Here is a 115343-nt window from a genome sequence, read left to right on the forward strand (position 1 = left end):
TTGCTGATACAGTGTGCGGCAATGTTTTTCAGCGAAAAGAGCTTGCCACGCTAAGTTGATTGGTACATAATGCTGACCGTTGAATCGCTTGGTTAGTAAATAGTGATTAAATTCATTAGGTTACGTGTGATTCAGTAGGGTTTTATGGATTCTCATTTCAGTGTGGTTTGCTGAAGTAAGAGATAATAAATCCGATTCTATGCGGGAATAGCTCAGTTGGTAGAGCACGACCTTGCCAAGGTCGGGGTCGCGAGTTCGAGTCTCGTTTCCCGCTCCAAAATTCTTCATCATCCTCGTTACTCTCTTCTTTAATTCGACAGCGTGTTTGTACCCCTCTTGGTATCGTCTTTACTCTCATTAAATATCTACGCTTCTTCAGGAATTCAGCGCCTGTTTGACAATCCAGCGGAAAGCCAGATCGAATATATCACTTAACATTCCGAACCCAAGGAGTCTATGACCACTCTGTCACTGGTTTCCTCCAGAGCCCCATTCCATATCAGTTAATAGTGCTTATTTTTATATAGAGGATAATAACGATTTCATCTTATCATTATAATGAAATATTAGTTTGGTGACTGTGTCGCTTTTATTCCTTTTTCATCAAAAAAGTAAAAATAATATTTTGTTTTTTATCTGTTGTAGGCGATCTTTTACGTCTTATTTTGTTTATTACTCTTCTTTTTTAATAACTTGATGTTAATCTCTCAGCTTTTTTAAATAATTCCTGTTGTGATATAAAAACATTTCTATTTTTTCTTTTAAAAGGGATTGTATGGAAATTTTAAAATATCTTTCGGCTACAGCTTTACTTCCCCTATGTTTGTTTGTCGGTACAGCGCATGCACTTGATGGTTCTTATACGAGTGGGGATATGAAAAGAATGGATGTTCATTCTGCAAATATTTGGAACCAGTTTACTTTTCCCATATCTCCGGGCGTTGCTCCTCCTGCTAACACAAAAGTAAATATAATATATTGGAATTATGGGCTAGGTCGACTTCAGGTCGGGAACAAAGGAGCACTGACGGTCTATTTATGTCAGGGCAATACATCGACGTGCATCAATATTTCCGATATGCAGTCTGGTTCAACGACTGCATTTAAGTATAAGTCGGCTACCATACCATTCTTCTTATATTATCGCGTGGATAGCAAATCAATAATCGGTACTATTTATGGTTCTGGCCCTACACAGCTCACCGTAAATTGGACCGATCGCTGGTGAAAATGAATCTGACTGCAATTTAATGCCTGTGGTGTGACTTGACGTTAATATCATGTGCAGGGGTTTACATCGTAAATATAGAATTCCTGCACATATTAATAGTTAAGCGTAGGTATTATTTAACTGAAAATTAATTCATTGGTTGGTTTTATTATTTCCCGAGTGTCGAAAAAGTAAATGGCTCACGATGGTTTAACACGGACGTTACACGGTGATGCGTTGAATTAATGAAGAACGTGCTTTCAATGGTTTTCCTAAAGCGTAAACAGTAGGATAATTCGATTAATGTGATGCTTTCGGGGATCAGCAAAGAGGCAAGGATGTCTGATGAAAGAATAACGGATCTGATCTGTTTACAAGGTATTTCACACACCTACAGTATCGGTGCTTCCTCTCAATCGGTGCTGCACAATATTTCACTGTCTATTCCTACCGGGCAAAGCTGCGCGATTGTGGGCGCATCGGGTTCTGGTAAAAGCACCTTGCTTAACATCATCGGCTTGCTCGATCAGCCTGTCTCGGGGCGTTTACTGCTCGCAGGGCAGGACATGTCTCAGGCAAGTGCTGATGAACGTGCGATCGTGCGTAATCAGGTTATTGGCTTTGTCTTCCAGAGTTTTAATTTACTGCCGCGCCTGGATGCGTTGGATAACGTTGCGCTTCCTCTGACCTACCGCGGCGTCTCGCGTCAGGCCGCTCGTCAAGCCGCACAGATACAGCTGGCGCGCGTCGGGCTTGCAGAGCGAACTCACCATCGGCCTGCCGACCTGTCTGGTGGTCAACGTCAGCGGGTGGCTATTGCGCGGGCGCTGGTCGGTGAACCTGCGCTTCTGTTGGCGGATGAACCGACCGGCAACCTCGACAGCCAAACGGCTGATGACATCATCACGCTCTTGCTGGCATTGAACCGCGAACAGGGGACGACGCTCGTGATGGTGACGCATGACGAAGGCATGGCCTGCCGTATGGCGCGGCGCATTCATGTGCAGGATGGCCGAATCCATGAGGTAAACCATGTCTGACCCTCGCTCACGGATGGAAGCGGGGCAAGGCCACTATGGTCCTTCGCTACAACAGCGTCTGCTTGAGCCGTTGAACAGCCTTATTCTTCTGGGACGGCGTGCCGTTCTGGCTCTCCTTGGAATTGCGGTGGGATGTGGATCTGTTGTCGCTTTGCTTAATATCGGGCACAACGCGGAAGCCGAAGCCATGGGCGTATTCAGAGGAATGGGTAGCGATCTGCTGGTTGCCACCGTGCAGAATCGGGTAGGCAGCCATGCTACCGGCTCGGCTCCGGCAGACTTGGATATCCCCGTTTTGCGCCAAAATTTGCCTGATATTAAGGCGGCAACCGCGCTAATTATTACCTCTACCGAAGCACGGCTGCGTGGCCGTTCACTGAGCACCATGGTGGTGGGTAGCCGGGCTGAACTGTCGGACGTGCTAGGGCTGACGCTCGCGCAGGGTCGCTACCTGAGTGATTTCGATGAGCAAAGTACCTATATCGTGTTGGGGGCGAATGTTGCGGAACAATGGGCATCGCAGGGGGGCACCGCTGCCTTGGGTGAACGCGTGCAGGTGGGAGGATACCTGTTTGAGATCGTCGGAATCCTTCAGCCGCAGGGGCACAACCCTTTGGTGCCTGTCTCGGTTGATGATTCTATCCTGATGCCGATCTCTGGCATGCGTCGCGTCATGCCTGCCCCACAAATCGTCAGCGTAATTGCACGTAACCACAACAGCGATACGCTGGTGCAAACGGGCTCACAGTTAAAGGATTACTTGGTTCCTCTGATGCCGAAACTGGATATCGATGTGCAAATTCCACAGCAGCTACTGGAGGGAATGGCACAGCAGTCGAGGATGTTTTCGTGGCTGCTGGCGGGGTTGGGAGGGATTTCCCTGCTGGTTGGTGGGGTCGGGGTGATGAATGTCATGGTGATGAATGTGTCCGAGCGACGTCGTGAAATCGGTGTTCGTATGGCGCTAGGTGCGCGGCCGCGTGATATTGCGGGGCTATTTTTACTGGAGGCTGTGGTGTTATCCGCTTGCGGAGCCTTGATCGGGGCGGTGTGTGGCATCGCGGCGGCGTGGCTGTTTGTCTTTTTTTCAGGCTGGTCAGCCTTTTCACTTTCGGCATTGTCACTTCCCCTCGGTATTGGTAGTTCATTGGCGATTGGCCTGTTTTTTGGGCTTAACCCGGCGATGACCGCAGCACGCCTTGAACCCGTACAGGCGCTACGCGATGCGTAAATCTATCTTGTGTTTACTGATTTTGTTTTCTGCTCATGAAGGGTATGCGGAAACGGCGTTGAATCCTTCTCAGGCGACGCGGCAGGGTCAGGCGACAGTCAGTACATCGTTAAATGCACAAACGATCGATCTCACGCTGAGCGATGCCATTTATCTTGGGTTACGCGACAATCGCGCGATCCGTAGCGCCTATCTGGATCGTATCGCACAGAAATTTGATCTTCGGGTGGCGGAGGATCGTTTTACCCCCAAACTGTCGCTGACGGGCAGTTACCTTTCCAACCGTAACCAAAGCGATCGTTACCGGCAGGGGAATCTGACGCCGACGTCAACCTTGCTCACACCGTATGGCACTCGTTTCAGTCTCGGCTGGACCTACCGCCACACGCAGGCTGATAACGCCGGGCTGTCGCGTAACGATGGTGCCAACATTACTGTGATCCAACCTTTGCTTCGCGGTGCAGGTAAAGATGTTACGACTGCGCCGGTTCACATTGCACAACTGACTGAACAGTTAAATCGTCTGGCGCTGAAATCTACGGTTTCACAGACGATTACGCAGATTATCACCGCTTATCGGGAACTGTTGCGCTCACAGGAGCAATTGCAAATCGCTCGTGATGCGCTGGCGCGGGCGCGCCAGTTGGTTGAGGTCAACCGTGCAATGATTGCCGCTGGACGCATGGCCGAATTTGAAATTGTGCAAACCGAAGCTGAAGTGGCTACACAGGAACTGGCGCATGAAGAAGCCAGAAACCAGTTGGATACCGCCCGTCTTGCGCTGCTGCAACTTCTGGCGTTGGATTTAAATACGCTGATTGTGGCAACGGATGCCATGCAGGCACAGCGCGTTGAGGTGAATGCTGCGCAGGCGTTGAAGCAGGCCGAAGCCTCTCGGCCCGCTTATCTGGCACAGATCATTGCTAACGAGCAGGCGGCGCTCGGTCTGGCGGTTGCACGTAACGATCGCCTGTGGGATGTCTCGTTGGTCGGGGGCGCGAGTCAGGTACGCGACCGCGCGGCACAGAGCAGCACCTCACGTACCTGGGAGAATTATGTTGGCGTTCAGGTGGAGATTCCTATTGGCGATCTGAGTACCCGTCAGGCGGAGGTTCAGGCGCGAGTGAATGTGCGCAATCAGCACATCCAACTGGATGAAGTCAGGCAGCAGCTTGAACGCGATGTCACCAATGCGGTACGTGATATCGGTACGCGCTGGCGGCAGTTTGAGATTTCCCAACGTGCGCGGGATTTGTCGCGCCGCAAGCTGGAAATTGAGCGGGAAAAGCTCACCGTTGGGCGTTCCAGTAACTTTCAGGTGCTGAGCTTTGAGAACGATTTACGCAACGCTGAAAATGCCCGCCTCAATGCGCTTATCAGCTACCTTAATGCGCAGGCTGAACTGGATGAGACGCTGGGCACCACATTACAAAGCTGGGATATCGCACTCAATGATTAGGCATCACTTTCTGTCTCGCCGGCGTCACCTGATGGCGCTGTTGCTGATCGCCGCACTTGGCGTGCTCAGTTGGCTGCTGGCAGGGCGTACGAACGAACGGGAAAGCGCGCCTCAGGGGCAATGGCTCGCTGTTCAGCCTCAGTTGCTGGAAAATCAGCTCGGGCTGGTTGGGCGAATCGAGGCCGCGACGCAGACAACGCTGGCGGCGCCTTTTGAAGGCATTATCCGTGAGGTATTGGTACGTGAGGGGCAACGCGTCGAAAAAGGGCAAACGTTACTGCTACTGGATCCTGGACAGATTGAGATCCAGTTACGTCAGGCGCAGGCTGACGTGCTCAAGACGCAGCGCGAGGTACAAACGCTCAGGCAGTGGGAACAAAGCGCGGAGGTGTCGCGTGCGCGTCGCGCGGTAAGCTCAGCCCGGTCAACGTTTAACAATACGCAAGCCAATCTTCGCGATACCCAGACGTTGTTTGAACGCGGCATCGTCGCGCGTATGGAAGTTGATACGCTAAAGCAGCAAATTCGCTCACAGGAGCAGGACCTGAACGCGGCGCAGGAGGAACTGAAAACGGTACTGGCGCGTGGGAACGGTGAGGATCGCAAGATTGCAGAGATGGAACTGACGAATGCACAGGTGCGCTATCAGACGCTGGCTGTGCAGGTTGAACGGCAAATCGTCAAGGCCCCGTTTAGCGGTTTTGTCGTGCGCCCCGCTACGCCTGATAACGGCAAACCTGTGGTTATCCAAGCCGGTTTGCTGGTCAGTCAGGGGGCGCCGCTGTTTGGTGTCATTGCTCAGGATCGTTTTCAGGTGGCAACCCGGGTAGAGGAAACTGACCTGCACCAGCTGCAAGAGGGGATGGCGGTTAACGTGACAGGGGATGGTTTTGCCGGACAAACGCTGACGGGCAAGGTTACGTCGATTGATATGCAGGCCGATGCTGCTGATATGTCAGGCAGCGGTGCTTACTATGATGTGGTGGTGTCGCTCGATACGCCGTTGGCAGACTTAAGACAAAACATTCGACTGGGGATGAGCGCGCGGCTGGCTATTATTGTTTATCGCAACGAGCAGGGCATCGCGGTGCCTGCACAGGCTGTACGTACTGACGAGAATGGCGATGCCTATGTGATTTACCGTCCGACCGCTGATGCTCCGCCAAAGAAAATCAACGTGACGCTGGGGAAAACGGTGGCGCAGGGCGTAGAGATCGCCGGGCTGGAAGCGGGCGAGGTGCAGATTCCTTAGTCACTTATTTGAGTCTTGCGTCAGCCATGAGAAAGGCTCTACGGACACCACGTTAGCATTGAACGATATACGTGTTTCACCAAATATCCGAAGGGTACGATCATCCAGATCCGCAGGCAGCGGTGATTCGATGCTAAAGTAGAAGGTTCATTTATCTGTATCGCTAAAGGATTTGCCATGCCTGCCAGTTCTCCATCGTTAAGGTTCTATCTGATCATTGGCCTGCTCCAGGGGCTTTTATTTGTTGCCGCGCTTGAAATGGAAGAGAGCGTGCTTCAGATCATGCTGATAACGATGGCTGCAGTGGGCGGAGTGAGTCTGCAATTGCTGGAACGCACGCTCTTTGTGAAAAAGACGTGGCTTTGGGGCGGTGCGTTGACCGTGCTGATGACGGCGATTAGTGGCTGGGTTTTCTATGACAGTGGGCGATACCAACTGCCTGATTCCTGGATACTGTGTGGCATCCTGTTCGGTTATATCTGCTGTACGTTCATTTGCAGTTGGTCCACCCGTGAAGGGCGATGGCCGTCTTATGAAGCGATCTGTAAACACGCCTGGAACAATATTTTTACTGTGTTGCTGGCCTGGCTAGTGGCTCTGGTGGTCGTTCTCTTGCTCGTACTGTGCAGCATGTTGTTCAGCATGCTGGGGTTCCGGGTGGTGAGTAAAGTACTTTGGCATTATCGGTTTTATATGCTGCTCTTGCCGGTGGTGTTTTCTGTCGGCATGTATATTGGAATGACCAAAGAAGCGGTTGTTGGGCTGCTGTGTGGGATTCTGCTATCGGCTTGCCGCTTCCTGCTGCCCCTTAGTGCACTGATTACCGTGGTTTTCACCTTGACCCTGCCTTTTAGCGGTCTGGAACCGATATGGAATACCGGCCGTTCTACCGTCATTCTTCTATGCCTGATGGGCGTAAACCTCTTTTTGATTAACTGCGCCTCTCAGGATGATAACGAGGGGCGCACTTATCCTGCTGTGTTACGTGGGCTGGTTAACGCCAGCGTGTTGTGTCTGCCTGTGTTGGTGGCGTTGGCGGGCTATTCCAGCTGGCTGCGCATCGAACAGTATGGTCTGACGCCTGTTCGTTTTCAGTCGATCTTCGTAGTGACGATTGCAATGCTTTACAGTCTGGCGATGGTGTGGGCTGTCGTTCGCCGTTCTGGCGTCTGGTTAGGGAGTTTACGTACAAGCAATCCGCTGCTCGCGGCTATCATCTGCGTTCTGGTGATATTGCTGCATACACCGCTGTTAAGCCCAGAAGCCTTTAGCGCGAGGAATCAGGTTCAGCGTTTGCTTAATGGAAAAACGCCGATCGATGATTTTGATCTGTGGGCGCTGCGCGATGAGTTAGGCACGGCAGGCAGGAAGCAGTTTAACTGGCTGGCCGAAGAATTGAAGCAAGACCGAATTCTTGATGCGGCAGGGCGACAGGCACTGCGCGATCGGCTGCAGGGGCGACCTGCACAAGTCCGCCCCGTTCAGGTTGAGTGGGTGGGGCCGTTGGAAGACGGGGTCGAAAGCATGCTGCAGGGCGATAATCTGGGTAATCAGTGCAGGGAAATGGCTTGCCTGCTCTTTGCCATTGATTTGACCGGCGATGGTCATAACGAAGTGCTCGTTTTTCCCCGAGTGGGCTGGGGAAATGGTGGGAAGATCCTCGCCCGTGATGAAAAGGGACAGTGGCAGATTGCGGCCAGTATGTTTGGCGCGATAGGGACGGAAAAACTGGTCGCACTGGTGAAAGATGGCAAGGTTGAAGCCGTCGCCCCACGCTTCAAGACGATCAGGATCGGGGATCAGAATATGGAGATCACCTATCCCTGATCCCGTCCTACTTCAAGCTGCATGTGCGTTGGCTACGTTCAGTCACCCGAATCACTTACTGGTGTAAGCTCATCGGGATGAAATGAGAGACATCCTGTCTCTCACCGAAGGCCAGCCAATGGCTGGTCAAATTCATTCCCGATGAATTTGTCCCTCGCTTGCCGCGTTATTCGGCCTTAGGCCTCATCCCTTCGGGATCAGCGCAAGCGCTGTTCAAAAACGCCTCGTCGTTTTTGTCCTGCAACTCGAATTATTTAGGGTATAGCTAGTAGGTATTGCTTATTGATTCGATAAAGACAACGGATTGGTGATAGCGATCACATTTCTGTACTTTAGCCACATGCGAAAACACATGAGGATAAAGTGATGTCAGTAATCAATACCCAAGTTAAACCATTCAAAAACATGGCTTTCAAAGACGGTCAATTCATCGAAGTGACCGAGAAGAATATCGAAGGCAAATGGAGCGTATTCTTCTTCTATCCGGCTGACTTTACGTTTGTCTGCCCGACCGAACTGGGTGATGTCGCTGACTACTACGACGAATTCCAACAGCGTGGCGTGGAAATCTACTCTGTTTCCACCGACACCCACTTCACGCACAAAGCGTGGCACAGCAGCTCTGAAACGATTGGCAAAATCAAATACACCATGATCGGTGACCCAACTGGCCAGCTGACGCGTAACTTTGAAAACATGCGCGAAGCAGAAGGTCTGGCCGACCGCGGTACGTTCATCGTTGACCCACAGGGCATCATCCAGGCGGTAGAGATCACGGCTGAAGGTATTGGCCGCGATGCATCTGACCTGCTGCGTAAAGTGAAAGCGGCTCAGTACGTTGCTTCTCACCCAGGCGAAGTCTGCCCGGCTAAGTGGAAAGAAGGCGAGGCTACACTGGCACCGTCTCTGGACCTGGTTGGCAAAATCTAAGCTAACACCTCGGAAAACATAGCGGTTTTTGTCGGGTGCGTTGCACCCGATTTTTCTGGCCCGGTTTTTTGGGGCCAGAACCCTGCACGATTTTGACGTTGTACCCACTTGCCTAATTAAGGACGACCAATGCTCGACAATACGATGAAAGTCCAGTTGAAAGCCTATCTGGAAAAATTAACCAAACCTGTTGAGTTGATTGCGACTCTGGATGACTCCGCGAAATCTGCTGAAGTCAGAACCTTGCTGACTGAAATCGCTGAGCTGTCTGAACGGGTAAGTTTTGTTGAAAAGAATGAGTTAGCAGTACGTAAGCCTTCATTCCTGATTACCAATCCAGGTTCCCAGAGCGGCCCGCGTTTTGCCGGTGCGCCAATGGGACATGAGTTTACCTCCCTGATTCTGGCGTTATTGCAGGTGGGCGGCCATCCGTCGAAAGAAGCGAAAGAATTACTCGATCAAATCCGTAATCTTGACGGTGCGTTCCACTTTGAAACGTATTACTCGCTTTCCTGCCACAACTGCCCGGACGTGGTGCAGGCACTGAATTTAATGGCGGTGCTGAATCCGAATATCACCCATACCGCGATTGACGGTGGTGTGTTTCAGGATGAGATCCAAAGCCGCAATGTCATGGGCGTTCCGACCGTTTTCCTGAACGGCGAACACTTTAGTCAGGGGCGGACGAGCCTCGCAGAGATTGTGACTAAAATCGATACCGGCGCGGGCGCTAAGCAGGTCGAGAAGCTGAACCAGCGTGACGTCTATGACGTGTTAATCATCGGTAGCGGCCCAGCAGGGGCAGCCGCGGCGGTTTATTCGGCGCGTAAAGGTATTCGTACCGGTTTGGTCGGTGAACGTTTTGGCGGTCAGGTATTGGATACGGTTGATATCGAAAACTACATTTCCGTTCCGAAAACGGAAGGTGCCAAACTGGCGACCGCGCTGAAGAGCCATGTTGATGACTACGATGTTGATGTGATCGATGCGCAGAGTGCAGAAGCCCTAATTCCCGGTGGCGAACCCGGCAAGCCGCATCAGGTGATAACCGTATCCGGTGCGACGCTGAAGGCGCGTAGCGTGATTATTGCAACCGGCGCGCGCTGGAGAAACATGAATGTACCCGGCGAAGATCAGTACCGTACGCGTGGCGTAACGTACTGTCCGCACTGTGACGGTCCGCTGTTTAAAGGCAAGCACGTCGCGGTGATTGGCGGCGGGAACTCCGGTGTGGAAGCGGCTATCGATCTGGCTGGCGTGGTGAAACATGTCACGCTGCTTGAGTTTGCACCGGAACTGAAAGCGGATTCGGTATTGCAGGACAAAGTGCGTAGCCTGCCGAACGTTGACATCATTCTGAATGCGCAAACCACAGAAGTGAAAGGCGATGGACAGAAGGTCACGGGGCTGAGCTACAAAGATCGTATTACCGATACGGTGCACGATTTAGCGCTGGAAGGGATCTTCGTGCAGATTGGCCTGCTGCCTAACACCCACTGGCTGGAAGGGACGGTAGCCAGAAACCGCATCGGTGAAATTGAGATCGATGCCAAATGCGAAACCAGCGTGAAAGGGGTCTTTGCTGCCGGCGACTGTACGACCGTGCCGTACAAGCAAATCATCATTGCGACGGGTGAAGGTGCAAAAGCGTCCCTGAGCGCCTTTGACTACCTGATTAGAACTCGTGCGTAATATCGGCCTATGGGAGAGGGACGCATCTGCCTCTCTCCTGCTGCTTTGACGATGACCTTTACTTTCCGCGCGGCGATGTCTCAAAAGAGGCGTCGCCGCGTTTTTTCGCCTCAAAATTTTCCTTTCGATCGTAAAAATTAGATCTCAGCCCTTGCCAAGGGACAATAAGAAATTCATAATGCTGGCCGCTCTGTGCTATTGCACGTTTTTGCTGTCTACACAGCATTGTATTTCGAGCGTTGGCGTTACCTCAATCCACACCATTTTTTATCAGTTAATACAAAAAATCATATTCTTCTTAACAGACTTATCCACAGGCTGTTCGTTGGTTATTTAGTAATCACGCTATGTTGTTGATAAAATACTGTAGGGTATCTTATTGATATCTATTTATAAATTTTACTTATAAAATATTATAACGATCGCTTGTACTTTTTGTGACAGTTGATTGGCAACGGTTTTTTTATTTATTCACAGCGCGTGCGACAAACTAATGACAACGGTTTGAGCGACTCACGCATCGCGCGGTAATCCTTTCTCGACTGCACGAATAAGTCGTTTTTTCTGTGTAGAATGGACGTCAATTTCCAGCGATGCGCGGCGTTCCAACTGCTGGCGAATCGCCCAGTGGATATGTTCATCCAACAGTTCGCTTTCACCCAGACGGGTTTGCAGTGCCAGCACGATACTATCCTGATAGGGAGCATTCCCCAGCGCGACGGCAATATTGCGTAGCCAGCGGAGATGACCGATACGCCGGATCGGTGACCCTTCCGTAATTCGCAGAAATTTCTCTTCATTCCAGCCGAATAGCGTCAGCAGCTCCGGCGTGTGCAGCGCGGCACGCGGGCTGAAATCAGCCTCGTCGGTGAGCTGTGAAAACCGATTCCACGGGCAAATAAGCTGACAGTCGTCGCAGCCATAGATGCGATTGCCCATTAGCGGACGGAATTCTTCAGGAATCGGACCTTCCAATTCAATGGTCAGATAGGAAATACAGCGGCGGGCATCGACGGTATACGGTGCGACAATCGCACCTGTTGGGCAGGTGGTCATGCAGGCGACACAGCGGCCGCACTGTTCTTCTTGTGGTCGATCGACGGGCAGAGGTAAATCGATCAGCAGTTCACCGAGAAAGAACCAGGAACCCGCTTCTCTGTTCAGGATTAGTGAGTGTTTACCAACCCAGCCCAGCCCGGCTTTCGCAGCCAAAGGGCGCTCCATAATGGGCGCGGAATCGACAAAGGGACGGAAATTCAATTCACCGCAGTATTCCTGGATCTGATCGCCGAGTTTTTTCAGCCGCTGGCGTAATAGCTTGTGGTAATCGCGGCCCAGCGCATAGCGGCTAACGTAGCCGAGTTCCGGGTTTTTTAAGGTGCTGGCGAACGCGGCTTTGGCGGGCAGATAATTCATACGAACGCTAATGACGCGCAGTGTGCCGGGTAGCAGCTCATGCGGACGTGCCCGCAGCATGCCATGACGCGCCATCCAGTCCATTTCTCCGTGGTATTGCTTATCCAGCCAGTCTTGAAGCCGAGGCTCTTCTGCGGACAAATCGGTGTCGCAGATACCGACCTGCTGGAACCCTAATTCCTGTCCCCATTGTTTGATGTGTTGCGCTAATTCATTGAGATCGTAGGGGTATGACATGGGGAACCGTAAAAATGTACTGTATTGTCTCGATTTTATCACAAAGTCCCGGTATCACCGTGGAACAGAAGAAAGCTGTCGATAAAAAGTACAGATAAAGTTTTTGAGACTGCCGTCGATATTTTAAAAATAGCATCGCACCAATTATAAAACTCTGGGGGCTCTACATGGAAATGGCACCATTGTCCTTTTATCGCACCACGATTCACGGCTTGGATCTCAGCATTGATGTTAATCAACGGCAGGCTGCACAGCTGGTTAACGTGGATAAATCGGCGATGACCCTTGATGTTGAACAGATACAAATTAGTCAGGAAGGGCGGAAACAGTTACAAGACGATATTATATCGCAACCGGCCCACCGTTTTTTCTCCTCTGATATCGACAATGCATTGTCACAGGCGCTAGCCGATCAGCCCGAGCAGGTGTCTCAGGCGGTTTACCGTATCATCGATGAAAATCTTATGAATAGCTCAGCGTTGAATGGAGAACAGCGTCAAGCCTCGTTAGCGCTGGGGCTTTCTCAGGCTGCTTATCTGGCTGAACACTATATCAATGACGAGCAGAAACAATCCTTTCTGGATGCGATGAAACAAATCGCCGCAATTTCGCAGACGCGGACGACGGACGAAAAAGGCAATGTCTCTTATTACAATCCTCCTTCATACATACCCGGAACGACGGAATATAAGGTGGACTGGAGTGCGATTATGAAAGAGAAAGAGCCGGAGAAATATGAGAAGTATCGGGAAGCGCTCGAATCCGGTGATGCTGTAAAAGGGTTAGAGGAATTTATAAGCTTCGTCAGCACTGCCGCCATTAAACATCCTGACTGGGGACGTGAGTATCAGAACAACGCTGCCCGACAGGTTAACGAGCTGAAGCAAGCAGAAATAAGCAATCCATTTGCGGATATTGATTTGTCCACCCCATCTGGCTTTATGTCGGGCGCGCTTGAGGTATTAAAAAACGCTTTTAATGAACCAACGCTGCAATACGCGGTAAAGCGGATCGACCAGTTCTTTGCCTCGCTGCCTGATATTTCTCGCTAATACACCTTGATCATCTGCCCGTTCTCTCTGGCGAAGCGGGACAGACCTTGCTAACTTGAAATGCATGTTCCATGCCGTTGATGGAGAACAACATGCATCACGCCACTGAGCCTTATCGGCTCGATACGGCAGAAACCACATTGCCTGATTCGGTGTTTTACGCCGAGTGGCTACGCCATGAAGAAGCCAGGGCAGCCGCCGAATCAGGGATTTCGCTGTGGGCGCTCATGCAGCGTGCGGGAGACGCCGCATTTCAGGTGGCGCGCCAATGCTACCCCTCTGCTCGACGCTGGCGAGTTCTGGCCGGACACGGCAACAATGGTGGCGATGGATATGTGGTCGCCAGTTTGGCCATGGCGGCGGGCATTGACGTGGATGTTGTTGCCTGTGCCAGCGATAAGCCATTGCCCGATGACGCTCGCCTTGCCCGCCAGCGCTGGCTGGAGCAGGGCGGGCGTGTTCAGGATGTGAATGCGCAGGATGCTGATTCGCCGTGGCCAGAAGGGATCGATCTCATCGTTGATGGCCTGCTCGGCACCGGGCTTTCCGCTGCTCCGCGTGCACCCTATGCTGCGTTAATCACGCAGGCAAATGCTTATCCCGCCCCTATCGTTTCACTGGATATTCCCTCTGGATTACATGCCGAAACCGGCGCTTGTGCTGGCGTTGCGATCTGCGCGGCGCAGACGGTGACGTTTATCGCGCTGAAACCGGGCTTACTGACTGGCCGTGCTCGTGAACAGGTTGGGAAATTACATTACCACTCGCTAGGCTTACAGACATGGCTGGATGACCAAACCGCACCGATACGGCGACTGACTGCGGCGCAGCTTGCCAAATGGTTGTCTCCTCGACCAGCCGGACAACATAAAGGCGATAACGGTAGGCTGCTGGTGGTGGGCGGCAACACTGGCCTGGGTGGCGCGGTATTGATGGCCGCCGATGCGGCGTTACACAGCGGCGCAGGCTTAGTGCGAGTACTTACTCACAAACAGTATCAATCGGCGTTTCTCACGGCCCGGCCTGAGTTAATGGTGCAGGAGCTGACGACAGATACCTTGCGTCAGGGGCTGGAATGGGCGGATGTCGTCGTGATTGGGCCCGGTCTAGGACAGGATGAATGGGGTAAAAGCGCGCTGCGTCTGGCAGAAAATTGTAACAAACCCATGTTATGGGATGCGGATGCGCTTAACCTGCTGGCAATCAATCCGCATAAGCGGCAGAATCGCGTGCTGACACCTCACCCCGGCGAGGCTGCACGTTTACTGAATTGCCGTGTCTCTGATATTGAAAGTGATCGCTTACTTGCGGTGACACGGTTGGTAAAACGCTATGGTGGCGTTGTTGTGTTAAAAGGGGCGGGAACGGTGATTGCCAGCGAGCGAGACGAGATTGCCATTGCTGATGTAGGAAACCCAGGCATGGCGACAGGTGGCATGGGAGATGTGCTGTCAGGTATTGTCGGCGGTTTGCTGGCACAAAAGCTCTCGCTGTATGATGCGGCTTGTGCCGGGTGTGTTGTACACGGTGCGGCGGCCGATTGGTTGGCGGCACGACGCGGGACCCGAGGTATGCTGGCAACCGATTTACTGCCGGTGCTGTTTCGATATGTTAATCCCGAGCGGATGTGTTTATAGCCGATGTTTTTAGGACTTATGTTTTTAGAACAATAGAATGAAAAAAATAGTCTTACTTCTGCCGGATGAGGCAGCCACTATCTCATTAGGCACGGCGCTGGCGAAAGCCTGTGACGGCGCTTGTGTTATCCACCTTTATGGCGATCTTGGCGCGGGGAAAACGACGTTTAGTCGTGGATTCCTACAGGCGCGCGGTCATCAGGGCAATGTCAAAAGCCCCACTTATACGCTGGTAGAGCCTTATGCGTTATCGCCGCTGGCTGTCTACCACTTTGATCTCTATCGACTGGCCGACCCGGAAGAGTTGGAGTTTATGGGGATCCGTGATTATTTGACGCAGGACGCCATTTGTCTGATTGAATGGCCGCAACAGGGCGCAGGCGTGCTGCCCGATGCGGATATCGAACTGCATCTGCGCTATCAGGATCAAGGCCGACAGGCTGAACTGTCCGCGGTCTCTGCGGCAGGAGACGCAATGTTACAACGTTTTTCTCTTCAGCCAGGAACAACAGAATCATGATGAGTCGTATGGTTACGCTGTTCATCGGCGTATGGCTGTTGCTGGCAGGGGCGGCGTGGGCAGCGAATCTGTCGGACATTAAGGTAGACAATGCCTCAGGTCAGGCCACGGTGCGCCTGAGTTTTAGCGGTCAGCCTATTTATGCTTTTTTCCCTCTAAGTAACCCTGCCAGAGTGGTCATTGATATTCGTCAGACCGGCGTCATTCAAGGCCTGCCGTTGGATTTCAGCGGGCAAAACCTGATTAAGCGTGTGCGTACCAGCAATGCGCAGGATGCACAAAGCCTGCGTTTGGTGCTGGATTTGACTCAGGCGGCCAAAACGCGAGCGGTGACGCAAAAAGAAGGATCGGGCTACGTTGTGGTTTTCACCATCACCGGTGATAAAGCGAAAACGGTACCAGTCTCAGCGCCTCCGGCTTCGCGGCAGCAAAATAGCGCACCGGCAGAGCCCGCCAAAAATCCGTTTACCAATAAACCTACCGTGGTCGTTAGTAGCAGTTCGTCATCGACTACCCGTGCGCCGGTTCGGCAGGGGAATGAACGTGTTGTTGTGGCGATTGATGCCGGTCACGGCGGGCAGGATCCTGGGGCGATTGGCCCGAACGGTCTGAGGGAGAAAAATGTCACCATTTCTATCGCCCGTAAGCTACAAGCCTTACTGAATAGCGACCCAGCCTTTAAAGGTGTGCTGACGCGCGACGGCGACTACTTTATTTCCGTCATGGGACGTTCGGACGTGGCGCGCAAGCAGGGGGCGAACCTGTTAGTGTCGATTCACGCGGATGCCGCGCCGAATCGTAATGCCAAAGGTGCCTCCGTTTGGGTGCTGTCCAACCGCCGTGCGAACAGCGAAATGGCAAACTGGCTGGAACAGCACGAGAAACAGTCTGAACTGTTGGGCGGCGCGGGCGATCTGTTAGCGAACAGCAGCGCCGATCCTTACCTCAGTCAGGCGGTACTGGATCTGCAATTTGGTCACTCCCAGCGTGTGGGATATGACGTGGCGACGAAAGTACTGCGCGAACTCCAGCGTGTCGGCGGGCTGCATAAACGACGCCCTGAGCACGCCAGTTTAGGGGTATTGCGTTCGCCGGATATTCCTTCTCTGCTGGTGGAAACCGGATTTATCAGTAACGTTGCAGAAGAGCGACTGCTGGGCAGTAACGATTATCAGGAAAAAATCGCCAACGCGATTTATCAGGGGCTGAGGGGGTACTTCCAAACGCACCCGATGCAATCCCTCCCAAAGCAGGAAAGCCGCCCACTACAGTCGGCGGCAAGTGATACTGCAACGTCGAGTGGTAACGTCAGCACAGCAAAAGCAAGTGCGGGCAGCACGCGTCATACCGTTGCGCGTGGCGAAACACTTTCTTCCATTGCGCGGCGTTATGGCGTCAGCCTCGCAGCCATGCGTGATGTGAATAAGCTGAATAAGGATATCGTCTGGGTTGGACAGCGCCTGAATATTCCGGCGACAGGGACGAAACAGACGGCATCAACCCCAGCGCCCAAAAAGGCAGCGCCAGTGAAGCATAAGGTCGTAAAGGGTGATAGCCTGAGTGCGATCGCTGCCCGTTACGGTGTCAGCATGAAAGATATCCAACAGGCGAATAATATGCGTTCCGGCACGGTACAACTGGGGCAAACGCTGATTATTCCGTCCGCCTGATGCTTCATGCTGACGATGTCGAGAGATTGAGGATTGTAAGAGGGATACGCCATGCCGATTCAGGTGTTGCCACCGCAGTTGGCTAACCAGATTGCCGCCGGAGAAGTGGTTGAGCGTCCGGCTTCGGTCGTGAAGGAGCTGGTGGAAAACAGTCTGGATGCAGGGGCAACCCGGATTGATATCGACATCGAGCGCGGTGGGGCGAAGCTGATTCGTATCCGTGATAACGGCTCGGGCATCGGAAAGGATGAGTTAACGCTGGCGCTGGCGCGCCATGCGACCAGCAAAATTGCGACGCTCGACGATCTGGAAGCGATCGTCAGCATGGGCTTTCGTGGCGAAGCGCTGGCGAGTATCAGTTCTGTCTCCCGCTTAACCCTGACATCACGCACCGCTGAACAATCCGAAGCCTGGCAAGCCTACGCCGAAGGGCGCGACATGGCGGTGACGGTCAAGCCTGCCGCCCATCCTGTTGGCACTACGCTGGAAGTGCTGGATCTGTTTTATAACACGCCCGCCCGCCGCAAATTCATGCGTACCGAGAAAACCGAATTCACGCATATTGATGAGGTGGTGCGCCGCATTGCGCTGGCGCGTTTCGATGTCGCGATTACGCTGCATCATAACGGTAAGCTGATACGACAATATCGTGCGGCACCGGATAAAAGTCAGTATGAACGCCGTTTAGGCAACATCTGCGGGGCGACCTTCCTGCAACATGCGCTGGCGGTCTCCTGGCAGCATGGCGATCTCACCATTCATGGTTGGGTGGCCGATCCGGTTGGCGCTAAACAGCTGCCGGATATGCAGTATTGCTACGTGAACCAGCGCATGATGCGCGACCGGCTCATCAATCACGCTATCCGACAGGCTTATCAGGATCAGCTTAGCGACGATCAGCAGCCCGCCTATGTATTGTATCTGGAGATCGACCCGCATCAGGTGGATGTCAATGTGCATCCCGCCAAGCATGAGGTGCGGTTCCATCAGGCGCGTCTGGTGCATGATTTTATCTATCAGGCGGTGATGTCCGTTTTGCAACAGGCATCCACGCCGGGACTCGGCATGACATCGCCGGAGACTGGGAAGCCCGTGCAATGGCAGCAGGAAAATCGTCCTGCTGCTGGCGAAAACCATTTTGCCCAGCCGCCGCGTACCGATAACTCCCCATCGTATGGCGGGAAAACGCCGCGCGCGGGCCATTCTGGCCAGGCGAAAGAATCTACCTATTCCGGCTATCAACCGGAGAATCCGTACCAGAAAAAACAGGGCGATCTGTATAAGGCGTTGCTGCAACCAGCGGATGGCGCGGCAGGTGCGTCAAACCCGTCTGGTGAGCATATTTCTGTACCGGCGAATCGCGTTATGCCGCCAGAGACGGTGGTGCTGCCGACGGCATCACACGATTCCCCCCCAAATCGAATCGCGCCGGATGCTACAACCAGCCGTAACCAGCCACGCGCGCCGATTGAGTCGCCGCTGGAAAGCCAATCGAACGGTTTCGGGCGCGTATTGACGGTTTATCCGCCGTGCTACGCGCTGTTGGAGTACCATAAGGGGCTGGCGATGCTGTCGCTTTCGGTTGCTGAGCGCCATCTGAAGGTGGTGCAGTTGACGCCGTCGGAAGAGGGGCTGCGGGCGCAGCCGTTATTGATTCCGCAACGTCTGACGTTGAGTAAATCTGAGCTGAGCGTGTTGTCTGCGCATCACGCTTTGCTGGCGCGTTTTGGTATTGATGTCTTGGTTGAGTCACAGCGTGCAACGCTGCGTGCTGTACCTTTACCATTGCGCCAACAAAATTTACAAAACTTGATCTCCGAACTGATAGGCTATCTGGCCAACTATCAGACGGTTGAGACACAGCAGGTGGAACCTGGTGAATTAGCATCGTGGATGGCAACGCGATTGCAGAGTGAGCAGGAAAGCTGGAGCCATTCTCAGGCCATACAATTACTGGCGGATGTCGAGCGGCTTTGTCCGCAGTTGGCGAAAGCGCCGCCGTCTGAACTTTTATATATGATGGACATCCATGATGCCATCAAGGCTTTAAAGCATGAGTGATGTAGAAAAAGCGTCGTTGCCGCCTGCCATTTTTATCATGGGGCCAACGGCGTCAGGAAAAACGGCATTGGCAATGGCGTTAAGAGAATATTTGCCAGTAGAGTTGATTAGCGTAGATTCCGCCCTCATTTATAAAGGCATGGATATCGGGACTGCGAAACCGAGTGCGGAAGAGCTGGCATTGGCACCGCATCGGTTAATCGACATTCTCGACCCAGCGGAATCTTATTCTGCGGCCGATTTTCGCCGCGATGCGCTACGTGAGATGGCGGAAATTACCGCCGCCGGGCGCATTCCCCTTCTGGTTGGGGGGACGATGCTGTATTTCAAGGCACTGCTGGAGGGGCTTTCTCCTCTGCCGCCAGCCGATGCTGCCGTGCGCCAGCGCATTGAAGAACAGGCAAAAGAAGTCGGCTGGGAAGCGATGCATCGGCAGCTTAGTGAGATCGATCCGATAGCTGCAATTCGGATTCATCCAAATGATCCGCAGAGACTCTCGCGAGCACTGGAAGTTTTTTTCGTTTCAGGTAACACTTTAACTGAACTGACAAAAACGTCTGGCGACGCGCTGCCCTATCAGGTTCATCAGTTTGCTATCGCCCCGGCGACACGTGAATTGTTGCATCAGCGAATTGAACAGCGTTTTCATCAGATGTTGGCGGCGGATTTTGAGAGAGAAGCCCGGTTATTATTTGCCCGGCAAGACCTTCATACGGATATGCCCTCTATTCGTTGCGTTGGTTATCGCCAGATGTGGTCATATTTATCCGGTGAAATTGATTACGATGAAATGGTTTATCGGGGAATTTGTGCGACGCGTCAGCTAGCGAAGCGCCAAATGACCTGGCTACGCGGTTGGGATGATGTCTGCTGGCTGGATAGCGAAAAACCGACTGAAGCACTGGACAAGGTAATAGAGGTTGTTAGTGCATAGGTTGGGTGATTGTGTACAATCGGTGAGTCTCAGCGTGCAAGTTTTTACACCGTTATTTTAGAGCCGTAGGGCTCTTTGTTACAAACAACATACAAATAAGGAAAATATAGAATGGCTAAGGGGCAATCTTTGCAAGATCCGTTCTTGAACGCTTTGCGTCGTGAACGTGTTCCGGTTTCGATTTATTTGGTGAACGGTATTAAGCTGCAAGGTCAGATCGAATCTTTCGATCAGTTCGTGATTTTGTTGAAAAACACGGTAAGTCAGATGGTTTATAAGCACGCCATCTCTACAGTTGTTCCCTCTCGTCCTGTATCTCACCATAGCAACAATCCAGGCGGCGGCAGCAATTATCACGGTAACAACACGGCGGCTTCGCAGCAGTCGCAGGAAGCTGATGACGCCGAATAAGGCGTATTGTCAATTCACCACGGCGCGGGAGAGCTGGACGCATCGCTCGGCTCCTTCGCTGTGGTGTTTTTTGCTCGTTTAAGAGGTTACTCGCTTGTTTGACCGTTATGAATCAGGTGAACGGGCCATATTAGTTCATATTTTTTTCTCGCAAGATAGAGATACTGACGATCTGCTGGAGTTTGAATCTCTGGTTTCTTCTGCCGGTATTGAATCCTTGCAGGTAGTGACTGGTAGCCGTAAGGCACCTCACCCCAAGTATTTTGTCGGGGAAGGTAAAGCCGAAGAAATTGCTCATGTAGTCAAAGAAACCGGCGCGTTTGTCGTGCTGTTTGATCATGCGCTGACGCCAGCTCAGGAACGTAATCTGGAGCGTTTGTGCGAGTGCCGGGTGATCGATCGTACCGGACTGATTTTAGATATTTTTGCCCAGCGTGCGCGTACTCACGAGGGGAAATTACAGGTAGAACTGGCACAGCTGCGCCACCTTGCGACCCGATTGGTTCGCGGTTGGACGCACCTTGAACGCCAGAAAGGCGGTATTGGTTTGCGTGGCCCGGGTGAAACCCAGCTTGAAACCGACCGTCGTTTATTACGTAACCGTATCACTCAGATACTGTCGCGTCTTGAACGGGTAGAAAAACAGCGTGAACAGGGACGGCGGTCACGGGTTCGCGCCGATGTGCCCACCGTGTCGCTGGTGGGCTATACCAATGCGGGTAAATCCACGCTGTTTAACAAGATTACATCGGCGGGCGTCTATGCCGCCGATCAGTTATTTGCCACACTGGATCCAACATTGCGTCGCATTGAAGTGGATGATGTCGGTGATACAGTGCTGGCGGATACCGTAGGTTTTATCCGGCAGTTGCCCCACGATTTGGTGGCTGCGTTTAAAGCTACATTACAGGAAACACGTCAGGCCTCATTGCTGTTGCACGTTGTTGATGCCGCCGATCCTCGTCTTGACGAGAACATCGAAGCGGTTAATGACGTACTGGCGGAAATCGAGGCGGATGAAATACCTGCGCTGTTGGTAATGAACAAGATTGATATGCTGGATGATTTCGTTCCGCGTATCGATCGCAACGAAGAGAATCTACCGGTACGGGTCTGGCTTTCAGCACAGACTGGTGACGGTATTCCGTTGCTATTTCAGGCATTGACTGAGCGGCTTTCCGGGGAAATCGCACAATATACCTTGCACCTTCCCCCGCAGGCAGGACGCTTGCGTAGTCGTTTTTACCAGCTTCAGGCAATAGAAAAAGAATGGATTGAAGAGGATGGGCAAATTGGTCTGGTTATTCGTATGCCGATTGCTGACTGGCGCCGCCTCTGCAAAAAAGAGCAGGAACTGATGGACTATATTGTCTGATTTGACTGGCAAAAACAGTCTGAACGGTGAAATAGTCTGACGGACTCTGGGATATTGAACCTGAAGAACACCTATCATAAAGAATGGAGCTAAAACATGGCGTGGAATCAGCCCGGTAATAACGGACAAGACCGCGACCCGTGGGGGAGCAGCAGCAATAATGGCGGCAACTCTGGCGGAAATAACAATAAAGGTGGCCGAGATCAGGGGCCGCCGGATCTGGACGACATCTTCCGTAAACTGAGCAAAAAACTCAGCGATCTGGGTGGCGGAAAAGGTTCTGGCTCAAGCAACAGCGGAAATTCTGGCGGCCCAGCTCTGGGTGGTCGGATCGTCGGTATCGCTGCCGTCGCTGCGGTTGTCATTTGGGCTGCTACGGGTTTCTATACCATTAAAGAAGCGGAACGCGGTGTCGTAACGCGCTTTGGTAAATTTAGCCATTTGGTTGGGCCTGGTCTTAACTGGAAACCGACCTTCATCGACTCTGTTCGCGCAGTGAACGTTGAGTCGGTGCGTGAACTGGCGACGTCGGGCGTGATGTTGACGTCAGACGAGAACGTCGTGCGCGTTGAAATGAACGTGCAGTATCGTGTCACGCAGCCAGAACAATATCTGTTCAGCGTAACCAATGCGGATGACAGCCTGCGTCAGGCCACTGACAGTGCGCTGCGCGGCGTTATTGGTAAGTACACGATGGACAAAATTTTGACAGAAGGCCGTACCATTGTGCGTACGGATACCCAGCGTGTACTGGAAGAAACCGTTCGTCCGTACAACATGGGTGTCACGCTGCTGGACGTCAACTTCCAGACCGCGCGTCCGCCGGAGGAAGTGAAAGCCGCGTTTGATGATGCGATTGCCGCACGTGAAAACGAACAGCAATATATTCGTGAAGCGGAAGCTTACGCGAACGAAGTGCAGCCGCGTGCTAACGGTCAGGCTCAGCGTATTCTGGAAGAGTCTCGCGCTTACAAAACCCGTACCGTTCTGGAAGCTCAGGGTGAAGTTGCCCGTTTCGCCAGAGTTTTACCGGAATATAAAGCCGCGCCGGAAATCACCCGCGAGCGTCTGTATATCGAAACGATGGAACGCGTGCTGAGCCATACCCGCAAAGTGCTGGTCAATGACAAGGGGGGCAACCTGATGGTGCTGCCGTTGGATCAGATGCTGCGTGGACAAGGCGGTGAAAATACGCAAAGCAACAGCAATAACAGCAGCGCTAGCCCACTGCGTCTGCCCACTGGCAGCAGCGGTGCAGCGAATAGCAACCAGACGCGCAGCAGTAACAATGGAAATATCATGGATCAGCGCAGAGCAAATGCGCAGCGTGATGACTTCACTCGAGTAGGGAGAGAATAATCGATGCGTAAGCCCTTACTATTTATCCTGATCCTGGTACTGATGGTGGTCTATGCGTCACTGTTTGTGGTGCAGGAAGGCCAGCGCGGCATTGTGATGCGCTTTGGCAAAGTATTGCGTGATGACGAGAATAAGCCGCTGATTTATGCACCGGGATTGCAGTTCAAGATTCCGTTTATCGACTCAGTGAAAATGTTGGACGCGCGTATCCAGACGATGGAAAACCAGGCTGACCGCTTTATCACTAAAGAGCAGAAAGACCTGATCGTCGATTCTTACCTTAAATGGCGTATCAGCGATTTCAGCCGCTACTATCTGGCAACGGGCGGTGGCGACATCTCTCAGGCTGAAGTGCTGTTGAAACGTAAATTCAGTGACCGTCTGCGTTCTGAGATTGGTCGTCTGGATGTGAAAGGCATTGTTACCGACTCACGTGGTCAACTGATGTCTGACGTGCGTGAAGCGCTGAATACCGGTACGGGTGAAACCACCGAAGCCGATAATGCGATTGCTTCTGCTGCTGCGCGCGTTGAGAAAGAAACGACGGGCAACGAACCTCACATCAACCCTAACAGCATGGCTGCGCTGGGTATTGAGGTTATCGATGTGCGAATTAAGCAAATCAACCTGCCAACAGAAGTTTCTGACGCGATTTACCAGCGTATGCGTGCAGAGCGTGAAGCGGTAGCGCGTCGCCACCGTTCACAAGGTCAGGAAGAAGCTGAAAAGCTGAAAGCGGCGGCAGACTATGAAGTCACTCGTACGCTGGCTGAAGCTGAACGTCAGGGACGTATCACCCGTGGTGAAGGGGATGCCGAAGCGGCGAAACTGTTTGCGAACGCATTCAGTGAAGATCCTGACTTCTACGCTTTTGTTCGTAGCCTGCGCGCGTATGAAAGCAGCTTCAGTAATAATCAGGATGTGATGGTTCTCAGCCCGGATAGCGACTTCTTCCGCTATATGAAGTCACCGGATAGCAGCATGGCACCACGCCGCTGATAGTCATTAACTGACGTTTTTCATCAAGCCCGGGTTCTTTCTCGGGCTTTTTTTTGTCATTTGCTGGCAGAGAAATATCCAAAGGCTTGTCCTGCTCAAATCGGATGCAGGAAAAAGGGGTTGTTATGAATTCAACGATTTGGCTGGCACTTGGGCTGGTTTTGGTGCTCGAAGGATTGGGGCCGCTGCTGTTTCCTCGTCTCTGGCGGCGTATGATTTTGGGTATAGCGCAGTTGCCGGATAATGTTTTACGCCGTTTTGGCGGCGGAATAGTTGTTGCTGGGTGCGTGATCTACTACATGTTGCGTAGCCGGATGGGGAGCTAAAATTAAGCGGAAAAATGTGCGCAATCGTGTGCTAAAAGTACTGAAAGCATCCAAATGAGATGGTAGAATCCTTTTTTAAGCAACCTGGTGATTCTTGAAATGGGTAAGAACGTCGTCGTACTGGGCACCCAATGGGGTGACGAAGGTAAAGGCAAGGTCGTTGACCTGCTGACTGAACGGGCTAAATATGTTGTGCGCTATCAGGGTGGTCACAACGCTGGCCACACGCTGGTAATCAACGGTGAAAAAACCGTCCTTCATTTAATTCCTTCTGGCATTCTGCGTGAAAATGTTGTCAGCATCATCGGTAACGGTGTTGTGCTGGCGCCTGACGCATTGATGAAAGAAATGACGGAGCTTGAAGCGCGTGGCGTCCCGGTACGCGAACGCCTGCTGCTTTCTGAAGCCTGTCCGTTAATCCTGCCTTATCACGTTGCGTTGGATAACGCCCGTGAGAAAGCGCGTGGTGCGAAAGCAATTGGTACGACGGGACGCGGTATCGGTCCGGCGTATGAAGATAAAGTTGCTCGCCGTGGTCTGCGCGTTGGCGATCTGTTTGATAAAGAAACCTTTGCTGTCAAACTGAAAGAAATCGTCGAGTACCATAACTTCCAACTGGTTAACTACTACAAAGCCGATGCTGTCGACTACCAGAAAGTGCTGGATGATGTGCTGGCGATTGCCGACATCCTGACAGCGATGGTCGTTGATGTTTCCGATCTGCTGTACAAAGCGCACCTGCGTGGCGATTTCGTCATGTTTGAAGGCGCGCAGGGTACGCTGCTGGATATCGACCACGGTACTTATCCGTACGTGACCTCCTCAAATACCACTGCGGGCGGCGTTGCTACCGGTTCTGGTCTGGGTCCACGCTATGTAGACTATGTGCTGGGTATCGTTAAAGCTTACTCTACTCGTGTGGGTGCAGGTCCATTCCCGACTGAGCTGTTTGAAGAAGTCGGTGAGCATCTGTCTCAGAAAGGTAACGAGTTTGGCGCGACTACGGGCCGTCGTCGCCGTACTGGCTGGCTGGATGCGGTTGCCGTACGTCGTGCAGTGCAGATCAACTCGCTGTCAGGTTTCTGCCTGACCAAGCTGGATGTTCTGGATGGTCTGAAAGAAATTAAGATCTGTGTAGGCTACCGTCTGCCGAACGGCACTGAAGTGGATACGACTCCGCTGGCTGCCGAAGGTTGGGAAGGCCTTGAGCCGATTTACGAAACGATGCCAGGCTGGTCTGAAAGCACGTTTGGCGTGAAAGATCACAGCAAGCTGCCGCAGGCTGCGTTGAACTACATCAAACGTATCGAAGAAGTCACTGGTGTGCCGATTGATATTATTTCTACCGGCCCAGATCGCAGCGAAACAATGGTATTGCGCGATCCGTTCGATGCTTGATTGCGCCACTCTTAGTGAGTGGAGTGCATATGAAAAAGGACGGGATTCCCGTCCTTTTTGCTATCTACCGTTTAACCGCTGTGGTGTGAACAACAACGGTTTCTGACTCGTTATTCCTGAGCGTCTTTCATCTTCTGCGCTTTTTTCTTCAGACCATCTAACAGCTTGTTGTGGATGTTGCTAAATCCGCCGTTGCTCATTACAAGAATATGGTCGCCTGGCTGTGCGGTCTTGACGATGTTTTCTACCAGCGTATCGATATCCGCGCTCCAATGAGCAGGCTGTACGCAGGCTTCCGCGACTTCGACGACCTGCCACGGAATATGGGCTGGCTGGAAGAGGAAAACTTCATCGGCGCGGCCTAATGACGGCGCCAGCTCATTTTTGCACATTCCCAATTTCATGGTGTTTGAACGAGGTTCAAGTACGGCCAAAATACGCGCCGTGCCGCCAACCTTGCTGCGTAGTGCCGACAGCGTCGCCAGAATCGCAGTCGGGTGATGTGCAAAATCGTCATACACCGTGACGCCATGTTCCGTACCGCGTAATTCAAGGCGACGACGTGCGTTGATAAATCCTCCCAGCGCGCGGCAGGCATCTTCGGGCAGTACGCCGACATGATGTGCAGCGGCAATGGCCATCAACCCGTTGTGCATATTGTGTTCGCCCACCAGCTTCCAATGGACTTCACCGACGAGTTCATTGTTCAGGTAAACCTGATATTGGCTAGCATCAATCGACACTTTTTGTGCACGCCATGTGCCTTCTTCGCCAACCAGTTCCTGCTCGCTCCAGCATCCCATTCCCATCACCTGTTTGAGGTTAAGGTCGTTGGTTGGCAGAATGATCTTCCCGCTGCCGGGCACCAGCCGCACAAGATGGTGGAACTGTTTCTGAATGGCTTTCAGATCGTCAAAGATGTCGGCGTGATCGAACTCAAGGTTGTTGAGCACCAGTGTTCTGGGGCAGTAATGTACGAATTTGGAACGTTTGTCGAAGAACGCACAGTCGTATTCATCGGCTTCGATCACCATGAATGGGCTGTCACCCAACCGTGCTGAAACGGTAAAGTTGCCGGGAACGCCACCGATCACAAACCCGGGCTGATAGCCACAATCTTCCAGAATCCAGGTGACCATCCCCGCCGTGGTGGTTTTGCCATGAGTACCCGCAACGGCAATCACCCAGCGATCGCGTAGTACATGATCATGCAGCCACTGTGGGCCGGAAACATAAGGTAATCCTTGTTCCAGTACGGCTTCGACGCACGGGTTTCCACGCGTCATCGCATTACCGATGATGACCAAATCAGGGGCGGGGGTAAGCTGCGCTGGATCGTAGCCCTGAATCAGCGTGATTCCCTGCTCTTCAAGTAAGGTACTCATGGGAGGATAAACATTTGCATCTGAGCCCGTGACGTCGTGCCCCAGTGAACGAGCAAGCAGGGCAAGGCCACCCATAAAGGTGCCACAGATACCTAAAATATGAATACGCATACATTTTCCATCTTCACAGTGAGTCTGCGTCACATTCTAACGCTATGAATCCACCATAAGAAATGGATTTGACTAGGTACTCACTTTCTCTTTGGGCTACACTGCATGCGCAAACGTTGGCGGTGCAGAAATGAAACCGCTTTTCATCCGTAGATTCTGGAATAGTGTTATGAAAACGTTAGGCGAATTTATCGTCGAAAAACAGCACGATTTCTCTCACGCCACAGGTGAGCTTACCGCGCTGCTGTCTGCTATTAAACTGGGTGCCAAGATTATTCACCGTGATATCAATAAAGCGGGTCTGGTTGATATTCTGGGTGCCAGCGGCATTTCTAATGTCCAGGGCGAAGTACAGATGAAGCTCGATCTGTATGCCAATGAGAAACTGAAAGCGGCATTAAAAGCACGTGGTGAAGTGGCAGGTATCGCCTCCGAAGAAGAAGACGAAATTGTTATCTTTGAAGGTGATAAGGCGGAAAATGCCAAGTATGTGGTTCTGATGGACCCGCTGGACGGCTCGTCGAATATTGATGTGAACGTCTCTGTCGGTACGATTTTCTCTATTTATCGCCGTATTACGCCGCTGGGAACCTCCGTCACGGAAGCGGACTTCTTGCAGCCGGGTAGCCAGCAGGTTGCTGCGGGTTACATCGTTTACGGTTCTTCAACCATGCTGGTGTACACCACGGGTCACGGCGTTCACGCTTTTACCTACGATCCGTCACTCGGTGTATTCTGTCTCTCGCATGAAAAAGTTTGCTTCCCGGAAAAAGGGAATATGTATTCCATCAACGAAGGGAACTACATCAAGTTTCCTGTCGGCGTGAAGAAATACATCAAATACTGTCAGGAGCAGGATGAAGAGACGCAGCGTCCTTATACGTCGCGTTATATCGGCTCACTGGTTGCAGATTTCCACCGTAACCTGCTGAAAGGCGGAATCTACCTGTATCCGAGCACGGCGAGCTATCCGAAAGGCAAACTACGTTTGCTGTACGAATGCAACCCGATGGCGTTTCTGGCGGAGCAGGCAGGCGGTAAAGCTAGCGACGGTAAAAACCGTATTCTGGATATCACGCCAGAGAAACTGCATCAGCGCTCACCGTTCTTTGTGGGAACGGAATCCATGGTTGATGATGTGGAACGTTTCATCCGTGAATTTCCCGATGCCTAATTAACGCTGTCCCGTGTTGGTGGGTGATCTGCCAACGCGGGATAACGGCTTATGGCGTGCTGCTCAGTACGCCATTTTTGTGGCTCGCCACAACCCGCGTTTTTTAGTGTTGTGCCTCGAACCAGCTTTCCAGAATAATTACCGCAGAAGCCGCATCTACGCTCCCTTTATCCAGCGCTTTAAAGCCGCCGCGTTCGAAGAGATCGGCACGTGCTTCCACCGTACTCAACCGTTCATCGTGTAGCGCAATCGCGACGCCAAAACGGCCATGCAGTCGGTTAGCAAACTTCCTCGCCCGTGCTGTTAGCGGCTGCTCGGTGCCATCCATGTTGAGCGGTAGGCCGACGACGACCAGATCGGGCTGCCATTCCGACAACAGCTTCTCCACTTTTTGCCAGTCTGGGATCCCTTCCTGCGCTTTGAACGATGTTAGCGGGCGCGCTGTACCGGTAATCTCCTGACCGATGGCGACACCGATACTTTTTGTCCCAAAATCAAAGGCAAGAATGGTTCTGCTCTTCATCAGGCATGTCCCGCTTCGGTCGAGATATTATGAATATCGATACCCAACTTTCTGGCCGCCGCTCGCCAGCGTTCCGCAATCGGCGTGTGGAACAGAATGTCTTTATCGGCTGGCGTTGTCAGCCAGGCATTTTCTAACAGTTCTTCTTCCAACTGACCGTTCTCCCAAGCCGAATAACCTAAGGCGACCAGCGTATTTTCCGGCTGACTCGGCGTGCCTAACGTTTCCAGCACGTCTTTTGACGTGGTGATCATCGTGTCTTCAGAGATGCTGATGCTGGAACCAAAGCCAGGGCAGGGCGTATGCAGGATAAAGCCACGGTCGTCCGCCAGTGGGCCGCCCATGAAGACGGGTTTATCCAATCGAATGGCAGGATCGCGTGGTGTCGGATCTATTTTTAGCTTTTTCAGCACATTTTCCACAGAAAACTGATCCATCGGTTTGTTGATGATCAGCCCCATGGCTCCGTCTTCATTATGTTCGCAGATATAGACCACCGAACGTTTAAATACAGAGTCCTGTAGTGCTGGCATAGCAATGAGGAAGTGATGCTGTAAATTCATTATGTATTTTTATCGATATCCGTCAGCGTTGGAGAAACGGCCCGTGTTGCGCGGGCCGAGTGGTGTGCCTGGTGTCTCTGGTATTAGCGGGTACGTGCAGCCAGACGTTTTTCAATCGCGTCCATCAGCATGCCGGTGATGGAGACATCCGGGTAGGCCGCTTCGATTTCACGCACGCAGGTCGGGCTGGTGACGTTAATTTCTGTCAGACGGTCGCCGATGATGTCCAGACCGACGAAAATCAGGCCTTTAGCTTTTAACGTTGGAGCAACGTCGCGGGCGATTTTCCAGTCGCTTTCGGTCAGCGGACGGGCTTCACCACGACCACCGGCTGCCAGGTTACCGCGTGTCTCACCGCTTTTTGGGATACGCGCCAGGCAGTAGGGAACGGGTTCGCCATCGACCACCAGCACGCGTTTGTCGCCGTCTTTAATCGCAGGCAGGTAGTTTTGTGCCATGCAGTAGCGGGTAGCGTGTTCGGTCAGCGTTTCGATGATGACCGAGACGTTGGCGTCATCCTGCTTCAAACGGAAGATAGACGCGCCGCCCATGCCGTCCAGCGGCTTGAGAATGACATCGCCATGTTTTTCATGGAATTGACGCAGTTTATCCGCACGGCGTGTGACGAGCGTGTCGGGGGTCAGATGCGGGAACCAGGCGGTGAACAGCTTCTCGTTGCAATCACGCAGGCTTTGCGGTTTGTTGACGATCAGTGTGCCTTTCTCTTCTGCACGTTCCAGAATATAGGTGGCGTAGATGAACTCCGTATCGAACGGTGGATCTTTACGCATCAGCACCACGTCCAACTCTTCCAGCGCAATGTCCTGTTCGCTGGAGAAATCGTACCAGCCATCGTAATCATACTGGACGCTCAGGCGACGCGTTGTGGCACGGGCAACACCCGCGTGCATATAGAGATCGTTCATCTCCATATAATGCAGTTCCCAACCACGGCGCTGTGCTTCCAGCAACATGGCAAAGCTGGTGTCTTTCTTGATATTGATGGTGTCAATCGGGTCCATCACGATACCGAGTTTGATCATTCTTTTCTCCTTTACCCCAAATCGCCGAAACGTACCTGTAAGGCGGTCATGGCGGTGAGTGCAGTGGTTTCTGTGCGCAAAACGCGTGGCCCCAACAGGATATCAGTGAATCCGTGTTCTGAGGTCATGGTAATTTCACTGGCGGTCAGTCCGCCTTCCGGGCCGATCAGCAGCCTGACCCGATCGACTGGCAGCGGCAGCGTATTAATACTCTGTGTGGCGCGCGGGTGCAGATTTAATTTCAATGCACTGTCTTGTTCCGCACACCAGGCTTCCAGCGTCATCGCTGGCCGCACCAGCGGCACACAGTTGCGGCCAGACTGTTCACAGGCGGCGATCGCGATTTTCTGCCACTGGTTAATTTTTTTCTCCATACGCTCGGCATCCAGTTTTACGCCACAGCGTTCAGAAAGCAGCGGGGTAATCACATTGACGCCCAGCTCGATGGATTTCTGGATAGTAAATTCCATCTTTTCGCCGCGCGACATCACCTGTCCCAGATGTAAATGTAGGGGCGATTCTTTATTTTCCAACTTACCTGCTGTGAAGTGAACGCGCACACTCTTTTTGCCTGCCGCGATGATTTCCGCATCAAAGACATGATTGCTGCCATCAAACAACTGCAATGCCTGGCCCGTATTCATGCGTAACACGCGACCAACATGGTTGGCGGCATCGTCGCTCAGTTCGACTTCACCGCCGTTAAGGGGGAGCGTATCGGGATGAAAAATGCGTGGTACTCGCATGCTGAATTCAGACCTTTGAATGAAATTAATTGGCACAAGAACGCTAGAAACAGGCAAAACCACCGTCATATGACGGCGGTTTTGCTGGAAATAGATTCGCTATAGTAGGTAGACGAACTAGCGCTGGCAAGCTTGTTGAACGTAGGGATTCGGGTTTCCCTGTTTTGCAGCGATGCGTTGATTGCGGGTACATTCCCACTGCGTGACCGGATACTGCTTATCCCAGGCTTCGAACAACTGGGTTTGTTGATTGGACAGGCGTAACTGATAGCGGTCACGCATGTAGAAATAGGTACGAGCGATCTGGCCACGGGCGCGAGCAGGCGGTTCTGCCAGATTATTTTTGAAATCGACCTTCATCTCGCATTGCCCGTATTGGGATGTGCCACCGTTCCACTGTCCATACATGGCATTACCGCGATCGCCGTTGACCTCGCCGATAGCGGGTTGCAGGTTATGCAAGTCGGTTTCCATCTCACGGTAGACGGGGTCGCTGCTACAGTTCTTTCTGCCGCCATCCTGCCAACACTGGCGCTGATGGCCGAACTGCCAGGCGGGTACAACATGCTCCCACTCGATACGGCTGGCACGCTGTTCATTTTTTCTGACCTGATAGCCGCAAGATTCAAGATCGGGCGTGCCTTTCTTGCCCTGCCACGTAATCTTGCAGCCGCAGTAGAACGAACCCGGCGCATCCCGGTTAATGTCGACAGCGGCGGCTTTTGCCTGCGAAAAATTATTGATGTTCTGACCTAACGCGGCAGCCGAAAACAGACCCGCGCTAACGGCGGAGATAGCGAGAATTTTGCGTAGCATATTCCAAATAATCCACAGGCTGTAAAATTGGCAGACTACCGGATGTCTCGTCGGCAGGCAAATGCAAAAACAGTTTTTAAAACTGGAAATTCTCTTTTAAATAGAACTTTTTACATCATGACGTAAGGTTTTTCCGCAACGACGGCAGCGATATTCTGTTTCGCCGCGCAGCACCCGATTGTGCCGGCGGATCGTCAGTTCATGTCGTTGGCAATCACACAGATAAGTGAAGGTTTTCCCCTGTACAGATTGCACTGCAAACCGATGCGTGCGTTTTGCCGGAACACGCAGGACGCTTTCCATCATCCAACGCCACTCTTTGCCATGCGGCGCGACGCGGCCAAAACGCGCGTAAACCAGCAGATGAGCCAGCTCATGAGGCACCACCTCATCGATAAAAGCCTGCTGATTTTCCTGTAGCAACACGGGATTCAGTCGAATTTCCCAGTGTTGCAGCCAGGCCGTGCCTGCCGTAGCGCCGCGCTGCTGGTAACTTACCGTGGGTTCGGTGTAGTCCGTCTGCAAGGTGAGGTTGGCCTGCTGCAATTTATCACGCAGGCAGCGCATCACAGCCTGATGGCTGGCAATGGGAATTCGGGGAGTGTTCATTTCTGTGAGCATAAATTGAGTGGCGGGGAGACGCAATAGGTGAAGCGGAGGGAAATCAGGGGGAATCAGAATGAAAAACGGCGAATTTTCATTCGCCGTCTTGGTCTTTGTTGCATCGCCGGATTACAGACCTGCAGCTTCACGCAGCTGTGCGGCTTTGTCCGTTTTTTCCCATGGGAAATGTTCACGGCCAAAGTGACCATAAGCTGCCGTTTCTTGATAAATCGGATGCAGCAGATCCAGCATCTGGATTAAACCGTAAGGGCGCAGATCGAAGAATTCGCGCACCAGCAGCGTCAACTGCTCGGTGGACACTTTCTCTGTGCCGAAGGTTTCGATCATGATAGAGGTTGGCTCAGCCACGCCGATAGCGTAGGACACCTGAATCTCGCAGCGATCGGCCAGACCGGCAGCGACGATATTTTTGGCGACATAGCGTGCGGCATAAGCTGCAGAACGGTCTACTTTAGACGGATCCTTACCGGAGAACGCCCCGCCACCGTGACGCGCTGCGCCACCGTAGGTATCAACGATGATTTTACGACCAGTCAAACCACAGTCACCCATCGGGCCGCCGATAACAAAGCGTCCGGTTGGGTTGATGAAATATTTGGTATTGGCAGACAGCCACTCAGCAGGCAGAACCGGTTTGATGATCTCTTCCATCACCGCTTCATGCAGATCTTTCTGGCTGATCTCTTCTGAATGCTGGGTAGACAGTACCACGGCATCAATACCGGCAATCTTGCCATCGTCGTACAGGAACGTAACCTGGCTTTTTGCATCTGGGCGCAGCCACGGCAGAGAACCGCTCTTGCGGACTTCTGACTGGCGCTGAACCAGACGGTGTGCATAAGTCACAGGCGCTGGCATCAGTACGTCGGTTTCGTTGGTCGCGTAGCCGAACATCAGGCCCTGGTCACCAGCACCTTGTTCCAGTGGGTCGCGGCGGTCAACGCCTTGATTGATGTCAGGAGATTGCTTGCCAATTGCGCTCAATACGGCACAAGAGTTGGCATCAAAGCCCATTTCAGAATTGACATAACCGATATCGCGCACGGTACGACGGGTAATTTCTTCAATATCGACCCAGGCGCTGGTGGTGATTTCGCCACCGACTAACACCATTCCGGTCTTTACATAAGTCTCACAAGCGACACGCGCTTTTGGGTCTTGCTCCAGAATGGCGTCGAGAACCGCATCAGAAATCTGGTCAGCAATTTTATCAGGATGTCCTTCAGAGACTGACTCGGACGTAAAAAGGTGTTTAGCCATGAGTTTCTTTACCTTCAAATCAAAGCCGTTAAGCAGTGTATCAGTTAATCGGTATAGACGGATTAACATCTGGATGGCTATTCTAGGTCACCTTTTGGTCTCAGTGCCAGTAGTTTTTCGCATTAGCTCGCCATCGTCCTTTTATCATCGGCCATTTTTTCTTTTACAAGAGATGACTGGTGGTAATTTTCATTTTGCTTTTCCAGCAGCATGTCGGTATAAACGGCGATCTGTAGCGGTATGGTGTACGCCGCGACATGGTGAATTTCTTATTGATAGCTGACCGCATAGCCTGCGGCGCACGTGGAGGTGGTAGGATTAATGATCCGTTGTTTACTGAGTATATTGCGTTCGCAATATGTCCCTTTTGACGCTACCGCGTCAGCGACTCAACCCTTCTTTTCCGTTTCTCGACGTTGCCTGTCTTTAAATTCGACACAGGACTCCAGGGCTGGTTAATCTGCCTGTTATTCTTTCTGCCAGAAGTGTTTAGCGCCTTTCTGGTCACGTTCGCCCGGTGGTTTTCACAACGAGTTTTATCGACCCGTAACACGGAGCCTGACAACGTGTTTTACACTAATAAGAGTAATAAAGTGACGGCATACTGCACTACGCCGGTTTTTTCACTGTCGATGCCGCATGTTGCAGGTATGCTCATGTGGGCTGTTTATTCAGGTACTGATGTGATCAGCAGTCTAGAAAAAGAAGAGGTTCGTTATGTCTGACGACATGATTCATCACGGCTCGTCAGCGACGGGTAAACATGAAAATTTGCGCTCTATGCAGGAGGTTGCCATGAATGACCGTAATGCCAGCGAAATGCTTCGTACCTACAATATTGCCTGGTGGGGCAATAATTACTATGACGTCAATGAGCTTGGCCACATTAGCGTGTGCCCGGATCCTGACGTACCAGAAGCTCGCGTCGATCTGGCCAGACTGGTCAAAGATATGCAGAGGGATAACCATCAGCGCCTGCCTGCGCTGTTCTGCTTTCCGCAAATTCTTCAGCATCGCCTGCGTTCTATTAACGCTGCGTTTAAACAGGCTCGCGAATCATTTGGCTATGAAGGCGGTTACTTTCTGGTTTATCCGATCAAGGTTAACCAGCATCGCCGCGTCATTGAGTCACTGGCTAATTCCGGAGAACCGTTAGGGCTGGAAGCGGGTTCAAAAGCCGAGCTGATGGCGGTACTGGGTCATGCCGGTATGACGCGCACCGTGATTGTGTGTAACGGCTACAAAGACCGTGAATACATCCGTCTGGCACTGATCGGCGAAAAGCTGGGCCACAAGGTTTATCTGGTCATCGAGAAGATGTCTGAAATTCGTCTGGTGCTGGAAGAGGCCGAGCGTTTGAATGTGGTGCCACGTCTTGGCGTCCGCGCTCGTCTGGCGTCTCAGGGATCGGGCAAATGGCAATCCAGCGGCGGCGAAAAATCCAAGTTTGGTTTGGCGGCGATTCAGGTGCTGCAACTGGTTGAGATGCTGCGTGAAGCCGGGAAGCTGGATAGCCTGCAACTGCTGCATTTCCATCTGGGCTCCCAGTTGGCAAATATCCGTGACATCGCGACGGGCGTGCGTGAATCCGCGCGCTTCTATGTCGAGCTGCATAAGCTGGGCGTGAATATCCAGTGCTTTGACGTCGGTGGCGGCTTAGGCGTGGATTATGAAGGCACGCGCTCTCAGTCCGATTGTTCAGTGAACTATGGCCTGAACGAGTACGCCAACAACGTGATTTGGGGTATCGGCGATGCCTGTAACGAACACGGGTTGCCGCATCCGACGGTGATCACCGAATCCGGCCGTGCAGTAACCGCGCACCATACCGTGTTGGTTTCCAATATCATCGGTGTGGAACGCAACGAGTTCAGTGAACCAACCGAGCCGGAAGAAGATGCGCCGCGCGCGCTGGAGAGTCTGTGGTCGACCTGGAAGGAAATCAAGCAGCCGGGGAAACGCCGTTCGCTGCGTGAGTGGCTGCACGACAGCCAGATGGATTTGCACGATGTGCATACCCAGTACACGCACGGTATGTTGGATCTGACACAGCGTGCCAAAGCAGAGCAGCTTTATCTGAGCATCTGTCAGATGATTCAGGAGCAGTTGGATCCGAGCAACCGCGCACACCGGCCGGTGATTGATGAATTACAGGAACGCATGGCTGACAAGCTGTATGTCAACTTCTCGCTGTTCCAATCCATGCCGGACGCATGGGGTATCGATCAGCTGTTCCCAGTACTGCCGCTGGAAGGGCTAGATAAACCGCCTGAGCGTCGTGCTGTGCTGCTGGATATCACCTGTGATTCTGATGGCACGATCGATCATTATGTCGATGGCGACGGAATCGCGACGACGATGCCAATGCCGCCTTACGATCCAGAAAATCCGCCGCTGCTGGGCTTCTTTATGGTCGGCGCCTATCAGGAAATTCTGGGGAACATGCATAACCTGTTCGGTGATACGTCCACCGTTGACGTGTTTGTCTTCCAGGATGGTACGGTTGAGATTGAAGAATCCGACGAAGGCAATACGGTTGCCGACATGCTGGAGTATGTGCAGCTTGACCCTAAAGTGCTGATGACTCGCTTCCGCGATCAGGTTAAAGAAACCGATCTGGATGCGGAGCTTCAGGCACAGTTCATGGAAGAGTTTGAAACCGGGTTGTACGGCTATACTTATTTGGAAGATGAAGAATAAGTATACCCTAAATAATTCGAGTTTCAGGAAGGCGGCAAGAGAAGGACAAATTCGTCGGGAACGAATTTGACCAGCCAACGGCTGGCCTTCGGTGAGAGACAGGATGTCTCTCATTTCATCCCGATGAACTTACACTGGTAAGTGATTCGGGTGAGTGAACGTAGCCAACGCACATGCAACTTGAAGTATGACGGGTATATGACTGAGTAAAAAGGGATGCGAGTGAGCATCCCTTTTTTTCGGCTATCGTTCAGATAAGCGAATTACTTATATTGATATCGGTTGCTGGCTTGGGAAGGGAATCAAATTCTTCAATGACGCTGTCCTTGAAGATAATCTTGGCAATTAGCAGTAAAGAGTTTTTATCCTGAACGCCATATTTATTCAGTAATCGTGATTTGCTGTTCAGTACTGATTTCTTATTTAATCCAATGATATCGGCAATCGCTTCCGCGGTGTAGCCCGCACACCAATACTGGAATACGGCATATTCAGACTTTGACAACCTGACGGGACTGAATAAACGGCGATCGTGAAGGTGGACGAAATCGAGTAATTTATAAAAAGAATCGATGGCAGCTGACTTTGAAATAAGAATCGTTTTTTCGTCAATGCACACGGGAGGGTGATTGGGGGAATTATTGATGATAACGAACGACGCCGCCATATTATAAAAGTGAGTTCTTATCGACTCGTAGTATTCCTCAAAGCCCTCACTGCTACCGTCAATGATGAAAATACATTTTTTCTTTCCTTGCTGCAGCGTAAACCTGTTGACGGGTTTTATCGAGAGCATAGGGATACTGGATAGGATTTCCCGTAATCCTACCGTGGTAAAATTGCATTTACTGAAAATTCTCACATCCATGATTTTTAACACATATGAGTTTATTGTCTGAAAGGGGCCACAAACCAATAATTGCTGCTGATGTTATCCAGTTATTAAGAAATCGCGATCCTGAAATGCCTTTAAATCGCTAAAAAGATGGAGCCTCTAGAGAAACCCGTGAAAGAGACAACCGGTTTATCATATATCTATATGATCCAACTGGAAAAATTTTTATTGGTTTAACATAGTATGCTTGATTTATTGGTTTATTTCTATCTTTAAATACAGGGGGTTACCCCAACATTCCTGTTTATTACGACGTAGGTCTCTGCGCTAATCGTGTTTACCTGTTTGTCGGTATGCTGCCGCATTCGTGGATTACGGCTTCTGGCATCTGGAAATCCACCGAGTTTCGTTTCTTAAAAAGAGAACAGAAAGTTAATAAGATTGAAAATAGCTATCTATTTGTCATCTATTAATTCTTCAATCCTATCATCATGACGATAGCGGGATGTAAAGATGGCAGTTACGTGACAGCTTACAGCGAATATGAGGGGGATGATAGTGGTCGGATGACTAGCGGGCAATTGAGATTTTTTCAATTGCCCGCGGTGTGCTTGCCTGGTGAGTCATCAGAACGCAGGGTTACTTCTCGGCAGCAATACGTTCACGAATGTGTTTGGCGCGACCTTCAGATGAAGGGTGGGAATCAAACATGCTGCTCTCATGGCCCGCATCAAGTTTGGCGAGTTTCTCAAAGCTGCTTGCCAGACCTTCCCGATTGATGCCGCGTTTCTTCAGCAAATCAAAGGAGTAATCATCTGCCTGTGTTTCCTGCGTTTGAGAGAACTGGGAATTAACCAGTTTTTCTCCCAGATCGGCTAGCTGAGATTGTGACAGAGACGCCGCCACGCCGCCCGCAGAGGCGATGGCAGTACGAGCAGCCGTTGCCGCGTAGGCAACCTGCATCGCTTTACGCGTGTGTCCCAGCGCAACGTGACCCATTTCGTGGCCGAGAACGCCTTCCACTTCATTGTCGTTCATCATGTCCATCAGGCCGCTATACACCCGGATACAGCCGTTAGCCATTGCCCAGGCGTTAACGTCTTTTGTCAGATAAACCTTGTAGTTGGCTGGTGTACCGTTGATGTCATGACCCAGCGCATCCGCAATTTTATTCAGGCGCTGTGTGTACTTGCTGTCGGCAGGGGCAATTTTTGCCTCTTTGTCCATTTGCTCACAGGACTGATTGCTGAGTGATTTAACATCAACATCGCTGAGCGTTGCCGCCTGAAACGCCTGAGCACCGGACTGCATTAAGGTATTGGTGTTTAAGTTCTGGCAGCCAGTCAGCAACGTTGCTACACACAGCGCCAGCACAGAAGAACGAATTGCCATAAAAATCATCTCCCTACGATGGTGTTCGTTTTTAGTATGAAAGAAAATCGGCTATAAACTACCCGAAAACGACATTGAGAAATAGATCGGAAAATCTGATTTATCTTTTTTACGGTAGCCCGTAGGCGATGTATTTTGTTTCTGGGCGTTCCGAAAAGGTGCGTCGAATAAAGGTAAACCCACTAGAAAACATCGCGTATAGCGCTGTAATCAACTGCACAATTGGTAAAAGAACCGTCATTGATTCGTCAGCCGATAAATCCCTGTTTTTTGCTCACGGTTCCATGTGCATTCGCTACATTTTTCATGTACATTTGTAATCATATTTATTTTGTCATTCTTGTTTAACTTGTTGATTTTTATTGGTTTTACAGGAAAGGCAGTCGTTCAATCCGATCTGGAGTCAAGCATGTCCTCTCGTAAAGAACTTGCCAATGCTATCCGCGCGCTGAGCATGGATGGGGTGCAGAAAGCCAAATCCGGTCACCCGGGCGCACCGATGGGCATGGCCGATATCGCCGAAGTCCTGTGGCGCGATTACCTCAACCATAATCCGGCCAACCCTAACTGGGCCAACCGCGACCGCTTCGTGCTGTCCAACGGCCACGCGTCCATGCTGATTTACAGCCTGCTGCATCTCTCCGGCTACGACCTGCCGATTGAAGAACTGAAAAACTTCCGCCAGCTGCACTCCAAAACGCCGGGTCACCCGGAATACGGCTACACCGCCGGCGTCGAAACCACCACCGGCCCGCTGGGTCAGGGGATTGCCAACGCGGTCGGGATGGCGATTGCCGAACGCACGCTGGCGGCGCAGTTCAACCGTCCGGGCCACGAGATTGTCGACCACCACACCTACGCCTTCCTCGGCGACGGCTGCATGATGGAAGGGATTTCCCACGAAGTCTGCTCGCTGGCCGGTACCATGAAGCTCGGCAAGCTGACCGCGTTTTATGATGACAACGGCATCTCCATCGACGGCCACGTTGAAGGCTGGTTTACCGACGATACCGCCGCCCGTTTTGAAGCCTACGGCTGGCACGTGGTGCGCGGCGTGGACGGCCACGATGCGGACGCCATCAAGCGTGCCATCGGTGAAGCCCAGCTGGTGACCGACAAGCCGTCGCTGCTGATGTGCAAAACCGTGATTGGTTTTGGTTCACCGAACAAGGCCGGTACGCACGATTCGCACGGTGCGCCGCTGGGCGATGCAGAAGTCGCCGCCTCCCGCGAACAGCTGGGCTGGACCCACGCGCCGTTTGAGATTCCTGCTGATATCTATGCCGCCTGGGATGCCAAACCAGCCGGTCAGCGTAAGGAAGCGGCCTGGAACGAAGCGTTTGCTGCCTACGCCAGCGCATACCCGGAACTGGCTGCCGAGTTCACACGCCGCACCGGCGGTGCACTGCCGGCCAGCTGGCAGGCGGACGCCCAGAAATTTATCGAAGACCTGCAGGCCAACCCGGCGAAAATTGCCAGCCGCAAAGCCTCACAGAACGCGCTGGAAGCCTACGGCAAACTGCTGCCGGAATTCCTGGGCGGTTCGGCCGACCTGGCACCGAGCAACCTGACCATCTGGTCCGGCTCGGTATCGCTGGATAAAGACCACGCGGGTAACTACATCCACTACGGCGTGCGCGAATTCGGCATGACGGCGATTGCCAACGGGATTGCGCTGCATGGTGGCTTTGTGCCGTACACCGCGACCTTCCTGATGTTTGTGGAATATGCCCGTAACGCGGTACGTATGGCCGCGCTGATGAAAATCCGCAGCATCTACGTCTACACCCACGACTCCATCGGTCTGGGCGAAGACGGTCCGACGCACCAGCCGGTTGAACAGCTGGCCAGCCTGCGCGTGACACCGAACATGAGCAACTGGCGTCCGGCAGACCAGGTGGAAACGGCGGTGGCGTGGAAATACGCCATTGAGCGTCAGGACGGCCCGACGTCACTCATCCTGTCCCGTCAGAATCTGGCGCAGCAGCCACGTACTGCTGAGCAGCTGGCGAACGTGGCGAAAGGCGGCTACGTGCTGAAAGACAGCGACGGTCAGCCGGAGCTTATCCTGATTGCCACCGGCTCTGAAGTCGAGCTGGCTGTCGGCGCGTATGACAAGCTGACTGCCGCAGGCCGCAAGGTGCGTGTGGTGTCGATGCCGTCAACGGATGCATTCGACAAGCAGGATGCAGCCTACCGTGAAGCGGTGCTGCCGAAAGCGGTATCGGCACGCGTGGCGATTGAAGCGGGTATCGCGGACTACTGGTTCAAGTATGTGGGCCTGAACGGCGCGATTGTCGGCATGACGAGCTTCGGCGAATCGGCTCCGGCGGAGCTGCTGTTTGAAGAGTTCGGCTTCACCGTCGATAACGTGGTGGAAAAAGCGCAGGCGCTGCTTAAGTAATTACGCCGCGTTAACCCCGATATGAGAAGCCGTCAGCTAACGCTGGCGGCTTTTTTTCATCTTGAATTTAACTTCCCTCTCGATGCGCGTTGTCTGCCTCTCAGATATGGTTTTTTCATTTTTATGACGCAGGTCACTCTTCTGGCGTGTGCCAGACGAGAATATTTCTTTTATACGTTAATTCGTTTATTCTAGCTGAAGCGTTTCAGTTGTTGTGCTGACGGTGTTTCGCCAGGGGTTCTCTGGTGTCTAAGAAGGGTATATTCTATGCGCTGGGTAACCCTGCCATGACATAAGGAACCACAAGGAACGCCATGACGATCCGTATTGCGATAAACGGTTTTGGCCGCATTGGCCGCAGTGTTTTACGTGCGTTGTATGAATCAGGCCGCCGAGCCGAGATTACCGTTGTGGCTATTAATGAGCTGGCAAGCGCGGAAGGTATGGCGCATTTGCTCAAGTACGACTCCAGCCACGGCCGTTTTTCGTGGGATGTGCGTCAGGAGTGTGACCAGCTTTATGTCGGTGATGATTGTATTCGTCTGTTACATCAGGCAGAGATTCAGGCATTGCCCTGGCGAGAACTCGGTGTAGATATCGTACTGGATTGCAGCGGTGTTTACGGTAGCCGGGAAGATGGCGAAGCCCATCTGGCGGCAGGTGCGAAGAAAGTGCTGTTTTCTCATCCGGGAACGGCGGATTTGGATGCGACGGTGGTGTTTGGCGTCAATCATCAGCAGTTGGAACGTGAGCATCGTATTGTTTCCAATGCGTCCTGTACGACCAACTGCATTATCCCGGTGATCAAATTACTGGATGATGCCTTCGGGATCGAAAATGGCACGGTGACGACGATTCACTCATCCATGAACGATCAACCGGTGATCGATGCTTATCATCACGATCTGCGGCGTACACGTGCCGCCAGCCAGTCGATCATTCCGGTAGATACCAAGCTGTCGGCGGGGATCACCCGTATTTTTCCGCAGTTTGTCGATCGTTTTGAGGCGATATCGGTGCGGGTGCCGACGATTAACGTCACGGCAATTGACCTGAGCGTTAGCGTCAGGAAAGCCGTAAACGTGAATGAAATTAATGCACTATTGCAAAAATCAGCGCACGAGTCGTTTCGTGGTATAGTTGATTATACTGAATTGCCATTAGTGTCAGCTGATTTTAACCACGATCCGCACAGTGCCATTGTTGACGGCACGCAGACACGGGTCAGTGGTCAGCATCTGATTAAAACATTGGTCTGGTGCGATAACGAATGGGGCTTTGCCAACCGGATGTTGGATACAACACGGGCGATGGCAGCCTGCGGTTTCTAGTACGACGGTGGCGATCAGGGGTCGCTATCTCGCTCAAGCAACTTTAAAAGAGAATCAACAAGAGGATTCACCATGTCTGTAATTAAGATGACCGATCTGGATCTGGCTGGTAAACGTGTTCTTATTCGTGCGGATCTGAACGTACCAGTAAAAGAAGGGAAAGTGACGTCTGATGCGCGCATCCGTGCCTCTCTGCCGACCATCGAAATCGCTCTGAAACAAGGCGCTCGCGTTATGGTCACTTCCCACCTGGGACGTCCGACCGAAGGCGAATACAACGAAGAATTTTCTCTGCTGCCTGTTGTGGACTACCTGAAAGAGAAACTGTCTTCTCCTGTACGTCTGGCGAAAGACTATCTTGATGGTGTTGATGTCGCTGAAGGCGAGCTGGTTGTACTGGAAAACGTTCGTTTTAACAAAGGCGAGAAGAAAGACGACGAAGTCCTGTCCAAGAAATACGCTGCGCTGTGCGATGTGTTCGTGATGGACGCTTTCGGTACTGCACACCGTGCGCAGGCTTCAACCCACGGCGTGGGTAAATTTGCGCCTATCGCCTGTGCGGGCCCGCTGCTGTCTGGTGAGCTGGAAGCGCTGGGTAAAGCATTGAGCGAACCAGCACGTCCGATGGTCGCTATCGTAGGTGGTTCTAAAGTTTCCACCAAACTGACCGTACTGGATTCCCTGTCTAAAATCGCCGATCAGCTGATCGTCGGTGGTGGTATCGCCAACACCTTCGTTGCCGCACAAGGCCACAACGTGGGTAAATCTCTGTACGAAGCCGATCTGATTCCTGAAGCGAAGAAGCTGCTGGAAACCTGCGATATTCCTGTGCCGAGCGATGTGCGTGTTGCGTCAGAATTCTCTGAAACTGCAACTGCAACGCTGAAGTCTGTTACGGCAATCAAAGACGAAGAGCAGATTCTGGATCTGGGTGATGTTTCCGCTGAGCGTCTGGCTGAAATTCTGAAGAATGCCAAGACCATCCTGTGGAATGGCCCGGTTGGCGTCTTCGAATTCCCGAATTTCCGTAAAGGAACCGAGACTATCGCTCGTGCTATCGCAGAGAGTGATGCGTTCTCTATCGCAGGCGGCGGCGATACGCTGGCTGCGATCGATCTGTTTGGTATTGCTGACAAAATCTCCTACATTTCTACCGGTGGTGGCGCATTCCTGGAGTTCGTTGAAGGGAAAAAACTGCCTGCAGTAGTTATGCTGGAAGAACGCGCTAAACAGTAATTTAAGGTAAGGGCTGCTTTTTCCCTTTCCTGTGGTTGTCTTGGCATGCCGTTATGGATGTCGTGCCGAGACAACCTGTCGATTTAACATCGATTTCTCTAACCCCTCCACGGCCAACGAAACGGGACACGTAACATGTCTAAAATTTTTGATTTCGTAAAACCCGGTGTCATCACTGGTGATGACGTTCAGAAAGTTTTCGCAGTAGCAAAAGAAAACCAATTCGCTTTGCCAGCAGTGAACTGTGTCGGTACCGACTCAATCAATGCTGTGCTGGAAGCCGCAGCCAAAGTACGTGCGCCGGTCATTGTTCAGTTCTCTAACGGCGGTGCAGCATTCATCGCGGGTAAAGGCCTGAAAGCAGAAGGTCAGCAGGCGGCAATTTTGGGAGCGATTTCTGGCGCTCATCATGTGCATCAAATGGCGGAACACTACGGTGTGCCAGTCATTCTGCACACCGACCACTGCGCGAAGAAATTGCTGCCGTGGATCGATGGCCTGCTGGACGCGGGTGAAAAACACTTTGCTGCTACTGGCAAACCGCTGTTCTCTTCTCACATGATTGACCTGTCTGAAGAGTCGCTGGAAGAGAATATCGAGATCTGTTCTAAGTATTTGGCTCGTATGGCCAAAATCGATATGACTCTGGAAATCGAACTGGGTTGTACCGGTGGCGAAGAAGACGGTGTGGATAACAGCCACATGGACGCCTCAGCGCTGTACACCCAGCCGGAAGACGTTGACTACGCGTACACCAAGCTGAACGCGATCAGCCCACGTTTCACCATCGCTGCTTCTTTCGGTAACGTGCATGGCGTATACAAGCCAGGTAACGTGAAACTGACTCCGACCATCCTGCGCGACTCTCAGGAATATGTTTCCAAGAAACATAACCTGCCGCACAACAGCCTGGACTTCGTGTTCCACGGTGGTTCTGGTTCCAGCGCTCAGGAAATCAAAGACTCCGTTAGCTACGGCGTAGTGAAAATGAACATCGATACCGACACCCAGTGGGCTACGTGGGAAGGTATTCTGAAATATTACAAAGATAACGAAGCTTATCTGCAAGGCCAATTGGGCAACCCGAAAGGCGAAGATCAGCCGAACAAGAAATACTATGACCCGCGCGTGTGGCTGCGTTCCGCGCAGGCGAGCATGGTTACGCGTCTGGAGCAGGCTTTCAAAGAGCTGAATGCTGTTGATGTGCTGTAAGTCAGACAACGTAAACATGATTTGATGCTAAGGCTCCTACGGGAGCCTTAATTTTTGGTACCGATGTTGCGGTTTTAGATGTGGACGTTATGCTTTCCCAGTGATTAAAAAACAGGAGCGTTTAAATGGAAGAACTTAATACGGGATTGGATCAGGCAGGGAACTGGTTGGTGGCACATCAGAACTTGTTTTTGCAGTATGCCGTGAATATTGTCGCCGCATTAGTGATCCTTATTGTTGGTTTGGTGATCGCGCGGATCGTCTCTGGCACCATCAATAAACTGATGATTAGTCGTTCTATTGATTCAACCGTGGCCGATTTCCTGTCTGCGCTGGTGCGTTATGGCATTATCGCGTTCACGCTGATTGCCGTATTGAGCCGGGTTGGCGTGCAGACAGCATCGGTGATTGCTGTGCTGGGTGCCGCAGGTTTGGCCGTCGGTCTGGCATTGCAGGGGTCGTTAGCCAACTTTGCTGCGGGCGTTTTGCTGGTGATTTTCCGGCCTTTCCGTACCGGCGAATGGGTGGACTTGGGCGGCGTGTCTGGCTCCGTCACACAGGTACAGATCTTCTCGACGACGCTGCGCACCTCTGACGGCAAAATTATCGTGGTGCCGAATGGCAAGATCATCGCTGGCAACATCATCAACAGCTCGCGTGAGCCGGATCGCCGTACCGAAATTATTGTCGGTGTGGCTTATGATGCCGATATCGACGTGGTGAAAAAGCTGCTGGGCGATATTATCGCTGCCGATGGACGTATCCAGCACGACAAGGGGGTTACGATTCGCCTGAATGAAATGGCGGCGTCATCGCTGAATTTTGTGGTGTGGGTGTGGACAACCAACGGCAACGCACAGGCGGTGTATTGGGATCTGCTGGAAAGCTTTAAACGCGCGCTGGATGAGCACCGTATTGGTATTCCTTATCCGCAGATGGATGTACATTTACACCAGGTTCAGGAACGCGCTGAATAATATGTTGTATCACAGGGGCCGGACGGCCCCTGATTGATCCCTGCTTCTATTGTCCGTAATAGGCATCTTTCCCATGCTTACGCAGGTAGTGCTTATCCAGCAGAACTTGCTGCATAGCGGTAATACCTGGCGTCAGCTGGCGTGAAAAAATGCCCATATAGGCTATCTCCTCTAGTACCACCGCATTATGTACCGCATTATGTGCGTCTTTTCCCCAGGCGAATGGGCCGTGTGCATTGACTAACACGGCTGGGATGTCTGTTGGGCTGATACCGCGCTGGCGGAATGTTTCTATAATCACGTTGCCTGTTTCCTGCTCATAGTGCTGGGCAATTTCGTCCTGTGTCATCAATCGCGTGCAGGGGATGGTTCCGTAGAAATAGTCGGCATGCGTGGTGCCCCAGGCCGGGAGATCCAGCCCCGCCTGTGCCCAGATGGTGGCGTGGCGCGAGTGCGTATGGACAATGCCGCCAATCTCGGTAAAAGCGCGGTATAACGCCAGATGTGTCGCCGTATCCGAGGAGGGCTTTTTGTTACCTTCGATGGTCTGTCCAGAGGCAAGATCGACCACAACCATGTCATCTACGACCATATGTTCGTACTCCACACCTGATGGTTTGATGACCACTAGACCGCGGTCGCGATCGACGACGCTGACGTTACCCCAGGTAAACGTCACCAGATGGTGACGCGGTAAATCCAGATTCGCTTCCAGAACCTGTTGCTTAAGCTGTTGTAACGTTAGCATGACATTCCCCCTTGTTGCATTTTCTGCTCGATCCAGCGGCGCGCCTGAACGATCTCAGCGACCGGTTCATCAGCTTTCTCCGTCCACATTTCAATCAGGAAAGCGCCACGATAGTTGAGTGTTTTCAACGTGCTAAAAACAGAAATAAAATCCACACAGCCCTCGCCGAATGGTACGTCGCGGAACTGCCCGGGTGAGGTTGCGGTAACCGCCAAGGTGTCTTTCAGATGGATAGCGGCGATGCGATCGATACCCAGCTGTAATTCTTGCGTGACATTGTTGCCCCAGGCGCTGAGGTTGCCGACGTCCGGGTAGACGGTAAACCACGGTGAAGCCAGGCAGGCATCCCAGGCTTTCCATTTACTGATAGAGTTCATAAAGGCGGTGTCCATGATCTCCACGGATAGCATCACCTGCGCGGCGGCGGCGCGTTCAACCGCCCATTGCATACCTTCGGTAAAACGCGCGAGCGTGCCTTCATCTTGCTGCTCGTAATAGACGTCATACCCCGCTAGCTGAATGGTGCGGATGCCCACGTCGTTGGCCAGTTGAATGGCCTGCTCCATGATCGTAAAGGCACGCTGGCGCAGTGCTTCATCATGGCTGCCGAACGGAAAACGCCGATGCCCGGACAAGCACATCGAAGGGATACGAATGCCGGTTTCCAGCATCGCATTGACCAGAGAAAGCCGCTGTTCCTTACTCCATAGCAGGCGGGCCAGACGCTCATCGCTTTCGTCTACCGACATTTCAACAAAGTCAAAACCACAGGCCTTTGCTAGCGCTAAGCGCTCTGGCCAGGTCAGGTGTTTCGGCAGGGCTTTTTCATAAATACCTAATGGGTGTTGGCGCATATTAAGGCCTCCAGATGGCGTCAATGGCGGCGCGGAATTGGCGAGCCGAGTCTACTGGGTCAGGAGCATCCGCCAGCGCCCGTCCGGTAATGAATGCCGTGACGGCGATATCGCTGAAAAGCGGCAGATCCGAGGGGGTAATCCCTCCGGTAATAGAGAGTTCGATGCCGAGGTCAGAAAGGGCTTTCATCGTGTCCAGATCCTGCTGGCCCCAGGTTTGACCGCTGGCCTGCGCATCGCGCCCACGGTGGTAAATTGCCTGTTTGATGCCCAGTGCGCGCCACGCTTTGGCGTCTTCCAGCGTCCAGCGACCGAAGAGCTCAATCTGGATCTCTCCCCGATAACGCTCTGCCACTTCCAGCGCGCTAGCCATAGTGGGCAAAGGCGCGGCGCAGATGACGGTCATCCAGTTTGCGCCGTGGGAAAAGGCTTGCTCCGCCAGCGTGGCGCCCGCGTCAGCGACTTTCAGATCGGCCACCAGCACATGGTGAGGGCAGCGCTCGCGTAATTGGCTGACGGTCTGGATACCTGCGCTGATGCACAAAATGGTGCCCGCTTCGATGATGTCAACATAGGGGTGGAGTCGCTCCACGATGGTGAGTGCGGCATCCAGTCGGGTGTGGTCGAGCGCCAGTTGCAGGCGGGGTTGCGTTGTCATGGGTTCTCCTTACCGGCGGGTTGCAGCGCTTTTAACGCGTCGACGAGCGCCTGATAGTGTTGGTATTTTTTGTCGTAGGCCGTGCGAGCTTGTTCATCTGGGGTAAGGCGTGTAATCCGTGGTGAGAACGCCCGCTGAGCAGCGGTGATATCGCTAAAAGCACCGCTGCCGACCATCGCCGCCATTGCTGCACCCAGACAGCCGGTTTCTTCTACCTGTGGGAGTTCGACAGGCAGGCCGCTGACGTCCGCAAACATCTGCATCCAGGGGACAGACTTGGCTGGGCCGCCGGTGATGCGCAACGCGTCCACGTTAGGGAAACGCTGACGCATACGATTCAGGTGCGCCATGTGGCAGAACACCACACCTTCGTAAATAGCCTGAACGAGATGTTCGCGCCGGTGGAACGCTTGCAGGCCGTAGAAGCTGGCACTGAGCCCCAATCCGGCGTTGGAACCATATAAAAAGGGAACAAACAGCAGGTGACTGCCCGCTTTAGGAAGATGAGAAACCCAGTGATTGAGCTGAGCATAATCGACCCCTAAACCGTCACTCAGTCCCCATTGTTGGCAGAACCATTCCAGATTGGCAGCAGACGTAGGGCTGGCTTCATGCACGATGTAGCGTCCTGCTTCCGCATGGCGGCCATAAACGAAGGGATGGTCGTAGCCATCGGCGAGGGTGTCGGTGATGCCGCTGGTTACTGACCATGTCCCCATGACGGCATTGAGTCGAGTCTCGTCCTGAAGGCCTGCGCACAGGGCAGTGGAAACCACGTCGAATAACCCACCGACGACGGGGGTTCCCGCCCTCAGTCCGGTTAGCTGTGCTGCTTCTGGGGTAATTCGGCCTGCGATATCTGTAGAACCGATGATTGGAGGTAGGGCGCTGACGATTTCCGCAATCCCAAGTTGTTCTGCCAGTGCAGGATCGTAGTGGCCTGTGTCCATGTTGTAGAGGTTGGATTCGGAGATATTGGTTTCTTCACAAGCCCGTTCTCCGGTCAGGCAGAAACGCAGGTAGTCGTGCGCCATGAACAGCGTGCCGATTTGTGCATAGCGTGTCGGCTGGTGGTCTTTGAGCCACCGCAGTAGCGAAACCGGATGGCCTGTCCACAGCGTCTGGCGGGTCTGAGGATAGAGCGCTTGCGGTATCCCTGCTTGCTGCCACGCCAGAACCTGTTCACGCGCGCGCTGATCGGATGACAGAATCGCATGGCCTAGTGGTTTGTCATGCTTATCCAGCAAGAATAACCCTTTGCCTTGGGCGGAGATCCCCACGCCGGAAATTGCGCTAGCGGAGAGTGCCGTTCTGTCCAGCAGTTCACGAATAACCTCGGCAGCGGTCTGCCACAGGGTATGCATATCGCGTTCTGCCCAACCGGGTTGCGGTGTGGTAATCGGCAGATTGTGGCGTGCAATGCCGTACTCCGTTCCGGTGACGTCATAGATCCCGGCTTTGATAAAGGTTCCGCCGCAGTCGAGCCCCAGAAAATAATCTGTCATGCTGCCTCCGTAGACTCATCGCAGCGCGGTGGCAGCATCATGGCCAGTACGGCGGCAATCGCCAGTGAGATAGCCAGACTGTAGACGCCAACGTCTTTGTTAAAGGTTGAAATCAGGACGCCGACCATATAAGGGCCGCAGAAGCCACCGAGATTGCCAAGCGCATTAATGACACCGCGAGCGCCGCCAGCGACTTCGGCATCAAACAACTTGGGAGGAATAGTCCAGAACACCCCCGCGGCGGCCTGAATGAAGACGCCGCAGCCGACTAGCGCGGCATAGGACCACCAGATATGGCTTTTGAGCAAAACGGACAGTGCCATGCAAATGGCGAAACAGGCGAGTGGTAACGCGACGAAGACCTTACGTTTTCCTGAGTTATCGGACAGGTAGGAGATAGTGAACATACCGAGGATTGCCCCGATATAAGGCAAAATAGCCAGAATGCCGACCTGTTCCATATTGCCATTGGTCAGCCCTTTCAGGATGGTGGGTAACCACAGGGTGTAGCCGTAAATTCCTGTCTGGTAAAAGAAATTCACCAAAATTAACTGCCACATCAACTTTTCGCGCAATACCCGACTGAGGGAAGCATTGCGGACAGTTTTGCCTTGCAGGGCCGCTTGTTCTTCCTGCAACGTGTTGATCAGATACTCTTTTTCTGCCTGTGAAATCCATTTTGCTTCCTGCGGGCGGTTGCTAATGGTAAACCACCACAGCAGCATAACGACCAGCGAAACCCCTCCCTCCACCAGAAACAGCATGCGCCAATCCCAGGTTGTGATGACCCAGCCAGAAAGCGGGGCGGTCAAAATGCCGGCGATGGGTACAAACATGATGACAATCGCGTTGGCGCGGCCACGCTCTTTATCGGGGAACCAGTTGCTGATCATCGTGAGTACCACCGGGAGCATACCGCCTTCGGATACCCCCAGCGCAAAGCGCAAAAACAGCAACTGATACTGATTGGTCACCAGACCGGTTAACACCGAAATGACGGCCCAGGCCAGCAGTGACCAGCCGATAAACTTTTTACCGTTGCCGTGTACGGCGAGTTTGCCGCCCGGCACTTGTAAAAACAGATAGCCGATAAAGAAGATCCCGCCTGCGAGTCCGGCCATCGATGCCGTAATACCCAATTCGTCATCCATACCGCCCGGCATCGCGAAGGCAATATTGACGCGATCCATATAGGAAATAATGCAGGTAATCAAAATGGGCGGTACGATCCGCAACCAGCGTAATCGAGGAATATTTGCCGCTGTGCGCTGGCTAGAAGAAACCGTGGCTGTATTCATATCACTTTATCCTTCAACATGTTGCGTGCATGACGTGCTTCATTTTGGGCTTTTTCGCGCGTAGCAATCCCCGCACATGCCCGCAGGCATGTGTCGCGTTACATGGAAAAATCAGAAACGATTAGGGAGCGTGAAAGTGTGCCATCGGTATCTTCACCACCACTTTGCGGATTGCGCAGGGCTGCTCATGAATGCAGGCTGGACGATGTACATCCTGAGGAAAGAACACGGCAAAGTTGCCGGCATGCATGGTCAGCCAGGACTCGTCATCAACATCCTGATAGAACAAGATGTCGCGTGCTTCGTTCCATTCCTGATATACCGGATTACGGCCATTATCCGTTACCACACCGATCAGTTCGGTTCCGCTGACTAAAAATTGCACATCAATATGGTGACGATGGACTTCGGGGCGTAAGTCACTTTTAGTCTGCGTGTGCAAATCCAGTACCTGGACGGTATAGCCTGTCTCTTCATCAAGGTAGCGGCCAGTTGGTAAGACGCTGAAGTCGGTTTTTTTCAGGTAGGCCAGTGCACGGGCGACAGGCGCTGGGTGCTGACCAAAAAATGTATTGTCGATATGACCGAAGATCATGAGACGTCTCCTTGTTAAAGCGCCTGAATGCGTGCCCATACCCGTTCATCAACCGGGATGCCGTCACGCAAGTTTTCTTCGCGAATACGTGGAAACTTATGGCCCGGTAGACGGATAGCGACATCAGGTTGGGTACGCTCGGCGCTGGTGATGTAATCCATTATGCGTTTCAGCTTTTCATCGCGGGTTTTACCGTCGATCAGCCTATCGATCTCAATGGCGATGAAAACCTGAGACACGCCATATTCATCGCGATGATCCTCCGTGACTTCCGCAACAGATGCCCCGCCGGACAGTAGGGTGGCGATCATGTCCAGCACAATAGACAGGGCCGATCCTTTCCAGTAGCCCGCGGGAAGGATGCGCCTGTTTTCCTCGATAATGGCCGGATCGCGGGTCAAATTACCGTCGTTGTCGAACCCGCCATCAACCGGCAAGGTCTTGCCTGCCAGTCGGTTTATCTCCAGCGCGCCATAGGAAAACATCGACATCGACATATCCACCATGGTGATCGGATTGCCGGGAACAGCGACGATCAGCGGATTTGTACCGATGCGGCAAGTTTTTGCTCCCCACGGTGGCATAACGGCAATCGAGTTAGTCCAGCAAATACCGATATAGCCTTTCTCGGCGGCTTGCCAGCCATAGCCGCCGCCGCGCATCCAGTGGTTAGCATTGCGTAGCGCAACCAGACCGATACCGTGTGCATCGGCTAACTGCATGGCGCGATCCATCATGCGGCGAGCCGTCAGGTTGCCAATGCCCTGATGGGCATCCCATTGCTCGATAGCGCCGAGTGAGAGCAGTTTGCTGGGTTCGGCATCGGGTACGATGTCGCCAGCGTCCAACTGCTGAATAAAGCGTGGGAAGCGGTTTACACCGTGAGAATAAACACCGTCGGCGGAAGTATCAGCGAACAGCGTCGCGCAGGCATCGGCGGTCTCTTCCGCCACATTGCGCGCCAGTAAAACACGTTTGAACTGTTGCTTAAGGTCGTTGTATTTCACTCTCATAACGCGTCTCCATGACGATAGTTAGATTGCTTTTTGTTCGTCATATTTCATTATGCGAAATTGCATTTCAAATAAATGCTATACCTGTGCTTGCATGAAGTCAAAACGAGAGGGGGTTAAATTTTGTTTGAAAAACAAGTGGTTATTTTAATGTGGTGACTTTGTGATCGGTGCCGCATTTTGGGCGGTACGCGGAATACAGGCGTGAGAAAGCAGGGGGAGAGACTCCCCCCCCTGTTAACTACCCCACAGGCGTGGTTTTACCGGTACGATTCTACCCCGATGCGGTAAAGCGACGTCGTTGCCGTGATGTACAGTTCATTCCCTTCTGGTCCGCCGATAGTGCAGTTGGATACACACTCCGGTACGTCTATTTTGCCGATCTGATGGCCATCGGGACGAAAAATCAGGATGCCGTCAGCGCAACTGCAAAATAGGTTGCCAGTGCGATCAACACAGAAGCCATCGGGAATGCCCGGCTCTACGCGGGCAAAAAACTGTCCCGCCCCCAGATGCTTTCCCTCAACCGGATAAATTCGCAGATCGCGGCGACCCAGCGTTGGGAAATCAATAATCGACATGTCTGCAACATATAAATGTGTTTCATCCGGCGAAAATGCCAACCCATTCGGGCGTTGGAGATCGCTGGCCGCGATGCTGAGTGAGCCATCGCGCGGATCGAAACAGTAGACGTAGCAGCCAATGACCTGGCTTTCTGATTTGTAGCCTTCGTCATCGCTGGTAATGCCGTAGGGGGGATCGGTAAACCAGATCGTGCCATCGCTACGGATCGCCACATCGTTTGGCGAGTTGAAGCGTTTCCCATCAATGCGGTCAACCAAGACGCGAATATCGCCATTATTCTCACGACGGCTGATACCGCGCCGGCCATGCTCGCAGCTCACGACGCGTCCTTGCGCATCAAGTGCATTGCCGTTTGCGTAGTGGGATGGAAAACGCCAGAGAGCGACGTCGCCATTACGCGACCAGATAAACATCCGGTTTCCTTTTACATCGCTAAAGACCACAGCATCCTGCTGCGGCAACCATACTGGGCCTTCGGCCCAGATGGCGGGAGAACACAGACGCTCAAGTTGTTGTGTCATGCCGGGTTCTCCACTTATTTCACACCCCAGATTGCCCGGTAATGGCCTTGATAATCATTTTGCGGGTCATACAGGTTGTTATTACCGCCATCGTTCGCGATGTTTTCGGCTGTCACCAAATGTGCCGGGGTGACATAACCAGAAGGCGGTTGTTTGGCAAAGGCGCGGTTAAACTCATCCAGCAACTGCCAGCCGTGCAGCTTCAGAGGCTCGGGAACGGTGGCGGATTGGCTATCACCAGAGCGAATACGTTGATAGGCAGAGATGGAACCATCGCCAGCCGAAATGTTATACGGTGCATTTTTACCGCCTTTCCCGGCCGTTTTTAACGATGGCGCCATGAAATCAAAATACAGGTCGTTAATGGCCAGCGAATACTGGAAGCTGTCGCCATATTTCTGCAACAGACTAAACGTCATGGCAGGCATGCGGTTTGCGGTATCGGCGAGCGGTGTATCGATGAATTCCACTACCTTGCAACCACTGCATTTACCGATTTCGTCTTTCATGACATTGGCTTTATCAAGCGCGATTTGATAAAGGGAGTCGGTAAAGATTAAGACATTGGCTTTTCCACCTGATTTTACGACGGCGTATTGCGCGGCGATGCGGGCGACGTCATTCGAATCGGATGTCACGTTGTAGAAAATATCGTATTTAGGCAGGGGACCCGGCTCAGGTACGGCATGCCATGCAGTCAGAATAATGCCTTGTTGAATGGCTTTCTTCAGCGGGATTTTGGCGACATTCGGGTTCCAACCGCCAATAACAATGCCATCTGGCTTCTGAGCGATCGCCTGATTGAGTGAGGCCAACTGATCTTTGACCGAGCCGCCACCGTCCAACGTTTCCAGCTTCCAGCCTGCGGCTTTGGCTGCTTCGCTCAGCCCTTGCTGTACGCCTTGAACGCCGCCATTTTTCATATCGGAGGCAATAAAAATAATCTTCTTATTCGGCTGTAACTGTGGCCCCTGAGTCGGGCCGTCCCACTGCGTGCTGCTGGCGGTCGCTTTTGCAACGGCTGCCGTTGCCTGATCGAGATAGCTGTCAGCCCATGTTGGCTGGCTGCTTAATAACACGGTGGTCAGTCCTGATAACAGCAAAAAACGTTTCATAGGGTGTGCTCCTGTTAGGGATGTGTCACGTTATGGTTATTGTTTTCCGGTGGCGTGTTTTTCTGATGAGAAGGCTCCTGGTGGTGGCGCTGGGGTGTGTCAGCCTGACGGCGTTGTACGGCTTTTTGATTCAGTAAGCGGCGGCGCTGGGCATAGCCTGCCAGCGTGATGGAGAGCAGCAGCGTGGCTCCGTTAAATAACGGTTCAACCCAGAATTCGCCGCCAAATTGCTGGATACCGGCGATGCCAATCGCAAGAATGGCGATGCCGATAACCGTTCCCCAGACGTTAACTCGGCCGGGGCGAAGCGTGGTACTGCCAAGGAATGCCCCAACCAGAGCAGGCAATAGATAATCCATACCGACGCTGGCCTGTCCGACCCCTTGTTCTGCGGCGATCAACACGCCGCTAAAGCCAGTCAATACGCTGGAGGTGATGAAGGCACCGATAGTAAAACGATTAACGGAAATCCCATTGAGCCGTGCTGCAGCCGGATTGCCCCCCACGGCATACATGCAGCGGCCGAGCGGCGTATGTTCCGTGACAAGCCATAAGACAATGGCGACCAGCAGGACATAGAAGGCCACGATAGGGATCCCGCCGATCTCGGTATGGTGCAGAGCGATGAAAGCATCAGGTAGATCGCCGACGATTTGGCGGCCGCCCGAATGCCACAGGGCTACGGCGTACAGTACGGTGCCAGATCCCAGCGTGGCGACGAAGCTATCGATATCGGCCAATGCCACCAGAATGCCGTTGAGCAAGCCGTATAGCGCTGAAATGACCAGTACCGTCAGCACGGCCATCTGCCATGAGAAGCCGTATTCCACCTGAAGCGTAATTGCCAGAATGTGCCAGAGCACGATGCCGAAACCGACGTTGAGATCGATCTTTCCGACGATCATCGGAATCGTTGCGGCCAGTGCCAGCAGGGCGATTTTGGCTTTGCTGGAGAGGATTGCCTGTAGCGTCAACATGGAAGCGAATGACGGCGTGGCGAGTGAAAATAGAATCACCAGCGCGATGCACAGTAACAGCAGGCCATAGCGGGTCAGAATTTGCATCAGCCAGGGACCAGCCCCATCCTGTGTCAGACTCACTCGTTGCTCTAGCGCCGTTGATTTTACTGATGTTTTATTAGACATTATTTTCTTCCTTCGAACAGGTGAGGCTGTGTGAGCGTCTGAATTTTTTACTGTTGATTCAGTTCGCCTGTGCAATAACGTGCCATTCAGGCAGAAGCCGTGGTTTCTGCCGTGCTGGCAGATGCCAGTTCCAATAAGTTGGCGAAAGAGACCTGTTGATTTTTGAGCTCGCCGACGACATGTCCCCGATTGAAAACCAGTGCGCGATTGCAAATGTGGGCGATTTCCTCGAAATCATTGGAGATCACCAGCACCGCAACGCCCTCTGCCAGTGACTTATTCAATAGATGGTAAATTTCGGCACGCGCACCGACATCTACGCCCGCGGTGGGATCTTCCAGGATCAGCAGTGGCGCGCCGAGGTGCATCCAGCGGGCCATCACCACTTTCTGTTGGTTGCCGCCGGACAACGCACTGATGTCGATATTGACGTTTTTGGGGCGAACATCGAACAGTTGTACTTTCCACCAGCTTGCGCCTATCTCTTCGCGGCGGCTGTAGCGGGAAAAGAGCTTATGTCCGCTGGCGCAGGGGTTGATAAACAGGTTCTCGCGTACGCTCATCGACATCACCAGACTTTCATTGGTGCGATCGCCTGCGACCAGCGATACGCCGTGAGCCATCGCCTGTTGTGGGGAGCTGGCATGGTAAGGTTCATCACGGAACTGAATCTCTCCGCTGTCGCACTGGCGTAGTCCGAACAGCAAACGACCGATTTCTTCCTGACCTGCACCGCGCAGACCAGCCAGTGCGAGCATTTCCCCCGGTTGCAGGCTAAAGCTGACCGGGCCGATATCGCCTACAGTGACGTTTTTTACGTGTAGAACAGGAGAGGAAGGAGCAGGTAAGGGTTCGCGCTGATCGCCGGGCATGGCTTCACCCACAATCAATTGCACCAGATCGCGCAGCGAATAATCCGCCGTTCTACCGCCTGCGACATAGCGGCCATCGCGCATGACGCAGACGCGATCGGCGATGTCGATCACTTCATCCAGTCGGTGAGTGACGTAAATCATGCCCACTTTTTTCGCACGCAGTCGGTTAATCACGGAAAAAAGATGGCGGACATCATTTGCCGGAAGCGAGGCGGTGGGTTCATCCAGCACCAACAGTTCGGCATTCACGGCGACGGCTCGCGCGATGGCGAGTAGGGATTTTTCCGTGCGTGAGAGTTCAAACACCCGGGCATCGGGATCGAGTGCGATCCCCACATCCTGTAGCGCCTGGCTGGCATGCCGGCGGATCGCCCGCCAGTCAATTAATCCAAAACGGCGTGGGAACCCCATGACCAGCGCCATGTTTTCCGCCACGGTCATCCACTCGATCAGCCCCAGATCCTGATGAATAAACGCAATAGGCTGGAGGCCATCACTTTTTATCGCTGCGGCTGACGCTATGCTGGTTCCACGGAATTGAATATCACCACCATCACGGGGGTAGACACCTGCGAGGACTTTAATGAGTGTCGATTTCCCCGCACCATTTTCGCCCAGTAGCGCGAGTACCTCGCCCGGCATGACCTGAAGACTGACATCATTAACCGCAATGTTGCCGCCAAAACGTTTAGTGATATGGCTAAGCGCAAGTATGGGTTGATCCGCATTGATTTGATTCATGTGATTCGCCCTTGTGTTCAGCACACGCTGTGATGCGGTGCAAAATCGGTAAGCAACCTGTTCCCGTTTATTCTGGGCGGTATAACACCCTGAATATGGTGTGGCAGGAATGAAATCAGCCATATTTTGTCGTTTTAATGAACTTCATATTTCAATATACGAAATTCAATTTCAAAAACAATATACCGAAGATTGTGCTAAATCAAAGGCAAACGGTTTTTTAATTTCATTTAAAAACAATGCCTTATTTTTATTGTTTCGTATTTGTGATGTACTGCTCACTTCATGGGCAGGGGAAGGTTGCGTATTCAGGGAGCCATGCCGACAATGAAACGGCGTTCCACTTCAACTCATACGGGCCTTGCGGTAACATTGCTATTCTTAAGCGAAATGGATGGCGGCGACACACTGCGTTGCAGCAGCTTTTGCGCAAGCACTGCCTAGCCCCTTATTCTGGAGATCAGTTATGAGCCCGAAAGCTGTTAATGAGAAAGACGATCAAAAAGAAAAACCGCTGGGGAGTCAGAGTCTATTTCGTGGTTTACAATTGATTGAAATTCTGAGCAATTTTCCTAACGGCTGTCCACTTGCCCATCTGTCTGAACTGGCGGGAATGAACAAAAGTACCGTACACCGATTACTACAGGGGCTGCACACTAGCGGTTATGTCACCCAGGCACCCTCTCCGGGCAGCTATCGTCTGACGACCAAATTTATCTCCATTGGGCAGAAGGCCCTGTCTTCTCTGAATATTATTCACGTCGCTTCACCTCATCTGGTGCAGTTGAATCTGGAAGTGGGGGAAACGGTAAACTTTTCCAGCCGTGAAGACGATCATGTCATCCTGATCTACAAGCTGGAGCCGACGACGGGCATGATGCGCACCCGCGCTTACATCGGTCAGCATATGCCGCTTTATTGTTCCGCCATGGGCAAAATTTTTATGGCGTATGGTAAAAGCGACTACCCGGCGTACTATTGGCAAACTCATCAGAGTGATATCCAGCCCCTTACGCGGAATACCATCACAGAACTGCCGAAGATGTATGAAGAGCTGGAAGATATTCGTCAGAAAGGATTGGCGATGGATCGTGAGGAAAATGAGCTTGGCGTATCCTGCATTGCCGCACCGGTATTTGATATTCAGCAGCGGGTTCCTTATGCGGTATCAGTATCGTTACCTACCGCCAAGCTACAGCAAATCGGTATGAAATCGCTGGTTAAGCCCGTTATCGCGACTGCCCAGCGTATTTCTCTGGAACTGGGTTTTGTCACCCCCGATTAAGCATTAGGATGTCTAATGCCTGATTAGAAATATCCATTTCATCTAATGATTTTCCCTTCGTATGATGCGCGTGTGAAATCGCGCATGCGCCGCTACTGGCGCTTTATTTACGAGGAAAGTCATGTTTGCTGTTTTTCTACAAGGCGCTCTGTTAGGGGCAGCGATGATTCTGCCACTGGGTCCACAGAATGCATTCGTAATGAATCAGGGAATTCGCCGACAGTACCATCTGATGGTGGCGCTGCTATGTGCATTGAGTGACATGGTGTTGATTACCGCCGGTATTTTTGGCGGCAGCGCGCTGCTTAGTCAGTCTTCACTGCTGCTGGGGGCAGTGACCTGGGGCGGCGTTGCGTTTCTGCTCTGGTTCGGCTGGGGAGCGATGAAAACGGCCTTCAGCAAAAATATTGTGCTCGCCAGCGCCGAGGTGATGAAGCAAAGTCGCTGGCGTATTATCGCGACCATGCTGGCGGTGACTTGGCTGAACCCGCATGTCTATCTGGATACTTTTGTGGTGCTGGGGAGTCTGGGAAGCCAGTTTGCGGGTGATGCCCGAAGCTGGTTTGCACTGGGGACGATGATGGCTTCTTTCACTTGGTTTTTTGCGCTGGCGCTATTGGCCTCCTGGCTGGCACCGTGGCTGAATACACCGCGGGTACAGCGGGTCATCAACTTTTTTGTCGGCGTAGTGATGTGGGGCATTGCCTTACAGCTGGCACGCCACGGTTGGCAATAAATGACGCCGTTTTACGCCACGTTTCAGAAATTCACCTATATTGTGTGGAGTCGGTAATACGTTATGTTGTCCGGCAAAAGATACCCTTCTTGTATCTTTCATTCTGGAACGTGCTGTGCCGATGCAGGAAAAATCTGCTGAGCCCCGTGCGTGACGAAACATAAGTAAGGAGAGAGTGTGAAGCGAGGTATGATGAAGCTAAATGCACTGGCGCTGGCCGCCGCGGTAGGGTTTGGCGGTATGTCGATGGCCGCTCTGGCTGCGGAACTGCCGGATGGGCCGCATATCGTGACGTCAGGGACATCCAGCGTAGATGCGACGCCGGATATCGCTCGTCTGGCGATTGAAGTGAGCGTGTCATCGAAGGATGCGGCGGAAGCGAAAAAGCAGGTCGATGCTCGTGTTGCACAATATTTTGATTTTCTGGGTAAAAATGGCATTGAGAAAAAAGATATTAATGCCGCCAATTTACGCACACAGCCAGAATACGACTATCTGAAAACGGGCGGCTCGGTGCTGAAAGGCTATCGTGCCGTGCGTCAGGTGGAAGTGACGCTGCGTCAGTTAGACAAGCTGAACGAACTACTGGATGGGGCGCTGAAATCGGGGCTGAATGAGATTCGCACGGTAGAATTAGGCGTTGCCAATCCAGAAACCTATCGTGATGAAGCGCGTAAGAAAGCCATTGAGCAGGCGACAAGTCAGGCAGCCGCGTTGGCGCAGGGCTTCAACGCCAAGCTGGGGCCGATCTACAGCGTTCGCTACCACGTTGCCAACTACCAGCCGATGCCAGTGGCCCGGATGTTCAAAGCAGCAGATGCGGCGGTGCAAACTGAAGCGGCGCAAACCTACGAACAGCAAACCATTCACTTTGACGATCAGGTCGATGTCGTGTTTGAGTTACAGCGTACGCCGTAACGAGAGCTTCAACCCATCGTTGTGCCAACATTGACGGAACAACAGGCCTGCTTGCTCAGGCCTGTTGTTCTTTATCACGACGTCACTCCCACCCTCAGCACGTTATGACTGCCGCAGTACCTGATGACCGTGTGCGAGCAGGGCGTCCGTTACTTTTCTCATCATCCGGCTTTCCGGCGCGAAACGGTGCCAGTAGAGCATCCGACGCTGAAACAGCCCCGGCGTCAGGTCGACTAATTCGTTATTGGCCAGTTCTTTCTCGATTTGCAGATGTGGGATCATGCAGCAGGTCGTACCTTGTCGCGCCAGTTGTACAAACGCTTCTGATGAATTCACGATGTGACAGGGAACGCTGCCCGGCGACAAATCAAAGTTCTGCTGTAAAAAAGCCTGATGCATATCATCCAGATGGTCGAAGGCGACCGCAGGGGCGCGTAGCAGTGCCGAACGCGTCACGCCATTGGGAAAATAGCGGGCGGCAAAGGTCGGCGAGGCCACAAACAGATAATCCAGTGCACCCAGTTTATCCACCAGGCAGCTTGGCAGCGGCTGAGACTGAATACTTACCGCACCCACCACTTCACCCCGGCGCAGCCTTTCCTGAGTGCGTGTTTCATCTTCTACCTGCAAATTGAGACGAATCGGCGAATCGACCAGCACAGGCTGTAACGCGGGCAGCAGCCAGGTTGCCAGACTGTCGGCGTTCACCGCCAACGACAGCAGCAGCGGGATATCGCTGTTGGTTTCATTGCCCAGCCACTCTTCTTCCAGCAGCTCAACCTGATGAAGCAACGCCAGCAGTTTCTGCCCTTGTTCTGTCGGGCGAGGGGGGATGGTTCTGACCAAGAGCGGTTGGCCGAACAAGTTTTCCAGCTGTTTGATACGTTGCGAAACGGCAGATTGGGTAATACACAATTTTTGGGCGGCGCGCTCAAAACCACGCTCGCGGATGACGGCATCCAGAGCCTGAAGCGTTCGATAGTCCGGGCGTTTCATGAAAGTCAAAATCCTCTGAATGAGTCTGTTTTTTTCACTATGCCACATTTTGCTGCTTTGCCATGCAGAAATCTTATTTTTGGCTATTGTGCGCAATCACGATTCAGCACGGTATGAGGGAAATGATGTGCATGAAATAATGCATCAGCGATGAAGTGAATTTGCACGCTTTCCCCAACGTGCATGTTCTATAATACGCACACGTTTTCGTATATCGATTCTACAGGCCAGAAGCAGATTATGACGCAAGATGAACTGAAAAAAGCAGTGGGATGGGCAGCGCTAGACTATGTCCGCCCAGACACCATTGTGGGAGTAGGAACCGGATCGACGGCGGCACATTTTATTGATGCGCTGGGTTCGATAAAACACCAAATCAAAGGCGCGGTCTCCAGCTCGGATGCCTCAACGGAAAAACTGAAAAGTCTGGGTATCCCCGTCTTTGACGCCAATGAAGTCGATTCACTGGATGTTTACGTCGATGGTGCCGATGAGATCAACGGCCATATGCAGATGATTAAAGGCGGTGGTGCGGCACTGACCCGCGAGAAAATCATTTCGGCGCTGTCGCGTCAGTTCATCTGCATTGTTGATGCCTCCAAGCAGGTTGATGTGCTAGGTAAATTCCCGCTGCCGGTTGAAGTTATCCCGATGGCGCGGTCTTACGTCGCACGTGAACTGGTGAAGCTAGGCGGGCAGCCGGTCTATCGTCAGGGCGTCGTGACGGATAACGGCAACGTGATTCTGGATGTGCACAACCTGAATATCATGGATGCGATCGCGGTAGAAAATCACATCAATGGTATCCCAGGCGTGGTGACCGTTGGGCTGTTTGCCAACCGCGGTGCGGATGTCGCGTTAGTCGGCACGTCTGAGGGTGTAAAAACCGTCGTTAAATGAGTACGGGATCGTTCTGACGTGGTGAGCGTCCACGTCAGAAATTTTTTAGCTAAAAAAATCTATTTAGTTAACGGCTCATTTTTGGTACTTAATATCACATTTTCTTATTTTATTTATCGTCGATATGGCGATGCTCATCTTTGGCAATATTTTTTGCCATAAATCAGACGCGCCTCTCTGTAGCGTGATTCGGGCGAAGCAATCGTTTGTATTGCTGACTGCGTAATTTTTGTTATGTTGGCAGAGGCTATTTAGCACTCTGTCACATTTGATGTCTGAAAATAAGGTCGGGAAATGGCAAAGGTATCACTGGAAAAAGACAAGATTAAGTTTCTGTTAGTGGAAGGCGTGCACCAAAGCGCGCTGGATAACCTGCGTGCAGCCGGTTACACCAACATCGAGTTCCATAAGGGCGCGCTGGATCCTGAGGCGCTGAAAGCCTCCATCCGCGATGCGCACTTTGTGGGTATCCGCTCGCGTACTCATCTGACAGAAGAGATTTTTGCTGCTGCGGAAAAACTGATCGCGGTAGGGTGTTTCTGTATCGGGACTAATCAGGTTGATCTGTCGGCTGCGACTAAACGCGGTATCCCGGTATTTAACGCACCGTTTTCCAATACCCGATCCGTGGCAGAAATGGTGATCGGTGAAATGCTTCTGATGCTGCGCGGTATTCCGGCAGCGAACGCGAAAGCACACCGTGGTATCTGGCACAAACTGGCTGTGGGATCGTTTGAAGCTCGCGGCAAAAAGCTCGGGATCATCGGCTACGGCCACATCGGTACGCAGTTGGGTATTCTGGCTGAAAGCCTGGGTATGCACGTTTATTTCTATGATATCGAAAGCAAACTGCCGCTGGGTAATGCTCAGCAGGTGCGCCATCTGTCCGACCTGCTGAATATGAGCGATGTGGTGAGCCTGCACGTGCCGGAAAATGACAGCACGCAGAATATGATGGGTGCGGAAGAACTGGCGCTGATGAAACCGGGTGCTATCCTGATTAACGCTGCTCGCGGTACGGTGGTTGATATTCCAGCACTGTGTGAAGTGCTGAGCAGCAAGCACCTGTCCGGTGCGGCCATTGACGTATTCCCGCAAGAGCCGGCAACCAACAGCGATCCGTTCCTGTCGCCGCTGTGCGAGTTTGACAACGTACTGCTGACGCCGCATATCGGTGGTTCCACGCAGGAAGCGCAGGAAAATATCGGTGATGAAGTGGCTGGCAAACTGGCGAAATACTCAGACAACGGTTCTACGCTGTCTGCGGTGAATTTCCCGGAAGTATCGCTGCCTGTTCACGGCGCACGCGCCAGCCGCCTGCTGCACATCCATGAAAACCGTCCTGGCATCATTACCAAAATTAACCAGATCTTTGCTGAGCAGGGTATTAACATTGCCGCACAGTATCTGCAAACGACACCTGAGATTGGTTATGTGGTGATTGATGTTGAAACTGACGGCGCGCAAACTGCTCTGCAACTGATGAAGGCGATTCCAGGCACCATTCGTGCCCGTCTGCTGTTCTGATGTGTGATTGATCGGTTAGTTTTAATCAGCCCCGTAAGGGGCTGATTGCGTTATTACAGCGCGATAACGATCTTGCCGCGCATATGCCCTTCCAGCACTTTATCGTGAGCCTGCTTCAGCGTGTCTACCGTTAACCCTTGCAGCGTTTCGCTGGCGGTTCCCTGAAGTTTTCCAGCATCAACCAGCTGTGCGACTTCGTGCAAAATGTTCCCCTGTTCGGCGATATCCGGTGTGGTAAACATGCTGCGGGTAAACATGAGTTCCCAATGTAGCGCCGCGCTTTTGAGTTTCAGCGCCGTTTGGTCGAGCGGGTTTTTGTTTTCCACGATGGTACAGATATGCCCCATCGGTGCGATCAGCTTGCTGATCGCCTCCCAGTGGCCGTCGGTATCGTTCAAACAGAAAATGTAATCGACCTGTTTGATCCCTTCTTTTTCTAGCTCAGCCACCAAATTACGGTAATCCACGACCTTGTGCGCACCACGCTGGCGGCACCATTCCGCCGAGTCAGGCTTTGATGCAGTAGCGATAATGTTCACCGAACTGCGCAGCGCGGCCAGAGAAATCGCAAGGGAGCCTACGCCGCCTGCACCACCGATAATCAGCAGCGTTTTCTCGCTGTCAGCCTGCTGTATTTTCAAGTGCTCGAACAGCCCTTCCCACGCGGTCAGCGTCGTGAGCGGCATGGCAGCCGCTGCGGCCCAGTCGAGAGACGCGGGCTTGTGTGCGACGATGCGTGAATCAATTAACTGATGTGTCGTGTTGCTGCCGGGACGGGTGATATCACCGGCGTACCAGACTTCATCGCCTACCCGAAACTGGCTAACGGCGCTGCCTGTTTTCAGCACGACGCCGCTGGCATCCCAGCCGAGAATTCTAGGCTGCTGTAATCCATTCTGGCGCAATCCGGCATGCACTTTGGTATCCACCGGGTTGACGGAAATGGCTTTTACGTCGATTAACAGATCGTATTCACCGGGCTCGGGGATGTCCTGAGTGATGGCGATGAAATTTTCTGGCTGTTGTGGATCAACGGCTATCGCATGAACGGTCATGGTCTATTCCTCATTATTTTCAGAATGCGGTTGTGTAAATAAGGCTGGCTTCTTTGAATAAAACCAAGTGTAGAACACTGAGATAGGGCTGATAAGATGGACAATAAATAATGCAGTGTTCGTTTGAGGTGAACAATCATGTTTAAACAATTGCAGGATATGGCGCTGTTTGCGCTGGTGGCCGAGTGTGGCAGTTTTACACAGGCGGCGCGCAAAGCCGGGCTGGCAAAATCCAGCCTGAGCTTGCGCATTAGCCAGCTTGAACAGCAGATTGGCCTGCGGCTGTTGAACCGAACGACGCGCCAGCTCAATCTGACGTTTGCGGGTGAGCGTTATCTGATTCACTGTCAGGAGATGCTACAAGCCAGTGAGCGTGCCGATCTCGCTATACAGCGTCTGCGCGATAACCCCAGTGGGCGGTTACGCATCACCAGCCCGGCAGGATTAGGTTCCACGCTGCTGGCGCGGCTGACCGCTGAATTTCAGCAGCGCTTTCCCGCAGTATCGCTGGATGTACTGATTTCAGATGCGGTGATCGATCTGGTACAGGAAGGGTTTGATGTCGCTTTTCGTACCGGTAAACCGCACGATTCTTCACTGATTGGACGCCCGCTTGGGCAGATTCCCCGCTATTTGCTGGCATCGCCTGACTATCTGGCGCGGCACCCGGCATTACTCCATCCGCAGCAGCTTCAACAGCACCGCTGTATTGCGCATCATGCCTGGACGGAGTGGCTCCTTCATCGCGGTTCAGAACTTTATCGCTGGTTACTGCCCGATGCACATATCACCGATAACCTGCTTTACGCTCGCGAGTGCGCTATTGCGGGAGCTGGCATTACGCTATTGCCAGATTTTCTCTGTCTGGATGACGCGGTGTCCGGAAAATTGGTCAGGGTTTTGTCGGATTGGCAGGCGGAAGCTAACGAGCTTTATCTGGTGTATCCCAGCCGCAAGCTGAATTCGCCCGCGTTAGCGTGTTTTATCGACTTTGTTTTACAACATAGAGCGTTGGATGATTACTCAACGTTTTTGAAAAAGCAGCAGTGATGCCGTCGCTACAATATTTTTGTTTCATTTTTATTTGTATCTTTTGATTTTTATTGAAACGTGATTTCTATCAACTTATTTTAGGTACGTTTTAGATTGAAAATGCCGATAACAATGTTGGTTCCTTTTGACTTTTTTATGAAAGGTGTGGTCCTGCGTGGCGTTATTGTCACAGTGCTATCTGGACTCTGCCGTGCTTGTAATGGCAGAGATAATGTATACCAGTGATGGTGAAAATGAGAATGCAACCGATGTCTATTCAAAAAGAGAAGTTGAGTTACATCAACAATATACGTCTCGTTTCGTTATTTATTACTCTTTTTTCAATTATCCTGATTTTATTTGCGCTTTCTATTGGCACAGCGAGTTATTTTTTAAAACAGAGTAATGATTCACTCGATAAAGCGAATGAATTGTCTGATATCCGAGCCGGTATCAGCAGTAGCCTCGATCAGCTACGCGTAGCCAGACTGCTGCTTATTCAGGCTGGTGCAGCAAACCGTATTAGCGATCACGAGGTGTTTAAATCCGCTTCAGATCAGGCTGCTGGTCGAGTCAGAGCCTCGCAGAAGCGTCTGGATGAATATCTCGCACGCCCAGACAAACTGGAGAGTGAAAAGGCCTTGGACGAGGATATCCTCAAGGCTTATAACAACTATCGCGATAATGCGATTGTTGTGATGCAGAAAGCCACGAGTGATGGTGAATTTGAAGATCTGGTGTCGTTGGAAAGCACAGTGGCCCGTCAGTTAGATGAAGCATTCAGTGTTCCAGTGCGTAAGAAAGTGACTGAGCTGACAAAAGCCGCGCAGGATATCAATCTACAAGCAGAACAGAATGCCAAGCTGGGTTACTGGATGATGGCAGGTTCATTTGCCCTGTCGATCATTATGGCGATCATGGCCTACATCATGGTGCGCAATGTGATCCTCGCGCCAATCAACAGACTGGTTGAGCGTATCCAGAATATTGCAGCGGGCGATTTGACGCAGCCGCCGATGGCAATGGGGCGCAATGAAATCGGCATTCTGGGGACGAATATCCAGAACATGCAGGCGGAGCTGACGGATACGGTGACGATCGTGCGTGAAGGGGCGGATTCGATCTACCAGGGATCGTCAGAAATCACAGCGGGCAACGTCGATCTCTCTTCGCGTACCGAGCAGCAGGCCGCCGCGCTGGAAGAAACCGCGGCGAGCATGGAACAGCTGACCGCAACGGTGAAACAGAACTCTGACAATGCTCATCACGCCAGCCAGTTGGCAAAAAATGCCTCTGAAAAAGCGGAGAAGGGCGGACAAATTGTGCAAGGCGTGGTGGACACCATGCAGGACATTTCTACAAGCTCAAAACGCATTTCCGAGATCACTTCCGTTATTAACAGCATCGCCTTCCAGACCAACATTCTGGCGCTGAACGCCGCGGTAGAAGCCGCGCGTGCGGGTGAGCAAGGACGTGGTTTTGCTGTGGTGGCGGGGGAAGTTCGTAATTTGGCGCAGCGCAGCGCACAAGCCGCGAAAGAGATTGAAGGGCTGATTGGTGAATCAAGCCGGCTGGTGGAAACGGGCTCAGGGCTCGTGTCTCAGGCGGGGACAACCATGGGTGAGATTGTGCGTGCGGTTGTCAGCGTGACTGACATCATGGGGGAAATTGCTTCCGCTTCTGACGAACAGAGCCGTGGCATTGGGCAGGTTAGTCAGGCTGTGTCTGAAATGGATAGCGCGACGCAGCAGAACGCAGCACTGGTGCAGGAAGCCTCGGCAGCGGCCGTTTCACTTGAAGAGCAGGCTGCTCGTCTGACGCAGGCTGTCGCGGTATTTAAACTGGCTGGCGTCGCTCAGAAGCTGAAAGCGTCATTGCCAAAAGCGGCACCGCAACCGCGTTTAGCGCCAGCGATGGCGATTGCCGGAAGCAGTAGCAAAGGCAGCGATAATCAAAACTGGGAAACGTTCTGATTTCCGGTAGATGAAGCATGATAGAAATAAATGGCCCGCATTGCGGTAATGCCGATCAGTTAAGGATCGGTTGACCGATCCAGTGGATGTGTAAAAATCCGGAAATGCTCACCCGTTTCCGGATTTTTTTATGCACATTGGACAGGCTCTTGATCTGGTATCCCATTACGACTCTTTGCGTAACCCACTGACTTCTCTGGGGGATTATCTCGACCCCGAACTCGTCTCACGTTGTCTCGCCGAGTCCGGCACGGTCACGCTACGCAAGCGGCGTCTCCCGCTTGAAATGATGGTCTGGTGCATTGTCGGCATGGCGCTTGAACGTAAAGAGCCCCTTCACCAGATTGTTAACCGTCTGGATATTATGCTGCCGGGTAACCGTCCCTTTGTCGCCCCGAGTGCCGTGATTCAGGCTCGCCAGCGCCTGGGAAGTGAGGCCGTTCGCCGTGTGTTCACACAAACTGCACAGCTCTGGCATAGTGAAACGCCACATCCACACTGGTGTGGCCTGACTCTGCTGGCCGTGGATGGCGTGGTCTGGCGAACGCCGGATACACCAGAAAATGATGCCGCCTTCCCGCGCCAGACACATGGCGGAAAACCGGGACTCTATCCACAGGTAAAAATGGTCTGCCAGATGGAGCTGACCAGCCATCTGCTGACGGCAGCAGCCTTTGGCACGATGAAAGAGAGTGAAAATGCGCTTGCAGAACAGTTGATAGCACAGACAGGTGATAACACGCTGACTTTACTCGATAAAGGCTATTACGCACTGGGTTTGCTGAATGCCTGGAATCAGGCGGGGAAACACCGGCACTGGCTGATCCCGCTGAAAAAGGGGGCGCAGTATGAAGAGGTCAGGAAGCTGGGTAAAGGTGATCATCTGGTAAAATTGAAAACCAGTCCACAGGCCCGTAAAAAGTGGCCGGGTCTGGGGGAGGAAATCACAGCACGGCTACTGACACTGACCCGCAAAGGAAAGGTCTGTCATCTGCTGACGTCGATGACGGATGCGCTGCGCTTCCCTGGTGGAGAGATGGCGGACCTGTACAGCCACCGGTGGGAAATCGAGCTGGGCTACCGTGAGATAAAGCAGACGATGCAACTGAGCAGGCTGACACTGCGAAGTAAGAAACCTGAGCTCGTGGAGCAGGAGTTATGGGGAGTATTACTGGCCTATAATCTTGTAAGATATCAGATGATTAAAATGGCAGGACATCTGAAAGGATACTGGCCAAATCAGCTGAGCTTCTCAGAATCGTGCGGAATGGTGATGCGAATGCTGATGACACTACAGGGTGCTTCACCGGGCCGCATCCCGGAACTAATGCGTGATCTTGAAAGCCAGGGACAACTGGTGAAATTACCGATAAGAAGGGAAAGGGCCTTCCCACGAATAGTAAAAGAAAGGCCCCAAAAATACAGTAAGGCCCGTAGATAAAATGCCAGTCAGTCGCTTAACTGACTGGCATTACCCGCATTGCGGGCCATTTATTTATAACGTTCGATAACGGCTTATTTCGCGATCTTCTTGTACTTGATGCGGTGTGGTTCCAGCGCATCGGCACCCAGCGTACGCTTTTTGTATTCTTCGTATTCGGTAAAGTTACCTTCGAAGAATTCCACTTTACCTTCATCCTGATAATCCAGAATGTGTGTTGCGATACGGTCGAGGAACCAACGGTCATGCGAGATCACCATGGCACAGCCCGGGAATTCCAGCAGGGCGTTTTCTAGCGCGCGCAGGGTTTCGATATCCAGGTCGTTGGTCGGTTCATCGAGCAGCAGCACGTTGCCGCCGACCTGCAACAGCTTCGCCAGATGCAGACGACCGCGTTCACCACCGGACAGCTCGCCAACGCGTTTGCCTTGATCAACCCCTTTGAAGTTGAAACGGCCAACGTACGCGCGGCTTGGCATCTCGGTGTTGCCGATACGCATGATGTCTTGTCCGCCGGACACTTCTTCCCAGACGGTTTTGCTGTTGTCCATCGCATCACGGAACTGGTCAACTGACGCCAGTTTCACTGTTTCACCCAGCTCGATTGTACCGCTATCTGGCTGCTCCTGACCGGACATCATACGGAACAGCGTCGATTTACCGGCGCCGTTCGGGCCGATAATGCCGACAATGGCACCTTTCGGTACGGAGAAAGACAGCCCGTCGATGAGCTGGCGTTCGCCGTAAGATTTGCTGAGGTTAGTGACTTCCACCACTTTATCGCCGAGGCGAGCACCAGGCGGAATAAACAGTTCGTTGGTTTCGTTACGTTTCTGGTATTCCGTGTTGTTCAGCTCTTCAAAGCGTGCCAGACGAGCCTTACCTTTGGACTGACGGCCTTTGGCACCTTGACGCACCCATTCCAGCTCTTTCTCAATGGATTTACGGCGTGCTGCTTCCTGAGAGGCTTCCTGTGCCAGACGCTGATCTTTCTGCTCCAGCCAGGAAGAGTAGTTACCTTCCCACGGAATCCCTTCGCCACGGTCCAGCTCCAGAATCCAGCCCGCTACGTTATCGAGGAAGTAACGGTCGTGGGTAATCGCCACAACAGTGCCCTCGAAGTCGTGCAGGAAGCGTTCCAGCCAGGCTACGGACTCGGCATCCAGGTGGTTGGTTGGTTCGTCGAGCAGCAACATGTCCGGCTTTTCCAGCAGCAGACGGCACAGTGCCACGCGGCGACGTTCACCCCCGGACAGGTTGGCGATTTTCGCATCCCACTCCGGCAAGCGCAGCGCATCGGCAGCGCGCTCCAACTGGTTATTCAGATTGTGACCGTCATGTGCCTGAATGATTTCTTCCAGCTTGCCTTGCTCAGCAGCCAGTTTATCGAAATCTGCATCCGGGTCGGCATACAGTGCATAGACTTCATCAAGACGCTTCAGCGCGGTCACGACTTCAGACACCGCTTCTTCTACGGATTCACGTACGGTGTGCTCCGTATTTAACTGCGGTTCCTGCGGCAAGTAGCCGATTTTGATTCCAGGTTGTGGGCGAGCTTCGCCCTCGATGTCCGTATCAATGCCAGCCATAATACGCAACAGCGTTGATTTACCGGCTCCGTTCAGACCCAGTACGCCGATCTTGGCACCGGGGAAAAAACTGAGGGAGATGTTTTTCAGAATGTGACGCTTCGGCGGAACGACCTTACCGACGCGATGCATGGTATAAACATATTGAGCCACGTTGCGACTTCGCCTCTCTCTTATCTCTATGATTTGTCAACCTAATAGGGTGACCATGTGTAGCACTGTGCTACTTAATACTCAGTGATGCCGCCCGGGGAATGCCCTGGCAGCGGATTGATTATTCTAATTGCATGACTTTGAGTATGAAGTGTAGCGGGTTTCAGCCCACGATCCCAGCTATCCGGCGATTTGCCATGGCCGATCTGAGAGATAGACCCGCCTGATGAATTTCAGAATCGGTTTGCGGATCGACGTATCGTTGTCTGGCATGATGTGCCACACTGGATCTGCCCGATATATCCGTCATACTTCAAGTTGCTTGTGCGTTGGCTGCCCTTACTCACCCCAGTCACTTACCTGAGTAAGCTCCTGGGGATTCATGCGGTTGCCGCCTTCACGCCACTTGAATTATTTTGGGTATAGGATAGGGGTATCGATACGATGAAGGATGCCGATAGCAAGTTCGATAACGGATGAGGTTAATGCAGGTGATGAAAGCGGGTCATTGGTGGTACGCCGTTGCGGCGATATGTCTGGCTGGGGCCTCCGGCCATGTGCTGGCGGATTCTCTGGACGAACAGCGTCAGCGCTATCAGCAGGTTAAGCAAGCATGGGACAGCAACCAAATGGACACGGTAGCGCAGCTGATGCCGACGCTGCGCAGTTACCCGCTTTATCCTTATCTTGAATACCGCTCGCTCACGCAGGACCTGAGCCAGGTCAGCGCGACGCAGGTGAGACAGTTTATGGCAACGCATCCGACGCTGCCGCCCGCCCGTAATCTCAACACCAGCTTTGTGAATGAACTGGCGCGTCGTCAGGACTGGATCGGGCTGTTGGCATTTAGTCCGCAGCCACCGAAACCGGTCAGCGCCCGCTGTAACTTTTATTATGCCCAGTGGGCCACTGGTCAGCGTCAGGGCGTGTGGGAAGCCACGCGTGATATCTGGCTGACCGGGCGTTCGCTCCCTGCCGTATGCGATAAACTCTTCTCAGCCTGGCAGCAGGCGGGCGAACAGACGCCGCTGACGACGCTGGAACGCGCGCGTCTGGCGATGGATGAAGGCAGCAGTAGTCTGGTGAGTTACCTCATCAAACAGTTACCCGACGATTATAAAACGATGGGCGATGCGCTGCTAAAACTCCAGAACGATCCGAATTCGCTGGAGAGCTTCGCTCGTAGCGTCGGGCCAACGGATTTCACCCGGAAAGTCACGCTGTCGGCCTTTACGCGCACGGCGCGTCAGGATGCCGATAATGCCCGTTCGATGCTGCCAGTGATTGTCCGTCTACAGAAAATGAGCGCCGCAGAACGTCAGGAGATGGAAGAAACTATTGCCTGGCGGTTGATGGGCAACGATGCCACCTCAGAGCAGGCACAGTGGCGGGATGGCGTGGTGCGGCGGAGTACATCGACCACCTTGCTGGAACGCCGTGTACGGATGGCGTTGGGCGCTGGCGATCGTCAGGGGCTGACGAGCTGGATGGCGCGCTTGCCGGCAGAGGCGTTACAGAAAGATGAATGGCGTTACTGGCGCGCGGTGGTGCTGTTGGATCAGGGCAAGCGTCAGGAAGGTGAGACGCTATTACGCAGCCTGATGCAGGAGCGCGGGTTCTATCCTATGGCGGCAGCGCAGAAGCTCAACGAGCGCTACCCCATTACGATCATGACAGCGGTGAAGCCAGATCCTTCTTTGACCCAGCTACCGGAAGTTGCCCGTGTGCGGGAGTTGATGTTTTGGCAGATGGATAATCTGGCGCGCAGCGAGTGGGTCGGGCTGGTAGCGAACCGCAGCAAACCGCAGCAGGAAGCGCTGGCTCGCTATGCGTTTGAACAGCGCTGGGCGGATTTGAGCGTGCAGGCAACGATTGTCGCGAAGCTGTGGGATCATCTGGAAGAACGTTTCCCGCTGGCCTGGAATGATGAATTCCGCCGTGAAACGCAGGGGAAAGGCATTAGCCAAAGCTATGCGATGGCGATCGCACGTCAGGAGAGCGCCTGGAACCCGAAAGCACGTTCCCCGGTTGGCGCATCAGGCTTGATGCAGTTGATGCCAGCCACGGCACAGCATACTGCCAAAATGAGCAATATCACGTTCTATACGAACAGCAGCCAGCTGTTCGATCCTGAAACCAATATTCTGTTGGGAACGAGCTATCTGGAGTACGTGTACCAGACATTTGGCCGTAACCGCATTCTGTCTTCCGCGGCTTATAACGCTGGGCCATCGCGCGTGAATACCTGGTTGAGAAACAGTGCGGGGCGCATCGATCCCGTTGCGTTCATCGAAAGTATTCCGTTTTCGGAAACACGGGGCTACGTGAAAAATGTGCTGGCTTATGACGTCTTCTATCGTTATTTCCTGCACCAGCCCGCCAACGTGCTGACAGATGCGGAATGGCAGCGGCGTTATTGAGACGCGGCGTTGCGATCGTCACCTGAAATTGTGTTATGCTGCCGTACTAGTTAAATAGTATGGCAGCCCGTTATGACTCCGTTATCGCTTCTCGACCCGGCACTTTCTGAACAAGACAATGAGCACTGGCTACGCTTTGTCGCGCTATTGCAGCAGTCTATTGCGGAGGATCTGCAATTGCCGTTGCTCCAACTGCTACTGACGCCGGACGAGCGTACTGCGTTGGGAACGCGAGTGAGAATTGTGCAGGAACTGATGCGGGGTGAAATGAGTCAGCGTGAGCTGAAAAGCGAGTTAGGCGCGGGGATTGCTACCATCACGCGCGGTTCAAATAGCCTGAAAGCCGCGCCCCCCGCGTTAAAAAGCTGGCTGGAAGCGCAGTTGCTGTCGGCAGATAAACCGTTGGGTGACGACGCGTAACCGTTACGGTTTTGCGGCCTGAACGGGAATCTGATAGATCGGATTATGAAACGGCACCAGTGCCAGCAGCAGCGCCTGATGATACACGCTGGTACGTGACAGTTTGCCGTCGGTGAAGACGCCGATGGCACCACCTTTATGTTTAATATTCTGAACGCCCGTCAAACGTTCCATTTCATCGCCTAATTCCCGCCCTTCACGGATACCATGTAATATACTTTCTGGAAGGACCAGGCTGGCAGAGCGTGATTCGCCACGCAGGTGGGTGTTTTCGATCACCATCCAGGCGAACGTCATGCTTTCTTCAATACCTGCTTCGACACCGACCCAAAAATCGGCTTCCGGCCGCACTTGACGTGCCATCATGACGCGGTTTCTGGCGCCAGTACGGGTTTCGATAGAACCAAGAGGTTGACGCGGGACGCCGCTATCGACGTCAACGCCTTCGATGCGGCAGTTCTCTGCACCAAAGACATCGGTGAATGCTAGCGTAATAGCCTTAATCTTTGCCGGGTTGGTAGTTGCAGCAACAACGTGATACATAACAGTTTCGTACCTTTAGTTAATTTGACGCAGTATAACGGAAAATAACCATGTTACAGGTATATCTTGTTCGCCACGGCGAAACAGAATGGAATGTGGCTCGACGTATTCAAGGTCAATCGGACAGTGCGCTGACGCCAAGAGGTGAGCAACAGGCACAGCAAGTTGCTGAACGAATCAGGACGTTAGGGATTACGCATATTTTTACCAGCGATCTCGGAAGAACGCGTCAGACGACAGAAATCATCGCTAAATCCTGTGGTAATTGCCAGATAATCCTGGAACCCGGATTACGTGAATTGAACATGGGCATATTGGAAGCGCGCGATCTGGATTCGCTGAGCACCGAGGAGGAAGGGTGGCGTAAAGGGCTGGTGGATGGCACGCCCGATGGCCGTATCCCGGAAGGCGAATCGATGTCTGATGTGGCGCGACGCATGCACGGCGTTCTGGAGCGTTGTCTGGCGCTGCCTGCGGGAAGTCGTCCTTTGCTGGTTAGTCATGGGATGGCGCTGGGGTGCCTGCTGAGTACGGTTCTGGGGTTACCCGCCTCGGCTGAGCGGCGTTTGCGCTTACGCAACTGCTCCCTGTCGCGCATCGATTATCAGCAAAGTCCGTGGCTTGCACCGGGATGGGTGGTGGAAACGGCCGGAGATATCTCTCATCTGGATATTCCGGCACTGGATGAGTTACAGCGCTGAGAGCGGCTCTGGGTGCTGGATAGGGATAAAATACTCGCAGCGGATGATCGCGGGAATGTCATCTCGCTTTGTGCCGTCTGGATGGAAGCGTTCGGCATCAAATCCTTTACGGCGCGTGAGTTGGAAGGTCGGCAGACAGGTGTCATACAGCGTGATAATGAAATCCTGTAGCTCGTCTTTCGGCCCTTCAAAGACAAACATCGCGTAGTCGCCGCCCGGTAGCGTGATCGGCTCGCCCGTATGGACATCATCCGGTAGATACTGTGGCTCCAGCGCGGTGGTGTAGAGCACCTCGTGTTCGTCGTCTTTCTCTTTGCTCGGCCGTGAATGATGCAGCCCGTAAAGCACAGGGGGAACGGAGCAGGTTTCACCTAAAAATTGACGCCAATAGTGAACGCGAATTTCCGTACGGAAGTTACAAATCTGTTCCAGGCGGCAATTATAGGTTTGCGTTAGCCCAAGAAGCTGTGTTTCTGGCAGGGTAACAAATTCCGGTTGTGGCAGGGTAAACGCGCCGAGCCGGATCGGCGGACGAATGCCGAAAGTATTCCAATTATCGGAACGACGATAAGACGCGGGCGTTTGGGTAAACTGCTTTTTGAACGCGCGGGTAAAAGTCTGTTGTGAATCAAAACGGTATTGCAGAGCAATATCAAGGATAGGGCGGCTGGTCAGACAAAGTGCAACCGCCGCTTTGGTCAATCTCCGCGCTCGGATATATGAACCAATGGCATGGCCTGTCACGTCTTTGAACATTCTTTGCAGATGCCACTTGGAATAACCCGCTTTCGCCGCCACATTATCCAGTGATAGCGGTTGGTCGAGATGGCTTTCCAGCCAGTTAAGCAAGTCACGTATAATACCGGCTTGATCCATAATCTTCCTCATCAAACACATTGGGCGCGAGCGTATTGAGATCCCGCATCATAGCAATATTTTCACTTTGGTACTGCCGAAGATTTTTGAAAATATTCCGCAGGTAATTTGGATAAGGAGGATGACTATAGTGGTTTATTTTGTACATCCTCTTTTTAATTGTGGTTATTAATCGTTTGTCATGATTGTCACGAGGCCTGGAATATGAACATAAAACGCATCATGGGAGCGGGTCTGCTATTGCTATCCACCGCTGGCGTCGTCAGCGCGGAAGAGGTCGGGTCTGTCGATACTGCCTTTAAACTGCTGGGGCCAGACCATAAGATCGTGGTGGAAGCGTTTGACGACCCGGATGTCTCAAACGTGACCTGCTACATTAGCCGAGCCAAAACGGGCGGAATCAAGGGCGGATTAGGGCTGGCGGAAGACACGTCGGACGCGGCTATTTCCTGTCAGCAGGTTGGGCCGATTACGTTGTCCGATAAAATCAAAAACGCCGGTGACCGCGGTTCTGTAGTATTCCAGAAAAGAACCTCGCTGGTTTTCAAGAAATTGCAGGTTGTTCGCTTTTACGATCAAAAACGCAATGCGCTGATCTACCTTGCTTACTCCGATCGCTTAGTCGATGGATCGCCGAAAAATGCGTTAAGCGCGGTGCCGGTTATGCCGTGGGGAAAGAGTGAATAACGAGCGGTAAGACGGGAAAACAGCCGGAGCAGATGCCTGTTCCGGCTGAGAGGAATTAATTTTCCAGATCGCCACAGAAGCGGTAGCCTTCGCCGTGGATCGTCGCGATGATTTCCGGCGTGTCCGCAGTCGATTCAAAGTGCTTGCGGATACGGCGGATGGTGACGTCAACGGTGCGGTCATGCGGCTTAAGCTCGCGACCCGTCATTTTCTTCAGCAGCTCTGCACGAGACTGAATCTTGCCTGGGTTCTCGCAGAAGTGCAGCATGGCGCGGAATTCACTGCGCGGCAGCTTGTATTGTTCGCCAGCGGGGCTAATCAGAGAACGGCTATTGATGTCCAACTCCCAGCCGTTGAAGCGATAGCTTTCCACCAGACGGCGCTCTTCAGTGCCGCTGCCCAGATTCATGGTGCGTGACAGCAGGTTACGCGCGCGGATTGTCAATTCACGTGGGTTGAATGGTTTGGTGATGTAGTCATCCGCACCGATTTCCAGACCGAGAATCTTATCGACTTCATTGTCACGACCGGTGAGGAACATCAAGGCAACGGTGGCCTGCTCACGCAGTTCACGTGCCAGCAACAGGCCGTTCTTTCCTGGCAGGTTGATGTCCATGATCACCAGATTGATGTCATTTTCTGACAAAATGTGGTGCATTTCTGCGCCATCAGTGGCTTCGTGAACAACGTATCCTTCCGCCTCAAAAATGCTTTTGAGGGTATTACGAGTTACTAGCTCGTCTTCAACAATAAGAATGTGCGGCGTCTGCATGTTTGCTACCTAAAATTGCCAACTTAAATTATAGAAATCGGAAGTACAGAAGTCGCTGTCATACCCTGCTGGCCCGCTGGCTACAACGCCAGTTATTCCGGGTATTTCCCTGGAGCTTATCGAGGTAAACTACGCTCTCGCTCAACATCAGACTCAAGTACGTAAAGGCGTTACTGGTGTTCTTTCTCTACCCGCTTAGAGGTACTGCTAGCGGATGAGCGTGGCGCTAATTTAACTGCGCTCAAAGTGGCGCACAGTTTAACCTTATTAACAGCAACATAACAGTAAGCACGGATTTTGCCTGCTGATAAATCTACGGTTCTGTTGACATATATCAAATTTCATTTTAGCACGTTAACTATTTTGTGATAAACACTTATAGGATTGCCAGTTTACGTCACAATTTAGCACTTTTTATGAACGATTTAGCATAGTAAATGCTAATAATCATAATTGGCGCTACACATACGGTAGTGTTTTTATAACTTATTGAAATAAAATAATTTACCTTACTTTCCCTAGGGTTTTCTCTTCCTGCCCATTTTTGGACTCACCGATGTTTCCTACCGAAGGCCGAATTGATACCGGAAATTTTGTTGGTTTATTGTTAATTGCTCACGGTAACGATCAACACATCGCAGTGATCAACCAATAGTACTGATTAATCAACCGTTATCAGTGAATAGCGGTTGATGATGCCGCTGTTTTATTTAACGGTGAGTGGAGGCAGTGGCAGAACGTACGTAACCCATACTGAGGAGTTTATGCAGTTTCATATTATTTTGGTTGAGCCCGCTCGGGCAGAGAACGTAGGGGCAGCAGCCCGTGCGATGAAAACGATGGGATTCAGTAGCTTGCGTATTGTCGGTAGCACGGTGTACCAAGAGCCAGCGGCCCGTTGGGTAGCGCACGGTTCGGGAGATATTCTGGATAATGTACAGGTATTTTCCACGCTGGCTGACGCATTGGCAGATGTCGACTTTACGGTCGCGACCACCGCACGTAGCCGAGCTAAGTATCGCTATTACTGCACACCAACCGAATTGACTGGTGTATTGCAGGAGAAGGTGCAATGGATGGCTTCTGCGGCGCTGGTGTTTGGTCGGGAAGATGTTGGCCTGACGAATGAAGAGCTCGAACTGGCGGATGTGTTGACCGGCGTGCCGATGAAAGCGGATTACCCTTCACTGAATCTTGGTCAGGCGGTGATGGTGTACTGTTACCAACTGGCTGAACTGATGGACGTCAAATCGGAAGCGGTGCAGCCCGCTGTGGCGGGACAATTGTCGGCGTTGCACGATCGTTTGGATCGACTACTGGTGAATTTGGCGGTTGAGGATGATGAAAAATTGCGAGACTGGTTGCATCAGCGACTGGGGCGTTTAGAGCAGCGCGATACGGCAATGCTCCATCGATTGCTACACGACATTGAAAAAGGGTTGGCGAAATAAGATAGCAAGAATGGCTTTCTTGGCAGTCGAACATCTTGAAACGCGGATTTTAGCAATGGTTCGTCTGGAATATTCTCGTTTCGGCAGTGGGTTTAGCGGTAGACATTTTTTGTTCTGCGAGAAGAAAAAAAAGAAATCCGTTGACTTCAAAGGGCGATTGGCCTAACTAATAGGGCAGATAACTCTACTTCTAATGAGATTCGATTTTAGCATGCGCACTATCAGCCTGATCACCACGATTATTACCATCACCGATACAACCAGTAACGGTGCGGGCTGACGCATATAAAGATTCCAGAAAAAGCCCGCACCGAACAGTGCGGGCTTTTTTTTTACGGCAGGTTATCCTCAGCGCCGCCTGAAAGCGGCATACAAAAAACGCTTTCGGCGTTTGGTTGGCAGAAATTCAGGAGAAAAGATAAAAATGCGAGTGTTGAAATTTGGCGGGACTTCAGTAGCAAATGCGGAGCGTTTTGCGCGCGTTGCCGACATCATCGAAAACAACGCGCGCCAGGGACAGGTCGCTACCATATTGTCCGCTCCGGCGAAAATTACCAACCATCTGGTTGCCATGATTGAAAAAACCGTCGCCGGACAAGATATCCTGCCTCATTTGAATGACGCTGAAACGATCTTTTCTTCGCTGCTGCAAGGCCTTGCAGCGTCTCAACCCGGTTTTGACCATGCCCGCCTGAAAGCATTTGTGGATCAGGAATTTGCACAGTTGAAACACGTTCTGCATGGCATCGCGCTGCTGGGTCAGTGCCCTGACAGCGTGAACGCCGCGATTATCTGCCGGGGTGAAAAACTGTCTATCGCCATCATGGAAGCGGTCTTCCATGCGCGCGGTTATGGCGTTTCCGTCATCAACCCGGTCGAGAAGCTACTGGCGCAGGGACACTATCTCGAATCCACCGTGGATATCACGGAATCGACTCGCCGTATCGCTGAAAGCGCCATCCCCAAAGATCATGTCATCCTGATGGCGGGCTTTACTGCGGGTAACGACAAAGGCGAACTGGTGGTGTTGGGCCGCAATGGTTCTGACTATTCCGCCGCTGTGCTGGCCGCGTGTTTGCGTGCAGACTGCTGTGAGATCTGGACCGATGTGGACGGCGTGTATACCTGCGATCCGCGTCAGGTGCCGGACGCTCGATTATTGAAATCGATGTCCTATCAGGAGGCGATGGAGCTGTCCTATTTCGGCGCCAAAGTCCTCCACCCTCGCACCATCGCTCCTATCGCCCAGTTCCAAATTCCCTGCCTTATCAAAAACACCGAAAATCCTCAGGCTCCCGGTACGCTCATCGGCATGGACAGCTCGGATACGCAGTATCCGGTAAAAGGCATCACCAACCTGAACAACATGGCGATGATTAACGTTTCCGGCCCCGGCATGAAAGGCATGGTTGGCATGGCGGCGCGCGTGTTCGCGGCGATGTCGCGTGCGGGCATTTCGGTGGTGCTGATCACGCAGTCGTCTTCTGAATACAGCATCAGCTTCTGCGTATCACAAAACGAACTGGCGCGTGCCAGAAAAACGCTGGAAGACGAGTTCTATCTGGAACTGAAAGAAGGCGTGCTGGAGCCGCTGGATGTGATGGAACGTCTGGCGATCCTCTCTGTCGTGGGGGATGGCATGCGCACGCTGCGCGGTCTGTCTGCGCGTCTGTTCTCCGCGTTGGCGACGGCCAATATCAATATCGTGGCTATCGCACAGGGTTCCTCCGAGCGCTCTATCTCCGTTGTAGTGAACAATGATGTGGCCACCACTGGCGTACGTGTTGCTCACCAGATGCTGTTTAACACCGATCAGGTGATCGACGTGTTTGTGATCGGCGTCGGTGGCGTGGGCGGCGCGCTGCTGGAGCAGATTCACCGTCAGCAATCGTGGCTGAAAGACAAGCATATTGACCTGCGTGTGTGTGGGATTGCCAATTCCAAAGCCATGCTGACCAATATTAACGGCGTTTCGATGGATAACTGGCGCGAAGAGCTGGCGAAAGCCCGCGAGCCATTCAATCTGGGCCGTCTGATTCGTTTGGTGAAAGAGTATCACCTGCTGAATCCGGTTATCGTTGACTGTACGTCGAATCAGGCGGTGGCCGATCAGTACGTGGATTTCCTGGCCGATGGTTTCCACGTGGTGACCCCAAACAAGAAAGCCAACACCGGGTCGATGAATTATTATCACCAACTGCGCAGTGCTGCGGCGAAATCCCGCCGCCGTTTCCTGTATGACACGAACGTTGGTGCAGGCCTGCCGGTGATTGAGAACCTGCAAAACCTGCTGAATGCGGGTGATGAGCTGATTCGCTTTACCGGTATTCTCTCTGGCTCGCTGTCCTTTATTTTCGGTAAACTCGATGAAGGCATGTCGCTGTCGGCAGCGACCACGCAGGCGAAAGAGAAAGGCTATACCGAACCCGATCCGCGCGACGATCTGTCCGGTATGGACGTGGCGCGTAAGCTGCTGATTCTGGCACGTGAAGCGGGTTATCAGTTGGAGCTGGGCGATATTGAGGTGGAATCTGTTCTGCCTACCAGCTTCGATGCCTCCGGCGATGTCGCCAGCTTCATGCAGCGTCTGCCGTCGGTAGACGATGAGTTTGCCAGCCGTGTTGCACAAGCGCGCGATGAAGGTAAAGTGTTGCGCTATGTCGGTGTCATTGAAGAAGGTCGCTGTAAGGTCAAGATCAGCGCCGTTGGTGGCAACGATCCACTGTTTAAAGTCAAAGATGGTGAGAATGCGCTGGCATTCTACAGCCGTTATTATCAGCCACTGCCGCTCGTCTTGCGCGGTTATGGCGCGGGTAACGATGTTACCGCTGCTGGTGTGTTCGCAGATTTGCTGCGCACCTTGTCATGGAAGTTGGGAGCATAATTATGGTTAAGGTGTATGCACCTGCATCAATCGGTAACGTCAGCGTTGGGTTTGATGTGCTGGGTGCGGCCGTTTCGCCGGTAGACGGTTCATTGCTGGGAGATTGCGTCTCTGTTGAGGCTGCCGATCTGTTCAGCCTGCGTAATGAAGGACGTTTTGTTAGCAAACTGCCGGACAACCCGAAAGAAAACATTGTGTATCAATGTTGGGAGCTTTTCTGTCAGGAAATTGGCAAAACCGTGCCGGTGGCGATGACGCTTGAAAAGAATATGCCGATTGGCTCAGGGCTGGGTTCCAGCGCCTGTTCTGTCGTCGCCGGACTGATGGCGATGAACGAATTTTGCGGTAAGCCGCTGGATGATACCCGTTTGCTGACGCTGATGGGCGAGCTGGAAGGGCGCATTTCCGGCAGCGTTCACTACGATAATGTTGCTCCGTGTTTCCTCGGCGGTGTCCAACTGATGCTGGAAGAAAACGGCATTATCAGCCAGCCGGTACCATCGTTCGATGACTGGCTGTGGGTCATGGCGTATCCGGGGATTAAAGTCTCTACCGCCGAAGCGCGCGCGATTCTGCCAGCGCAATATCGTCGTCAGGATTGCATCAGCCACGGCCGTTATCTGGCCGGTTTCATTCACGCTTGCCATACCGGACAGGCTGCGCTGGCGGCGAAACTGATGAAGGATGTCATCGCGGAACCTTATCGTACGAAACTGCTGCCCGGCTTTGCGGCCGCACGTCAGGCTGCCGAAGATATCGGGGCGCTGGCCTGCGGTATTTCCGGCTCTGGCCCGACGTTATTCTCCGTTTGCAACGACATGACGAGCGCACAGCGCCTGGCAGACTGGCTGCGGGATAACTATTTGCAGAACGATGAAGGTTTTGTTCATATTTGCCGTCTTGATACGACTGGCGCACGACAACTGGGATAACGCATGAAACTGTACAACCTTAAAGATCATAACGAGCAGGTCAGCTTTGCTCAGGCTATCAAGCAAGGGCTGGGTAGCCAGCAAGGGCTGTTCTTCCCGCTGGATCTGCCGGAATTTGAGCGCACCGAAATCGACGCGCTGCTGGATCTGGATTTCGTTACCCGCAGCAGCCGTATTCTGTCTGCGTATATCGGCGATGAAATTGCGGCTGAAACCGTGTTCGAGCGCGTAAAAGCAGCATTTGCGTTCCCTGCGCCGGTTGCACCGGTAGCGGAAGATATCGCCGCACTGGAACTGTTCCACGGTCCGACGCTGGCCTTTAAAGATTTCGGCGGCCGCTTTATGGCGCAAATGCTGACGGAAGTGTCTGGCGACGAGAAAATTACCATTCTGACGGCGACCTCTGGCGACACTGGTGCAGCCGTGGCGCATGCCTTCTACGGTCTGGAAAATGTCCGCGTTGTGATTTTGTATCCGCAGGGCAAGATCAGTCCATTGCAGGAAAAACTGTTCTGTACGCTGGGTGGCAACATTCACACCATCGCTGTCGACAGCGATTTTGATGCCTGCCAGGCATTGGTGAAAAAGGCATTTGATGATGAAGAACTGAAAAAGGCAATTGGCCTGAACTCGGCAAACTCCATCAATATCAGCCGTCTGCTGGCACAAATTTGCTACTACTTTGAAGCCGTTGCACAACTGCCGCAGGAAGCGCGTAATCAACTGGTGGTTTCTGTGCCGAGCGGTAACTTCGGCGATCTGACCGCCGGTCTGCTGGCAAAATCGCTTGGACTGCCGATTAAGCGCTTCATCGCAGCGACCAACGCCAATGACACCGTGCCACGTTTTCTGAGCAGTGGAAATTGGGAGCCGAATAAAACGGTGGCAACCTTATCCAACGCGATGGACGTGAGCCAGCCGAACAACTGGCCGCGTGTGGAAGAGCTGTTCCGTCGTAAAAACTGGCAGCTGAAAACGCTGGGCTTTGGCGCGGTGAGCGATGAGACCACGAAAGAAACCATGCATGAGCTGGATGCGCTAGGCTATGTTTCTGAGCCGCACGCGGCGATTGCTTATCGTTTGCTGCGCGATCAACTGCAAGCTGGCGAGTTCGGCCTGTTCCTGGGGACGGCGCACCCGGCGAAATTTAAGGAAAGCGTAGAAGCCATTCTGGGCAAAGAACTGGATCTGCCGGAAGCGCTGGCTGAGCGTGCCGATCTGGATCTGCTGTCGCACCACTTCCCGGATGATTTCGCGAAGCTGCGTGAATTCCTGATGTCGCTGCCGAAGTAATTTTGTTGTAACGGATAGCGATAAAGACTGAAAGGTAAGGGCGGAAAATTCCGCCCTTTTTACGTTTTCGGCTTACTGCTCGTGGCGCTTAAATACCAGTTCATCAGCCGAAGAGTCCGCAGCCTCGAAGAAGTAACCGTCCAGATTGAATGCTTTCAACTGCTCTGGTTGGGTCAGGCGGTTTTGAATAATGAAACGACTCATCAGGCCGCGCGCTTTCTTGGCGTAGAAACTGATTACCTTGAATTTGCCGTTTTTTTCATCCAAAAAGACGGGTTTGATCAGGAGGGCATTGAGCTTTTTCGGTTTGACGGCTTTGAAATATTCGTCTGATGCCAGATTAACCAGCACATCGTCACCTTGCTCGCGCAACGCCTGATTCAGTTTTTCGGTAATGATGTCGCCCCAGAAGCTGTAGAGATCTTTACCGGCTTTATTTTCCAGCTTGGTGCCCATTTCCAGCCGGTACGGCCGCATCAAGTCCAGCGGGCGCAACACGCCATACAGGCCTGACAGCATACGCAGATGCTGCTGGGCGAAATCGAAGTCATCCTCGCTGAAATCTTCTGCGGCCAATCCGGTATAGACGTCACCCTTAAATGCCAGCAGCGCCTGACGTGCGTTCTCCGGTGTGAAATCTGGGTGCCACTCGCTAAAGCGGCCTGCGTTCAGGTCAGCCAGTTTATCGCTGATGCTCATCAGCGAGGCGATCTGTGCTGGCGTCAGTTTTTTACATACATCAATCAACTGACTGGAATAATCCAGAAGTTCCGGCTGCGTATAACGCGTCGTGGCCAAAGGACTGGTGTAGTCGAGCGTTTTTGCAGGTGAAATAGTAATAAGCATGCGCCATGTCCTGTCGGTCTGGTTTTTGATGCACCTACTATAGCAAGAACCCGATAAGAAAGCGGCGATGGCTATAATAGCTTCATCTTTCAAGACGCTTCAATTTTCAAGTGCAATAATTTCAGTCGGGTAAGAGATGGGCGGTTCGGGCAGGATTAACAGCTGGCTTGCGCGGGAAAGTGCGCGTGTTATTATCAGATTTCGGCGCAAAACAGACGGCCACCCGATTAGATAACAAGTCGATTCATTCACGAGCACCACGTATAAACAACGAGACATGCCAACATGACGGATAAACTGACTTCCCTACGCCAATTGACCACGGTTGTAGCTGATACCGGCGATATTGCGGCAATGAAACTGTACCAACCGCAAGATGCGACCACCAACCCTTCACTGATTCTGAACGCGGCGCAAATTCCTGAATACCGCAAGCTGATCGACGAGGCGATTGCCTGGGCGCGCGAGCAGAGCAGCGATCGCAAACAGCAGGTCGTTGATGCTACGGACAAACTGGCGGTCAACATTGGTCTCGAAATTTTAAAATTAATCCCAGGCCGCATCTCTACAGAAGTGGATGCACGTTTGTCTTATGACACCGAAGCCAGCGTGGCGAAGGCAAAACACCTGATCAAACTGTACAACGACGCGGGTATCAGCAACGAGCGTATCCTGATTAAGCTGGCGTCAACCTGGCAGGGTATCCGCGCGGCGGAGCAGCTTGAAAAAGAAGGCATCAACTGTAACCTGACGCTGCTGTTCTCCTTTGCACAGGCGCGCGCTTGTGCTGAAGCGGGCGTATTCCTGATTTCACCGTTTGTTGGCCGTATCCTCGACTGGTACAAAGCCAATGGTGATAAGAAAGAGTTCGCACCACACGAAGATCCGGGCGTGGTTTCCGTTAGCGAAATCTATGATTACTACAAAGAGCACGGCTATGAAACCGTCGTGATGGGCGCGAGCTTCCGTAACGTTGGCGAAATTCTGGAACTGGCCGGGTGTGACCGCTTGACGATCGCCCCTGCGCTGTTGAAAGAGCTGTCAGAAAGCGAAGGCGAAGTAGTTCGCAAGCTGTCTTACGCTGGTGAGGTGAAAGTTCGCCCGGCGAAAATGACGGAAGCGGAGTTCTACTGGCAGCACAACCAGGATCCAATGGCGATTGATAAACTGGCAGACGGAATCCGTAAATTTGCTATCGACCAGGAAAAACTGGAAAAGATGATTGCCGATTTACTGTAAGTATTCTGCTAATAAAAATAGCCGGGATTCCCGGCTATTTTTTTGTCTGCGATTTGTTATCACAGAGTGGGATAAGCCTATTTTGCCGTCGCGTTACGGGTTTTCTTCGCGGTATAAAGATTGTCATCGGCACGCTTCATCACTTCGATAAGATCTTCTTTAGCGACATGGTATTCAACCAGACCAATACTGACCGTTAGCCTGATTTTCCCTGCAGCGGTTTCACAAGGTGTATTGCTAACGCGTTCTCTCGCTCTATCCACGATGGTGTACGCATCGTCTATTCCGGTATTCGGTAAAACGATTGCGAATTCATCGCCGCCAATACGACCAAAAATATCTTCGCGGCGAAATGATTTTTTGAAGGTGTCGGCAACAAACTTCAAAGCATCATCACCGACGCTATGACCAAAGCTATCATTCACCTGTTTAAAGTAGTCGATGTCGATCAGAATAACGCTAACGGGGCGCTTGGTGAGATTGGCGATACTAAAAGCTTTATTGGCCGCCAGGAAGAACGCATCTCGCCGTAAATAGCCAGTGAGGTCGTCATATCTGGCAATGATAGGCAATTCTATCAGGTATTTTTTCGCCAGAAGCGACAGCAAACTGCCTAAGATGGCAGAAAGTATTACAACGCTTAGAATGATCGTCGCGGAGCCAAGAGACGTCAGCGTATACAAAAACGAAGGTGGGGGTGTTGCGGACGTGGTTCTAATCCGAATACCCAATAATTCATCTGTGGGCGATAGCACCGGAAATATGATGGTAAGGGTGCCTTTGCCTGCATACTCACCAATTGATGGCAGTTTATTCTGACAGATACGGATAATCGCCATATCATTAAATGTCAGGTCCGATGACGATAATCGATTAATACATTCGCTACGAACGTCGCGCGTATTAAATACCCATGTTCTCATCCGTGCAGAGACATAGGAGCCTGTTTTTCGAGTAATGTCAGCCTCTGTTACCTCTCCACCCGCATTATAGGATTCATATGTCTTGATGGTGATGTCCAGATTTTGCCGTTCTACTTTCCATGCGTTTCTGCTTGCTTCATGAGTAAGAAAGATAGTGATAAAAAAAGAAATAAATCCAAACAGGAAGAAGGCCGAGGTAGGGTGTGAAAATAGCTTTAATATCTTATATTTAAGATCGTTCATGGCGACTTCCTTGATAGGGCTTTTTTACTTATTGTGATACTAAAGAAGTGCTTTAATTTTATCATATTATTCGATTTTACGTGATGTTCTGTCGTGGCGGATTTCATCCTTTTTCTCTTTAATCTATCGGCTTATTTCATTCGCCCTTAATGGGTAAGCGATTTTTTTTATACGTCTGCTATTTTTAAATTTTAACCGCGCTGCTGTATTACTAACCCAAGTGATTTTTTTGCTTTTTTGAGACGCTATTTAATAGTTATTATCAAGTGTAGTGATGAACACGGCGTGAAATAACAGATGTCGCGTGAATTTCCTCATGAGATCTAATTGTTTGTTAAAAGCCTTCAATATCCTGATAAAATTGGTGTTTTATTTAGACTGAGGTGCTTATGAACGTATTACGTATTGGTTTGGTCTCCGTATCTGACCGCGCTTCCAACGGGGTTTATCAGGATAAAGGCATCCCAGAACTGGAGTCATGGCTCCGTAGCGCCCTGACCACGCCTTTTGAAGTGGAAACCCGGCTGGTGCCTGATGAACAGCCGATGATTGAACAAACGCTGTGTGAACTGGTTGATGAACGCGGCTGTCATCTGGTGTTGACGACCGGAGGCACCGGGCCTGCACGCCGTGATGTTACGCCGGATGCTACGCTGGCCGTTGCCGATCGGGAAATGCCGGGGTTTGGCGAGCAAATGCGGCAGATCAGCCTGCGCTTCGTTCCCACCGCGATTCTCTCTCGTCAGGTGGGCGTGCTGCGCAAACAGGCGCTGATTCTCAACCTGCCAGGGCAGCCCAAGTCGATTAAAGAAACGCTGGAAGGCTTAAAAGACGCCGATGGCAAGGTGATTGTGGCCGGTATTTTTGCCAGCGTACCGTATTGTATCCAACTGCTGGAAGGCCCTTACATCGAAACCAATGCGGATGTAGTAGCAGCTTTTCGCCCTAAAAATGCCGTGCGCGAAATAAAAGACTGAAGTTAGGCGATTTGAAACATAAGATTCAGCTTTGCTGGTGTATAAAATTTTTGCCGTTATAGTAATTTCTACTTTACACACTGTGGTGAATTTTTTTTTCACTCTGGCAATACACGGTATCTTATGACTCAGGATCAACACGCCGATCCTCGCCGGTTGAACCGGCAGGACTATAAAACGCTGTCTCTGGCTGCGCTGGGTGGCGCGTTAGAGTTTTATGACTTTATTATTTTCGTCTTCTTTGCTGCCGTGATTGGCGATCTCTTCTTCCCGCCGGATATTCCTGAATGGCTGCGGCAGGTGCAGACGTTCGGTATTTTCGCCGCAGGCTATCTGGCTCGCCCGCTTGGGGGCATTATCATGGCCCACTTCGGTGATAAGAGCGGACGTAAAAGAATGTTCAGCCTCAGTATATTGCTGATGGCGCTACCGACGCTGGCAATGGGGCTGCTGCCGACTTATGAAGCTATTGGCATTGCTGCGCCGCTTCTGCTGCTGTTGATGCGTGTACTGCAAGGGGCGGCAATCGGTGGGGAAGTCCCCGGTGCGTGGGTCTTTGTTGCGGAGCATGTGCCTCGCGCCCGCATCGGGTTTGCCTGCGGTACGCTGACCGCCGGGCTGACGATGGGGATCCTGCTGGGCTCGCTGATTGCGACGCTGCTGAATACTGTGCTTACGCCGGAGCAGATGTCGGGCGGTGGCTGGCGTCTGCCGTTCTTCATCGGTGGGGTCTTCGGCCTTGTTGCCATGTATTTGCGCCGCTGGTTGCAGGAAACGCCTATTTTTATGGAAATGCAGGCGCAGAAAAAGCTGGCGGAAGAGCTGCCGCTGAAATCTGTCGTCTTAAACCATAAACGTGCGGTTGTGGTTTCAATGCTACTGACCTGGCTGCTGTCTGCGTGCATCGTCGTCGTGATTCTGATGGCACCGACCTACCTGCAAAAAGTACACGGCATTCCTGCCGCGTTGGCGTTGCAGGCGAACTGTCTGGCAACGATTGCGCTGATGGTGGGCTGCATTGGTGCAGGGCTGCTGGTCGACCGCTTTGGCGCCAGCAAGCTGTTTATGGTGGGTAGCCTGTCGCTGGCTGCCTGTAGCTGGTTCTTTTACAGCTCAGCAGCAAGCAGTACGACACTGCTCTTTGTCAGCTATGCGATTGTGGGGCTCAGCGTGGGTGTCGTGGGCGGCGTGCCTTATGTCATGGTGCGGGCGTTTCCGGCTGCGGTGCGGTTCTCCGGGATTTCTTTTTCCTACAACGTTTCCTATGCCATTTTCGGCGGTCTGACGCCCGTCTTTGTCACGCTGATCATGAAGGCGACGCCGCTGGCGCCAGCATTTTATGTCCTGACGCTAGCCGCAGTAGGGTTGCTGTTGGGGATTTATTTGCAGCGCGATCTGGATGCTGATTCGCGAGCGTTGGCCGACAGCGATGCGCGCGATCGTTCGCCTGTTGAGGTGTAAGCGTTCATTATCGTTATCAAAGACGTATCGTTCTCAAGAACGCGTCATCAAAAACAAACGGGCCCTGTCAGGTGACAGGGCCCGTTAGCATTTAGCGCGGCGACGGCTTACAGGTGCGCTTATCGCATCGGAACTGGTATTGCGTCAGAACTTAGTGAGACGCGCCACATGAACCGATTGGCAGGACGCTGCGGCCAAACTTCTCGTTCAGCACTTCAGCCATGGCCAGATAAATCGCGCTAGCGCCACAGATGATGCCTTCATAGCCCGCGAAGGTCAGCAGGGCATGGTTGCCGGTGAAGTTACCTACGGCCAGCAGAGCAAACAGCACGGTCAGGCTACCGAAGACAAATTGCAGCGCGCGGTTGGTGCCGAATGTACCGAAGAACATAAACAGCGTGAAGATGCCCCACAGGCCAAGGAAGACGCCAAGGAACTGGGCATCGCTGGCTTCCGCCAGACCCATTTTCGGCAGCATAAGAATGGCAACCAGCGTCAGCCAGAATGCGCCATAAGACGTGAATGCGGTCACGCCAAATGTATTGCCTTTTTTATATTCCAGCAGACCAGCCAGAATCTGGGCGATACCGCCGTAGAAAATACCCATGCTGAGAATGATGGAAGAAAGTGGGAAAAAGCCTGCGTTGTGCAGGTTCAACAGAATAGTGGTCATCCCGAAGCCCATCAGTCCTAATGGACCAGGATTTGCCAACGTGTTCGTGCTCATAAATCCTCTGCAATAACAGATTATTAATAGTCCCTTCGCGTCGGGCGCGGCATTAAGGTTAGCGAATGCGCCAATCACGTTGGGATAGGTGTCGTTTAGGTGTTATTGCCCGCCATTATGTAGGGAAAAGTCCCCATTTTTGCGGCGAGCGCGGCATCATATCGGGCGTTTGGAACGGACACAACATGGGGAAGGTAGAATAGTTTGATCGTACGAGGGATAAAGGTCATTTTTTTTCATCTTCCCCCCTTGATGATAGAAATGTTGGCCCCATCTTATTTCCAACCGAAACAGTTTGACCTGCCGCAAAGGCGTGTGTCGGGCCGTTACATCGGTGGTTAGCATGAAAGTGAAACGTGTGCTGCTGATGAAAACGAGGGTGTGTCGTTGGAAAACGAGAAATCTTGTTGAAAAATGACATTTCGCCCGCACAGTAGGTTTAACCACCATACCGAATATGACTTTTTAGTGGAGATGTTTAGATGGGTAAGATTATTGGTATCGACCTGGGTACAACCAACTCTTGTGTCGCGATTATTGACGGTACTCAGGTAAAAGTACTGGAAAATAGCGAAGGCGATCGCACCACGCCTTCAATCATTGCTTATACGCAAGATGGTGAAACTTTGGTTGGCCAACCGGCTAAACGTCAGGCAGTGACCAACCCGAAAAATACCCTGTTTGCTATTAAGCGTCTGATTGGTCGTCGTTTCAAAGACGAAGAAGTTCAGCGCGATGCCAACATCATGCCGTACAAAATCATCGCGGCAGATAATGGCGATGCATGGCTGGAAGTGAAAGATCAGAAAATGGCTCCGCCGCAGATTTCAGCTGAAGTGCTGAAAAAAATGAAGAAAACGGCGGAAGACTATCTGGGTGAGACGATCTCCGAAGCGGTTATCACCGTACCGGCTTACTTCAACGATGCGCAGCGTCAGGCTACCAAAGATGCCGGTCGTATCGCGGGTCTGGAAGTAAAACGTATCATCAACGAACCAACAGCGGCAGCGCTGGCGTACGGTCTGGATAAAGAAGTTGGCAACCGTACTATCGCGGTTTACGACCTGGGCGGCGGTACGTTCGATATTTCCATCATCGAAATCGACGAAGTTGATGGCGAAAAAACTTTTGAAGTGTTGGCGACCAACGGTGATACCCACCTGGGTGGTGAAGACTTCGATAGCCGTATGATCAACTACCTGGTTGATGAATTTAAGAAAGAGCAAGGTTTCGACCTGCGCAATGACCCGCTGGCAATGCAGCGTCTGAAAGAAGCGGCAGAAAAAGCCAAGATCGAGCTGTCTTCTGCTCAACAGACCGACGTTAACCTGCCGTACATCACGGCGGATGCCACAGGTCCTAAGCACCTGAACATCAAAGTGACCCGTGCGAAACTGGAATCACTGGTAGAAGAGCTGGTTAACCGTTCTCTGGAACCGTTAAAAGTGGCGTTGCAGGATGCGGGCCTGTCCGTTTCTGAAATTCAGGACGTGATTCTGGTTGGTGGTCAGACGCGTATGCCGCTGGTACAGAAGAAAGTCGCTGACTTCTTCGGTAAAGAGCCGCGTAAAGACGTGAACCCAGATGAAGCCGTTGCTATCGGTGCTGCGGTTCAGGGCGGCGTTCTGTCTGGTGACGTGAAAGACGTTCTGCTGCTGGACGTTACCCCGCTGTCTCTGGGTATCGAAACCATGGGCGGCGTGATGACGGCGCTGATCGCGAAGAACACCACGATCCCGACTAAACACAGTCAGGTGTTCTCAACGGCGGAAGACAACCAGTCTGCGGTAACGATTCATGTTCTGCAGGGTGAGCGTAAGCGTGCGCACGATAACAAATCTCTGGGTCAGTTTAACCTGGATGGTATTCAGGCCGCACCGCGCGGTATGCCGCAAATCGAAGTCACTTTCGACATCGACGCCGACGGTATCCTGCACGTTTCCGCGAAAGACAAAAACAGCGGTCGCGAGCAGAAAATCACTATCAAGGCATCTTCTGGTCTGAACGAAGAAGAAATCCAGAAAATGGTACGTGACGCGGAAGCGAATGCTGAAGCTGACCGTAAGTTTGAAGAGTTGGTTCAGGCACGTAACCAGGGCGATCACCTGCTGCACAGCACGCGTAAGCAGCTGGAAGAAGTGGGCGATAAACTGGCCGCTGATGACAAAACTGCCATCGACGATGCCCTGAAAGCGCTGGAAAGCGCGCTGAAAGGCGAAGACAAAGCAGAAATCGAAGCGAAAATTCAGGCGTTGGTACAGGTTTCTGGCAAGTTGCTGGAAGCGTCTCAGCCACAGCCTGGTGCCGAAGGCGCTGCTGATGATGCCTCTGCTCGTCGCGACGACGATGTCGTTGATGCTGAGTTTGAAGAAGTAAAAGATAAAAAGTAATCGCCCTTGAGCGGGCGCAGTAGCAGCCACAAGGCTATTGCTGGCAATCAGCACGGGCGTCGAGGAAACTCTGCGCCCGTGCACGCATGTTGAGGGGCAGGAAAAGAAATGGCGAAGCAAGATTATTACGAAAGCCTGGGCGTTGCTAAAAGCGCGGATGAGCGCGAAATAAAGAAAGCCTACAAGCGTCTGGCGATGAAGTACCACCCGGATCGCAATCCCGGTGATAGCGAGGCAGAAGCCAAGTTCAAAGAGATCAAAGAAGCCTACGAGATCCTTATCGATTCGCAAAAACGCGCCGCCTACGATCAGTACGGCCACGCGGCGTTTGAGCAAGGTGGTATGGGTGGAGGCGGCGGTGGCTTTGGCGGCGGCGGTGCCGATTTTGGTGATATTTTTGGCGACGTGTTCGGGGACATTTTTGGCGGCGGTCGTCGCCAGCGTGCGAGCCGTGGATCCGATTTACGCTACAACATGGAGTTGACGCTGGAAGAAGCGGTACGTGGCGTCACCAAAGAGATCCGTATTCCTGCGCTGGAAGAGTGTGATGTCTGCCACGGCAATGGTGCGAAGCCGGGTAGCTCGCCCATCACCTGTCCAACCTGTCATGGTAATGGTCAGGTTCAGATGCGTCAGGGCTTCTTTACCGTGCAACAGGCGTGCCCACACTGTCATGGTCGCGGTAAGATCATTAAAGATCCGTGCGTCAAATGTCACGGTCATGGCCGCGTAGAGAAGAGCAAAACGCTGTCGGTGAAAATTCCGGCGGGTGTAGACACGGGTGACCGTATCCGTTTGTCCGGTGAAGGTGAAGCGGGCGAACACGGCGCGCCGTCAGGTGATTTGTACGTTCAGGTGCAGGTTAAAGCGCACCCGATCTTCCAACGTGAAGAAAATAACCTGTACTGCGAAGTGCCGATCAACTTTGCGATGGCAGCATTAGGTGGCGAGATTGAAGTTCCGACACTGGATGGCCGTGTGAAGCTGAAAGTGCCTGCGGAAACGCAAACCGGCAAACTGTTCCGTATGCGTGGCAAAGGCGTGAAATCGGTACGTGGCGGTGCGCAGGGCGATCTGCTGTGTCGTGTCGTTGTGGAGACGCCAGTTAATCTGAACGAACGTCAGAGACAGCTGCTGCAAGAGCTCGATGAGAGTTTTGGCGGCCCGTCTGGTGAAAGAAACAGCCCGCGTTCCAAAAGCTTTTTCGATGGCGTGAAGAAATTCTTCGACGATTTGACCCGCTAAGGCGAATCGTTGAACGCGTAATCCAAAGACCGGTGGGGTAAACCTGCCGGTTTTTTTATGTCTTCCTTTAAAATACTCTTCACTTAATAGATCGATTTTTACGATGTTTATACCAGTTTTAATCTGCTTTTAACGAGTAGTTAGATTGCGTAATCTTGCCTGCAAGAAAGTGGACGTACGGTATTCACGTTCATACCTGATGGGAGATTACGTCAATGATAACAATGATTCGCCGCTTTATTCAGTTGGATGCGGCGGCTGGTGTGATGTTAATGATGGCGACGGTGCTGGCGCTCACGTTTGCCAATTGGTCTGTTACTGCCGCTGGCTATCAACAGTTCCTGATGATGCCGGTGGAAATGCGATTTGGCGCGCTGGAAATCAATAAGAACCTGTTGCTGTGGATTAACGATGGCCTGATGGCGATTTTCTTTCTGCTGATTGGTTTGGAAGTGAAACGCGAATTAGTCGAAGGCACACTAGCCAGCCGTCAGCAGGCGATGCTACCGCTGGCAGCGGCGGTAGGTGGGATGATTTTTCCTGCCTTGCTGTTTCTGCTTTTCAACGCAAACGATGAGGTCACACGCGCTGGCTGGGCGATTCCTGCCGCGACGGATATCGCGTTCGCGATTGGCGTGCTGACGCTATTGGGCAAGCGCGTTCCCGCAGGGTTAAAAGTCTTCCTGCTGGCGTTGGCGATCATTGACGATCTGGGGGCGATCCTGATCATTGCCCTGTTTTATACGCAGCAAATCTTCTGGCCTGCACTGGGCGGCGCGGTGTTGGCGATTGCAGCGCTGGCCTATTTGAACAGGCAACAGGTCCGGAAAACCTCCGCCTATTTGCTGGTGGGGATTGTCCTATGGGTCTGCATCCTAAAATGTGGCGTTCATGCGACGCTGGCCGGAGTGATTGTCGGATTCTTTATTCCTTTGCGTACGTCCGACGGAGAACCTTCTCCGGCAACCACGCTGGAACATGGTTTACAAACGTGGGTCGCGTTTCTGATCATTCCGCTGTTTGCCTTCGCTAATGCAGGCATTGTGTTACAGGGAATTGTGCTGGAAAAATTGTTCTCCCCTTTGAGTCTGGGTATCGCAGCCGGGCTGCTGATCGGTAAACCGCTGGGTATTACCCTGCTCAGTTGGCTAACTATCCGATTGGGCTATGCCCGTCTGCCTGTTGGGGTGGGTTTTAGCCAGATAGTGGCGGTGTCAGTGCTGTGTGGTATCGGTTTTACCATGTCGATATTCATTACGCTGCTGGCATTCTCTGGCGGCGATGCGGAATTGATTACCTATGCCAAGCTGGGAATCTTGCTGGCGTCGGGGTTGGCGGCGTTGCTCGGCTATCTGGCATTGCGTGGAGTGTTGCCGGTGCTGGACAAGGCAGTGCAGCCGTGTAAGGGTTGATGCTATGCCAGAAGCGCCAAGAGGGGGCCGGTGTGTCTCATTTGAATTTTAATCATCTCTATTATTTCTGGCAGGTTTATAAGTCGGGCTCCGTTGCCGGGGCAGCAGAGACGCTGTTCTTAACGCCGCAGACCATTACCGGGCAAATCAAATGCCTGGAAGAGCGTCTGCAGGGCAAACTCTTCAAGCGTAAAGGGCGGGGGCTGGAACCGACGGAGCTGGGGCAACTGGTTTTTCGCTATGCAGATAGCATGTTCCAGCTCAGCCAGGAAATGTTGGATATTGTGAACTACCGCAAAGAATCGAACCTGCTATTCGATGTCGGTGTGGCAGATGCGTTGTCCAAACGGCTGGTTAGCAGGGTACTGGAAACGGTCGTGACGGAGCAGGAACATATCCATCTGCGCTGTTTTGAGTCGACGCATGAGATGCTGCTGGAGCAACTGAGCCAGCATAAGCTGGATATGATTTTGTCTGATTGCCCGGTGGACTCAACGCAGCAGGAAGGGCTGTTTTCAATCAAGCTGGGCGAGTGTGGCGTCAGTTTTTACTGTAAACGTCCTCAGCCTGAATATGCTTTTCCGGCTTGCCTTGAACAACGTAAATTGTTGATTCCGGGGCGGCGAACCATGTTGGGACGAAAACTGCTGAACTGGTTTACTGCGCAGAATATTCAGGTGAACATTTTGGGCGAATTTGATGATGCAGCGCTGATGACTGCCTTCGGCATTAATAATGATGCGATTTTCGTTGCGCCATCGCTGTATGCCAATGAGATTTACCAGCAGGGCGATGTCGTCGAGATCGGCAGGATCGAGAACATTCAGGACGAGTATTATGCGATCTTTGCTGCGAGAATGATCCAGCATCCGGCGGTACAGCGTGTCTGTAACGCAGATTTTTCAGCGCTCTTCTGTGATAGAGCAGAAGGCCTGTCGCGGGCTGATAAATAAGTCCTCGCCATGAAATGGCAGATGTAAAAAAACCGGCCTGAGCCGGTTTTTTTTAGCAACAACACGCAGATGCGTGATTATTGCATGGCGTTGATGCGCGCAACCAGATTGGATTTATGACGTGCAGCTTTGTTCTTGTGAATCAGACCTTTACCAGCCTGGCGATCCACGATCGGTTGCATGTCATTAAACGCTTTCTGTGCCACTTCTTTATCGCCAGTAGCGATCGCCGCGTATACTTTCTTGATGAAAGTACGCATCATTGAGCGACGGCTTGCGTTATGCTTACGGCGCTTCTCAGATTGTACGGCGCGTTTCTTAGCTGATTTGATATTAGCCAAGGTCCAACTCCCAAATATATTCAATCGAGGACAATTCAAAGGCCGTGGAATATGCTCGTTTAGCCTTCGTTTGTCAATGGATTTGTGCAAATAAGCGTCGTTTGTACGTCGACACTTGTTACGTTGTGATGGCGCAGGATTTTAGCAGCTTCACGCGGTGGAATACAGCCTTTCGCATCATAAATTCATTCTGAATTTGATAAAACCCTGTCTGCTATCGGTAAAGTCGTATTGTATAGGACATCCGCTACCTGGATATTCTGCTTGTGGGCGTCATCCATCGATGATTCAGCTAAAAAACGTGCAAATACTGGCACGATTTACAGGGTGGCAGCAAAAGGCGCGAATCGCGGGTTAACCTTACTCGCTGTACAAGGTATAATCCGCCGATTTCCATAATTTTAACCCTTTGTTCTGGGCCAGCCATGCAGCTAATTCGCGGTATACACAATCTTCGGGCACACCATTACGGCTGTGTGCTCACTATTGGTAATTTTGACGGCGTGCACCTCGGACACCAAATGCTGCTTGAGCGATTGAAGCAGGAAGGTCGCGCGCGTGGGCTGCCGGTGATGGTCATGATTTTTGAACCACAGCCGCTGGAACTCTTTGCTGCGGAAAAAGCGCCCGCACGTCTGACGCGACTGCGTGACAAGGTGAAATATCTGGCGCAGGCTGGCGTGGACTATCTGCTGTGCGTCAGATTCGACGCGCGTTTTGCCGCCAATGACGCCGAGACGTTCGTTTCTTCTCTGCTGGTGAAGAAATTGGGCGTGAAGTTTCTGGTTGTCGGAGATGACTTCCGATTCGGGGCTGGTCGTCAGGGAGATTTCCTGTTATTACAGAAGGCTGGGCGTGAGTCGGGATTTGATGTCATCAGCACCGATTCGTTCTGCAATGGCGGCAAACGGGTGAGCAGCACTGCCGTACGGGAAGCGCTCAGTCGTGATGAACTCGAGCTTGCGGAAAGCCTGCTGGGCCATCCTTACTGCATTTCCGGGCGTGTGGAACATGGTAAAGAATTGGGGCGAACCATTGGGTTCCCTACCGCCAACCTGCCGCTGAAACGTCAGGTTTCCCCTGTCAGCGGCGTATATGCCGTCAGCGTTTATGGGCTGGGGCAAGAGCCGCTACCGGGCGTCGCCAACATTGGTACACGTCCGACCGTAAACGGTGACAAACGCCAGCAGCTTGAAGTGCATTTGCTGGACGTGACGATAGATCTTTATGGTCGTCATATTGAAGTCGTACTGCGTAAAAAAATCCGTAATGAACAGCGTTTTGCTTCGCTCGATGCGTTAAAACAGCAAATCGCCGATGATGTGGTGACAGCCCGGACATTCTTCGGGTTAAAGACACCGGTTTAATTTTTCTAGCCGAAACGAAATCGAGAATCTAATGAGTGACTATAAGACTACCCTGAACTTGCCGGAAACAGGGTTCCCGATGCGTGGCGATCTGGCCAAGCGCGAACCTGACATGCTGAAACGTTGGTATGAACAGGATCTGTACGGGATTATTCGCAATGCGAAGAAGGGAAAGAAGACCTTCATTCTGCACGATGGCCCTCCGTACGCGAACGGCAGCATTCACATTGGTCACTCAGTTAACAAGATTCTGAAAGATATTATCGTTAAATCGAAAGGCCTGTCTGGCTACGATTCCCCTTATGTGCCGGGCTGGGACTGCCACGGTTTGCCGATTGAACTGAAAGTAGAACAGTTGATCGGTAAGCCGGGTGAGAAAGTCAGCGCGGCAGAATTCCGTGCGGAGTGCCGTAAATATGCGGCAGAGCAGGTTGCCGGTCAGAAAGCCGACTTTATTCGTCTCGGCGTGTTGGGCGACTGGGATCGTCCTTACCTGACGATGGATTTCAAAACCGAAGCGAACATCATTCGTGCGCTGGGTCGCATCATTGAAAACGGCCACCTGCACAAGGGGGCTAAGCCAGTTCACTGGTGTGCTGATTGTGGTTCCGCACTGGCGGAAGCGGAAGTTGAATATTACGACAAAACCTCTCCATCCATTGATGTGGCGTTCAACGCTAGCGATGTAGCGGCGGTATTAGCTAAATTTGGCGTGAGCAGCGTAGACGGCCCTGTTTCGCTGGTGATCTGGACGACGACGCCGTGGACGTTGCCAGCAAACCGTGCGATCTCGCTGAATGCAGAGTTCGATTATCAATTGGTGCAAATTGACGGTCAGGCGTTGATTCTGGCGGCCGATCTGGTTGAAAGCGTGATGAAACGCGCAGGTGTGACCCAGTGGACAGTGCTGGGTGACTGCAAAGGCGCCGATCTTGAGTTGCTGCGTTTCAAGCATCCGTTCCTGAGCTTCGACGTACCAGCTATTCTGGGCGACCACGTAACGCTGGATGCAGGTACCGGTGCGGTACATACCGCTGGTGGTCACGGTCCTGACGACTATGTGATCAGCCAAAAATACAATCTGGAAATCGCTAACCCGGTGGGGCCGAATGGTTGCTACCTGAGCGGTACCTATCCTGAACTGGATGGCAAATTCGTTTTCAAAGCTAACGATCTGATCGTTGAAATCCTGCGTGAAAAAGGCATGTTGCTGCACGTAGAGAAATTACAGCATAGCTATCCATGCTGCTGGCGTCATAAGTCGCCAATCATTTTCCGCGCGACGCCACAGTGGTTTGTCAGCATGGATCAAAAAGGCCTGCGTAAGCAGTCGCTGTCTGAAATCAAAGGCGTGCAGTGGATCCCGGATTGGGGTCAGGCGCGTATCGAAGCGATGGTCGCCAACCGTCCTGACTGGTGTATTTCCCGTCAGCGTACCTGGGGTGTACCAATGTCGCTGTTCGTCCACAAAGAGACAGAAGAGCTGCATCCGCGTACCGCTGAACTGATTGAAGCGGTGGCAAAACGTGTTGAAGCCGACGGTATTCAGGCATGGTGGGATCTCGATCCGGCCGATGTGCTGGGCGCTGACGCTGATAACTACGTCAAAGTGCCAGACACGCTGGATGTGTGGTTCGATTCAGGATCGACGCACGCGTCCGTGGTTGATGTCCGTCCTGAATTCGGCGGCCACGCGGCAGATATGTATCTGGAAGGTTCTGACCAGCATCGTGGCTGGTTCATGTCTTCTCTGATGATCTCTACGGCGATCAAAGGCAAAGCGCCTTACCGTCAGGTGCTGACTCACGGTTTCACCGTGGATGGTCAGGGACGCAAAATGTCCAAGTCTATCGGCAATACCGTTAGCCCGCAGGACGTAATGAACAAGCTGGGTGCCGACATTCTGCGCCTGTGGATCGGTTCAACGGATTACTCCGGTGAAATCGCGGTATCCGATGAGATCCTGAAGCGTTCTGCCGATGCCTATCGCCGTATTCGTAACACCGCACGCTTCCTGTTGGCGAACCTGAACGGGTTCGATCCACAGAAAGATAGCGTGAAACCAGAAGACATGGTGGTGCTGGATCGCTGGGCGGTTGGCTGTGCGAAAGCCGCGCAGGAAGAGATCCTCGAAGCGTATGAAAGCTATGATTTCCACCGCGTCGTACAACGCCTGATGCAGTTCTGCTCGATCGAGATGGGATCGTTCTATCTGGATATCATTAAAGATCGTCAGTACACGGCAAAAAGCGACAGCGTTGCGCGCCGTAGCTGCCAGACTGCGCTATACCATATCTCAGAAGCGCTGGTACGTTGGATGGCACCGATTATGTCCTTCACGGCTGATGAAATCTGGAGCTACCTGCCGGGCGAACGTGCGCAGTACGTGTTTACCGAAGAGTGGTATGACGGTCTGTTCGGGCTGGATGCTTCGGAAACCATGAACGATGCGTTCTGGGCCGATATCCTGAAAGTACGTAGCGAAGTGAACAAAGTCATCGAGCAGGCGCGTAATGACAAGCGCATCGGTGGATCGCTGGAAGCCTCTGTCACGCTGTACGCCGACGCTAATCTGGCGGGCAAACTGAACCAGCTGCGTCAGGAACTGCACTTCGCGCTGTTGACGTCAAAAGCGCTGGTGGAACGTTATGAAAATGCGCCGGATAGCGCGCAGGCAACGGAACTCATTGGACTGAAAATTGCCTTAAGTGAGGCAGAAGGGCACAAGTGTCCACGCTGCTGGCATTACGAGACGGATATCGGTAGCAACGCCGATCATCCTGAAGTGTGTGGTCGCTGTGCGACTAACGTGGGCGGTAACGGCGAAGAGCGTAAATTTGTCTGATGAATAAGATCTGTTCGAGTGGACTGCGCTGGCTCTGGCTGGCGATACTGGTTTTAGTTATCGATCTTGGCAGCAAGCAGTGGATCCTTGCCCACTTTGCGCTGGGGGATACGGTGCCAGTGATGCCTTCTCTGAATCTGCATTACGCCCGTAACTACGGCGCAGCATTCAGCTTCCTGGCGGATAAAGGCGGCTGGCAACGCTGGTTCTTTGCCGGTATCGCGATTGCTATCGTGGTTGCGCTGCTGGTGATGATGTATCGTGGCAGTGTCAAACACAGGCTAAATAACATTGCGTATTCGCTGATTATCGGCGGCGCATTGGGCAATCTGTTTGACCGCACATGGCATGGATTTGTCGTCGACTTCATCGATTTCTATGTCGGTGACTGGCACTTTGCCACGTTTAACCTGGCCGATACTGCCATCTGTATTGGTGCAGCGCTCATCGTACTGGAAGGGTTTTTCAGTACGCATGATGATACTGATACCGTTAAGCAAAAGGGTCACTGATGTCTGATACTGTGCAGCACAACAGCGCGCTGCTGGTGCATTTTATTCTTACGCTGGAGGATGGCTCCACGGCCGAATCTACGCGTGAGCGCGGCAAGCCAGCGCTGTTTCGCCTTGGCGATAGCAGCCTGTCTGAGGCGCTGGAACAAAATCTGTTGGGATTGAAGCGTGGCGATAAACGTAAGTTTACGCTGCCGCCGGAGTCGGCCTTTGGGCCGACCAATCCAAACCTGATCCAGTTCTTCTTGCGTCGTGATTTCGCTCAGACCGGCGTGCCGGATGTTGGCACCATCATGCTGTTCAGCGGCGTTGCCGGGAATGATATGCCGGGGATTATCCGCGATGTGACCGAGGAATCGGTCACCGTGGATTTCAACCATCCTCTATCCGGTCAGGCGATTACCTTCGATCTCGAGGTGTTGGATATCGATCCCGTAGAACAGGAGGTGTCTCATGCAGATCCTGCTGGCTAATCCACGCGGCTTTTGTGCCGGTGTCGATCGCGCTATCAGCATTGTGGAACGTGCGCTGGAGCTTTTTGGTACGCCGATCTACGTCCGTCATGAAGTGGTACATAACCGCTATGTGGTTAACGGATTACGCGAACGTGGTGCGATATTTATTGAGCAGATTGAAGACGTGCCGGACGGTGCGATTCTTATTTTCTCTGCGCATGGCGTCTCGCAAGCGGTACGTAATGAAGCAAAAAGCCGTGATCTGACGGTATTCGATGCAACCTGCCCGCTGGTAACCAAAGTACATATGGAAGTGGCCAGAGCCAGTAAGAAAGGCATAGAAGCGATTCTTATCGGGCATGCTGGACACCCTGAAGTTGAAGGGACGATGGGGCAGTACAGCAATGCGGATGGTGGCATGTATCTGGTGGAATCCCCCGAGGATGTCTGGCAGCTACAGGTAAAAGACGAAAGTAACCTGTGCTTTATGACGCAAACTACGCTTTCGGTTGATGACACCTATGCGGTGATTGATGCGCTACGTGAGCGTTTCCCGCAGATTGTTGGTCCGCGTAAAGATGATATCTGCTATGCCACGACCAACCGTCAGGAAGCCGTTCGCCATTTGTCGGATAAGGCAGATGTCGTGTTCGTTGTGGGCTCTAAAAATTCCTCAAACTCCAACCGTCTTGCTGAATTGGCACAGAGAGCAGGGAAAGCGGCTTATCTGATTGATTCAGCGGAAGACATCCAGGAGTCATGGGTAGATGGCGCTTCGCATGTTGGGGTAACCGCAGGCGCATCCGCACCGGATATTCTGGTACAACAGGTGATCCAGCGGCTGAAAGCATTAGGCGGCAAGGTTGCTGTTGAAATGCAGGGACGTGAAGAAAATATCGTCTTTGAAGTGCCGAAAGAACTGCGTGTTGAAGTCAAACAGGTCGATTAGCGCTGTTTCTGCGATAGGGCTTCGGCTCTATCGCTTTTATTCCCTTCCGCTTTCTCTCCTTGTATTCCCTTATGAAAGTGTTAATGCATAAAAATGAATTTTTATGCGTTATGGCATATGGTTTATTTTTGACCTTCCCTGCATGTCTTCAAACGCCTTACGGCTTTTCATCGCTTTCAGACACGATTCTGCTGGCTGTGGTGAGACAGTTTTGCTGATTTTCTGCGGCTTCAAACAGTATTTTCTAATCTGGCGGTAAATCCGCTGGCGATAGTGCGCAGCGCCCGTTAACCTGATGTTATTTTTATGTCGTCAGGATAAAAAAGAGAGAGACATTATGAAGGATTCATCCATCCGTATTGCGGTTGTAGGTGCGGGCGGCCGTATGGGACGCCAGCTGATTCAGGCCATCGAGCAAATGGACGGTGTGGTATTGGGCGCGGCGCTGGAACGTTCTGGTTCGTCTCTGATTGGGAGCGATGCCGGTGAGCTTGCCGGGCTCGGTAAAAGCGGTATTACCGTGAAGGAAAGCCTGGATGCTGTGCAGAATGATTTCGATATTTTGATCGACTTCACTCGCCCTGAAGGCACATTAGCACATCTGGCATTTTGCCATCAGCACCGTAAGGGCATGATTATTGGGACAACCGGCTTTGATGACGCAGGGAAGGCGGCGATAAAGCAGGCTGCACAGGATATCGGGATTGTGTTTGCCGCGAACTTCAGCGTTGGCGTCAATGTCATGCTGAAGCTGCTGGAAAAAGCCGCCAAGGTCATGGGTGACTATACTGATATCGAAATCATTGAAGCACACCATCGCCACAAAGTGGATGCGCCGTCTGGCACCGCGCTGGCGATGGGCGAGGCGATTGCCGATGCGTTGGGACGCGATCTGAAGTCTTGTGCCGTGTATGCGCGTGAAGGTCATACAGGTGAACGCGATCCGAAAAGTATTGGTTTTGCGACCGTGCGTGCGGGTGACATTGTCGGTGAACATACGGCGATGTTTGCTGATATTGGCGAGCGCGTTGAGATTACCCACAAGGCATCCAGCCGTATGACGTTTGCCAATGGTGCGGTAAGAGCTGCTATCTGGATTAGTTCGAAAGAAAGCGGTCTTTTCGATATGAGAGATGTGCTTTCTCTGGATGATTTATAGTTTTTAATTTTTTATAAAAAACTATAAGTTTTTGATAAAGGTGATTATTTTTACTATCACCTTTATTTTTAAGCTTTTGGTTTGAATTTTTTATTATCACTTGTTTTTATCTGATTTTTATTCGTGTTTTTAGCGGTGATCCTTTCCCTTTACTCCTGAAATGCCCTCTGCTGGCGATTTGTTATTCGTATTTTAACGATATTGCCTCGCAACCGTTTACTTATCTGAGTTGATGTAGGTTTTTACGTCAGTGGGCGGCTATTTATTTCGGAAAGCATAAAAATAAGAGAAAAAAAGCGGTTTGGGTAGACAATCAGGAAGACCATCATTAAAATGCGCCCAATTTGCCAAAAATTGGCCTTACAGGTAGTTTTTGCATTGATTTAGTGGCTCGAATCTGAATTAATATGCAAATAACGTGATTGTTTATTCCTTGGAGGGTGTTTTGATTAAGTCAGCGCTATTGGTTCTGGAAGACGGAACCCAATTCCACGGTCGGGCCATTGGGGCAGAAGGGTCGGCAGTGGGGGAAGTGGTCTTCAATACGTCGATGACCGGTTATCAAGAAATCCTTACTGATCCTTCCTATTCCCGCCAGATTGTCACTCTCACTTATCCCCATATCGGTAATGTCGGCGCCAATGCCAACGATGAAGAATCCCCCTCTGTACAGGCTCAAGGTCTGGTTATTCGCGATTTACCTCTGATTGCCAGCAACTACCGTAGTGAAGAAAGCCTGTCTGAATACCTCAAACGCAACAACATCGTCGCCATTGCTGATATTGATACCCGTAAACTGACCCGTCTGCTGCGTGAAAAAGGCGCACAGAATGGCTGCATCATCGCGGGCGATGCGCCGGATGCCGCTGTTGCGCTGGAGAAAGCGAAAGCGTTCCCAGGGCTGAAAGGGATGGATTTGGCAAAAGAAGTGACGACGGCAGAAAGCTACAGCTGGTTACAGGGAAGCTGGACGCTGGAAGGCGAATTGCCTGCGGCGAAAAACGAAAGTGAGCTGCCTTACCACGTCGTGGCCTATGACTACGGTGTGAAACGCAACATTCTGCGTATGCTGGTGGATCGCGGCTGCCGTCTGACGGTCGTTCCGGCACAGACACCCGCCGAAGATGTGCTGAAACTGAATCCAGATGGCATTTTCCTCTCTAACGGCCCGGGCGACCCAGAGCCGTGTGATTACGCGATTCGCGCGATTAAAACCTTCCTGGACACGGATATTCCGGTATTCGGTATCTGCCTGGGTCACCAACTGCTGGCGCTGGCGAGCGGTGCGAAGACCATCAAAATGAAGCTGGGTCACCACGGCGGTAACCATCCGGTAAAAGATCTGGATAACAACTGTGTGATGATCACCGCGCAGAACCACGGCTTTGCAGTGGATGAAAATAATCTGCCTGATACGCTGCGCGTCACGCATAAATCCCTGTTTGACCACACGGTTCAGGGGATTCACCGCACGGATAAGCCAGCGTTCAGCTTCCAGGGTCACCCAGAAGCCAGCCCGGGCCCGCACGATGCTGCGCCGCTGTTCGACCACTTTATTGACTTGATTCAGACTTACCGTTCTTCAGCTAAATAATCAGGAGCGAGAAAATGCCAAAACGTACAGATATTAAAAGCATCCTGATTCTGGGCGCAGGCCCGATTGTTATCGGCCAGGCGTGTGAGTTTGACTACTCGGGTGCACAAGCCTGTAAAGCACTGCGCGAAGAGGGCTACCGCGTTATTCTGGTGAACTCTAACCCGGCAACCATCATGACCGACCCGGAAATGGCCGATGCGACCTACATCGAGCCGATTCACTGGGAAGTGGTGCGTAAAATCATTGAAAAAGAGCGTCCAGACGCGGTGCTGCCAACGATGGGTGGCCAGACCGCGCTGAACTGTGCGCTGGAGCTGGAACGTCAGGGCGTGCTGGCGGAGTTCGGCGTCACCATGATTGGTGCAACGGCGGATGCGATTGATAAAGCAGAAGATCGTCGTCGTTTTGACGTTGCGATGAAGAAGATCGGTCTGGACACGGCGCGTTCTGGTATCGCACACACAATGGAAGAAGCACTGGCTGTTGCGGCTGACGTTGGCTTCCCGTGCATCATCCGTCCTTCCTTCACTATGGGCGGCACCGGCGGCGGTATCGCTTACAACCGCGAAGAGTTTGAAGAGATCTGCGAACGCGGTCTGGATCTTTCACCAACCAAAGAGCTGCTGATTGATGAATCGCTGATCGGTTGGAAAGAGTATGAGATGGAAGTGGTGCGTGATAAGAACGACAACTGCATCATCGTCTGCTCCATCGAAAACTTCGATGCCATGGGGATCCACACGGGTGACTCCATCACCGTCGCACCGGCGCAAACGCTGACCGATAAAGAATATCAAATCATGCGTAACGCCTCGATGGCGGTACTGCGTGAAATCGGTGTAGAAACCGGTGGTTCCAACGTTCAGTTCTCGGTGAACCCGAAAACTGGCCGTCTGATCGTGATTGAAATGAACCCGCGCGTATCGCGTTCTTCCGCGCTGGCGTCTAAAGCTACGGGTTTCCCGATTGCGAAAATCGCGGCCAAACTGGCGGTGGGGTACACGCTCGATGAACTGATGAATGACATCACTGGTGGCCGTACGCCAGCGTCCTTCGAGCCTGCCATTGACTACGTTGTTACCAAGATTCCACGTTTCAACTTCGAAAAATTCGCGGGTGCCAACGATCGTCTGACCACGCAGATGAAATCGGTGGGTGAAGTGATGGCGATTGGTCGCACACAGCAGGAATCCCTGCAGAAAGCGCTGCGCGGGCTGGAAGTCGGCGCAACGGGCTTCGATCCGAAAGTGGATTTAGATGACCCTGAAGCGCTGACCAAAATTCGCCGCGAGCTGAAAGATGCCGGTGCAGAGCGTATCTGGTACATCGCCGATGCCTTCCGCGCAGGGATGTCTGTCGATGGCGTGTTTAACCTGACCAACGTCGATCGCTGGTTCCTGGTGCAGATTGAAGAGCTGGTGCGTCTGGAAGAGCAGGTCGCAGAGAAAGGTGCAACCGCATTGGATGCCGAATTCCTGCGTACGCTGAAGCGTAAAGGCTTTGCTGATGCGCGTCTGGCTAAACTGGCTGGCGTGGCGGAAAGCGAAATTCGCAAACTGCGCGATAAATTCAACCTGCATCCGGTCTATAAGCGCGTCGACACCTGTGCGGCAGAATTCGCCACCGATACGGCTTACATGTACTCCACGTATGAAGAAGAGTGTGAAGCCAATCCGACTCAGGATCGTGACAAAATCATGGTGCTGGGCGGCGGACCTAACCGTATCGGTCAGGGGATCGAATTTGACTACTGCTGCGTCCACGCTTCGCTGGCGCTGCGTGAAGATGGTTATGAAACCATCATGGTCAACTGCAACCCGGAAACCGTTTCAACAGACTACGATACGTCTGACCGCTTGTACTTCGAGCCGGTAACGTTTGAAGATGTGCTGGAAATCGTCCGTATCGAGAAGCCAAAAGGCGTTATCGTGCAGTACGGTGGCCAGACGCCGCTGAAACTGGCGCGTGCTCTGGAAGCGGCAGGTGTGCCGGTTATCGGTACCAGCCCGGACGCGATTGACCGTGCAGAAGACCGCGAGCGTTTCCAACAGGCTGTGAATCGCCTTGGACTGAAGCAACCGGCTAATGCCACGGTAGCAACGATTGAGCAGGCGGTAGAAAAAGCGCGCGGCATCGGTTACCCGCTGGTCGTCCGTCCTTCTTATGTTCTGGGCGGTCGTGCGATGGAAATCGTGTATGACGAAATCGACCTGCGTCGCTACTTCCAGACTGCCGTTAGCGTCTCCAACGATGCCCCAGTACTGTTAGACCGCTTCCTTGATGATGCTATCGAAGTTGACGTTGATGCGATCTGTGACGGAGAACGCGTGCTGATTGGCGGCATCATGGAGCACATCGAGCAGGCAGGCGTTCACTCCGGTGACTCGGCTTGTTCACTGCCGGCTTACACGCTGAGCAAAGAGATTCAGGACGTGATGCGTCAGCAGGTTGAGAAACTGGCGTTTGAACTTTGCGTTCGCGGGCTGATGAACGTGCAGTTCGCGGTGAAGGATAACGAAGTTTATCTGATTGAAGTGAACCCACGTGCTGCGCGTACCGTACCGTTTGTCTCGAAAGCGACGGGCGTTCCATTGGCGAAAGTCGCTGCACGCGTGATGGCAGGCAAAACGCTGGCTGAGCAGGGCGTCACCAAAGAAATCATCCCGCCGTACTACTCGGTGAAAGAAGTGGTGCTGCCGTTCAACAAATTCCCTGGCGTTGACCCGATTCTGGGGCCAGAAATGCGTTCGACTGGGGAAGTGATGGGCGTTGGTCGCACGTTTGCCGAAGCGTTTGCCAAGGCGATGCTGGGCAGCAATTCGCACATGAAGAAAACCGGACGTGCGCTGCTGTCGGTGCGTGAAGGCGACAAAGCGCGCGTGGTGGATCTGGCGGCCAAACTGCTGAAGCACGGCTTTGAGCTGGATGCGACGCACGGTACGGCGATTGAACTGGGTGAAGCGGGCATTAATCCGCGTCTGGTGAACAAGGTGCATGAAGGTCGTCCGCACATTCAGGACCGCATCAAGAACGGCGAGTACACCTACATCGTCAACACCACCGCAGGGCGTCAGGCGATTGAAGACTCCAAGCTGATTCGCCGCAGTGCGCTGCAATACAAGGTGCATTACGACACGACGCTGAACGGCGGTTTCGCCACGGCAATGTCGTTGACAGCCGATCCGACGGAGAAGGTCACCTCCGTGCAGGAAATGCATGCGATGATTAAAGGCTGATTGACCGACCTCGGTAGACAATAAGCTGATGATGAAAGCCAGCGTTGGTAACAGCGCTGGCTTTTTTGTATTTTTGTTTAGCCTGAAATCCTCTTTCCAGCCACTCTGTTTTGAGGCAGGTATTGAGCAGGTTTCCTATGCCTGAAATCAGGGTGAGATGATGTCCAGAACGCAGCGTTTGCTTGAGCTTTTACAGATATTACGCCATCACCGGTTTCCCGTAACAGGGGCGTATTTGGCGGAAAAGTTAAGTGTGAGCCAGAGAACGGTCTATCGTGATATTGCCACGCTACAGTTGCAGGGAGCGCATATTGAGGGAGAGGCGGGATTAGGTTATATCCTGCGCCCAGGGTTCATTCTGCCCCCTCTGATGTTTTCAGAAGAGGAAATTGAAGCATTAGTGTTGGGCTCGCGCTGGGTCGTCCGAAGAACAGATGAGCGTTTGGCGGGGGCAGCCCGTAATGCGTTGATGAAGATTGCCGCGGTATTACCACCAGAGTTGCGTAACGCGCTTGATTCTTCAGGACTATTAGTGGGTAAGGCGGAATTTACTCCCGCTGTTGTTATCGACTTATCAGCCTTACGTCACGCCATTCGGGCAGAACGGCGCACGGAGATTGCTTATTGTGACCTTCAGGGCAATGAGTCTCTCCGAATTATCTGGCCGTTTGCATTGGGATTTTTCGATCAAACGCATGTGATTGCCGCCTGGTGCGAACGCCGTCAGCAGTTTCGTCATTTCAGGGCTGAACGCATCCGTAGTATGACGGTGTTGGAGCAGCGTTATCCTCGTCGTCGCCAGCAGTTATTAAGAGAATGGCATGAAAAAGAGGACATTCCTCAGCAGTAATGGCTACTGACAGAAATTGACATCAGTGCGTACTACGATGCATTCAGGCAAGCAGAAGCCTTCTGCTTATTACCCACCTGATTACAGGGAGTCTCTGATGAACGCACCAAATTTTATTATTTTATATGTAGAAGATGCCGTTACCAGCGAACGTTTCTATCGTGAACTGTTTGATTTTCAGCCTGTTGAGAAGTCGGAAAACTTTGCCATGTTTGCCTTTGACTCAGGGCTGTTATTGGGGTTGTGGTCTAAGCATGAGGTTAAACCGCTAACTCAACTGGCGGGCGGTGGTAGCGAATTAGCCATTCGTGTCGAGAGTGAGGTCGCACTGAACGCGATTTATGAAAACTGGAAGGCACGGGATATAACTATCGCTCAGGATATCACCCAGATGGATTTTGGCCTGACATTCGTAGCACTCGATCCCGATCACCATCGGTTACGTGTTTATTATGCCAGCTACTAAGCTAGCGTCAGGATAAGAACATAACCCCTTCGGTGAAAATCGAGGGGGTTTTTATATCAATCCAGACGGTGACAGGAGAGCAAGTCTGGTAGCAATCTCACCCCAGTGCCACCTTGATGCCCAATGCGATCAATACCGTTCCTAGCAGCTTATCCACCAGTTTTTGCACTTTAGCCAACCCACGCCGCACGGGTTCGCTTTGGAAAAGCACGACTAACAGCGGCCACCAGACGGCAGATAGCAGCAAGATAATCATGGCGTACCACAGCTTTTCACCGATGCCGGAGTGAATATTCAAAACCTGCGTAAACATCGCCAGAAAGAACAGTGTGGCTTTTGGGTTAAGCAGGTTGCAGAGGTAACCTTGCAGGAACGCTTTTTTCAGGCTGACGCTTTGTTGTACCAGATTTGATACGTCCATCTTGCTGCCACCGCGTGCGAATAACGCTTGAATACCGATCCAGATCAGATAGGCGGCGCCTGCATATTTCAGTACATTAAACAGCCACGGTGTAGTGGTGATGACGACGGCGAGCCCGGCGACGCAGTACGCCATATGGGTTGCTACACCGCAGACTACGCCAAACGCGGTCATCAGCGCGGCGACGCGCGGGTAACGCGCGGCATTCCTGATGACGAGGAAAAAGTCGGGGCCGGGAGATATCATGCCCAGCGTGGCGATGGTCGCGACAAACAGCGATGTTTCTAACATGATCATTCCTGAGCGTGAAAAGAGTAATGTCGCTTGAAATGATAGCGCCAGAATAATGAATTCGCATCACACTTATTGGTTATTCGGCGGCGATATGTTAACAATTATCCTTTCATTTTTTGTGGTTAATTTCAGGGGCGGGTTGAGATAACAACATGGTCAGTGAATGTGAGAACCGTGAATTACTAAGTAATACAAAACGGATGGGTGAAGCGCCACAGCAGCGGGAAATAACCCGCTTGTGCATCCAGTGTGCACTGCTGCTGTTACAGCATGGCGCGGAGAGTATGGTCGTGGAACAACTATCATCACGGTTGGGCATGGCGCTCGGCGCTGATAGCGTCGAGAGTTCAATCTCGGCCAATTCCATTGTCCTGACCACCATCATGCAAGGGCATTGCCTGACGTCGACGCGGAAGAATGTGGACCGTGGCATTAATATGCACGTCGTCATTGAGGTGCAGCATGCGGTCATCATGGCCGAGCATAAACTGCTGGATGTGGCGGGGGTGGAAAAGCGTTTGGGGAATATCAAACCCCTGCGCTACCCGCGCTGGCTGATGGTTACCGTTGTGGCGCTTTCCTGCGGCTGCTTCAGCCGTTTGAACGGCGGTGGGTGGGATGCGTTTATCGTCACGCTGATTGCCAGCGGTCTGGCGATGTACGTCCGACAGGTCTTTACGGCACGACACCTGAATCCGTTGATCAACTTCTGTATTACGGCGTTTGTCGCGACGTCGGCATCTGGCCTGTTGATGCGTTTACCTGCGTTTTCTCAAACCTCGACGGTGGCGATGGCTGCGAGCGTGCTGCTGCTGGTGCCGGGGTTCCCGTTGATTAACGCCGTGGCGGATATGTTTAAAGGGCATGTGAATACCGGCCTGGCACGCTGGACGGTCGCGAGTTTGCTGACGTTGGCAACCTGTATTGGTGTGGTGATGGCGATGTCACTGTGGGGGTTACGCGGATGGGCTTAAGTTTACTGTGGGCGCTCTTGCAGGATATGGCGCTGGCGGCGGTCCCTGCATTGGGGTTTGCAATGGTCTTCAACGTACCGCTGAAAGTGCTGCCTTACTGCGCGTTGCTGGGTGGCGTTGGGCACGGCGTACGGTTTCTGGCGATACATTTCGGTATGAATATCGAATGGGCGTCGTTTCTGGCGGCGATCCTGATTGGCATCATCGGTATTCGCTGGTCACGCTGGCTGCTGGCACACCCGAAAGTCTTCACCGTAGCGGCTGTGATCCCGATGTTTCCCGGTATTTCCGCCTACACGGCAATGATTTCGGTGGTGGAGATTTCGCATCTTGGCTACAGCGAAGCGCTGATGAGCGTGATGATAACCAATTTTCTGAAGGCCAGTTTTATCGTTGGTGCGCTCTCTATCGGCCTGTCTTTGCCGGGAATCTGGCTCTACCGTAAACGGCCGGGAGTATAAAACTCTTATATTACGTTTCGGTCTTGTATCTATATCGACGAGCGGAGGGGCTTTCCGTATAGTGTCAGCAATTTTCTGACCTACAGGGTTTTTTCACCATGGTTATTAGTTTGATTGCTGCACTGGCAGTGGATCGCGTGATCGGTATGGAAAACGCGATGCCGTGGCATTTGCCCGCCGATCTGGCATGGTTTAAGCGTAATACGCTTAATAAGCCGATTATTATGGGGCGTAATACTTTTCGTTCTATCGGTCAGCCGCTGCCCGGCCGACTGAACATTGTCGTCAGCAATCATCCCGGTGATGACGATCGTGTGACCTGGGTTTCTTCGCTGGATGCTGCACTGGCGGCGGCGGGAGAGGTTGAGGAAGTGATGGTGATTGGTGGTGGCAGTATTTATCAGCAAATGCTGGCGCAGGCTAACCGTCTCTACCTAACGCACATTGATGCTGAAGTGGAAGGCGACACGCATTTCCCTGACTATGAGCCGGATGAATGGCAGTCTGTTTTCAGCGAATTCCATGATGCTGACGAGCGTAACTCACACAGTTATTGCTTCGAAATTCTGGAACGTCGCTAAGTGTAATAGCGCTGTCGACATACCATACTCGCCAAACCCGCCTTGTGCGGGTTTTTTCGTTTTCTGACCCGATGTTTTTAATTTGCCGTCTGGCAGCTTTCCCAAATGGCGTTTCTCAGCCAGCGATGCGCAGGATCGCTCCCGCGTCGCGTGTGCCATACCTGCTGGAAGGCAAAATCGGGTATCGTGAACGGGGGCGGAAAAATGTGCAAATCTGGCGTATTGATTCGCGCCATGCTACGCCGCGCGGCTGTCAAAATCAGGTCAGTTCCGGCAATGAGGTTGATGGCAGCATGCCAGTGGGGCAGCGTCAGTATGACATTGCGCGACATGCCGCTTGCGGTCAGCGTGTTGTCAATTTCATTGGCAGAATCAGGATGCATGGTGACCAGAACATGTGGCCGCTCCAGCCATGCCTCAAGCGACAGCGTACCGTTTTCTGACAGCGTGGCACGGTCAGCCAGACAGGCAAACTGCTCTTCAAAGAGGAGCTCGGCGTGCACCTCGGGTGGGCGTGTGGGGAAAACGCCGAGGCCTAAATCGATTTCTCCATCAATCAACTGTGCCAGCATCATTTCACGGCCTGCATGGCTGACGGCCAGCGAAATACCGGGTGCCTGTGTGCGTAGATACCTCATGAGCGTAGGCAAGACGGCATTCGTACCGTAATCGGAGAGCGCTAAACGGAAATGCCGCGTGGTATGGCGCGGATCGAACTGTGGCGCTTGAATCAGCCCGTTCAGTTGATCCAGCGCCTGTTCCAGCGGATCGAGTAGCGCCTGAGCGCGGGTCGTCAGCGTCAGGCCAACTTCACGCCGGACTAGCAGCGGATCGTTAAAAATCTGGCGCAGCTGTGCTAACGAATGGCTGACGGCAGGCTGACTGCGGTGCAGGCGCAGCGCTGCCCGCGTGACGTGTTTTTCCGTCAACAGCGCGTGCAGTGTTAACAACAGATTCATATCGATACGCCGCAAATCATCCATTCTATGCATACCTTACGTATAAATTACGAATTTCCATCAGTGTAATGGATAGGTGAGTATTGGAACATCCCAATTATGTTGTGAACTTTATAGTGTGAACGAGGGGGGTCCATGTCGTTATTCTCTTCTTTTTCTCTCTCATTGCTGCTGCCGCTGGGTATTGCTGTGCTTGCCGGGAGCATTGTGCCTTTTCAGGCTGCCAGCAATGCGGCGCTGGGGCGTGCGTTAGGCCATCCTCTTTGGGCAACGCTGGTCTCCCTGCTGGTCAGTATTTGTGTGTTATTACCGATCCTGTTTGCTGCCCGGATACCGACGCCTGCGGTTGGCGCTGCTTTGCAGGGGCCGTGGTGGGTTTGGCTGGGTGGTGTCGCGGGCGTTGCTTATATCACCGCCGCGTTGTTGCTGACGCCAAAGCTCGGTGCTTCAGGCTTTATTGTCTGTGTGATTGCTGGTCAGGTGGTGGCATCGCTGATTATCGATCATTTTGGTTTGATGGGGCTGGCGGTGAAGCCTGCGACGCTGGGGAGAATCGCGGGGGTTGCGTTAATCGTTATGGGAATGCTGGTGGTGCAATACTCTGCGGTTTCTCCGCCGCTGACAAAACCTGCCGTTGAAACCCATAAGCAACCACAATGAGCGGCGATCTCTCTATTTTTTAGCCGGAATGGGTCACATTTTCGTCATCTATTATCGCTAGTATGACAACGGGTTGCGGCTTTCCGTCGTTAAATCAAGATGTCGTTAAGCCGCTGTGTTTGATAGGTAGGAGACAGTAAGCATGACGAATAGAAACAGCAATCTGAATACTGACCGCCTGAGCGATCCACGCCG

At 52.4% G+C, this 115343-nt stretch carries 100 protein-coding genes, 1 tRNA gene, 1 pseudogene and 1 other annotated feature (1 of these 103 only partly in view); of the genes and pseudogenes, 68 read left to right on the forward strand and 34 right to left on the reverse strand.

Annotated features, from left to right (window positions below; translation table 11 throughout):
- The first annotated feature begins 201 nt into the window (after window positions 1–201).
- From I2D83_RS03110 to ahpF, 9 genes are all read left to right on the forward strand, one after another.
- Window positions 202–277: transfer RNA gene (locus tag I2D83_RS03110), tRNA-Gly, on the forward strand.
- A 498-nt stretch (window positions 278–775) separates the two neighbouring features.
- Window positions 776–1228, forward strand: a complete 453-nt coding sequence (locus tag I2D83_RS03115; protein WP_181830260.1) for a flagellar protein FlhE — start codon at window positions 776–778, stop codon at window positions 1226–1228.
- 320 nt (window positions 1229–1548) lie between these two features.
- Window positions 1549–2250 carry an ABC transporter ATP-binding protein gene (locus I2D83_RS03120; RefSeq protein WP_205947527.1) on the forward strand — a complete coding sequence of 234 codons (702 nt, stop codon included), beginning with the start codon at window positions 1549–1551 and terminating at the stop codon, window positions 2248–2250.
- The gene (locus I2D83_RS03125; RefSeq protein ID WP_205947528.1) at window positions 2243–3481 is read left to right on the forward strand and encodes an ABC transporter permease; all 1239 of its coding nucleotides are present in this window, start codon (window positions 2243–2245) and stop codon (window positions 3479–3481) included. Before I2D83_RS03120 ends, I2D83_RS03125 begins: the two co-directional genes overlap by 8 nt.
- Window positions 3474–4940 (forward strand): TolC family protein, encoded by a 1467-nt coding sequence (locus tag I2D83_RS03130; RefSeq protein ID WP_205947529.1) that lies wholly within the window; start codon window positions 3474–3476, stop codon window positions 4938–4940. The genes I2D83_RS03125 and I2D83_RS03130 overlap by 8 nt, the downstream gene beginning before the upstream one ends.
- Window positions 4933–6192, forward strand: a complete 1260-nt coding sequence (locus tag I2D83_RS03135) for an efflux RND transporter periplasmic adaptor subunit (protein WP_205947530.1) — start codon at window positions 4933–4935, stop codon at window positions 6190–6192. Before I2D83_RS03130 ends, I2D83_RS03135 begins: the two co-directional genes overlap by 8 nt.
- Window positions 6193–6369: 177 nt before the next feature.
- Window positions 6370–8019: a DUF4153 domain-containing protein gene (locus I2D83_RS03140; protein WP_205947531.1), complete on the forward strand. Its 1650-nt coding sequence runs from the start codon at window positions 6370–6372 to the stop codon at window positions 8017–8019.
- Window positions 8020–8385: 366 nt separating this feature from the next.
- Entirely contained in the window at window positions 8386–8949 is a 564-nt protein-coding gene (ahpC, locus tag I2D83_RS03145; protein ID WP_010287114.1) for an alkyl hydroperoxide reductase subunit C, read from the forward strand.
- 129 nt (window positions 8950–9078) lie between these two features.
- Complete coding sequence (gene ahpF / locus I2D83_RS03150; protein ID WP_015841856.1) at window positions 9079–10641, forward strand: alkyl hydroperoxide reductase subunit F; 1563 nt, start codon at window positions 9079–9081, stop codon at window positions 10639–10641.
- A gap of 513 nt (window positions 10642–11154) precedes the next feature.
- Here the strand turns inward: ahpF and queG are convergent.
- Window positions 11155–12294, reverse strand: a complete 1140-nt coding sequence (queG, locus tag I2D83_RS03155; RefSeq protein WP_205947532.1) for a tRNA epoxyqueuosine(34) reductase QueG — start codon at window positions 12292–12294, stop codon at window positions 11155–11157.
- A gap of 263 nt (window positions 12295–12557) precedes the next feature.
- Between queG and I2D83_RS03160 the strand changes: the two genes are divergently transcribed.
- The 12 genes from I2D83_RS03160 to I2D83_RS03215 all read left to right on the forward strand — a co-directional run bounded on the left by I2D83_RS03160 (window position 12558) and on the right by I2D83_RS03215 (window position 26036).
- Complete coding sequence (locus tag I2D83_RS03160; protein ID WP_205947533.1) at window positions 12558–13346, forward strand: hypothetical protein; 789 nt, start codon at window positions 12558–12560, stop codon at window positions 13344–13346.
- A gap of 92 nt (window positions 13347–13438) precedes the next feature.
- Window positions 13439–14983: a bifunctional ADP-dependent NAD(P)H-hydrate dehydratase/NAD(P)H-hydrate epimerase gene (nnr, locus tag I2D83_RS03165; protein ID WP_205947534.1), complete on the forward strand. Its 1545-nt coding sequence runs from the start codon at window positions 13439–13441 to the stop codon at window positions 14981–14983.
- Between the two features lie 37 nt (window positions 14984–15020).
- Entirely contained in the window at window positions 15021–15503 is a 483-nt protein-coding gene (tsaE, locus tag I2D83_RS03170) for a tRNA (adenosine(37)-N6)-threonylcarbamoyltransferase complex ATPase subunit type 1 TsaE (protein WP_095700697.1), read from the forward strand.
- On the forward strand, window positions 15500–17173 hold the full coding sequence (gene amiB, locus I2D83_RS03175; RefSeq protein WP_015841851.1) for an N-acetylmuramoyl-L-alanine amidase AmiB: 1674 nt from the start codon (window positions 15500–15502) through the stop codon (window positions 17171–17173). The genes tsaE and amiB overlap by 4 nt, the downstream gene beginning before the upstream one ends.
- A 51-nt stretch (window positions 17174–17224) precedes the next feature.
- Window positions 17225–19234 (forward strand): DNA mismatch repair endonuclease MutL, encoded by a 2010-nt coding sequence (gene mutL / locus I2D83_RS03180; RefSeq protein ID WP_205947535.1) that lies wholly within the window; start codon window positions 17225–17227, stop codon window positions 19232–19234.
- A complete protein-coding gene (gene miaA, locus I2D83_RS03185) occupies window positions 19227–20168 on the forward strand; it encodes a tRNA (adenosine(37)-N6)-dimethylallyltransferase MiaA (protein WP_181830250.1) in 942 nt (313 codons plus the stop codon). The genes mutL and miaA overlap by 8 nt, the downstream gene beginning before the upstream one ends.
- A gap of 111 nt (window positions 20169–20279) precedes the next feature.
- Window positions 20280–20579, forward strand: a complete 300-nt coding sequence (hfq, locus tag I2D83_RS03190; RefSeq protein ID WP_015841848.1) for an RNA chaperone Hfq — start codon at window positions 20280–20282, stop codon at window positions 20577–20579.
- Window positions 20580–20673: 94 nt separating this feature from the next.
- Window positions 20674–21954 carry a ribosome rescue GTPase HflX gene (gene hflX, locus I2D83_RS03195; RefSeq protein ID WP_015841847.1) on the forward strand — a complete coding sequence of 427 codons (1281 nt, stop codon included), beginning with the start codon at window positions 20674–20676 and terminating at the stop codon, window positions 21952–21954.
- Window positions 21955–22050: 96 nt separating this feature from the next.
- A complete protein-coding gene (hflK, locus tag I2D83_RS03200) occupies window positions 22051–23313 on the forward strand; it encodes an FtsH protease activity modulator HflK (protein WP_015841846.1) in 1263 nt (420 codons plus the stop codon).
- A 3-nt stretch (window positions 23314–23316) separates the two neighbouring features.
- A complete protein-coding gene (gene hflC, locus I2D83_RS03205) occupies window positions 23317–24312 on the forward strand; it encodes a protease modulator HflC (protein WP_015841845.1) in 996 nt (331 codons plus the stop codon).
- A 125-nt stretch (window positions 24313–24437) separates the two neighbouring features.
- Entirely contained in the window at window positions 24438–24638 is a 201-nt protein-coding gene (locus tag I2D83_RS03210) for a DUF2065 domain-containing protein (protein WP_180778747.1), read from the forward strand.
- Between the two features lie 99 nt (window positions 24639–24737).
- A complete protein-coding gene (locus tag I2D83_RS03215; RefSeq protein ID WP_015841843.1) occupies window positions 24738–26036 on the forward strand; it encodes an adenylosuccinate synthase in 1299 nt (432 codons plus the stop codon).
- 110 nt (window positions 26037–26146) lie between these two features.
- Here the strand turns inward: I2D83_RS03215 and mpl are convergent, their stop codons facing one another.
- The gene (gene mpl, locus I2D83_RS03220) at window positions 26147–27532 is read right to left on the reverse strand and encodes a UDP-N-acetylmuramate:L-alanyl-gamma-D-glutamyl-meso-diaminopimelate ligase (RefSeq protein WP_205947536.1); all 1386 of its coding nucleotides are present in this window, start codon (window positions 27530–27532) and stop codon (window positions 26147–26149) included.
- A gap of 169 nt (window positions 27533–27701) precedes the next feature.
- Between mpl and fbp the strand changes: the two genes are divergently transcribed.
- Window positions 27702–28706, forward strand: a complete 1005-nt coding sequence (gene fbp, locus I2D83_RS03225; protein ID WP_010285800.1) for a class 1 fructose-bisphosphatase — start codon at window positions 27702–27704, stop codon at window positions 28704–28706.
- A 103-nt stretch (window positions 28707–28809) separates the two neighbouring features.
- On the opposite strand, the gene ruvX is transcribed toward fbp, so the two are convergent.
- From ruvX to metK, 7 genes are all read right to left on the reverse strand, one after another.
- On the reverse strand, window positions 28810–29229 hold the full coding sequence (gene ruvX / locus I2D83_RS03230; protein WP_015841841.1) for a Holliday junction resolvase RuvX: 420 nt from the start codon (window positions 29227–29229) through the stop codon (window positions 28810–28812).
- Complete coding sequence (locus tag I2D83_RS03235; RefSeq protein WP_015841840.1) at window positions 29229–29792, reverse strand: YqgE/AlgH family protein; 564 nt, start codon at window positions 29790–29792, stop codon at window positions 29229–29231. Before I2D83_RS03235 ends, ruvX begins: the two co-directional genes overlap by 1 nt.
- A gap of 83 nt (window positions 29793–29875) precedes the next feature.
- Complete coding sequence (gene gshB, locus I2D83_RS03240; protein ID WP_181846000.1) at window positions 29876–30835, reverse strand: glutathione synthase; 960 nt, start codon at window positions 30833–30835, stop codon at window positions 29876–29878.
- Between the two features lie 11 nt (window positions 30836–30846).
- Complete coding sequence (gene rsmE / locus I2D83_RS03245; RefSeq protein WP_015841839.1) at window positions 30847–31581, reverse strand: 16S rRNA (uracil(1498)-N(3))-methyltransferase; 735 nt, start codon at window positions 31579–31581, stop codon at window positions 30847–30849.
- 117 nt (window positions 31582–31698) lie between these two features.
- The gene (gene endA / locus I2D83_RS03250) at window positions 31699–32397 is read right to left on the reverse strand and encodes a deoxyribonuclease I (RefSeq protein WP_180778750.1); all 699 of its coding nucleotides are present in this window, start codon (window positions 32395–32397) and stop codon (window positions 31699–31701) included.
- 96 nt (window positions 32398–32493) lie between these two features.
- Complete coding sequence (locus tag I2D83_RS03255) at window positions 32494–33006, reverse strand: SprT family zinc-dependent metalloprotease (RefSeq protein ID WP_015841837.1); 513 nt, start codon at window positions 33004–33006, stop codon at window positions 32494–32496.
- A 123-nt stretch (window positions 33007–33129) separates the two neighbouring features.
- Window positions 33130–34281: a methionine adenosyltransferase gene (metK, locus tag I2D83_RS03260; RefSeq protein ID WP_015841836.1), complete on the reverse strand. Its 1152-nt coding sequence runs from the start codon at window positions 34279–34281 to the stop codon at window positions 33130–33132.
- A gap of 717 nt (window positions 34282–34998) precedes the next feature.
- Here metK and speA point away from each other — a divergent pair.
- Entirely contained in the window at window positions 34999–36981 is a 1983-nt protein-coding gene (speA, locus tag I2D83_RS03265; protein WP_129706927.1) for a biosynthetic arginine decarboxylase, read from the forward strand.
- A 250-nt stretch (window positions 36982–37231) separates the two neighbouring features.
- On the opposite strand, the gene I2D83_RS03270 is transcribed toward speA, so the two are convergent.
- Window positions 37232–37777 carry a helix-turn-helix transcriptional regulator gene (locus tag I2D83_RS03270; RefSeq protein WP_043881839.1) on the reverse strand — a complete coding sequence of 182 codons (546 nt, stop codon included), beginning with the start codon at window positions 37775–37777 and terminating at the stop codon, window positions 37232–37234.
- A gap of 678 nt (window positions 37778–38455) precedes the next feature.
- Window positions 38456–39208, reverse strand: coding sequence for a metalloprotease LoiP (loiP, locus tag I2D83_RS03275; protein WP_205947537.1), 753 nt, complete (start codon window positions 39206–39208; stop codon window positions 38456–38458).
- 409 nt (window positions 39209–39617) lie between these two features.
- Here loiP and tkt point away from each other — a divergent pair, with 409 nt between their 5' ends.
- From tkt to mscS, 5 genes are all read left to right on the forward strand, one after another.
- On the forward strand, window positions 39618–41612 hold the full coding sequence (gene tkt, locus I2D83_RS03280; protein ID WP_205947538.1) for a transketolase: 1995 nt from the start codon (window positions 39618–39620) through the stop codon (window positions 41610–41612).
- A gap of 314 nt (window positions 41613–41926) precedes the next feature.
- Window positions 41927–42943 (forward strand): erythrose-4-phosphate dehydrogenase, encoded by a 1017-nt coding sequence (gene epd, locus I2D83_RS03285; protein ID WP_015841831.1) that lies wholly within the window; start codon window positions 41927–41929, stop codon window positions 42941–42943.
- A 72-nt stretch (window positions 42944–43015) separates the two neighbouring features.
- The gene (pgk, locus tag I2D83_RS03290) at window positions 43016–44179 is read left to right on the forward strand and encodes a phosphoglycerate kinase (protein WP_015841830.1); all 1164 of its coding nucleotides are present in this window, start codon (window positions 43016–43018) and stop codon (window positions 44177–44179) included.
- Window positions 44180–44314: 135 nt separating this feature from the next.
- Window positions 44315–45391, forward strand: coding sequence for a class II fructose-bisphosphate aldolase (gene fbaA / locus I2D83_RS03295; protein ID WP_015841829.1), 1077 nt, complete (start codon window positions 44315–44317; stop codon window positions 45389–45391).
- Between the two features lie 125 nt (window positions 45392–45516).
- Entirely contained in the window at window positions 45517–46368 is an 852-nt protein-coding gene (gene mscS / locus I2D83_RS03300) for a small-conductance mechanosensitive channel MscS (protein WP_205947539.1), read from the forward strand.
- A gap of 46 nt (window positions 46369–46414) precedes the next feature.
- Here the strand turns inward: mscS and araD are convergent, their stop codons facing one another.
- The 11 genes from araD to I2D83_RS03355 form a co-directional block, all read right to left on the reverse strand.
- The gene (araD, locus tag I2D83_RS03305) at window positions 46415–47116 is read right to left on the reverse strand and encodes an L-ribulose-5-phosphate 4-epimerase (protein ID WP_180776728.1); all 702 of its coding nucleotides are present in this window, start codon (window positions 47114–47116) and stop codon (window positions 46415–46417) included.
- Complete coding sequence (locus I2D83_RS03310) at window positions 47110–47970, reverse strand: L-ribulose-5-phosphate 3-epimerase (RefSeq protein ID WP_015841826.1); 861 nt, start codon at window positions 47968–47970, stop codon at window positions 47110–47112. Before I2D83_RS03310 ends, araD begins: the two co-directional genes overlap by 7 nt.
- 1 nt (window position 47971) lies before the next feature.
- Window positions 47972–48628, reverse strand: a complete 657-nt coding sequence (ulaD, locus tag I2D83_RS03315) for a 3-keto-L-gulonate-6-phosphate decarboxylase UlaD (protein ID WP_205947540.1) — start codon at window positions 48626–48628, stop codon at window positions 47972–47974.
- Window positions 48625–50133: an FGGY-family carbohydrate kinase gene (locus tag I2D83_RS03320; RefSeq protein ID WP_205947541.1), complete on the reverse strand. Its 1509-nt coding sequence runs from the start codon at window positions 50131–50133 to the stop codon at window positions 48625–48627. The genes ulaD and I2D83_RS03320 overlap by 4 nt, the downstream gene beginning before the upstream one ends.
- Window positions 50130–51431, reverse strand: coding sequence for an MFS transporter (locus tag I2D83_RS03325; RefSeq protein WP_015841823.1), 1302 nt, complete (start codon window positions 51429–51431; stop codon window positions 50130–50132). Before I2D83_RS03325 ends, I2D83_RS03320 begins: the two co-directional genes overlap by 4 nt.
- A 121-nt stretch (window positions 51432–51552) precedes the next feature.
- Window positions 51553–52026: a NanQ anomerase/TabA/YiaL family protein gene (locus tag I2D83_RS03330; protein WP_182100514.1), complete on the reverse strand. Its 474-nt coding sequence runs from the start codon at window positions 52024–52026 to the stop codon at window positions 51553–51555.
- A 14-nt stretch (window positions 52027–52040) separates the two neighbouring features.
- Window positions 52041–53039: a 3-dehydro-L-gulonate 2-dehydrogenase gene (gene yiaK, locus I2D83_RS03335; RefSeq protein WP_180776733.1), complete on the reverse strand. Its 999-nt coding sequence runs from the start codon at window positions 53037–53039 to the stop codon at window positions 52041–52043.
- A 260-nt stretch (window positions 53040–53299) separates the two neighbouring features.
- The gene (locus I2D83_RS03340) at window positions 53300–54145 is read right to left on the reverse strand and encodes an SMP-30/gluconolactonase/LRE family protein (protein WP_180776734.1); all 846 of its coding nucleotides are present in this window, start codon (window positions 54143–54145) and stop codon (window positions 53300–53302) included.
- Window positions 54146–54159: 14 nt separating this feature from the next.
- On the reverse strand, window positions 54160–55260 hold the full coding sequence (locus I2D83_RS03345; RefSeq protein WP_015841819.1) for an ABC transporter substrate-binding protein: 1101 nt from the start codon (window positions 55258–55260) through the stop codon (window positions 54160–54162).
- Window positions 55261–55274: 14 nt separating this feature from the next.
- Entirely contained in the window at window positions 55275–56405 is a 1131-nt protein-coding gene (locus I2D83_RS03350) for an ABC transporter permease (RefSeq protein ID WP_205947542.1), read from the reverse strand.
- Between the two features lie 86 nt (window positions 56406–56491).
- Complete coding sequence (locus I2D83_RS03355; RefSeq protein WP_205947543.1) at window positions 56492–58021, reverse strand: sugar ABC transporter ATP-binding protein; 1530 nt, start codon at window positions 58019–58021, stop codon at window positions 56492–56494.
- 466 nt (window positions 58022–58487) lie between these two features.
- Between I2D83_RS03355 and I2D83_RS03360 the strand changes: the two genes are divergently transcribed.
- From I2D83_RS03360 to I2D83_RS03370, 3 genes are all read left to right on the forward strand, one after another.
- On the forward strand, window positions 58488–59306 hold the full coding sequence (locus I2D83_RS03360; RefSeq protein WP_015841816.1) for an IclR family transcriptional regulator: 819 nt from the start codon (window positions 58488–58490) through the stop codon (window positions 59304–59306).
- A gap of 121 nt (window positions 59307–59427) precedes the next feature.
- Window positions 59428–60042: an arginine exporter ArgO gene (argO, locus tag I2D83_RS03365; RefSeq protein ID WP_205947544.1), complete on the forward strand. Its 615-nt coding sequence runs from the start codon at window positions 59428–59430 to the stop codon at window positions 60040–60042.
- Window positions 60043–60234: 192 nt separating this feature from the next.
- Entirely contained in the window at window positions 60235–60960 is a 726-nt protein-coding gene (locus I2D83_RS03370; RefSeq protein WP_205948135.1) for an oxidative stress defense protein, read from the forward strand.
- Window positions 60961–61062: 102 nt separating this feature from the next.
- Here I2D83_RS03370 and I2D83_RS03375 read toward each other — a convergent pair whose 3' ends face one another.
- Entirely contained in the window at window positions 61063–61956 is an 894-nt protein-coding gene (locus tag I2D83_RS03375) for a LysR family transcriptional regulator ArgP (protein ID WP_015841813.1), read from the reverse strand.
- 240 nt (window positions 61957–62196) lie between these two features.
- Here I2D83_RS03375 and rpiA point away from each other — a divergent pair, with 240 nt between their 5' ends.
- Window positions 62197–62856 (forward strand): ribose-5-phosphate isomerase RpiA, encoded by a 660-nt coding sequence (gene rpiA, locus I2D83_RS03380; RefSeq protein WP_015841812.1) that lies wholly within the window; start codon window positions 62197–62199, stop codon window positions 62854–62856.
- Window positions 62857–63150: 294 nt separating this feature from the next.
- Entirely contained in the window at window positions 63151–64383 is a 1233-nt protein-coding gene (serA, locus tag I2D83_RS03385; protein ID WP_015841811.1) for a phosphoglycerate dehydrogenase, read from the forward strand.
- Between the two features lie 53 nt (window positions 64384–64436).
- Here the strand turns inward: serA and I2D83_RS03390 are convergent, their stop codons facing one another.
- Window positions 64437–65438 carry a zinc-binding alcohol dehydrogenase family protein gene (locus I2D83_RS03390; protein WP_205947545.1) on the reverse strand — a complete coding sequence of 334 codons (1002 nt, stop codon included), beginning with the start codon at window positions 65436–65438 and terminating at the stop codon, window positions 64437–64439.
- Window positions 65439–65576: 138 nt separating this feature from the next.
- Between I2D83_RS03390 and I2D83_RS03395 the strand changes: the two genes are divergently transcribed.
- The 4 genes and pseudogenes from I2D83_RS03395 (at window position 65577) to I2D83_RS03405 (ending at window position 69904) form a co-directional block, all read left to right on the forward strand.
- Window positions 65577–66488 (forward strand): LysR family transcriptional regulator, encoded by a 912-nt coding sequence (locus tag I2D83_RS03395; RefSeq protein WP_205947546.1) that lies wholly within the window; start codon window positions 65577–65579, stop codon window positions 66486–66488.
- Between the two features lie 157 nt (window positions 66489–66645).
- On the forward strand, window positions 66646–66876 hold the full coding sequence (locus I2D83_RS22310; RefSeq protein ID WP_225182657.1) for a hypothetical protein: 231 nt from the start codon (window positions 66646–66648) through the stop codon (window positions 66874–66876).
- Window positions 66824–68443 (forward strand): methyl-accepting chemotaxis protein, encoded by a 1620-nt coding sequence (locus I2D83_RS03400; protein ID WP_241007303.1) that lies wholly within the window; start codon window positions 66824–66826, stop codon window positions 68441–68443. The genes I2D83_RS22310 and I2D83_RS03400 overlap by 53 nt, the downstream gene beginning before the upstream one ends.
- 130 nt (window positions 68444–68573) lie before the next feature.
- Window positions 68574–69904, forward strand: a pseudogene (locus I2D83_RS03405) (IS4 family transposase).
- A 54-nt stretch (window positions 69905–69958) separates the two neighbouring features.
- On the opposite strand, the gene ettA reads toward I2D83_RS03405, so the two are convergent.
- Entirely contained in the window at window positions 69959–71626 is a 1668-nt protein-coding gene (ettA, locus tag I2D83_RS03410) for an energy-dependent translational throttle protein EttA (protein ID WP_015841807.1), read from the reverse strand.
- Window positions 71627–72120: 494 nt separating this feature from the next.
- Here ettA and sltY point away from each other — a divergent pair, with 494 nt between their 5' ends.
- Window positions 72121–74046, forward strand: a complete 1926-nt coding sequence (gene sltY, locus I2D83_RS03415) for a murein transglycosylase (RefSeq protein ID WP_370294236.1) — start codon at window positions 72121–72123, stop codon at window positions 74044–74046.
- Between the two features lie 72 nt (window positions 74047–74118).
- The gene (gene trpR / locus I2D83_RS03420) at window positions 74119–74466 is read left to right on the forward strand and encodes a trp operon repressor (RefSeq protein ID WP_015841805.1); all 348 of its coding nucleotides are present in this window, start codon (window positions 74119–74121) and stop codon (window positions 74464–74466) included.
- A 3-nt stretch (window positions 74467–74469) separates the two neighbouring features.
- On the opposite strand, the gene yjjX is transcribed toward trpR, so the two are convergent.
- Window positions 74470–75009 (reverse strand): inosine/xanthosine triphosphatase, encoded by a 540-nt coding sequence (gene yjjX, locus I2D83_RS03425; RefSeq protein ID WP_015841804.1) that lies wholly within the window; start codon window positions 75007–75009, stop codon window positions 74470–74472.
- Between the two features lie 50 nt (window positions 75010–75059).
- Here yjjX and gpmB point away from each other — a divergent pair, with 50 nt between their 5' ends.
- On the forward strand, window positions 75060–75710 hold the full coding sequence (gpmB, locus tag I2D83_RS03430; RefSeq protein ID WP_181847230.1) for a 2,3-diphosphoglycerate-dependent phosphoglycerate mutase GpmB: 651 nt from the start codon (window positions 75060–75062) through the stop codon (window positions 75708–75710).
- Here gpmB and robA read toward each other — a convergent pair.
- Entirely contained in the window at window positions 75699–76586 is an 888-nt protein-coding gene (gene robA, locus I2D83_RS03435) for an MDR efflux pump AcrAB transcriptional activator RobA (RefSeq protein WP_015841802.1), read from the reverse strand. The two genes, gpmB and robA, sit on opposite strands and share 12 nt — an antisense overlap.
- A 204-nt stretch (window positions 76587–76790) precedes the next feature.
- Here robA and creA point away from each other — a divergent pair, with 204 nt between their 5' ends.
- Window positions 76791–77273 (forward strand): protein CreA, encoded by a 483-nt coding sequence (gene creA / locus I2D83_RS03440; protein ID WP_180776743.1) that lies wholly within the window; start codon window positions 76791–76793, stop codon window positions 77271–77273.
- 55 nt (window positions 77274–77328) lie between these two features.
- On the opposite strand, the gene arcA is transcribed toward creA, so the two are convergent.
- Window positions 77329–78045 (reverse strand): two-component system response regulator ArcA, encoded by a 717-nt coding sequence (arcA, locus tag I2D83_RS03445; RefSeq protein ID WP_010300511.1) that lies wholly within the window; start codon window positions 78043–78045, stop codon window positions 77329–77331.
- Window positions 78046–78809: 764 nt separating this feature from the next.
- Between arcA and I2D83_RS03450 the strand changes: the two genes are divergently transcribed.
- The 5 genes from I2D83_RS03450 (at window position 78810) to thrC (ending at window position 84605) form a co-directional block, all read left to right on the forward strand.
- On the forward strand, window positions 78810–79496 hold the full coding sequence (locus tag I2D83_RS03450) for a tRNA/rRNA methyltransferase (protein ID WP_181829365.1): 687 nt from the start codon (window positions 78810–78812) through the stop codon (window positions 79494–79496).
- 211 nt (window positions 79497–79707) lie between these two features.
- Complete coding sequence (gene thrL, locus I2D83_RS22560; RefSeq protein WP_014916714.1) at window positions 79708–79776, forward strand: thr operon leader peptide; 69 nt, start codon at window positions 79708–79710, stop codon at window positions 79774–79776.
- Window positions 79715–79830: a sequence feature (Thr leader region), on the forward strand. It overlaps the preceding gene by 62 nt.
- A 90-nt stretch (window positions 79831–79920) precedes the next feature.
- Window positions 79921–82380, forward strand: a complete 2460-nt coding sequence (thrA, locus tag I2D83_RS03460; RefSeq protein WP_205947547.1) for a bifunctional aspartate kinase/homoserine dehydrogenase I — start codon at window positions 79921–79923, stop codon at window positions 82378–82380.
- Between the two features lie 2 nt (window positions 82381–82382).
- On the forward strand, window positions 82383–83312 hold the full coding sequence (gene thrB, locus I2D83_RS03465) for a homoserine kinase (protein WP_015841797.1): 930 nt from the start codon (window positions 82383–82385) through the stop codon (window positions 83310–83312).
- A gap of 3 nt (window positions 83313–83315) precedes the next feature.
- Window positions 83316–84605 carry a threonine synthase gene (gene thrC, locus I2D83_RS03470; protein WP_180776748.1) on the forward strand — a complete coding sequence of 430 codons (1290 nt, stop codon included), beginning with the start codon at window positions 83316–83318 and terminating at the stop codon, window positions 84603–84605.
- A 72-nt stretch (window positions 84606–84677) separates the two neighbouring features.
- Here the strand turns inward: thrC and yaaA are convergent, their stop codons facing one another.
- Complete coding sequence (gene yaaA, locus I2D83_RS03475) at window positions 84678–85451, reverse strand: peroxide stress protein YaaA (protein WP_205947548.1); 774 nt, start codon at window positions 85449–85451, stop codon at window positions 84678–84680.
- A 285-nt stretch (window positions 85452–85736) separates the two neighbouring features.
- On the opposite strand from yaaA, the gene tal reads away from it, so the two are divergent.
- A complete protein-coding gene (gene tal / locus I2D83_RS03480) occupies window positions 85737–86690 on the forward strand; it encodes a transaldolase (protein WP_015841794.1) in 954 nt (317 codons plus the stop codon).
- A gap of 77 nt (window positions 86691–86767) precedes the next feature.
- Here the strand turns inward: tal and I2D83_RS03485 are convergent, their stop codons facing one another.
- The gene (locus tag I2D83_RS03485) at window positions 86768–87856 is read right to left on the reverse strand and encodes a GGDEF domain-containing protein (RefSeq protein WP_181847223.1); all 1089 of its coding nucleotides are present in this window, start codon (window positions 87854–87856) and stop codon (window positions 86768–86770) included.
- A 389-nt stretch (window positions 87857–88245) separates the two neighbouring features.
- Between I2D83_RS03485 and mog the strand changes: the two genes are divergently transcribed.
- Window positions 88246–88833, forward strand: coding sequence for a molybdopterin adenylyltransferase (mog, locus tag I2D83_RS03490; protein WP_180776751.1), 588 nt, complete (start codon window positions 88246–88248; stop codon window positions 88831–88833).
- A gap of 123 nt (window positions 88834–88956) precedes the next feature.
- Window positions 88957–90294: an MFS transporter gene (locus I2D83_RS03495; RefSeq protein ID WP_181829357.1), complete on the forward strand. Its 1338-nt coding sequence runs from the start codon at window positions 88957–88959 to the stop codon at window positions 90292–90294.
- Window positions 90295–90445: 151 nt separating this feature from the next.
- Here the strand turns inward: I2D83_RS03495 and satP are convergent, their stop codons facing one another.
- Complete coding sequence (gene satP, locus I2D83_RS03500) at window positions 90446–91021, reverse strand: acetate uptake transporter (RefSeq protein ID WP_015841790.1); 576 nt, start codon at window positions 91019–91021, stop codon at window positions 90446–90448.
- A 482-nt stretch (window positions 91022–91503) separates the two neighbouring features.
- On the opposite strand from satP, the gene dnaK reads away from it, so the two are divergent.
- The 4 genes from dnaK (at window position 91504) to nhaR (ending at window position 97021) form a co-directional block, all read left to right on the forward strand.
- Window positions 91504–93411: a molecular chaperone DnaK gene (gene dnaK / locus I2D83_RS03505; protein WP_015841789.1), complete on the forward strand. Its 1908-nt coding sequence runs from the start codon at window positions 91504–91506 to the stop codon at window positions 93409–93411.
- Window positions 93412–93519: 108 nt separating this feature from the next.
- Window positions 93520–94656 carry a molecular chaperone DnaJ gene (dnaJ, locus tag I2D83_RS03510; protein ID WP_180776753.1) on the forward strand — a complete coding sequence of 379 codons (1137 nt, stop codon included), beginning with the start codon at window positions 93520–93522 and terminating at the stop codon, window positions 94654–94656.
- 215 nt (window positions 94657–94871) lie between these two features.
- Window positions 94872–96068 (forward strand): Na+/H+ antiporter NhaA, encoded by a 1197-nt coding sequence (nhaA, locus tag I2D83_RS03515; RefSeq protein WP_205947549.1) that lies wholly within the window; start codon window positions 94872–94874, stop codon window positions 96066–96068.
- 32 nt (window positions 96069–96100) lie between these two features.
- Window positions 96101–97021: a transcriptional activator NhaR gene (nhaR, locus tag I2D83_RS03520; RefSeq protein ID WP_205947550.1), complete on the forward strand. Its 921-nt coding sequence runs from the start codon at window positions 96101–96103 to the stop codon at window positions 97019–97021.
- Between the two features lie 77 nt (window positions 97022–97098).
- Here nhaR and rpsT read toward each other — a convergent pair whose 3' ends face one another.
- Window positions 97099–97362: a 30S ribosomal protein S20 gene (gene rpsT / locus I2D83_RS03525; RefSeq protein ID WP_005973217.1), complete on the reverse strand. Its 264-nt coding sequence runs from the start codon at window positions 97360–97362 to the stop codon at window positions 97099–97101.
- A 425-nt stretch (window positions 97363–97787) separates the two neighbouring features.
- Here rpsT and ribF point away from each other — a divergent pair, with 425 nt between their 5' ends.
- From ribF to I2D83_RS03575, 10 genes are all read left to right on the forward strand, one after another.
- The gene (ribF, locus tag I2D83_RS03530; protein WP_180776756.1) at window positions 97788–98729 is read left to right on the forward strand and encodes a bifunctional riboflavin kinase/FAD synthetase; all 942 of its coding nucleotides are present in this window, start codon (window positions 97788–97790) and stop codon (window positions 98727–98729) included.
- Between the two features lie 31 nt (window positions 98730–98760).
- The gene (gene ileS, locus I2D83_RS03535) at window positions 98761–101574 is read left to right on the forward strand and encodes an isoleucine--tRNA ligase (protein ID WP_205947551.1); all 2814 of its coding nucleotides are present in this window, start codon (window positions 98761–98763) and stop codon (window positions 101572–101574) included.
- Window positions 101571–102086 (forward strand): signal peptidase II, encoded by a 516-nt coding sequence (lspA, locus tag I2D83_RS03540; RefSeq protein WP_155116488.1) that lies wholly within the window; start codon window positions 101571–101573, stop codon window positions 102084–102086. The genes ileS and lspA overlap by 4 nt, the downstream gene beginning before the upstream one ends.
- Window positions 102086–102559, forward strand: a complete 474-nt coding sequence (gene fkpB, locus I2D83_RS03545; protein ID WP_181829353.1) for an FKBP-type peptidyl-prolyl cis-trans isomerase — start codon at window positions 102086–102088, stop codon at window positions 102557–102559. Before lspA ends, fkpB begins: the two co-directional genes overlap by 1 nt.
- The gene (gene ispH / locus I2D83_RS03550; RefSeq protein WP_181847219.1) at window positions 102540–103490 is read left to right on the forward strand and encodes a 4-hydroxy-3-methylbut-2-enyl diphosphate reductase; all 951 of its coding nucleotides are present in this window, start codon (window positions 102540–102542) and stop codon (window positions 103488–103490) included. Before fkpB ends, ispH begins: the two co-directional genes overlap by 20 nt.
- A 337-nt stretch (window positions 103491–103827) precedes the next feature.
- On the forward strand, window positions 103828–104649 hold the full coding sequence (gene dapB, locus I2D83_RS03555; protein WP_181847218.1) for a 4-hydroxy-tetrahydrodipicolinate reductase: 822 nt from the start codon (window positions 103828–103830) through the stop codon (window positions 104647–104649).
- A 445-nt stretch (window positions 104650–105094) separates the two neighbouring features.
- Entirely contained in the window at window positions 105095–106243 is a 1149-nt protein-coding gene (carA, locus tag I2D83_RS03560; protein ID WP_015841779.1) for a glutamine-hydrolyzing carbamoyl-phosphate synthase small subunit, read from the forward strand.
- Window positions 106244–106257: 14 nt separating this feature from the next.
- The gene (gene carB / locus I2D83_RS03565; protein WP_180776761.1) at window positions 106258–109482 is read left to right on the forward strand and encodes a carbamoyl-phosphate synthase large subunit; all 3225 of its coding nucleotides are present in this window, start codon (window positions 106258–106260) and stop codon (window positions 109480–109482) included.
- 160 nt (window positions 109483–109642) lie between these two features.
- On the forward strand, window positions 109643–110332 hold the full coding sequence (locus I2D83_RS03570; protein WP_205948136.1) for a helix-turn-helix transcriptional regulator: 690 nt from the start codon (window positions 109643–109645) through the stop codon (window positions 110330–110332).
- Between the two features lie 97 nt (window positions 110333–110429).
- Window positions 110430–110798 carry a VOC family protein gene (locus I2D83_RS03575; RefSeq protein ID WP_015841776.1) on the forward strand — a complete coding sequence of 123 codons (369 nt, stop codon included), beginning with the start codon at window positions 110430–110432 and terminating at the stop codon, window positions 110796–110798.
- A gap of 97 nt (window positions 110799–110895) precedes the next feature.
- Here the strand turns inward: I2D83_RS03575 and I2D83_RS03580 are convergent, their stop codons facing one another.
- On the reverse strand, window positions 110896–111510 hold the full coding sequence (locus tag I2D83_RS03580; RefSeq protein ID WP_181829350.1) for a LysE family transporter: 615 nt from the start codon (window positions 111508–111510) through the stop codon (window positions 110896–110898).
- A 203-nt stretch (window positions 111511–111713) separates the two neighbouring features.
- On the opposite strand from I2D83_RS03580, the gene I2D83_RS03585 reads away from it, so the two are divergent.
- The 3 genes from I2D83_RS03585 to folA all read left to right on the forward strand — a co-directional run bounded on the left by I2D83_RS03585 (window position 111714) and on the right by folA (window position 113529).
- On the forward strand, window positions 111714–112487 hold the full coding sequence (locus I2D83_RS03585) for a threonine/serine exporter family protein (RefSeq protein ID WP_155116524.1): 774 nt from the start codon (window positions 111714–111716) through the stop codon (window positions 112485–112487).
- A complete protein-coding gene (locus I2D83_RS03590) occupies window positions 112478–112948 on the forward strand; it encodes a threonine/serine exporter (RefSeq protein ID WP_181829349.1) in 471 nt (156 codons plus the stop codon). The genes I2D83_RS03585 and I2D83_RS03590 overlap by 10 nt, the downstream gene beginning before the upstream one ends.
- A gap of 98 nt (window positions 112949–113046) precedes the next feature.
- Window positions 113047–113529 (forward strand): type 3 dihydrofolate reductase, encoded by a 483-nt coding sequence (gene folA, locus I2D83_RS03595; RefSeq protein ID WP_015841772.1) that lies wholly within the window; start codon window positions 113047–113049, stop codon window positions 113527–113529.
- A gap of 77 nt (window positions 113530–113606) precedes the next feature.
- Here the strand turns inward: folA and I2D83_RS03600 are convergent, their stop codons facing one another.
- A complete protein-coding gene (locus I2D83_RS03600) occupies window positions 113607–114512 on the reverse strand; it encodes a LysR family transcriptional regulator (RefSeq protein WP_205947552.1) in 906 nt (301 codons plus the stop codon).
- 111 nt (window positions 114513–114623) lie between these two features.
- Between I2D83_RS03600 and I2D83_RS03605 the strand changes: the two genes are divergently transcribed.
- Both I2D83_RS03605 and I2D83_RS03610 read left to right on the forward strand, forming a co-directional pair.
- Window positions 114624–115148 (forward strand): DMT family transporter, encoded by a 525-nt coding sequence (locus tag I2D83_RS03605; RefSeq protein WP_015841770.1) that lies wholly within the window; start codon window positions 114624–114626, stop codon window positions 115146–115148.
- A gap of 142 nt (window positions 115149–115290) precedes the next feature.
- On the forward strand, window positions 115291–115343 hold the start of the coding sequence (locus I2D83_RS03610; protein ID WP_015841769.1) for a hypothetical protein. Its footprint extends 142 nt past the window's final position; only the first 53 of its 195 coding nucleotides appear in the window; its start codon is at window positions 115291–115293; its stop codon lies beyond the right edge, outside the window.

Origin of the sequence: Pectobacterium aroidearum (assembly GCF_015689195.1) — a bacterium.
GTDB classification, from domain to species: domain Bacteria; phylum Pseudomonadota; class Gammaproteobacteria; order Enterobacterales; family Enterobacteriaceae; genus Pectobacterium; species Pectobacterium aroidearum.

Bases quoted from the DNA above. Each gene is read 5' to 3' on its own strand.
- I2D83_RS03255 (WP_015841837.1), bottom strand. From the start codon at position 33,006: ATGAACACTCCCCGAATTCCCATTGCCAGCCATCAGGCTGTGATGCGC.
- ahpF (WP_015841856.1), top strand. From the start codon at position 9,079: ATGCTCGACAATACGATGAAAGTCCAGTTGAAAGCCTATCTGGAAAAA.
- arcA (WP_010300511.1), bottom strand. From the start codon at position 78,045: ATGCAGACGCCGCACATTCTTATTGTTGAAGACGAGCTAGTAACTCGT.
- I2D83_RS03370 (WP_205948135.1), top strand. From the start codon at position 60,235: ATGAAGCTAAATGCACTGGCGCTGGCCGCCGCGGTAGGGTTTGGCGGT.
- I2D83_RS03320 (WP_205947541.1), bottom strand. From the start codon at position 50,133: ATGACAGATTATTTTCTGGGGCTCGACTGCGGCGGAACCTTTATCAAA.
- yjjX (WP_015841804.1), bottom strand. From the start codon at position 75,009: ATGTATCACGTTGTTGCTGCAACTACCAACCCGGCAAAGATTAAGGCT.
- yaaA (WP_205947548.1), bottom strand. From the start codon at position 85,451: ATGCTTATTACTATTTCACCTGCAAAAACGCTCGACTACACCAGTCCT.
- I2D83_RS03360 (WP_015841816.1), top strand. From the start codon at position 58,488: ATGAGCCCGAAAGCTGTTAATGAGAAAGACGATCAAAAAGAAAAACCG.
- carB (WP_180776761.1), top strand. From the start codon at position 106,258: ATGCCAAAACGTACAGATATTAAAAGCATCCTGATTCTGGGCGCAGGC.
- rsmE (WP_015841839.1), bottom strand. From the start codon at position 31,581: ATGCGAGTACCACGCATTTTTCATCCCGATACGCTCCCCCTTAACGGC.
- folA (WP_015841772.1), top strand. From the start codon at position 113,047: ATGGTTATTAGTTTGATTGCTGCACTGGCAGTGGATCGCGTGATCGGT.
- loiP (WP_205947537.1), bottom strand. From the start codon at position 39,208: ATGGCAATTCGTTCTTCTGTGCTGGCGCTGTGTGTAGCAACGTTGCTG.
- argO (WP_205947544.1), top strand. From the start codon at position 59,428: ATGTTTGCTGTTTTTCTACAAGGCGCTCTGTTAGGGGCAGCGATGATT.
- fkpB (WP_181829353.1), top strand. From the start codon at position 102,086: ATGTCTGATACTGTGCAGCACAACAGCGCGCTGCTGGTGCATTTTATT.
- endA (WP_180778750.1), bottom strand. From the start codon at position 32,397: ATGCTACGCAAAATTCTCGCTATCTCCGCCGTTAGCGCGGGTCTGTTT.
- fbp (WP_010285800.1), top strand. From the start codon at position 27,702: ATGAAAACGTTAGGCGAATTTATCGTCGAAAAACAGCACGATTTCTCT.
- mpl (WP_205947536.1), bottom strand. From the start codon at position 27,532: ATGCGTATTCATATTTTAGGTATCTGTGGCACCTTTATGGGTGGCCTT.
- I2D83_RS03395 (WP_205947546.1), top strand. From the start codon at position 65,577: ATGTTTAAACAATTGCAGGATATGGCGCTGTTTGCGCTGGTGGCCGAG.
- I2D83_RS03580 (WP_181829350.1), bottom strand. From the start codon at position 111,510: ATGTTAGAAACATCGCTGTTTGTCGCGACCATCGCCACGCTGGGCATG.
- ispH (WP_181847219.1), top strand. From the start codon at position 102,540: ATGCAGATCCTGCTGGCTAATCCACGCGGCTTTTGTGCCGGTGTCGAT.
- I2D83_RS03270 (WP_043881839.1), bottom strand. From the start codon at position 37,777: ATGCTCTCGATAAAACCCGTCAACAGGTTTACGCTGCAGCAAGGAAAG.
- I2D83_RS03375 (WP_015841813.1), bottom strand. From the start codon at position 61,956: ATGAAACGCCCGGACTATCGAACGCTTCAGGCTCTGGATGCCGTCATC.
- sltY (WP_370294236.1), top strand. From the start codon at position 72,121: ATGAAAGCGGGTCATTGGTGGTACGCCGTTGCGGCGATATGTCTGGCT.
- I2D83_RS03575 (WP_015841776.1), top strand. From the start codon at position 110,430: ATGAACGCACCAAATTTTATTATTTTATATGTAGAAGATGCCGTTACC.
- metK (WP_015841836.1), bottom strand. From the start codon at position 34,281: ATGGCTAAACACCTTTTTACGTCCGAGTCAGTCTCTGAAGGACATCCT.
- robA (WP_015841802.1), bottom strand. From the start codon at position 76,586: ATGGATCAAGCCGGTATTATACGTGACTTGCTTAACTGGCTGGAAAGC.
- mog (WP_180776751.1), top strand. From the start codon at position 88,246: ATGAACGTATTACGTATTGGTTTGGTCTCCGTATCTGACCGCGCTTCC.
- dapB (WP_181847218.1), top strand. From the start codon at position 103,828: ATGAAGGATTCATCCATCCGTATTGCGGTTGTAGGTGCGGGCGGCCGT.
- I2D83_RS03325 (WP_015841823.1), bottom strand. From the start codon at position 51,431: ATGAATACAGCCACGGTTTCTTCTAGCCAGCGCACAGCGGCAAATATT.
- thrC (WP_180776748.1), top strand. From the start codon at position 83,316: ATGAAACTGTACAACCTTAAAGATCATAACGAGCAGGTCAGCTTTGCT.
- I2D83_RS03330 (WP_182100514.1), bottom strand. From the start codon at position 52,026: ATGATCTTCGGTCATATCGACAATACATTTTTTGGTCAGCACCCAGCG.
- I2D83_RS03140 (WP_205947531.1), top strand. From the start codon at position 6,370: ATGCCTGCCAGTTCTCCATCGTTAAGGTTCTATCTGATCATTGGCCTG.
- I2D83_RS03585 (WP_155116524.1), top strand. From the start codon at position 111,714: ATGGGTGAAGCGCCACAGCAGCGGGAAATAACCCGCTTGTGCATCCAG.
- ruvX (WP_015841841.1), bottom strand. From the start codon at position 29,229: ATGAAGAGCAGAACCATTCTTGCCTTTGATTTTGGGACAAAAAGTATC.
- I2D83_RS03450 (WP_181829365.1), top strand. From the start codon at position 78,810: ATGCAGTTTCATATTATTTTGGTTGAGCCCGCTCGGGCAGAGAACGTA.
- dnaK (WP_015841789.1), top strand. From the start codon at position 91,504: ATGGGTAAGATTATTGGTATCGACCTGGGTACAACCAACTCTTGTGTC.
- trpR (WP_015841805.1), top strand. From the start codon at position 74,119: ATGACTCCGTTATCGCTTCTCGACCCGGCACTTTCTGAACAAGACAAT.
- gpmB (WP_181847230.1), top strand. From the start codon at position 75,060: ATGTTACAGGTATATCTTGTTCGCCACGGCGAAACAGAATGGAATGTG.
- tkt (WP_205947538.1), top strand. From the start codon at position 39,618: ATGTCCTCTCGTAAAGAACTTGCCAATGCTATCCGCGCGCTGAGCATG.
- mscS (WP_205947539.1), top strand. From the start codon at position 45,517: ATGGAAGAACTTAATACGGGATTGGATCAGGCAGGGAACTGGTTGGTG.
- mutL (WP_205947535.1), top strand. From the start codon at position 17,225: ATGCCGATTCAGGTGTTGCCACCGCAGTTGGCTAACCAGATTGCCGCC.
- ribF (WP_180776756.1), top strand. From the start codon at position 97,788: ATGCAGCTAATTCGCGGTATACACAATCTTCGGGCACACCATTACGGC.
- I2D83_RS03605 (WP_015841770.1), top strand. From the start codon at position 114,624: ATGTCGTTATTCTCTTCTTTTTCTCTCTCATTGCTGCTGCCGCTGGGT.
- amiB (WP_015841851.1), top strand. From the start codon at position 15,500: ATGATGAGTCGTATGGTTACGCTGTTCATCGGCGTATGGCTGTTGCTG.
- I2D83_RS03495 (WP_181829357.1), top strand. From the start codon at position 88,957: ATGACTCAGGATCAACACGCCGATCCTCGCCGGTTGAACCGGCAGGAC.
- I2D83_RS03130 (WP_205947529.1), top strand. From the start codon at position 3,474: ATGCGTAAATCTATCTTGTGTTTACTGATTTTGTTTTCTGCTCATGAA.
- queG (WP_205947532.1), bottom strand. From the start codon at position 12,294: ATGTCATACCCCTACGATCTCAATGAATTAGCGCAACACATCAAACAA.
- miaA (WP_181830250.1), top strand. From the start codon at position 19,227: ATGAGTGATGTAGAAAAAGCGTCGTTGCCGCCTGCCATTTTTATCATG.
- I2D83_RS03235 (WP_015841840.1), bottom strand. From the start codon at position 29,792: ATGAATTTACAGCATCACTTCCTCATTGCTATGCCAGCACTACAGGAC.
- dnaJ (WP_180776753.1), top strand. From the start codon at position 93,520: ATGGCGAAGCAAGATTATTACGAAAGCCTGGGCGTTGCTAAAAGCGCG.
- tsaE (WP_095700697.1), top strand. From the start codon at position 15,021: ATGAAAAAAATAGTCTTACTTCTGCCGGATGAGGCAGCCACTATCTCA.
- hfq (WP_015841848.1), top strand. From the start codon at position 20,280: ATGGCTAAGGGGCAATCTTTGCAAGATCCGTTCTTGAACGCTTTGCGT.
- I2D83_RS03350 (WP_205947542.1), bottom strand. From the start codon at position 56,405: ATGTCTAATAAAACATCAGTAAAATCAACGGCGCTAGAGCAACGAGTG.
- I2D83_RS03390 (WP_205947545.1), bottom strand. From the start codon at position 65,438: ATGACCGTTCATGCGATAGCCGTTGATCCACAACAGCCAGAAAATTTC.
- fbaA (WP_015841829.1), top strand. From the start codon at position 44,315: ATGTCTAAAATTTTTGATTTCGTAAAACCCGGTGTCATCACTGGTGAT.
- I2D83_RS03340 (WP_180776734.1), bottom strand. From the start codon at position 54,145: ATGACACAACAACTTGAGCGTCTGTGTTCTCCCGCCATCTGGGCCGAA.
- I2D83_RS03600 (WP_205947552.1), bottom strand. From the start codon at position 114,512: ATGGATGATTTGCGGCGTATCGATATGAATCTGTTGTTAACACTGCAC.
- nnr (WP_205947534.1), top strand. From the start codon at position 13,439: ATGCATCACGCCACTGAGCCTTATCGGCTCGATACGGCAGAAACCACA.
- I2D83_RS03570 (WP_205948136.1), top strand. From the start codon at position 109,643: ATGTCCAGAACGCAGCGTTTGCTTGAGCTTTTACAGATATTACGCCAT.
- I2D83_RS03215 (WP_015841843.1), top strand. From the start codon at position 24,738: ATGGGTAAGAACGTCGTCGTACTGGGCACCCAATGGGGTGACGAAGGT.
- I2D83_RS03345 (WP_015841819.1), bottom strand. From the start codon at position 55,260: ATGAAACGTTTTTTGCTGTTATCAGGACTGACCACCGTGTTATTAAGC.
- I2D83_RS03115 (WP_181830260.1), top strand. From the start codon at position 776: ATGGAAATTTTAAAATATCTTTCGGCTACAGCTTTACTTCCCCTATGT.
- I2D83_RS03355 (WP_205947543.1), bottom strand. From the start codon at position 58,021: ATGAATCAAATCAATGCGGATCAACCCATACTTGCGCTTAGCCATATC.
- thrA (WP_205947547.1), top strand. From the start codon at position 79,921: ATGCGAGTGTTGAAATTTGGCGGGACTTCAGTAGCAAATGCGGAGCGT.
- satP (WP_015841790.1), bottom strand. From the start codon at position 91,021: ATGAGCACGAACACGTTGGCAAATCCTGGTCCATTAGGACTGATGGGC.
- I2D83_RS03135 (WP_205947530.1), top strand. From the start codon at position 4,933: ATGATTAGGCATCACTTTCTGTCTCGCCGGCGTCACCTGATGGCGCTG.
- ulaD (WP_205947540.1), bottom strand. From the start codon at position 48,628: ATGACAACGCAACCCCGCCTGCAACTGGCGCTCGACCACACCCGACTG.
- I2D83_RS03125 (WP_205947528.1), top strand. From the start codon at position 2,243: ATGTCTGACCCTCGCTCACGGATGGAAGCGGGGCAAGGCCACTATGGT.
- tal (WP_015841794.1), top strand. From the start codon at position 85,737: ATGACGGATAAACTGACTTCCCTACGCCAATTGACCACGGTTGTAGCT.
- speA (WP_129706927.1), top strand. From the start codon at position 34,999: ATGTCTGACGACATGATTCATCACGGCTCGTCAGCGACGGGTAAACAT.
- I2D83_RS03120 (WP_205947527.1), top strand. From the start codon at position 1,549: ATGTCTGATGAAAGAATAACGGATCTGATCTGTTTACAAGGTATTTCA.
- nhaA (WP_205947549.1), top strand. From the start codon at position 94,872: ATGATAACAATGATTCGCCGCTTTATTCAGTTGGATGCGGCGGCTGGT.
- I2D83_RS03590 (WP_181829349.1), top strand. From the start codon at position 112,478: ATGGGCTTAAGTTTACTGTGGGCGCTCTTGCAGGATATGGCGCTGGCG.
- I2D83_RS03210 (WP_180778747.1), top strand. From the start codon at position 24,438: ATGAATTCAACGATTTGGCTGGCACTTGGGCTGGTTTTGGTGCTCGAA.
- ileS (WP_205947551.1), top strand. From the start codon at position 98,761: ATGAGTGACTATAAGACTACCCTGAACTTGCCGGAAACAGGGTTCCCG.
- hflK (WP_015841846.1), top strand. From the start codon at position 22,051: ATGGCGTGGAATCAGCCCGGTAATAACGGACAAGACCGCGACCCGTGG.
- I2D83_RS03485 (WP_181847223.1), bottom strand. From the start codon at position 87,856: ATGAACGATCTTAAATATAAGATATTAAAGCTATTTTCACACCCTACC.
- creA (WP_180776743.1), top strand. From the start codon at position 76,791: ATGAACATAAAACGCATCATGGGAGCGGGTCTGCTATTGCTATCCACC.
- epd (WP_015841831.1), top strand. From the start codon at position 41,927: ATGACGATCCGTATTGCGATAAACGGTTTTGGCCGCATTGGCCGCAGT.
- yiaK (WP_180776733.1), bottom strand. From the start codon at position 53,039: ATGAGAGTGAAATACAACGACCTTAAGCAACAGTTCAAACGTGTTTTA.
- I2D83_RS03310 (WP_015841826.1), bottom strand. From the start codon at position 47,970: ATGCGCCAACACCCATTAGGTATTTATGAAAAAGCCCTGCCGAAACAC.
- serA (WP_015841811.1), top strand. From the start codon at position 63,151: ATGGCAAAGGTATCACTGGAAAAAGACAAGATTAAGTTTCTGTTAGTG.
- ahpC (WP_010287114.1), top strand. From the start codon at position 8,386: ATGTCAGTAATCAATACCCAAGTTAAACCATTCAAAAACATGGCTTTC.
- thrB (WP_015841797.1), top strand. From the start codon at position 82,383: ATGGTTAAGGTGTATGCACCTGCATCAATCGGTAACGTCAGCGTTGGG.
- rpiA (WP_015841812.1), top strand. From the start codon at position 62,197: ATGACGCAAGATGAACTGAAAAAAGCAGTGGGATGGGCAGCGCTAGAC.
- hflC (WP_015841845.1), top strand. From the start codon at position 23,317: ATGCGTAAGCCCTTACTATTTATCCTGATCCTGGTACTGATGGTGGTC.
- gshB (WP_181846000.1), bottom strand. From the start codon at position 30,835: ATGATCAAACTCGGTATCGTGATGGACCCGATTGACACCATCAATATC.
- pgk (WP_015841830.1), top strand. From the start codon at position 43,016: ATGTCTGTAATTAAGATGACCGATCTGGATCTGGCTGGTAAACGTGTT.
- araD (WP_180776728.1), bottom strand. From the start codon at position 47,116: ATGCTAACGTTACAACAGCTTAAGCAACAGGTTCTGGAAGCGAATCTG.